Origin of the sequence: Paenibacillus rhizophilus (genome assembly GCF_003854965.1) — a bacterium.
GTDB classification, from domain to species: domain Bacteria; phylum Bacillota; class Bacilli; order Paenibacillales; family Paenibacillaceae; genus Paenibacillus_AQ; species Paenibacillus_AQ rhizophilus.
The window spans coordinates 576,717-692,059 of sequence record NZ_RQPI01000001.1; the positions used below are offsets into that span (position 1 = coordinate 576,717).

A 115,343-nucleotide genomic window follows, 5' to 3' on the forward strand; every position below is an offset into this window, starting at 1 on the left:
TATCTCTTGATCTTGGCATTCGCGATGGAAAAGTTAAAAATGGGGACCGGGTTCTTTTGTACGGCTTTGGCGCAGGGTTGACTCATGCCGGGCAGGTTATGGAGCTGAGATTGGATGAACAAGTTGCGGCGCCGGAGCCTTTGTGAAAAATACGGAAATAGGCCGACTGTGAAGGTAAACAGACCGATCAAGCGGCCATTTTCGCCCTGAAAAAACAGCGTATAACATATATTATACGCTGTTTTTGATTTTAGCGATTTTTATCAAGGCGAATGGAGAAGTGGACGGGCGGATTTGCTCCATTTTTTGACTATTTCAACGATTTCGGAAGAGCGGCTGCGAATATTCCATTGTTCGTCTGAACGAGCAGCATGCCATCGACCATATAGGCGTTGCCGATCTCGGTAGCTTTCGTTGAGATACGTCCGAGCCTTTTGCCTGTCTCTGCCTTTATCAAGTAAAAGTCTCCGTTGTCCAAACTGGCGAATACGCCCCTGCCTAAAGTTTGAACACGCGATACGGGACTCGGAAAGCCGCCGTAGGAAACCGCGCTAAGATCATCTGATTTTACTCCGATCAATTCGGTTCCCTGTGCAAAGAAGGCCATTCCGTTGTTCGGACCGGCGAGCCATTTCCCAAACTGAACATAGCTGACAGGTTCTGCGTTGCTGTCTTGATCCAAAGTGTAGCGGCGAAGGATGGCTTCATTCTTATCGAGATTGCCGTCGGCTGTATAGAGATAGGGGCCCGTGATGGCGGTATAGCTGTTACCCAGTCGGCTTACATCATTAAGAGGGGTGTAGTTCTCTGTTCTGCTCACCTTTCCGGTTCGGAGATTCAGCTGAACCCATGTAACCAAATAACCGGGAGCCGCCACACCGCCGGTAACCGTTGAAAGGTCTGGCTGCCGGCGCATCGTAAGCTGGCCATTCCGGTAGGCGAGGAAGGAGTAGACGCCCTCAGTTCTCCACCGTTGTTTGCCGGTAGCGGGATCAAGGCCGAAAAATTGCGTCCGGTAATTATCGACGGTACTGGAGACTACGAGTAATCCGTCATATTGGCCGATCACGGAGCCTGCGTACATGCTCAATGCTTTGTTCTCCCATTTTTTCTTGCCGTTAGAAGGGTTGTAGGCGGCAAGCCCGCCGTTCTCGTTAAAATAAATCAAGCTCCGGTTTACAAGTTCGGCATGCGCTCCGACCTCCGAGGGAGAATTAACCCCTTTCGTTCTCCAGATTATCTTGCCTCTTCGGGCATCCGCCCGTACCAGATCGCCCCCGTTTGTGATGTAAAAGACGGAATTGTTAGTTATTACTTCGGGGGACTGTCCTTCCGGGATGGACCATTTCAACTTGCCTGTTGCGAGATCCGCCGCCATGAGCTTGCCGCTCGCAGCATAATACACAAGGCCGTTCGACACGGGGGCCTGCTGATCATAAAGTCTGGTTTCGTTTGTTTTGGCCTGCCAGATCGGCTTGAGTACAGGGGTTGCGGAGTCGGCCGCTTTGGAAACGGAGGGGGTTTTATCCCCTATGGTTTCTGCTGCGGCGATGTGTCCGTAAAGTCCGTCACCTCCAGTAAGCAGAGCTGCGGCGAGCAGTGCGTTCATGATAATAGCCGTTTTTTTCAATGAGTTCATCTCCTTGTTATTCATCTATAGGTTTGACTCCCGAAGCGGTGAGTAAGTTGCTATATATGGAAAATAAATACATGAAGCAAAATAAGTTAACATAACAAATATTATGTTAACTTAAATGAAAGAGAACACTGAATTGCGCGATATCGAATCAGATTGGACCAAACCGGGTAAGAAAGAAGAGAACATTAAATCTTATCACAGCAGGATAAAAGGAGGATCACCTAATGGGACTTAATTTGGGCGGTTTTGGCGACTTGAAGGGACTGATCGAAAAAGCGAAGTCTCCGGGAGGGCTGATGGAAATCGCAAAAAGTCTTCCTTTAGACCAACTGCTGCAAAAGCTGCCTCTCGACAGTCTGCTGACTCCGGAATTCATGCAGAAGTATACGCCGTTCCAGTCTATCGGAGAACTGCTGGAGAAAGCCGGACTTGGCTCGGCCGGCGATTCTGCGCAAAGGATAGCCGAGGTGCCGCAGGACAAGCTGGACAATCAGGTGAAGGAAACCACCTCTTTCGGCTCGATGCAGCAGCTGCTGCAAAAAGCGGTGGAGTATTACCAATCCCGCCAGCCGGGCGGGAAATAAAAGAGCGGCTTTTCAAAAGGACGCTTCTTCTTTATCGTAATATACGATGAGGAAGAGGCGTTTTTTATTTTGCCGCAAAACCGAACACTTCCCTCCACTAAAAGCGTATAGCAAATAAAACCGGGAGGAAGGAGCTTTACGTTGAAAGATCATCCCATCATGCAGCGCCAAGCACGGAAAATATTTGAGGACCATTCCTCCTATATATATGGCGTTGCGCTCATGATTACCAAGTCCCCCGCAATGGCGGACGATGTCACGCAGGAAACATTTTTGCGGGCCTTTGGCAAATATCATTTATACGATTCTTCCAGACCGATTCGGCCCTGGTTATACCGGATTGCGATCAACATTACGAGAAGCATGCAGCGTAAGCTACGGTGGCAGTCGCTCTTCGGATATGTACCAGAGAGGGAATCCGGCGATTCGCTGGAACATATTATTTTGGATCATGAACGGCACGCGGAGTTATGGGAAGCGGTGAGCGGCTTGTCCAAAAAACAAAGAGAGGTTATTACCCTGCATTATTATGCGGAACTTCCGCTGCGGGAAACGGCCGAGACGCTTGGTATCTCGATCGGAACTTGCAAGTCAAGATTGAACGCCGCTCTTGAAAAGCTTCGAAGTAACTGTCATTTCGTGAGTAATCCATTGCCCGTAAAGGAGGGGAGAAAATGAATAATCGAACGGACCGTAAGTCCGGCCGAACGGAAATAAGCCTGGAACCGATAAAAGCTGCTGAGGCGGACACTTTCAAGATTGCTCCGTATTTATTCCGCGAGCTTCGGCCATCCTTTTCCTTTGAGGAACTTTGGGAGAAGCGCCTGGGCGGCGAGGAAAAGGAGGAACGCAATAATCCGTTCCGAAAATGGAGAATCGGTCTTGTTGCTTTGGCTGTCGCATTTGTAATGGTCATCGGCTCGAACTTTTTTTATCCATCGTTCGGCGAGGCTCTAAGGCGTATTTCTTTTATCGATCTGCTGTACAAGAAGGGGCTTTTCCCTGGCGGATTGGAACAAATTGAGAAGAAAAACCTCAGTTCTCCGGGGAATACCTTCGTTACCGATCAAGGAATTGGGTTCAGGATTGACAATGTATTTTATGACGGCATCCAGCTCGTCTTGAATTATGAAGTGAATTTCCCGCCGGATGGGCCTAAAATTACGGACAAAGATGCGGAAGTATACTACAATCTCGATTTTGCGGAGAAACGAGCCGATCTTAACAGCATGTATACGCATGAGTTTACGATTACGGGCGATCATAGCTTTGTCGGAACTACCCTTTTCTCGTTTGGACGGTCTGAAATGCCGGATACTTTGCATCTGAACATGCACATAGATCGTATCGGAACACAAAAAGGAAATTGGGACATTTCTATTCCGTTAAACAGGTCCAAAAGCGACGCGCTCACACAGACATTTTATCCAGGTGTTAAAGCAACTTATCAAGGGACCGAATTCACTGTGGAGAAACTGGTTCTGGCGCCGGCCGCCGTAAGGCTTGTGCTTCAAGCGGAGGACAATTACTGGATGGCGAATTGGTCGATTCAGCTTCAAGATGATCTGGGAACTTATCTGGATTCGGGAGGAGCAAGCGGCAGCGAGAACGGGCAATCGATTACGGATTATTCCAGTTTGACCGATATCAACCCGCATCCCGCTTATTTAAAAGCTTGTCATTCGGGCCCGGAATTCTTCCGCCAATCCAAATCCAGAACCTCCTAAAGAAGTACTGACAGAAGTCAAAAATACATTTCCCATCCAACTGCATAGGGAAAAAGGCGGGGACATAACGATTACGAATATCAATTACAGTCCGCGCGAGACGCGCGTATATTATACGCTAAGTGGAGGAATGGAACAGAATTTGCCTTTTCATTTCAGGACAACGGCGGAAGAGTTTATTCCAAATATGCATTTTCCAGTGCGGACTGCTAGAGACAAACTGTCGTTTATGGCGGTATTCCCGCCGCTGGACCCGAAGAATGGACTCGAAGTGGTTACAGATGCCTGTCCGACCGGCAAGAACGCTGAACCGGTGCGGGTTAAAATACCGTTAAACTGGGATACTTCTTCACAATAAAAAAACCGCCGGCAGAGCTGTCATTCGAAGCTTTGCCGGCGGTTTTTGCAATGAGCTATTTCAGGAAACTTCGGTCCGCTGTTCGGGACATTTAACCGGAGCGGATTGTGCCTTAAAGGCAGTCTTCTGCTTCTTGTAGAAGGTGAAGGCGAAATAAAAGGCAATGATGATGCAAGGATAGGCAATCGCCATGCCCGTAAAAGGAAACACGGCCGCAGTCGCGGCAAAGGAAATCCAGCTGATGGCAACCCCGAACCGGTTGCCCTTGAGCAGCCGGATTCCAGCCGCGCACCCCCCGATATAGGTCAGGATGAAGGTGGCATTCGGAAACGTAATCAGGGTCGTCAGCGAAACAAGGCCGCTGCCGTAAAGCGTAAGAACCGTTGTAAAGCACAGCAGGAGGAAGGCCAGCGCGCCGATCGGCGTATGAAAACGGCTGGACATCCTGCCCATCCACCCCGGGGCGTGGCCCTGGCGCGCCATCGAGTAGGCGACCCTTGAAGCGGCGCCGGCATAAGCTATAATTGTGGCGGTGCAGATGAACAGACCCGTGAGTCCGGCGATTAGCCCGCCCCATTGCCCAAGCGGCCGGCTGATCATCCAGACCAGCGAGGAGGAGCTTCCTTTAAGGTAGCTTTCGGTGCCGACCACAGCCAGCGCCGTCAAGAAATACAGCGCGCCGACAACAATGGCGGCGATGGTAACCCCCTTGACCGCTGCGCGCTGCGGGTCCTTGAACTCCTCGGACAGATGGGACACCGCTTCCCAGCCGATAAAGCACCAGAACAGAATCGCCGTTGCCTTGCCGACGTTCATCCAGCCGTGCGGGACAAACGGGGTAAAGGCGGTGCTGTCCATCCGCGGCAGCGCTGCGGAAAAAGCGAAGACGAGCACGGCAACGATGGCGAGCACGACGGCGATTTGCACTTTCCCGGCGAGCTGCATGCCGACCCAGTTCATGCCGAGCCCGGTAACCAGGATCGCGGCGGCCAGCGCGATTCGCGCCGGTTCGCCCCAGCCCATGGCGGCGGACATATAGCCCGCTCCGGTCAGGGCGGCTACGGGAGCGCCAATCGGCACGGACATGAGGAAGAACCAGCCGACCAGCGTGCCGGCGCGTTCCCCGAAAGCAAGCGTTACGAAATGAGACACACCGCCGGCGTTCGGAAATTTGGCGGAGAGCAGGCCCATTGAGAGCGCCATCGGCAGAATTAGCAGCGTCATGAATCCCCAAGAGAGCAGCGAAGCGGGCCCCGCCATTTCCGCCGCCAGTCCAGGCACGATAAGCACCCCCGATCCGAGCACCGCACCGATATATAGAGCGATCGCCTGCGGCATCCCGATATGGTTTTGCAGCGAATTAGATTCCTTCATTAAAATCATCCAGCCTTTCTTGTCATTCTTGTCTTTTGTTAAAGAGTATCAGATAATAGTCCTATTGGAAAAACGGAATGTTTAGATGACATCCATTCAAAATTCCGATGGAAGGGTGCATGTCGATGGAATCCCGTCATCTTTTTACTTTTTTGGTCGTGGTGGAAACTGGGAGCTTCACACGGGCCGCCCAGAAGCTCGATTACGCCCAATCCAGCATTACGGCGCAAATTCAAGCTTTGGAAAGCGAACTGGGTCAACCGCTGTTTAACCGGATCGGCAAAAGAATCACCCTGACCGACGCCGGACGCCGTCTTCTGCCATATGCCCAGGAGATATCCAAAATGCATGCCATGGCTGAGAACGCACTGCGCTCGCAAAGCGGCATCGGCGGATCGCTTAAGATCGGCGGGCCTGAATCTCTGGCGGCCTTTCGGCTCCCCGGCATCATTCGCGAATACAGAGAAAGGTATCCCCAAGTTGAGATGATTCTCAAACCCGGTTTCTGCTGGGATTTGCGGGAAATGATCCGGTCGGGCGAGGTGGATTTGGCTTTTTTGCTGCAGCCCGAACAGGACGACAAGGATCTGCATATCGAGACGCTGGTGCAGGAGGAAATGGCGCTGGTTGCGCCGGTGAATCACCGGCTGGTTCACCTTGCCGCAGTCGATCCGTCCGATCTTAAAGAGGAGACGATTCTGCATACCGAGACGGGCTGTTCGTACCGGCTGCTGTTTGAGCAGCATTTGAATACGCATGGAGTGTACCCGGACCCGAAGCTGGAATTCTGGAGCATCGAAGCGATCAAGCAGTGCGTTATGGCCGGTCTGGGCATTTCCTTTTTGCCGCTGGTTACGGTGCAAAAAGAACTCGCGGACGGAACGATGGCGCGGCTGAACTGGGATGACGAATCCCAGCGGGTGGCGACTCAGGTTGCATATCACCGCAAAAAATGGAAGTCACCGGCGCTCGAAGCATTTATGGAAACGGTTCGGAAGCATGCGTCGGGGTGGCAGCGCCAAGGCGTTCACGGCTAAGTTAATATCTGCTATAATAAGTGGTCGGAAAAGGGGAGGAGGGAATCCGCATGGACGAAGCTCTGCTGGAGTATGAAGAAGAACTCGAAGCCTTTATCGTCTGGATGAAGGATGCGGGTTACACGCCGTATACCCGAAAATCGTATCTGGCCGATATCCGGCAGTTCTTAATCAGTCTGAACGGCAAGAAGCTGGATAACGTCAAAAAGCTGCACGTCATCTCCTTCCTTACCTCGATGCGCGAACGCGGAGTAAGCGACGCCACTAGGAACCGCAAGCACGCCTCGGTCAGCTGCTTCTTCAAATCGCTGATCGAACTTGAACTGTTGACCGGCAATCCCGCGGCGGGCATCAAAAAGTCCAAGACCGAGAAAAACCGGGACCCGGTCTATTTGGACGAGGACGATATGCGGCTCTTTCTGGCTAATGTGGACGGCAAGTACAAAGAACGCAATTTAGCCATTTTTCTGCTGATGGCTTATATGGGGCTGCGCGTTGGGGAGGTACATACGCTTGATTTGGGAGATTATCATCCGGAACGGCGCACGCTGCGCATATTCGGTAAAGGGCGCAAATGGCGCAATGTTCCCGTGCCGGGGGATGTCGCCCCTTATCTGGACCATGCGCTGGAGGAACGGCTGACGCCCTGGCGCGGAAGCAGGGAAGAAGCGATGTTCATCTCCCAAAAAGGCCGCCGCCTCTCGATCCGCGCCATTCAGGGCATTGCCGCCGAGACCTTTCAGCGCTTCCAGAGCGGAACTCCGGCTGCCTACCGGCGTTCTTTTTCCAGCCATAAGCTTCGGCACTCCTTCGCCACGATGCTGCTGCGTAAGGGTGCGGATTTACGGACCGTTCAGGAATTGCTAGGACATTCCTCTATTCAGACAACGACGGTGTACACCCATATTACGGACAAGGAAAAAGAAGAAGCCATGTCCCGCCTGCAGCTCCACCTCTAAAACATAACATTAAATTAACACCACTGTGAAAGATATTGGTGACAAGAACGCCGATCAACGGTTAACATGGAAATGAGGTTGCAGACATGAAATTCAATGTCCAATTTCTGTCCTTTTATGTGATTCAGGTAGAAGGAAATGAAGGACAAGGCGCGAAATCGTACAAGCATTACCAAACGCTGGATGAAGAAGAGTATGAGCACAGCGAGATCAAGAAGTTTCTGGACGGGGAGTTTACGCGGACAGCCAAGCGAAAGGTGGAGAAAAATCCGAACTCGGAGCAGGCGCCGACCAAGATCGGACGCTTTCTTGTGGAGCCGGGGTACGACCTTGACAGCAATCCTAACTTTAATCAGCTGACGCGGCTACGCGCGGCGGAAGACGTGGAATCCTTTCACAATTTCGGCGATGATCTGGTCCGAAGCTATCTCGACACGAGCGCCGTTCGCGGGGGAGCGCTTATTGTTTCCCAGGCTGTCCTGCGCACCCATGGCGACGACCCGTTCGTGTTCATCATGAAATGCGATTTCGAGTCCAAAATCGCCCGTATATCCGATGAGCGCAGTCTGATCAGCGAAGTGGAAATGGCGATCAGCGCCCGCAATATGAAGTCGATCCAGTATCCTTATATGCTGGAGGAAGGCATGGTGGAGGAGTGGGAGCTCAAGATCCACCAATCTTCGCATGCCCGTTATTTCGAGGATTTTCTGAAGTTCGTCACCTACGAGCAGTCGATTCCCGAGATTGTGAACGATCAGGTCATGGAGTACGTGCAGAGCTATGTGGAGACGAAGTGGCCGGACGAATCCCATGAGGAACGCCAGCAGACCGAGCGGGATTTGGAGCTTTGGGCGGCAAGCGAGAAGCGAGATATCCAGCACAAGTGGGAGCCTGAGGAAGTCATCGAGGCGGCGGCGCGGATTATCGACATCAAGCCGGAAATCGAGCTGAAATTCAAAATCGGCGACACCTATGTCAAAGGATTTTTGGCGGATTACGGGGACAAGATCCATATCGCCACGCTTGGCGACCGTTATGCGCTTGTGATCGAAGGCTCTTCTTTTACTTTTGATAAAGGATTTTCGCCTGTGGAGCTGCTTCAGCCTGAGCCGTTTGACCGGCTCTCGGAACGCCTGAAGGAGAAGAAATGGACGGAGGACGACGGGGAACCCCGCGAAGAATAAAGAATCATCCGGGAAGTCGAACGCAAAAGAAGCCGCCGGCTGTTTAACGCTTGGTGGCTTCTTCTTTGTGCGCGTCCTGCTTCAATTGAGCTTGACTTACAGCTCCAGTTTTGCGATTTCGGCTTTAAGCTTCTCGGCGGACTGCTGGAATAAATTCCGTTCTTCGTCACTCAGCGGCAGCTGCAGCACTTCGCGAACACCAGAACGGTCCACAATGCATGGTGCGCCGAGGAAGGCGTCCGATACGCCATTATAGTTGTTAAGCAGCGTTGAAACGTTCAGGACGGCGCCTTCATTGCTGAGGATGGCCTCCACGATCCGATCCAGCGCAAGCCCGATGGCATAGGAGGTCGCTCCTTTGGCGTTAATGATTTCATAGGCGGCGTTTTTTGTATTTTCGTAAATCTCCTGGCGGGTCTCATCACTAAAGCCGAGATCAATGCCGCCGCTGATGTTGGCCAGGCTCCATACGGGAACCTCGGAGTCGCCGTGCTCGCCGATGATGGAACCGTGAATGCTCCGCGGGTCGATCTCTTTGTGCTTCCCGATCAGATAACGGAAGCGGGCGCTGTCCAGCACGGTGCCGGACCCGATGACGCGCCTGCGGTCGAAGCCGCTGATTTTCAAAGTGGCATAAGAAAGAATATCGACAGGATTGGTTGCAATCAACAGAATGGCGTGCGAATTATATTTCGTAATCTTTTGGATAATATCCCGGAAAATCGAAATATTTTTGCGCAGCAGGTCGATGCGCGTCTCGCCGGGCTTTTGGGAAGCCCCCGCGGTTACAATGATAATGTCCGCGTCGCGGCAGTCTTCGTAGGTTCCGGCCCACAGCTTTACTCCGCCTACAAAAGGCATCCCGTGGTTCATGTCAAGGGCTTCGCCAAGCGCCTTTTGGTGGTTGACGTCAATTAATACGAGTTCGGGCATGCGGCGGCGCAGCAGCAGGGTGTAAGCGGTGGTCGTACCAACGGCACCGGTGCCGATAACGACGACCCGGTTAGGTTTGAAAGGGGGGGCCATATTTCCATCTCCTTCGAAAATGTGAATTTTTCTTGTCCAATCTTAACCATCATAGCCTCATTCGATAGTCTTTTCAAGAACCCGTTATTTAATCCATTACCCATTAATAACGGGAACCAACAACGAAAATCTGGGAAGGTGCGTCCCGGGCCCGATCTCATCTTTGCCGTAACCCAAGCCGCTGCGAACGGAAGAAAAGCGGGCGTCTATACGGCAGCGGGACTAGCAAGTTTGTAAATTGTGAATACTTCCCCCTAACCTAACATCTGAGACTGGAGAGAATTACAGCATGAATCTATTTCGCAAAAAACCGCTCGCCGCTCCCCAAGAGATTGGCGCAAGCAAATTGAGCAAGACTTTGGGCGCCTTTGACTTAACGGCGCTTGGCGTCGGCGCCATTATCGGCACCGGCATTTTCGTTATGACGGGCGTGGCCGCCGCCGAGCACGCCGGTCCGGCACTTGTTCTTTCCTTCGTCATTGCCGGCTTGGCCTGTGTCCTGTCGGCGCTCTGCTACTCCGAGTTTGCCTCGACAATACCGGTTTCTGGCAGCGCCTACGCATACAGCTATGTTGCATTCGGCGAGCTGCTTGCCTGGATTCTGGGCTGGGATCTGGTGCTGGAATACGGAGTGGCCGCCGCCGCGGTAAGCAGCGGTTGGTCGGGTTATTTCCAGGGGCTGCTGGAAGGCTTCGGCGTACATTTGCCGACCGCTTTATCGGGGGCGTATAATGCAGACGAGGGCACCTTTATCAATTTGCCGGCAGTAGTCATCATTCTGCTGATCTCCTCTTTACTGACCCGGGGAGTGAAAGAGACGGCGCGCTTCAATGAAGTGATCGTCGTCGTCAAGATCGCGGTCGTGCTGCTGTTTATTTTCACCGGTATTTTTTATGTGAAGCCCGAGAACTGGACGCCATTTATGCCTTTCGGCTTTCATGGAATCATGAATGGCGCGGCGACCGTGTTCTTTGCCTATATCGGATTTGACGCGCTGTCCACCGCCGCCGAAGAGGTGAAGCGACCGCAGCGGGATTTGCCTATCGGGATCATTTCCTCGCTGGCCATTTGCACTGTGCTGTACATTGCCGTTTCGCTCGTTCTGACCGGCATCGTTCCGTACCGGAGCCTGAATGTCAGCGATCCGGTGTCTTTTGCCCTGCGGTTCGCCGGACAAGATATGATTGCAGGCCTTATCTCCGTCGGCGCGATTGCCGGCATGACCACCGTGCTGCTCGTGATGCTGTTCGGTCAAACCCGGCTGCTGTTTGCGATCTCCCGCGACGGCTTGCTGCCGAAAGCTTTGTCCAGAGTCAGCTCCAAGACGCATACGCCTGTCCGCAGCACCTGGATGGTAGGCGGCGTAATCGCCGTTCTGACGGGATTTGTTCCCCTTGACCGGCTGGCCAACCTGACGAGCATCGGAACGTTGTTTGCCTTTCTTGTCGTCTCGCTCGGCGTTATCGTGCTGCGGCGCACCCAGCCCGGTCTTAAACGCGGCTTTACGGTACCTTGGGTTCCGGCGATTCCGCTTCTCAGCGCGGCGGCCTGCGCCTATTTAATGTACAATCTCGGCAAGGAGACCTGGATCGGCTTCTTTATCTGGCTTGTCGTCGGATTGATGATTTACGCCCTGTACGGATACCGCAGCAGTCTGCTGAACGGAGACGATAGCCGTTTGAAATAATAGGTTCCTATAACTAAAATACCGAAAGGAGAGAGAGCTTTGCCTTTTCTGGCTGTATGCCTGAAGCATCTGAGAAAGTTATCCGTCGTTCTTCCGGCTGCGCTGATCCTGGCATCCTGTTCATCTCCCCCGCCGGAGCCCTCGCCGCAGCCGCTCCCAACGGAGAAGCCGGAAGAAGGGCAGACGATTACCCTGATCACACCCGATGCGGCCAACATCGACTCGGCAAAATCGTCGAAATATCAGATTCAGACACGTTTAACCGACTTTCAGCTGCTCAGCGAATCGGAAGGACTGGCCTGGGGCGTGACCAAAAATGCATTGCGCCTTTACTTGACCCGGGACAACGGAAAGACGTGGACCAATATTTCCCCAGCTTCCGCCGTCCAGTTCTCATCGAATCCCGTGTATGGCCAGGATATCTTTTTCACGGACCCCGATAACGGTTGGATTATACGGCAGGCATTCGGAATGATGGAGACCATTGTGCTGCGCACCAGGGATGGGGGGAAGAGCTGGAAGATCTCATCGCTCAGCCAGGGTAGCAGCATTTCTTCGGCTTATTTTGCGTCGCCGCTGAAAGGATGGCTAATGGCGACCTGGGACACCGAGGAGAGTCGCGAGAGCAAGGCGCTGTTCATGACGGAGGACGGAGGCGCGACCTGGAAGACCGTTATGCAAAATGACCAGTATTCCCCGAACTCTCCCCATCCGGCGCTCCCGGTTGTCGGCGTGGCCGGAGGCTTGGTGTTCCAGGACAGCGACATCGGCTTGATTACGCTGAATCGGTCGAAGAGCCCTAGACTGTATCGTACCGTTGACGGCGGGGCCAGCTGGAGAGAGGATCAAGCCTTGCCGGATATCGGCGTTTTCAAGAATTACGATAATGTTATTTTGGGGAAGCCGGAATTCTTCGGTGCCGAAACCGGCTGGATTCCGGTAGCCAGCACTAAGAAGGACGTTGAGGGGACCGTCTATAATGGTTACTTCACCGCCAATGGCGGCAGAAATTGGAAATTAGTGGAGTTTAATCTCGGAATCCGAACCGGCGAGAATGAGAATGTGCCTCCGACCTTTCTGAATGTCAATGACGGCTGGATCTTTAACGGAAGCTTATTATACCGAACGACCAATCAGGGGAAGAGCTGGAAAGCACTGCCGTCCAGCAGCGTTCTGATATCGAAGTTGACTGAATTTCCGGAGATTGTCAAGCTGCAGTTTGTTTCGAAAGAGGTCGGATGGCTGCTGATCGAAAAAAGCATGGACAAGCGTTCAATTTTGCTGCAGACGACCAATGGCGGCATCAATTGGCGCGTCATGTGATATGAAGCGTGCGTATTCGAATCCCCAGGGATGAGGAGCCGCACGCTTTTTTACAAGAAACGTCATGTCTGCAATAGAATGCCGCCGCCATTTGCAAAGAAAATAAACAATGAAAAACTTATTTAAAATTTCTTATTAAATGTGAAAAAAATCACATTAACTACGATTTATCCTGTGATATATTTAACACATAGAAAGAACGTTCAAATTTTCACAAACTTAAATATCGAACAGGAGAGATTAATATGAAAACATTTGAAACGGATTTTGTAACCAAAAACCTTCTGCAATTATGTTATAACTGTGAGGATGCTTACCTGTGCGAGACGGAAGAACAATGCAAAGCTTGCTGGGCAGAGAACGGAATGATTCAGGAGCAAGAAGATGAAACGAAACGCTTCCTGGACCTGGTGCATGCATAACATAACCACCTTCAGCAAAGATAAAGGCCGCTAGTTTTCCGGAATCCGGAGAATTTGGCGGTCTTTTTGTTGCGGATTCAAAGCGAATGCCTCTCGGGAGGTGTTTAGGTCTTGAAGTGGCAAGTATGCTGTAAAAGTATGGGCATATAATGTAAGGAAGCCCGAGTTGACCGGTTTGCCCGGCGGGTGGAATACGGGAGGCGAGGGGGAATCAGTTATGAGTTTGGGGCCGGACCCATCATGGATGTTTGATTTTGCCGGAACGGTATTACCGATCTTTTTTGTCGTGATGATAGGCATTGTAGCCATTTCGGCCGGCAGAGGGCTGCTTGTGTGGAGCAGGAACAACCGGATGCCCGTTCTAACCGTCCCTGCCCACATTGTATCCAAGCGCAGCGAGATCAGACAGAAACCCCCGGAAGAGGGAAACGTTGCCCATACGACGATGATCTATTATTTGACCTTTGAATTCGATGACGGAGAACGGGTGGAGTTCAAAGTGAACGGAAGCGAATACGGGATCAGCGCCGAGCGCGACAGGGGACGGCTGACCTACCAGGGTACAAGGTACCACGGGTTCAAGCGGGAGCCCCATTATTCCGCGGTGGAAGAACGTTAGGTCAAATCTTTTTCCAAATTGTAAAAATTTAAGGGTATCCTCTGTTTCCGTCAAGCGGGTTCAGGGGATATATTACAAAATAGGACGCCGTCAGGCGTTTCTTCTTGTTTGCGGACGTAATTATAGAAATGGAGTGAAAGTCTATGAATTATAAAAATAAAACGGTTATGGTAACCGGAGCGGGCCGGGGAATCGGCAGGGCGGTCGCCATGGCCTATGCGTCTGAGGGCGCGCAAGTGGTCATTGCGGAGCTTAAAAGGGAAATAGGCGAAAAAACCGCGGAAGATATCCGGCGGGAGGGAGGAAAGGCGCTCTATTTATCCTGCGATGTCAGCAGGGAGGCGTATGTTGCGGCAGTGGTCCGGCAAACGGTACAAGCCTTCGGAAGCGTCGATATCCTGATTAATAACGCAGGGATCGCAAGCGCGCATACCGCGAAATTTTATGAGTTGTCCGTAGAGGATTGGGATAAAGTGATGAATACGAACGCCCGCGGCTGCTTTTTGATGGCGCGCGAAGCGGCCAAAGTGATGCGGAATAATCCGGATGGAGGAGCTATCGTGAATATTTCCTCTACCCGCGCCTTGATGTCCGAGCCGGACACCGAAGCATACGCCGCCTCCAAAGGGGCCATATCTTCACTGACCCATGCGATGGCGGTTACCCTCGGCAAAGACGGTATTACGGTCAACTGCATCCTGCCGGGATGGATCGAAACGGGGGATTACAGCGAGCTCAGGGAAATAGATCATAACCAGCATCCTGCGGGACGGGTCGGCGTTCCCGGGGACATCGCCAAGGCCTGTCTGTATTTGACTTCTCCGGACAACCGATTTGTTACCGGCGCTCAGCTCGTCATCGACGGAGGTATGACCCGCAAGATGATATATGAACCTTGAACCCATCCAGCATGATAAAAAATAACCGGTAAAAGTCACCACTTGGGCGTTCGCACATACAATACAACGTGCAATCAAGAACGACTGCCTCTCATTTGGCTAATTGAAGGAGGAAAGCGCGTGGCCGTCATCAAGACGAATTCGGAAGACCAGAAAGTTCTGGCCCGGCTAATGCGGGCGGAAGCGGAGGAGGATGGAGATCTCGGCATGCTTATGGTGGGCAATGTCGGAGTCAACCGGATACTAAGTAATTGTCTGGATTTTAGAAACATTCGCTCGATGAACGACATGGTATTTCAAAGTCCGGGCGGATATGAAGCAATCACGAAAGGGTATTTCTATCAGCGCGCCAGAGAAAGGGATATCCGCCTCGCCAAACGCGCCATCGCCGGCGAAAGAACGCATCCCGCCTCCAACGCGCTCTGGTTTTTCCGACCCGTCGGCAACTGCCCAGGTACCTGGTATAACCAGACGAACACCGGACGTTTTAAAGCGCACTGCTTTTTTAGACCCAGCGCAGCGGATTGTCCTACCGTTTACTAAACGATTTCATTATTTAGGAGGTTATGATTCATGATTATGCAGCCTTACCGTCCCGTTACGTATTCGTACGGAAGCATGTCTTCCAGTATGCCGGTTGGATCTGGAATGCCGGCTGGGCCCGGAATGCCGGTTGGGTCCGGAATGCCTGTTGGCGGAAGCGTCCCGCCCCAAGTAACGAGCGGAAGCCCGATGACGCCGTCGGGAGCCGTCGTTCCAACCCAGCAGCCCGTCTTCGAGCAATCCTACATCGAAAATATTCTCCGGCTCAATCTGGGCAAAGTCGGCACGTTTTATATGACCTACGAAAACAACAGCCAATGGAATGCCAAAGTCTTCAAAGGCGTGCTGGAAGCCGCGGGACGGGATCATATCATCATCAGCGATCCGTCGACCGGCCAGCGAACTATCCTGCTGATGGTCAATCTGGACTATGCGACCTTTGACCAGCCTCTTACTTACCAGTACCCGGGTGTCACCGGAAATCCGCCGGTTACCCGTAATTAATGCTAAATATAAGTTGGTCCCGGGCTAACGGCTCGGGACCTTTTTATTTATTCCGAGCGGGTGGCCGGAATGGATTTAAGCCGTCTTTTTCTGAAACAAACGCGCATGCTTGCGGGAATGGCGGATATATTTATATAATAATGAATATCTTTATACCCGGAATAATCAAGGAGCTGAGTCTATTGGGAAATATGTAGAGAAAGGTATGGCTGCCAAGTCGGACGTCTATATTTGGATAAAACGAAGGAGGTGGGCCTACCCGCCGGCCTAAGAATACGACGGGTAGGAGTAAAATTTGAGCGACCCTTTACCCGGATTATTGAGAGTTGGTCTGATTATTCTTTTGGTGCTGTTAAACGGATTTTTCGTCTCTGTGGAGTACGCGATGGTCAAAGCGCGCGGAGGGCGGATCGATTCACTGGCTGAGGAAGGCAGCAAAAGAGCGCTGTCGGCGCAGGGAATCATCCGCAATATGGACGCGTACCTCTCGGCCTGCCAGCTTGGCATTACACTGGCTTCGCTGGCTCTGGGCTGGCTCGGAGAGCCTGTCATCGCGGCGCTGTTGTCACCGCTGATGTCCGGATTCGGGCTTGGCGGTGCGGCGGTGCATGTATGTTCCGTAATCCTTGCCTTTTTATTCATCACCGTTCTTCATATTGTGCTTGGTGAATTGGCTCCGAAGTCCATCGCGGTTAACAAGGCCGAAACGGTGCTGCTGATGACTGCGGGACCTATGGGCGCCTTTTACAAGCTGATGTACCCCTTTATATGGGGGGTTAACGGGCTGGCGCAAGGACTTTTGCGAATGTTCAAGCTGGCGCCTGTTTCCGAGATGGGGACCGCGCATACGGAAGAAGAGATCCGGATTATAATGCAGGAGAGCAATAAGAGCGGACTGATCAATAATACCGAAATGGCACTGGTGGACAATATTTTCGGATTTGCGGACACCACGGCCAGGGAAATCATGATTCCACGGACGGAAATGATCTGCCTTAGCAATCTTTCATCCGTCCAGGAAAATTTGCAAATCGCTTTTGAAGGCATGCGGACGCGGTATCCGGTATGCGAGGGCGATAAGGATCATATTATCGGATTTATTCACATGAAGGATTTGATCCGGGAAAATACGATGAACCTTCACGAGCTGATTCGTCCCATTCTTACGGTACCCGAGTCGATTCAAATCAGCGCTCTGCTGAAAACGATGCAAAAAGCAAAGACGCAAATTGCAATTTTGATCGATGAGTATGGAGGAACTTCGGGACTGGTCACGCTTGAGGATATCATGGAAGAGATCGTCGGCGAAATCCAGGACGAATTCGACCAGGAGCGCGCGGGTGTCGAGAAGCTCGGCGAAGAGGAGTACTCTCTGGACGGCCTGCTGCTTATTGAAGAAGTGAACAGCAGGTTCGATATGCATCTGGAAACGGAGGATTACGACACGATTGGCGGCTGGGTGTATTCCAGACTTGAAGTCAATCCCCCTAACAAAGGGCAGTTCGTTGAGTACGAGAATCATCTGTTCATCATTGAGGAGACGGATAATAAACGAATCTCACGCATTAAGCTCCTGAAAGTTCAGCCGCTGGCGGAAGAAGCGGGAGCCTGAAAGAATGACTGAATTCTGCCCAATTGAGCTGTTTCTTAATGGCGGCATTCTTTTCTCGCAGTTTCATCAGTCAAACGGATAAGCGCGCAGCACTTATATTATTTGTCCAAGGGTGCCCCTAAAGCCAACGGCTCTAGAGGCGCCCTTTTCATTGCTGCGGAATTTTTAAAGAGTACCAGAGCAGGAAGCCGTCCTGTTTGCCAAAGCGAGTTCAATGATTATATAATTTTTCTGCACTATGTCTTCATGCCATTACTCCGGTCCGGCAGGACAGAAAGGAATTATAACCTTGAGCAAATCGAAAAAAAGCAGCACAGCCTCCCCGGCCCTGGCCCAAGAAAAGCGGCGGGCCGAACAGGAACGGCAGAAGAAGAAAACACGTATCCTTTTACTAGGAGCGATCCTGCTCGTGGTCGTTCTTTTCGCTGCGATGTTTGTATTGGCTTCCAAAAACACGGGCAACCCGGGTTTTCCGTACGATGAACTTCCAAGATTGGGAGCGGCGGATGCGCCCGTCAAGCTGGTGGAGTTCGGAGATTATAAATGCCCGGCCTGCGCCCAATTCTCCGGCGTTGTCAAGCCGCAGCTAGTGAAGGATTATATCGAAAAAGGCAAGGCCGCCCTGTATTTCGTCAATATGACCTTCATCGGGCCCGATTCCGAGACCGCTTCCTTGGCGGCGCTGTCGGTTTACCATCAGAACAGAGAAGCGTTCTGGAAATATTACGATGCGTTGTATGCCAATCAGGGGGACGAGAAGACCGAGTGGGCAACCGAAGATTTCCTGGTTGAGCTTGCGCAAAAAGAACAGCTTGACGTCGATTACGATCTGCTGCGCAAGGACATTCAAGAGCGTACTTATGAGGATGAATTGGCTAGAGATAACGCGACCGCAAAGGACAGCGGTGTTAGAAGTACACCGTCGCTGTTTATTAATGGTATAAAGGCCAATGAGCCTTTCAATCTCGACGCGATCGCCAAGGAGATTGAGACGGCGGCAAAGGCGGTTGAGACGGAATGAAATCATCCTCCGGCTTCTTAAGTCGGCATGGTCTCTACCTGGCCTGGTTTGTATCCTTGGTTGCCACAGCCGGCAGCCTCTACCTAAGTGAGGTGTTGAAATACGAACCCTGCAAGCTCTGCTGGTTCCAGCGGATTTTCATGTACCCGCAGGTGCTTCTTCTTGGCATAGCGACCTACCGGAATGATAAGCGTATTGTTCCTTACGTGCTTCCGCTTAGCGTTATAGGGGGCAGCATATCGCTGTATCATTACGCGGAGCAGAAAATTCCGGCTTTAGGCAAAGTACTTCCTTGCACCATCGGTGTGCCCTGCACGAAAGATTATCTAAATTTTTTCGGTTTCATTACGATCCCGCTGCTGGCGCTGACGGCTTTTATCCTTATAGCCCTGATGCTGTGGAACGCCAGAGCGCGCGAGGAGGAGGAAACGGAAGAGGCGGAGGACGGAAACAACTCGTAGCGGGGAAGTTTTTTTCCGTAATGGACATAAAAACCCGTGCTGCAGGGATAATACAAGATAATGAACGACACGATTATCTCTTGATGGGAATTTGCGTGAATTAGTCCGTTTTTCATTTCTTTTTCATCATTTTCACTGTTTACGACTATGGCAATATAGACTAATATTAGACCTTGTGAGTAGTTGAATATGCGCTGAATTTTCCAAATGGAAAAACGGGGGAACCAACTTGACCGCCCAGCGGTCAACGGGGTGAATCGGTGCCGGGAAGTTAATCCGGTCCGTAGGGCTTCCACAGTCCGAATCCGCCAGCTAACCTCGTAAGCTACAGTGGGATAATGATCATGCATAAGCATGCGGTCATATCCGTATGCTTATTTTTGTGCCCTTATTTATGAAAATCCACCACTGAAAACGGCGCGCGGTATTACCGTTTCAACTCAACAAAGAGAGGAACTGTATCCAAATGGTAAGCAGAGTAAAACGACTATTGATCGGTCGTCCCAGAAAATCAACCGAACTCGACCAGGAAAAGTTAACCAAAGTGAAGGCACTTGCCGTTCTGTCATCGGACGCACTTTCGTCCGTCGCATACGGAACGGAACAGATTTTGATCGTGCTGATAGCAGCAGGTTTTACGGCCATCTGGTATTCTTTACCGATTGCCCTCGCGGTACTGGGATTACTGGCAATTCTGATTTTATCCTACCGGCAGACGATTTTCTCTTATCCTCAAGGCGGGGGAGCCTACATCGTAGCCAAGGATAATCTCGGAGTTTCCACGGGACTGCTCGCTGGCGGTTCCCTGCTTGTGGATTACATCCTGACGGTTGCAGTTAGCGCCTCGGCAGGTACGGATGCGATCACTTCGGCGTTTCCGAATTTGCACGACCATACCGTGGCGATTGCGGTCACGGTAATCATAATTTTGACTATTATCAATCTTCGCGGCGTGACCGAGTCGGCTTCTTTCATTGCCGTCCCGGTATACTTGTTCGTCTTGTCTATCGTGGTTCTGATCGTCTCCGGTTTGGTCAAATATGCGGCGGGCGGCGGTCATGCCGCTGTTCCAGAAATCGGCAGTGCGGTGTCCAATGTCAGTCTGTTCCTGCTGCTTAAGGCCTTCAGCTCCGGCTGTTCGGCGTTAACCGGTGTCGAAGCGGTATCGAATGCCATTCCGAACTTTAAGGCCCCAGCGGAAAAAAATGCCGCCAAAACCCTCATGATGATGGGTTTGATTCTGGGATTCATGTTTACCGGCATAACACTGCTGGCTTACTGGTACGGTATTACCCCAAACACCAATGAAACGGTGGTTTCGCAAATTGCCGAATCGACCTTCGGACGGGGTGTCCTGTACTACTGTATTCAGGCGATAACGGCGGTCATCTTGTTCCTGGCGGCCAATACGGCCTACTCCGCCTTCCCGCTGCTGTCGTTCATGCTGGCTAAAGACAAGTACATGCCACATGCTTTTATGGTCCGCGGCGACCGTCTCGGCTTCTCCAACGGCATTATTTTCCTGGGAGTGGCTTCTTGTCTGCTCGTTGCTGCGTTTCACGGAGAAACCGGAAATCTGATTCCGCTCTATGCCGTAGGCGTATTTATTCCGTTCACTCTGTCCCAGCTTGGCATGATGATTCGCTGGTTTAAGCTGAAGCCGGCCGGCTGGCGGACCAAATTTGCCGTGAATACGGTCGGAATGCTGACTACCCTTACCATTACGCTTATCTTCATTATTACCAAATTCTCGAACGTATGGGTGGCTTTCATCTTCCTGCCAATCGTTATGCTTATTTTCTTCCGCATTCATCGTCACTATATGAATACGGCAGACCAGCTCCGGATTCAGTTGGATAAGGATAAGCCATGTATTAAAGGAAGCACAATTGTTATCCCGGTATCCGCCGTAACGCGTGCGGTGCTTCATTCGATCAGCTATGCCAAATCGTTAACCAATAATGTGGTCGCCGTCTATGTAGGCTTCGACGAAGAAGAAATCCGCAAGATGGAGATGAAGTGGGAGGAATGGAACCCCGGAGTTCGCCTTATCGTGCTTCGCTCCCGGTACCGCAGTATCATGCGTCCGCTGGTTAAATTTATTGATACGGTGGAATGGAAGAATGCTGCGACGGATCATATTACGATTCTGATTCCGCAGTTTATTACCAAGCACTGGTGGCAGGCAGTCCTGCATAATCAGACGAGCGTATTTATCCGGACTTATCTCATGAACCATAAGGATATCGTCGTTGCGACGGTTCCGTATCATTTGAATAAATAATCGGGCTGATTGCCCGTTGGCAGAAAGCTGTTGCTGGAGAATGTCTCCGGCGGCAGCTTTTTTGGCATGACTAAGCAGAAGCGAGGAATCGCAAACATTGATGTTGACATAGATAATGATAATCAATATCATTTGAAATGACAAGACTAAGGAGTGAAATGGTTATGACGGAACGCTTGAACGCGAATCAATTAAGTATCGGTTATGCGGAATCGATGATTGTCAAGGATCTCAACCTGTCGATACCGACCGGGAAAATTACGGCTCTGGTGGGAGCCAACGGTTCGGGGAAATCGACGATTCTTAAGACGATGGCCCGGCTGATGAAGCCGGCCAGCGGCAGCGTGCTGCTGGACGGCAAGTCGATTCATACCCAATCGACGAAGGAAGTTGCCCGCCAGCTCGCGATTCTGCCGCAAAATCCGACCGCTCCCGACGGATTGACCGTTTCCGAACTGGTGAGCTACGGGCGTTATCCGCATCAGAAGGGCTTCGGCGCTATCGCCGCGGAAGACCGGAAGATCATTTCCTCGGCTATTGAAGTTACCGGGATGGGCGATTTCAGCGACCGGCCGATCGAACGCCTGTCCGGAGGACAGCGGCAGCGCGCATGGATTGCCATGGCGCTGGCCCAGCAGACGGATATCTTGTTCTTGGACGAACCGACGACCTTTCTGGATATGGCGCATCAGCTTGAAGTGCTTCAGCTTCTGCAAGTGCTGAACGAGCGGGAGCGCCGGACGATTATTATGGTCGTACACGATTTGAACCATGCTTCACGCTTTGGGCATCATATGGTTGCGATCAAATCGGGCACCGTAGTCAGCGAAGGAGCTCCAGTGGACGTTATGACGCCTGACGTGCTGCGCGAAGTGTTCGGGATCGAGGCGGATATTGTCGAAGATCCGCGGACGGGATTACCGCTGTGTCTGCCCTACAGCCTGGCTGATCGCAAGGCTATCTAATTTGAACGAATCCTTTGCCGTAAACATAATCGCCGTCTAACGGGCTCCTGTCATTGACAAGGGAGCCTGTTCGTTGTTAAAGTGAGGATTGCCTAAAGATATGTATAACAACTAAAGGAGCAAACCCATGGATATCGGCAAAATTGAAGAGGATCTGCAAAGGCTTGTTCCGTCCGGAACGATTAAGAGCCATGAGTCGCTCAAAGATCATGTCTTCACCAAAATGGGCGGCCGGGCGGACATTCTGGCTGCGCCTTCCACTTACGAGGAAATTCAAGCGGTCGTTACATATGCAGCCGGAAACGGCATTAAGCTTACCATATTAGGGAACGGTTCAAACGTAATTATCCGGGACGGAGGCGTGCGCGGCATCGTTCTGCAAACGCCCGGATTATGCGACATCAGCTTTAAGGACGATGTGGTCATCGCCCAGTGCGGAGCCCAAATTATTGATACTTCCCGTTTCGCGCTTGAGCGGAAATTGACGGGTCTTGAATTTGCCTGCGGCATTCCCGGCACGGTCGGAGGCGCTCTGTACATGAACGCCGGAGCCTACGGCGGCGAGGTGGCCGATGTGCTGCAAAGCGCGCTTGCCATCGACAAGACCGGCGCCATCGTAAAGCTGGAAGGCGAAGACCTGAAATGGGGCTACCGGAAGAGCGTCTTCTCCAGCGGCGATTATCTCATTCTGGAAGCCCGTTTTGGCCTTAAGCCGGGAACCTACGAGGAAATAAAGGCGGCGATGGATAAGCTGACCGAGATGCGGGAGTCCAAGCAGCCGCTCGAATACCCATCCTGCGGCAGTGTCTTCAAGCGGCCTCCGGGACGGTTTGCGGGCCAGTTGATTCAGGAAAGCGGACTTCAAGGGACAAGAATCGGCGGAGCTGAAGTATCGAAAAAGCATGCGGGGTTCATCATCAATGCGGATAACGCTACGGCAAGCGATTATATCGGACTGATTCAGCATGTGAGAGAGACTGTAAAGGGACGTTTCGGCGTCGAGCTGGAGACGGAAGTCGAGATTATCGGCGAAGAGCTGTAAAGTGATGACGGCTCCCGGCTTTGTTCTACATTTCTAATCTTCAAAAAAAGCTGCTGGGAGCGTGGGGAGACTAACCCCCGTTCCCAGCAGCTTTTTGCTTGCTCTTACTCAAGCGCAAGCGTATATTTCGCCCGATCCGTTTGCGCTTGCACTCTTGTCTCATCCGCGGAAGTGAAAGCAAGACCGCTGACTGCGATCTCGTAGCTCTGAAGCGGAAGGCTGACCAGTTCGCCGTCCGCGTTCATTGTGCTGCCTGTACCGTGCAGGATGAGCGCGCTGTCTAGATAATCGTCGATGACGTCATCGGCATCCCGGTAATCAACACGTTCCAATTTAAAATAGATCTTGTCGCGATCCTCCAACTCCTGTTTTTCGATAACAATCGTTCCGCCTGTATGCCCGTTCAGCCAATCGGCAAGCAATTGTACATGTTCTTCCATCGAACGATCCCATCCTTTGCCACATTGTCAGTCTTAATCAGTAATTTACCCTGCTATGGCAAATTGAATCCATCTAAGTTGCCGCGACTCCACTTTTTCGGAAAAGGAAGGCGGAGAGGACAAAACACAGTAAAGTCAGAAGGGTCACGCCGAGAAATATACCCGAGGCCTGATAAATCCCGCCGGCGGCCGCGGCGCCTATCGTAGTTCCAAAATACATCAGGGTGTTCGCCAGAGCCGAGACCGTTCCGCGGGCGGTATCCGACAAAGACTGGAGGGAGCTCATCATGATGGGGAACAGAATCCCGCCGATTCCAAAGATGACAATCAGCTCTACCTCAATGCCGGCAATATTTCCCGTCAGCGAGAGCAGCGGAAACATTAAGCTGTTGACCAGAATGCCCAAAATCAGTGTTCTGGAGCGTCCAAGCTTCTGGCTTAGCCGGCTGCCGAACAGGCTGCCAAGCATGTTGCCGAGACCTAGGAACAGCATAACTTGGCCGATTTGGGCCACATTTAAGCCGAAATCGCCGGAAAGCCAGGAGCCGAGGAAGGAAAAGGCGGCAAAATTGCCGATCTGAAAAATAAAATAGGCGGCAAAGGCGGTAACCGCAATACGGGAAGAGAGCAGCCCGGCGTATGGCTTTAAGAGAGAAAGACGGTCTGCCGATGGATTGCGGGGCGGAATGGAGGGCAGGAGGAAAGGAATCAGAAAGGTCAGGAGGAGGGAAAACAACCCGATCACGATAAACGGAAGATTCCAGGAATGAGCGGCGAAAAAGCTGCCGATGGGGAGGCCCAGCATCTGGGCGATGGAGAGACCTGCGGTGGCGATGCCCATTCCCTGCAAAATCTTTTCCCTGGGAAGCAGGACCGGAATGGAAGCCCAGATTTGCGGGGATACGACGGCAGCGCTGACCCCGGCCAGAAAACGGAACAGAACCATGCTCCAGAAACCGACGGCGGCGGCGCATAAACCCGTAGAGAGGGAGAAGGCGGCCATCCCGCATATCATGACATGCTTTCGGTTCAGCCGGTCGGACACCGGGCCCGCCACCAGTGCGAACAAGGCGTAGCCGAGCGCATAGGCGCTGACCATCCAGCCGGAACTTGCGGTCGATACATGGAACTCTTGCCGAAGGACGGGAAGCAGAGGGCTGATCAGAAACGTATCTGTGCCGATGGCGAACATAATGAGAAAAAAGAGAGTCAAACTGGATTTTTGCATAATAAACCTCCTAATTCATTAGTTTAATAACTATTGAACAATATGGTTATAAAAAACCGGATTACAAGGAATCCAGGAATCCGGGCAAATAAGTGTCGAACGTCTCTTGATGAAGCTGTATGTATTTCGTCTGAGCTTCCTTTCTTACAAGAATAAGCCCTGCCTCCCTCAGGGTGCGAAAATGATAAGAGGCGTTCGATTTGGAAGCTTCACAGCGTTCACCCACCTCGCCGCAGTTCAGTTCCGTAAGGCTGCCCTTAAGGGTACGAATGATTTGCAGACGGGTATGGTCGGCCAGCGCCTTGAAGATGCGCACGCGATATTCGTCAGAAGCATTAAGTTGTTCAATAGTCATAGAACTATTATATCTTCATGATGCATCCTGTCAATACGGCATATCAAATCCAATGACTTTATATTATTTATGGTCACGCTTGCGGAGCAGCCGTCTTTAAGCATGCTTCATATTTTTAATGTCTTGTCTTGCCTGAGCTTCCTATGGTATAGTTCTAGACGCATAAATAATAATTGAAGAAGATATCTGCGGCATTTCGCAGGAGAGGTTCGCAAACTCCCTCTATAAAAAACTAAGATCCGATATGCCCGGGATGGGTATGTCCATTTTTCACATTCTTAGTCTACATGGATCAGGTTTGATGAAATCTCGTTCTTCTTTCCGAATACCGGCGGAGGATGCCGAAGGAAAAGAGAGGGATTTTTTGTTATGTCAGAAGGAAGATTGAAAGAAGAAATGCCGGACGTTACTCTGCTGGGCAACCAGGGAACCAAGTACAACTTCGGTTATGATCCCGAGGTGCTGGAGACGTTCGACAACAAGCATCCGGGCAGGGATTATTTTGTGAAGTTCAATTGTCCGGAATTTACGAGCCTGTGTCCCGTTACCGGACAGCCCGATTTTGCCACCTTGTATATTTCGTACATTCCCGAGCAAAAGATGGTCGAATCCAAATCGCTTAAGCTATATCTGTTCAGCTTCCGCAATCACGGCGATTTTCACGAAGACTGCGTCAACATTATCATGAACGATCTGATCAAGCTGATGGACCCCCGCTACATCGAGGTATGGGGCAAGTTCACCCCGCGCGGCGGCATTTCCATTGATCCTTACTGCAACTACGGCCGTCCGGGAACCAAATATGAGGCCATGGCCGAGCACCGGCTCATCAATCATGATTTATACCCGGAGACAATCGACAACCGATAAGGAGAGATTCGGAATGAACAAAAAAGCGTTGGTCGTCTTCAGCGGCGGGCAGGACAGCACAACATGCCTGGCATGGGCCTTGCAGCAGTTTGAAGAAGTACAGGTCGTGACCTTTAACTATAACCAGCGGCATGCGGCCGAAATTGAAGTCGCCAAGGAAATTGCCGCTCATTTCAATGTAAAACAGCATATTCTGGATCTGGGATTGCTGAACCAACTGGCCCCGAACGCCCTGACACGCGGGGATATCGAGATTTCAGCGGGAGAGGACGGAGAGCTTCCTAGTACATTTGTCGACGGGCGGAATCTGCTGTTCCTGTCGTTTGCGGCGATTCTTGCGAAACAGTTCTCATACCATCATATTGTCACCGGAGTATGCCAGACGGATTTCAGCGGTTACCCGGACTGCCGGGATGTATTTGTAAAGTCGTTGAATGTCACCCTTAACCTCTCGATGGATTATGAATTCGTGATTCATACCCCGCTGATGTGGCTGGATAAAAAAGAAACATGGCAGATGGCCGACGAGCTCGGCCAGTTCGATTATATCCGCGAGCATACGCTGACTTGCTATAACGGAATCAAAGGGAGCGGCTGCGGCGAATGTCCGGCCTGCCAGCTGCGTAACCGCGGGCTTAAGCAATATGAAGAGGTTAGAAAGACGGAGGGCCGCTGATGCGAGGCGAAGTTACGGTATGTAAAATCTTTTCGTTCGATGCGGCGCATCAACTGGTCGGCCATAAAGGAAAATGCGCTAACGTTCACGGGCACACCTATAAGCTGGAGGTTGTGCTGAAAGGCAAGCCGGTCGCAGAAGAGGGACGTTCCGATGAAGGCTTTGTCGTCGATTTCGGCGACATCAAAGCGTTAGTGAAGGAGAAGGTCGTCGACCGGCTGGATCACGCTTTTCTTGCCAAAGGCGACGAGCCTGTTCTGGAGAGCCTTAAGGCGAGCGGCTCGAAGACGGCGGTGCTGTCTTTCCGCACGACGGCCGAGAATCTGGCCAGCTACATCGCTTATACGCTGAAGACGAGCGACCTGCCGGTGTATTCCGTCAAGCTGTGGGAGACGCCGACGGCCTGGGCCGAAGTCTTGGCCGAGGACGTCCCCGAAGAGGGTCCGTCGTACCGGATGTATGGAGGCTGCGACCTATGAGCGCCAAAATTCCGGTAATTGAAATGTTCGGTCCGACCGTCCAGGGAGAAGGAGCGGTCATCGGCGTCAAGACGATGTTCGTCCGCACGTACGGCTGCGATTACCGCTGCTCCTGGTGCGACTCCGCTTTTACATGGGATGGCAGCAGTAAAGACAAACGGGTCATGATGGATGCCGAAGAAATCATGTCCGGTCTGACCGAGCTTGGAGGCGACCGCTTCGATTGCGTTACGATTTCCGGCGGAAATCCGGCGCTGATCGGCGAAGGGCTGTCCGAGTTGATCGACCTGCTCCATGAACGCGGCATCAAGGCGGCGATTGAAACCCAGGGCAGCCGGTGGCAGGACTGGTTTCTGAAGGTGGACGCTCTTACGATCAGTCCGAAGCCGCCTAGCTCGGGGATGTCAACCGATTGGGAAGCGCTGGACGGCATTATGGAGCGGGTTCATACAAGCGGGACGGGCAATCACAGCTTGAAGGTTGTTGTGTTTGATGACGAGGACTACAACTATGCGGCCCGGGTTCATCACCGTTATCCCAGCGTTCCGTTCTTTCTTCAACCCGGAAACGAGAACGTTACGGAGGAAGGCGACATTTCGTCGCGTCTGCTGAACAAGCTGGAATGGCTGTTCAATAAGGTGATTGCCGATCCCGATATGAACGCCGCACGCGTTCTCCCGCAGCTTCATGCGCTGATCTGGCATAACAAACGGGGAAAATAATGAGCCGAATTAAGCCTGTTCCCGGCTGCCGGGCGGCAATAGCGGGAAATTGTTCACATTATGACTATTGTCTGTGAAATAAGTTTCTTTTTCCGAAAATGAATGTAAATTATTACAGCTTGTTGACAGTGTGAGATGAACGGTTGACAGTTAAGCAGACGACCGTTAGGATAAATAATATAATTCCGATAAACAAAGTGAGGTTTTACTAAGCTGACTGGTATACCAGAGGCCGGACTCCAGACCTGTAAAGGTCGTGAGGCCGGCCTTCTTGCTTTCTTTGGAATCCTGCTTAACCGAAGGAAGGTAAGAAGGCATCATGATTCGATTTTTATAGAGAAAGGGGAGTTCATAGAACCGGATTGCAGATTGATTCTGTATTCAATACCGAATTCATCTAACAACGAGAAAATGTTATTTTTACAGACTTAATTATCAATTCCACCCATCAGAATGGACTGATTATCACATGATTAAGGCATTGAAGTCGATTCATAATGCGCTGACAAGCTACTATCTGTTATTTTTAGTTATCGTTATTTGGGAGCTTGCTCCCAGACTTGGTTGGGTCAGTGCCGTTTTCGTCCCTCCTTTTTCCAGAGTTATTAAGGTTGGAGCGGATTTGGGCCTAGTAAATATTCTGCTGTATATTGCTATAAGTCTGAAAAGGGTATTTGTAGGCTTCTTACTGTCCACGTTCCTGGCCCTGCCTCTCGGATTTATACTGGCTGGCGCGCTGCCGTGGCTGGCCCGGTTCATTAAACCGTTCACCCTGTTTCTTTCCCAGATTCCGCCTTATATTCTCTTTCCCGTATTCGTCATTATTATCGGCATTGGGGAAGGGGGGATCTATACGGTGATCTTCTGGTCGTCCTTTTGGCCCATACTGTTCACGTCCATTGCCGGAATAAGCCAGGTTGATCCGCTTCTCGTTCGTGCAGCCAAAGCCATGAATGCCAGCCGTATTCAGATTTTTTTCAAGGTGGTGCTTCCGGCGGCTTTTCCAGCGATTATGACTGGCATGCGTACAGGTCTCACGATGAGCTTCTTCATGCTGATTGGCGCGGAGAGCATGGGTGCTGATAAAGGGCTGGGCTGGCTCATTCACAATGCACAGAGCATGGGATTCATCGAACGGATTTATCTCGGGGCCGTGATCGTGGCTGCGGTCGGAGCGCTGCTGAATTTCATTCTGGATTTTCTGGAAGAGAATATCGTTGACTGGAAAGAGGTGGCGGAGGAACAAACCGTCTAGCATCAGAAGACTTAATAGACAGAGAGGTAGCTAAACACATGAGCTCGTTCTGGTCAAATATAAGAAAAATTGGTTTTGGGAGCATTCCGATTATTCTGTTCTTTATCTTCTGGGAAATCGGAGCCGGACTGGTGCCGGAAGGGGTAATTGCCCCGCCGTCAGAAGTTATTAAAAGTCTATGGACAGCGGCAACCTCCGATATGCTGTTTAAACAAACGGCGATTAGCCTGGGAAGAGTTGGCATGGGCTTCGCTCTTTCCATTCTCGTTGCCCTTCCGTTAGGTTTTATATTGGGAACATTTTTCCAATCTGCCGAGAAGCTGCTGCTGCCCTTTTTTCGGATGTGCGAGAAATTGAATCCATTTGCGATCATTCCTATATTTATGATCTTTTTCGGGATTGGCACAGCGGAGAAAGTGGTGGTTGTATTCTGGGCTACCCTATGGCCGCTGCTGTTCAATACTATGGCCGGAGCGAGAGCCGTCGACTATTCGCTAATACGCGCAGCGAGGTCGATGGGCGCGACGAGACGGGAGCTTTTTCTCAAGGTAATCCTGCCGTATGCGCTGCCCAACATCTTCACCGGCGTTGAAATTGCGGCCCAATTATCCTTCTTCATGATTATCGCTTCGGAAGTCATCGGGGCCAGCACAGGACTGGGCTGGTATTATATCAGCGCCACAACAAAGTATCAACTGCCGCTAATGTACGGCATCATTCTCTATATTACGGTGTTGTCCATCTTTATCAATCTTTTATTTGGCAGGTTGAAGAAGCACTTTCTGGTATGGAAAGAAGCGGTTCAAATTCATTAGGCGGTTCAAATTAAATTAAAAAACTCAGGAGGTCATTAGGAAATGGCAAGCAAGAAGAAGACAAATCTCATTATTATTGGTTCTTTGGCAGTAGTTGTTGCGGCAGGCATAGGGATCGGAACTTATTATGGAAGAACATCTGACACAATCCAAGGTGCGGCTGGCTTAAAAAATCTCAAGGATGCAAATTATAATGCGGACTCCTCCGGTAAAAAGGTAATCACGTTAAAAACGGATACCAAATTGAACTGCTCCTCGACGCCTTGGGTTATTGCCGAGAAAAAAGGATTTTTCGCGGAGGAAGGTCTCGAAGTCAAATACACGGGCGAGTTGAAAACAGAACAGAAGCTTCCGGCCATTCTCAACGGAACCAATGATATCGGAGCGACATTGCCCAATACATTGGCTACATATGTGGCTGGCGGTGCCAAGGTCAAGGCCGTTACGCTGGGCGAAGTGGACCCGCCGGATAGTGTAGATCCCAAATTCCGTCATATGCGGTATGTAACGAGCGAGTCATTTGCCGGCAAATCATTGAAAGAGTATGTCGAATCAAAAAAAGGAGCTAAAATTACGGTCAGCGGGACTGCGCCAAACTGCAGCACCTTTATTTTCAATGAGATTTTTAGAAAAGAAGGATTAGACCCAAGCCAAATTCAATATGTCGCTTTTGAATCGGATACGGCTGCCATTCAGGCCGTTCAACAAGGCAATCTCGATATCGCGGGCATTCACCCGCCTTTCTACAAGCTGGCTAATGATTCCAAGCTTACCGTGCTGGCAGACTCCCAAGATACGGGGCTAGGTGCGGCGTCAGGCGCTTCCGTTTATTACTTTACCGACAAATTTATTGAGGAGAACCCGGAAGCCGTACAACGCTTCGTCAATGCCATCAAGAAAGCTCAAAATTGGATCAATGCGAATACGGACGAGTCCGTCAAGCTGACCGCCGAATATATCGGACAACCGGTAAACGCCACCCATTATTACTTTACCGACAAGGGACTGCCAACTGAGCTCTTCCAGCCGTGGATTGACGATCTGGTTCAGTCCGGCACGCTGAAGAAGGACCAAGTCAAGATTGACGATATCGTCACTACGCAGTTCAGCAGCTAAACCTTATTCAAGCCGTTCGCGATCTATCTGCGTTGCGGAACCCGAAATAAAATACTCTCATATCGAAACGGCTTCGCCCTCCTGTAATAGGAAGGTGGAGCCGTTTCTTCATCATTGGATGATCCCGATTGGAAATATTTTGTCACGGGAATGTAAGAACTATCCAATATAATGGAACAGGTACCCAATACATAGGGAAAAGGAGATAAGGAAATGTCCATTTTACAGGCAAGCGGCCTGATCAAAAATTACGGCAAGGCGCCCAATGTAGTTCGGGCGCTTCGGGGAGTGGATCTGGATATACAGAATGGAGAATTTGCGGCTGTTGTCGGAACGTCCGGAAGTGGGAAGTCAACTTTGCTGCATCTGCTCGGGGGATTGGACCGGCCGACCGAAGGGAAAGTCTTGATCGGCGGCAAGGATATTTATGCGCTAAACGAAGACGAGCTGACCGTCTTCCGCAGACGGAATATCGGGTTCGTCTTCCAGCAGTACAATCTGGTGCCGGTTCTGAATGTATACGACAACATCGTTCTGCCCATTGAACTGGACGGCAACCGTCCCGATGGGGAGTTTATTGCTCATATCGCTGAAACGCTTGGATTGGCGGCGCTGCTCCACCGCCTCCCGGGCCAGCTTTCCGGCGGCCAGCAGCAGAGGGTCGCGATTGCCAGGGCGCTTGCGGCCAAGCCTTCTTTTATCCTGGCGGACGAGCCGACCGGCAACCTGGACAGCGTCACGAGACAGGAAGTGATCGGTCTGCTGAAGGTCACCAGCCGGCAATTTAACCAGACGATGGTTATGATCACCCATAATGAGGAAATCGCCTTGATGGCCGACAGGGTGATTCGGATCGAAGACGGGCAGATTGCGGAAGGACGGGTTTATCATGTTTCGCAACAACACTAAGACAGCCGTAAACAGGCTGGCAGCCGGTAGCATGAGAATGAGCCGCGCGAGAAACGGGGTTGTAGTGCTGGCTATTTTTTTGACAACATGGCTGATTACCTCTTTCTTCAGCATCGGGATGAGCGTTGCCAAATCGTTTGATCTGCAGGAGATTAAATTGGCCGGTACGAAGGCCCAAGCTGTGCTGAACGCGCCCACGGAAGACCAGCTGAAAAGAATGAGAAATCTCGATTATGTCAAGGCGGTCGGACTTCAGACGGGAATTGGCGCTGCGGACGGAACTTCCGGAAACCCGGAGGAGGCGGTCCAAATGGTCTGGTATGATACCGCCGAATGGAACGATATGCGAATGCCTGCCATTTCCGAATGGAAGGGAACCTATCCCGCTGCCCGGAATGAGATCGCCGTTCCGCTGGATTTGCTTCGGCAAATGGGCATCGACAAGCCCGAAATCGGGATGAGTGTTCCGCTAACATTTAATGTCGCTGCCGATGGAAAGCCGGTCCGGCATAATGAGACGTTTAAACTTACCGGATGGTTCAAAGATTATTCGCAGCTTCGCCCCGGAGACGGAGGCAGTCTGCTTGTATCCGAGCCGTTTATGAAAGAGAGCGGGGCAGCGATTCAAACCTCCGGTACAGCTTCCATTTTATTTGCAAGTAAAGATACGGAACTACTTATAGAGAAGCTGCAACAGGATCTGGGGCTTCACCAAGGCCAGAAACTGAACGCTGTATCCAATAAAGAAAGCCTGGATAACGGCAGCATAGCGACGCTTACCGGTTATGGGGGATTAGTTCTGTTTATTATGCTTAGCGGCTATCTGCTGATTTATAATGTGCTGTACATCTCGGTAGCGGGCGATGCTCGGTTCTATGGTCTGCTTAAAACAATCGGCGCCACGCGCCGGCAAATCCGGACCATGATCCGAAAGCAGGCGCTGAGGATGGCGCTGATCGGCATTCCAACGGGCTTAATCGCCGGAGCGGCAACTTCCTTCGGAATTGTGCCGATGGCCTTGAAGACGTTCGAATTGCCCGCCGGCGGTAGCCTATCGTTTCATCCGGTTATTTTTGTGGGAGCGGCTTTATTTGCCTTGATTACAACGATGGTCAGCTGTATCAAGCCAGCCAGGGTTGCCGGAAAAATCTCGCCCATCGAAGCGGCCAAATACACCGGAATCACCCCCTCTTCAAAAGCGCGGAGCGGCAGCGGTGCTTCGAAGCTGCACCGGATGGCGCTGCGCAACATTTTCAGGATCAAAAAACGGGCGTTCGTTGTGTTTTTATCTCTATTTCTCGGCTTGACTACCTTTCTGATTATCAATACGCTGGTGCTCAGCATGAATCCGGAACATTTTGTCGCCGATTATATGTCTAATGATTTTGAACTGAGTAATCAGACAATGACACTGGGTTATGAAGGGGTGACGAAACAGGCGATTTCACCGAATATCGTTTCTGCGGCGAAGGCGCTTAAAGATGCGAGGGACGTAAGAATTACTTATGCCGAGCGGTCCACACTTGTCTATGATCCCAAGGTCTTCGGAGCCTATCTCGATAAATTTGCGCAGTCCTTTAATATTGAAAGGATTACGGATAGCCAGATCCATAATCAGCCGGAAATATTCTGGGCTGCCGTTATCGGGCTTGACCCTGCTTCTTTTCGCGAAGTCAACAAAAAACTGCCGAACCCTCTGGACGAGGACCGGTTCGAACGCGGGGAAATTGCCTTTTTGGATGGGGAGATCGCCAGCTTTAAGGCCGGTGACCGCTTTCGGCTAAAGCTGAATAACGGAGCCGGGGGGGCTGAGAGAGAGTTGGAAATTGGTGGAACGGTATCCTTGCGAAGCCAAGTTCCTTATTACGGGATGGCCCCCACCGTGTACATCAGCCAAACCGCTTTGAAGCAAATGAAGAATGATCCAATCATTTACAAGCTGTCTATTAACGCGGATCGGAAAGATTGGCCCGCCATAGCAGATCAAATCAAATCGCTGTCCGCCGGAAACGGCGATTTGAAATTGGAATCCAAAATGGACATGATGAAGCTTGTCCGATCGGCCAAGCTGGCCTTCTATATCCTCGGCGGGGGACTTTCGATGATTCTCGCTCTGATCGGCCTGCTCAATTTCATCAACATTACGGTTACGGGCGTTTTGGCGAGAAAGGCCGAGCTGGCGGTACTGGAAAGCATAGGGATGACGCCAAGGCAGATTAACAAATTGCTGCTGTTCGAGGGAGCCTGGTATGCCCTTATCTCCATCCTGCTTGTCACCGCGTTTGGGAATGCGCTGGGCTATGGCGCGTATCGCCTGTTCAGCCAAGAAGCGACGTATGCGGTTTATACGTTCCCGGCCATTCCGCTGGCGGCGGTAATCTTACTAGTAGCCTTGGTTTGTCTGACTGCTCCGGTCCTCGCGTACCGGAAAGTCTGCCGTTCTCCGCTTGCCGAGCGTCTGCGCGAAGCCGCCTGATTATCATCTGGCAATGAGCGGCATGTCGCAGCAGGTCTCCTGCTGCCTTGATAAACTGAAGGCTGGGGAGTGAAATAGATGACCACCATTTTGATCGTGGAAGATGACCGGCTGCTGCTTGAGGGGTTGTCCTATACACTGGAAAAAGAACATTACGAGGTGCTTGCAGCCGGCTCTTACAAAGAGGGCGTCGATTATCTACAATCACGCAACATTCATCTCGCCATTCTGGATATCCGATTGCCCGATGGCAGCGGTGCCGAATTGTGCAGAGAGATCCGCCGAAGCTCGGTCATTCCCGTTATCTTCCTCACAGCCAATGATACGGAGCCGGAAATCGTTGCGGGATTTGACCTTGGGGCGGATGATTATATTGCCAAGCCATTCAGCATGGAGGTGCTTCTGCGGCGCTTAAAGGCCGTTCTGAGAAGAGCCGGAGACGATGAAGCCGGGCTGGAGCGTTCCTTTATGTATAGAGACTTGAAGATCAACTTTAATAAAATGATGGTATATAAAAATGGAGAAGAGCTGAAGCTGACAACGACCGAGTTCCGGTTGATTGAAGCGCTCGCTCAGAACAGCGGGCAGGTCATGACCCGCGAGATGCTGCTGAACAGGCTGTGGGACCAGTCCGGGAATTTCGTTGATGAGAACACGCTCAGCGTCAATATCAAAAGGCTGCGGGACAAGCTTGAAGATGACCCCAAAAACTGCCGGTACATCAAAACGGTATTTGGCATCGGTTATACGTGGGGTGACGGATGAAAAAGAATCCATTCCGGAGGTTGATTTTTCGCTGGACGTTTGTATTTGCATTGGTATCCGGCCTGCTTGTCACGCTGCTGCTCTGCTTCCGCCCGGAAACTCCGGTCCTGATTGGCAGCTTCGCATATCTAGCATGCACCGGCGCGATATTCGCGGGATTCATTTTCTCGGTCCGCCGGGAAATGGAAACCGTCCTTGAACAGCTTTCAGAAATGATCCAAGGCCTCATCTACCGGCGGGATAAAGAGATACTTTCCGTCACCGAAGACACGCTGCTGTCCAAGCTGCAAAGCCAAGTCATTCAGCTGACGGGGATTTTATCCGTTCAGAAAGAACGGTATCTAAAAGAAAACAGGGAGATCAAATCGCTGATCTCGGACATCTCCCACCAGCTCAAGACGCCTCTCGCCAATCTCGCCATGTACAGCAGCTTGCTCGACGACCCCGAAATATCTCCAGATAAACGTCCGGAGTTTACCCGGCGCCTGAAGAGCCAGACCGACAAGCTGGCGTGGCTGCTGGACAGCCTGATTAAATTATCGCGATTGGAATCCGGAATTATCTCTATCGAGACGGAAGCAAAAGACCTCGGCAATACGGTGCTTGCCGCCATTAAGCAGGCGTTTCCGGCAGCTGAGAATAAGAACGTAACGATCGAATGGAGGGGCGGACAGGGACTTGTGCTTCCCCATGACGCTAAATGGACGACTGAAGCCATCTATAACGTGATCGATAACGCGATAAAATACACCGATACAGGCGGTAATATTATCATTACGCTCACAGGCTATGATCTGTTTGCCAGGATCGACATAGCGGATAACGGGCAGGGGATTCTGCCCGAAGAGCTAAACGACATATTCAAACGTTTCCATCGCGGGACAAACGCTAGGGAGGCGGAAGGCGTCGGACTTGGATTATATTTGACCCGCAAAATAATCACCGGACAGGGCGGATACATTAAAACCGCATCCGAGCCGGGCAGCGGCAGCACCTTCTCGCTGTTCCTTCCGCTGGACGGGCTCCGGGTGAATTCAAGCCAGCACTAATAGTATAAAAAATATCGATTAAGCCGCTCTCCTGGTGAGGGCGGTTGTCTTTTTTTAAAAGGGTATTGCAATATCTATAATACCGAGTATAATACTTGGTATAAAGAAAAACGAGGAGATGTAGAGATGTCTGTCGATGATTATCTGGACCTTTATAATTATGCTAAACAAATTGGCGATGCCCAGTGGCAGGCCGAACTCATCCAAACCTTGAAAGAACTGAAGAGCATGACGGAAGCGGAAATTCGTGAACAGAAGATTAAAGAGATGTGGAACCGTTTTGACGATATCAATGTGATCTTACTGGAACTGTTCGAGAAGCTGAGAAACGGCGGCAGCGATATTCAGGCGAGGGCTTGGAAAGAGCGGGTCTGGGAACTTAAACTGGAGAGAATCTCTTTGGCTAAAAAACTTCAGGACAAATATATTCATGTGCGTCACTAAAACAGAGAAAGCCTAAAAAAGGGCATAAAAAAAGGCATGCAGTTGTCTGCTCTGCCAAGACCGTTTAGTTGAAACAATTATTTTGACATAGGCATGGCTTCACGCATCATAGTCATACACATTGTCATCATTTCATCGCAGTCTTGCATTTTCTGCATCATCATTTCCATGTCCATGGATTCCATGCCGTCCATCTTCGACATCTTTTCCATGCACATTTTCATGCATTTCATCTTGGCCATCATGTCTTCCATACACATCGTCATCATCATTTCCATACACATACTTTCCATTATTACTCCACCTCTCTATTAATTAGTTTACTTGACTCCTTTAAATTACTATATTTTTCCGTTGGTTTCAACGCTTAAGCAACAATATCGACATAAAATTTTTCTATAGTATGACATAATTATGTATATTCCTACCATTGTCATGCTATTAATCCGAATACTTTATATTAAATGACGCCCTTTAAATCCCGAATGGGAAGTAAAAGGGCGTCATTTTTGTCTGCGGGTCAAGAGGGACTTCCGGCTCCAAGCTCAACCCAGTCCGAGGACCAGTTGCCAATCTCCTTCAAAATAGGTGCAAGCGCCGTTCCCTTCGCAGTTAGCGAATACTCGATTCTTACCGGAATATCGGGATAGACGGTTCTCTGAACTATACCTTCATTTTCCAATTCCTTCAAACGGTCAGACAGCACTTTGCCGCTTAGGTTGGACAAACAGCTTTCAATTTCGCCAAACCGGCATGGGCCGGGAATCAATACAAATACGATCAGCGCGACCCAACGCTTGCTTAGCAGATCGACTGCCTTTTCAAAGCGGGGACACATTTCAAAATTTTTCATACCATCACCTCAACATTCATTATAACATAAACTTACAATAAGTAATTATAATTATTTAAGTATATATTATAACTTGACGAATTTATATTACAATGATAAACTTACTTACAAATAGTTACTTTAATTTAAAATAAATCGACTCTGCTGCGAGCGGCCGATTGAAATGAAATATAATTGAGGAAGGTGCGCTCATGATTAAACCTGAGATTGTGTCCATACTTAATAATAAAATCCATACCATCGATCTGAACGACTCAGCTAACATTCTTGTCGGGCCGATTACGCTTCCGGTGAACCTGAACGGAGAGACCGTTACATTCAAGTGGTACAGCTGGCTCCACGTGACGGATGAAGAACGCCTGGAACTTGCGGGAGAGGAAATGACTGAGAAGCTGATCGGCCGCCTGGCCGGGATGAAGCTTGCCGACAGCCAGCAATCCAGTGTTTTGGTGTACGGGGATTTCGAGAATGCCGACACCGCGCTTATTCGGATGCACAGCATCTGCCATACGGGCGATATTTTCGGCAGCAAGCGCTGCGACTGCGGCTACCAGCTTCATCAGTCGATGAAGATGATCGTGGAGAATGGCTCCGGCGCTCTATTTTATCTGGCTAATCATGAGGGGAGAGGCATTGGGCTGTTCAGCAAGGCGATGGCTTACCTTCTGCAGGAAGAAGGATATGATACGGTGGAAGCGAACCTGGAGCTGGGCTTTGAGGACGATTCCAGAAGCTATACGGACGCCATCAGCGTGCTTCAGCATCTGCGCAGCAAGCCGGTTACGCTTATCACCAATAATCCCAAGAAGCTGAAAGCTCTGAAGGCCGCTGGCATGAACGCCGTGAAGCGTGTGGCGCTGTGGGGCGATGTGTCCGTTTTTAACGAGAAATATTTGCGCACGAAAGTAATCCGTTCCGGCCATCTTGAAGCGCAGGATGGGGAATCGCTGCCGGGAATGATGGCACGGTAAAAGGCAAAACACGTAAAGGGTGGTGCTTTTAAGCCCGTTCCTATATAATGTCCTTTGAATGAATTTAATTGTTTAGCGAGGTATACTATGGCAGCGATTGATGTACATGATTTGCGAAAAACGTTTAAAGTGCAAAAAAACCGCGGAGGTCTCAAAGGGGCCTTCGTTGATTTGTTTAAGCGGGAATACAACGAAGTAACTGCGGTTAAGGATATCTCGTTTCAAATTCCGGAGGGTGAAATCTGCGGATATATTGGCGAGAACGGCGCTGGTAAGTCGACGACGATCAAAATGCTGACTGGTATTCTGGTCCCAACTTCCGGGCGCTTGACTGTAGGCGGCTATGTGCCTTATGAAGAGCGCGAGAAATTCGTCCGCAACATTGGCGTGGTATTCGGCCAGCGAAGCCAGCTCTGGTGGGATATCGGCGTAATCGAATCATTCGAGCTTCTGCGCAAGGTGTACCGCGTTGAAGAGGCCGATTACAAAAAGCGGCTGGACGAGCTGGTGGAAAGGCTTGAGCTTCAGGAGCTGCTGAACCGCCCTGTACGCAAGCTCAGTCTCGGTCAGCGGATGCGCTGCGAGCTGGTGGCGGCCCTGCTGCATAATCCGTCCATCGTATTTCTCGACGAACCGACAATTGGGCTGGATATTGTGGTCAAGTCTGAAATCCGTTCGTTCCTGAAGGATATGAACCGCGAGCACGGCACGACCATTCTGCTTACGACCCATGACTTGCAGGACATTGAGGCGCTCTGTTCGCGGGTGATTATGCTCGATGACGGGAGCATTATTTACGACGGCGGGCTCGATGAGCTGAAGCAGCGCTGGGGAACGGGCCGCGAGGTGGTATTCCAGTTTGGAACCGCCACAAAGCTTAACCGTCTGGAACTGCTGACCGAAGGTATGCCTGTAAAATGGACAGCCGAGAACAATCTGGGCGCTACGGTATGGATTCCGCTGGAAATGAACGTGTCTGACGTGCTCGGCCGGGTTGTCGGACAAGCCGATATCACGGATATCAAGATTATTGAAACGAATACGGACGATATCGTCCGCAGTATTTACCAGTCCGGGTCTGCGAATAAGGCGGAAGAGGCGAATTTGGCGCTGCCTCGGGAAGGAGCCGGGCATGTTTAATGCACTTTCGGACGCGGGTTCTCCTCAGGGGGGCCAGGACGCGGGCACGGAAGGACAGGAGTTCAGGAGAACTGAGCGAAGATTGCTGCTCGAGGCGTACTTCGATTTTATCCGCATCCGCTTTCTGACCATGCTGGCCTACCGGCTGAATTATTACACAGGAATCCTGATCTATTCCCTCAACATCGGCGTCAATTATTTCACCTGGAAAGCCATTTACGGACAGGGAGAGTCACTGGGCGGCTTCACCGCGGCGCAGATGACAACTTACGTGGCCGTATCGTGGATGGCCAGAGCGTTCTATTTCAATAATCTCGACAGAGAAATTTCGACGGACATACGCGACGGGAGCATCGCCATCCAGTTTATTAGGCCCTACAATTATGTGCTTGCCAAAATGATGCAGGGTCTAGGCGAGGGAATGTTCCGTTTTCTGCTGTTTATGATCCCGGGCATGGCGCTCGCCATGCTGCTGTTTCCGGTGCATCTTCCGCATGACCCGGCGGCGTGGGCCGGATTTTTAGTCATGCTGTTCTTCAGCTTTTTGATCAATTCGCAGATTAACATTATTACCGGGCTGCTGGCTTTTTTCGTGGAGAATAATGAAGGGCTGATGCGCATGAAGCGCGTCGTTGTCGATCTGTTCTCCGGTCTGATCATTCCGATCAGTCTGTTCCCGGGCTGGCTGTCTTCCATTCTCAAACTGCTGCCGTTCCAGGCGATTACCTATCTGCCGGGTTCTGTCTTTACCGGGCGGGTGCAGGGTGTGGGGATTTGGAACGTATTCGGCATTCAGATCATCTGGTTTGCGGTTCTGCTGATTCCGCTGTTCTGGTTATACCGCGCGGCGCGGCAGCGCCTGTTCGTGCAGGGAGGTTGAGGAAGAGATGTACCACTTAGGACTGTTGTCCGAATATTTGAAAAATTACATGAAGACCCGGCTGACCTACCGAGCGGATTTTTGGGTAGAGGTGCTTTCGGATCTATTATTTCAGGCGACGAATCTGATTTTTATCTTTGTCATTTTTATGCATACGAACAGCCTTGCAGGGTGGAGCCAGGACGAGGTGGTCTTCGTTTACGGCTTTTTCATGGTGCCTTGGGGGGTATTCGCCTGTTTCGTGAATATGTGGAATTTCAGCGAGCGCTATATCGTCAAAGGGGAAATGGATCGTATTTTAACGCGTCCCGCCCACAATCTGTTTCAGATATTTCTGGAAAATGTGGACCCGCCCTCGCTTATCGGCTCGCTTATCGGACTGCTCATTATGGCGGTCAGCGGCTTGAATTTGGGGCTGCCGTTCGAGTGGTGGACCATTCCGGCGTTAATTCTGCTGACGATCAGCGCTGCGGCCATTTATATGGGAATCTATACAACTCTGACGGCGCTGTCTTTCTTCTCGGACGCTCCCACCGGCATCATTCCACTGATGTACAACATCCAATCTTACGGCCGTTATCCGGTGACGATTTACAACCGGGTGATTCAGGTGCTGCTTACCTGGATTCTGCCGTTCGCCTTTGTGGGCGTATATCCGGCGGGGCTGTTCCTTCAGCGGGAAGAGATGACGCGGATGGCGCTGCTGACTCCGGTCATGGGCGCAATCTTTGTCAGTATCGGCTTGTTTGTCTGGAGCCGGGGAGTGCGGAAATATAAGGGCGCGGGATCGTGATGAAACTGCAAATTTGGCGCTCACGAAACGGTAATTCAGCACATTAACGATTATCCTTAATGACATTAATCATTTGATTTTGCCAGGGCCGCTTTCCAATAGGGGAGCGGCTTTTTTGCGTATTGGAATAAATATACCGAGAAAACAATCGTATTTCTCCTGCTATCCGCAATACATAGGATTGCAATGCATAGAATGCCTATGTATAATTATGACCGCAACCATTGAACGTCCCGTGGTAGGAATAGGAGGAGCACGGCAATGAACAGGGAACTTATGAAAGGCAGCACCGCTACGATGCTGCTTATGCTGTTGAACAGCAGAGCGCTATATGGCTACGAGCTGATTAAAGAGCTTGAACGAAAATCCGAAGGGACATTCGCACTGAAGGAAGGGACACTTTACCCCATTTTGCACGCCATGGAAGGAGAGGATTGGGTTCAGGCTTATTGGGAAACCGTCGAAGGCCGTAAACGGAAATACTACCAAATCACGGACAAAGGCAAGCGGATTTTGGAAGAAAAGAAACGCGAATGGGCGTTATTCCGCAATGCCGTCGATTCCGTATTGGGGAATGGAGGGATTTGAGTGAGCAGATCCGATGCATTTGAGGAATTTCTGGACGAAGTCTGCGCACAGGTCGGTGCTCGTGAACTTCACGGTGAGCTGCGAATGGAGTTGGCTAACCATCTGGAAGAACTAGCGGGGGAACGGGAAGCCATGGGCTTCGAGAAAGAAGAGGCTGCCAAGTGGGCGCTGGAGCAGATGGGCGACCCGGAAACCGTTGGAAGGAATTTGCACCGTGTACATAAGCCGCGAATGAATTGGAAATTGCTTGCCGTGGTTCTACTGTTTGCTGCAATCGGATTTTCCGGCATGCTGTCCCTTGCCGCCGCTGCTAAAGGTCACTCTGGAACCGAAGAGTTTTATGGAAGGCTGGCCTCCAATCACATTCTTTATCTGGTTATGGGTATCGTATTGATGCTTGGGCTGGCTTTTTTCGACTATCGCAAGCTCCGGCGTTATTCCTGGGTTTTGTACTTCGTGACTCTAATTGGCATGACGGCCGCGCTTTTTTCGGATACATCTGTGAATGGTGCTAAGGGTTGGATTAAACTCGGGGGCTTTATCTTTAATATCATGGGCTGGAGTCCATATATTCTTATTATCGCTTTGACAGGAATCTGGACTATGAACCAAAATTCATCTTCCAGGGCTTTCCGCTTAAAAAAACGGTTCGAACTCCCGATGATTCTATTACCATGTTTATTCTACGCTGTCGGACACGCACTAACGGAGTTAATCATATTTTCAGCTGTTGTGTTAACGCTTTATTCATGGTTAAACGGCGGATGGCGCCGCTCCATTGTTATGATCTTGGGAGCGTCAGCCGTAGTATTATTCTATGCTTGGAGGGAACCCGCTTTCCGGATTGGTATAATAGCCGCTATTGATCCGGGAAGAGTTCCCAAGCATGCTAGCTATATGATTATCAATCTGCGGGAAACACTGGCTACAGCTGGTTGGCGGGGGCACGGGTTTGGCGCACTTAGGGATCAACTTCCATACGTGTATTCCGACATGCTTTTTCCTTATTTGATTTACACATTCGGGTACTTGGCTGGTCTTGGACTTGCAGTAGTTATAGTTTGGTTCATTGCGCAAGCGGTGTTGGCCTGGAAGACTGTCCGCGATCTTTATGGCAAAACGCTGTTTGCGGGAATGGAACGTAAAACAACCAAGGTGACTTTTCGGCGACATTTGTTTTTTTACCCGCAAACGGTAAGATACTAATACAAGGGATGCTCATTACGTCAATTTGGGAGGCAAGAGATGAAGAGGGAAGTACAGCATGTGCCCTACGGCTACGAGCCGCCGGCGGAGAAGCGCAGAGGGACGTTAATCTATTATGATTCCTTCGAGCATACAACCGATGAAGAACTGAGGGCGGCGGCGCAGGCCGCGCTGGACAAAAACTTCGGAAAGCTGGTGCTCTATCCGCTGCACGAGGAAACGGTGCGCAGAATGTCCAAGGAACCCGTAAGCTCTTACTATAAGCGTGAAGACCGCCTGCATGAGTGGAAAAGAGAGCAGGGCACCTCGTCCATCACGGTGGAGAATTGGGAGGGCAAGCGGAAAAAATATACGCCCATCGACTCCGCGCTGCGCCATTTGACCGAGCGTTATCCGGGGCCGCATTTTCTGTATGTCTCGCCGGAGACGGCCAATCTGTTCGCTTCGTTTTCCTCTTTCGAAGAATGGATCAAGAATCTGCGTTTGCTGCTGCCGGAGAAACCGGGAATCCTACATCCCCGTCTGGAAAAATACAGCCACCGCTGGTCGGTTGCAGGCGAAGAAGAGTAAAAAAACAGCCCGTTCATTCGCCGGTTCTGGCGTTTGTGCGGGCCGTTTCTTCATAGCGCGGCTATTAATGTGAGCTGCCTTGGCGACGTTTGTACAAGTACATTTTCCATTGGTAGTGGATGAAGCAGCCGATGCAGAAGCCGAGTATGGCTACTAAGGCGGCGGTACCTACAATAGCGGTGAAGATATACGCCGCGGTTAACCAACCGGCAAGATAACTGACAAGTCCGGCAGCGAGACAGATGACGGCGATGGTTTGATTGAACTGCTGCTGCTCCGCATCTTCGAGAACATACGCGGAGCGGTCTTTCCGCAGAAACCGGGCAGAGAGGCTGATTACCGGATTGTACCGAAACAACAGACCGAGCAGCCCTGCAGCCAGCGGTATAGCCAGAAACCAGTAAAAACCGGTAAACCAGGTTAACAACACGGACAGAACGATAACCGATTGGTTGGCCCGGACCAGCGGTCTGGGAATCCCCCTTGACGTATCGGCCATTAAACCCACCTCGCTTATTGGAATAATTAAATTATAATCTCAGCCAGCCTTTTTTGAAAGTAAAAGTATTGACTTTTAGTTTATGGTTTTGTTATGGAGACCGATTGTTATAATATAGTTAAAGAGACAGAAATATAGGAGGAATCGGAGTGGAAGATACGATACAATCAACAGATATTAACAAGGAGAGGATCAGGAAGATGCCGATCCTGGTTTCGCTGCTGCTCAGCGGCTTTATCGGCATGTTCAGTGAAACCGCGCTCAATGTCGCGCTAAGCGACTTGATGAAAGCGCTGGAGATTACACCGACCACGGCACAGTGGCTGACCACCGCGTATTTGCTGACGCTGGGAATTCTGGTCCCCCTCTCGGGATTGTTGATTCAGCGGTTCACGACCAGGCAATTGTTTATCGCATCCTTGTCTTTCTCCATAATCGGGACGGCTCTGGCCGCTGTCTCGCCAAACTTTGAATTTTTGCTGATCGCCCGGGTCGTGCAGGCTATGGGAACGGCGCTTCTGCTGCCGCTCATGTTCAATACGATTCTGGTGCTGATCCCGCCTGAAGAAAGAGGAGCTGCAATGGGGATGATTGGGCTGGTCATCATGGTGGCCCCCGCAACCGGTCCGACGATCGCAGGTCTCCTTATCGAGAACCTGAGCTGGCACTGGATTTTCTGGATGTCGCTGCCGTTTCTCGTAATCGCGCTGATCTTTGGGATGGTCTTTATGCAAAATATAACGAAGGTGACCAAGCCTGCCATCGATTGGCTGTCGATTCTTCTATCCTCCGTTGGCTTCGGGGGTGTCGTGTACGGCTTCAGCAGCGCCGGAGAAGCGGACGGCTGGAACAGCCTTAAAGTATGGATTGCCATTGCTGTCGGGGCGTTCTCGCTGATTCTGTTCGTATGGCGCCAGCTTACAATGAAGCAGCCGCTGATGGATCTTAAGGTGTTTAAGTATCCGATGTTCGTCGTAGGCCTGCTGTTGATCTTTATCTGTATGATCGTCATTTTGGCGGCTATGCTGATTCTGCCGCTTTATTTGATTAACGGACAGGGATACAGCGCGTTCAAGGCCGGCCTATTACTCCTTCCGGGCGGACTGATTAACGGCTTGTTTTCGCCGCTGATGGGCAAGCTGTTCGACAAATTTGGCCCGAAATGGCTGGTCATTCCGGGATTAGCCATTGTCGCCGCCACCCTGTGGCTGTTCTCGGGTATTAACGCGGCTTCCACTGTAGCATTCGTGATCGTGCTGCACAGCGGGCTGATGATCGGGATATCGATGGTGTTCATGCCAGCCCAGACGAACGGCATCAACCAGCTTCCGCTTGAGCTTTACCCGCACGGCACAGCCATTATGAACACGCTCCAGCAGGTTGCCGGAGCCATAGGCACCGCGCTTGCGATCAGCATCATGACGGCCGGCACGAACAGCTATCTGAAGAGCGTGAAGAATCCGCAGGACCCGGCCGAGCAGCTAGCAGCCTTTACGCAGGGGGTCCAGCACTCTTTTATTTTCGCCATGTCGCTAACCATCGCCGGCTTGATCCTTGCCTTCTTCCTGAAGCGTGTGGCCGTCCGCCATCCGCAGGAAGGCGCCATGCACTAAGCAAAGCTTATATCGCTTCAAGCCCTTCGGCCAATGCCGGGGGGCTTTTTTGCACCGTCACAGAGCCCGATAGAAAGGCGCAGCCGTTTCTTCAGATTGTATGCAACATTTTGCGGCAAGTGCGCGTCCAGAGGGTATATAGGCTTTACTAAATCAGCTTGGAAAGAAGGGTTTTTATGAAAAATCTACCTAAATTATCTGTAAAAATAAAAAGAAATGCCCTGCTCGGGCTGGCAATCGTTGTGGGAGCGGGCGCCGGAACAGCGGCAATCGCGCAGTCGGCATCGGCCGCGCCGGCCGCGGCGGTTGTAACCGCCGAACAATCGTTAGGCGTGTATAATCAATTCCAGAAATACTTGAAAAATTCCGCGAAGACGCCGTACAGCCTGGTTCAGGCCCGCAATTACCTGTTCAACCATATCAAACGGGTCGATTCCTGGCGCGCCACCGTCATGGTGCTTCAACTGGAGAATGCGCAGAAAGCGCGATTGAATGTTTTTTCGGAAAAATTCTTTCTGGAGAAGGTCCAAAAAGTAATAGACGCCGCTTACCGCAAAGGTGGGCGGGAGACGGGACTCACTTACAGCAGCTTGCTGAAGTATATTACGGATCACAGCGTCCGCGCCTTATTGACCGAGTCCTACGGTTACGGCTATAAGCTGGAGACCAGTGAAGGCATGTATTACCCTGTCATGCATTACGAGGGCTTCAAATTCTTCAAGCCTTATATTGGAAAAGACATCGCTGCCTATATTGACTTGATGGCTGCTGATTCCAATAAACCCGCCCTGAGCGACGCCGCCATCGTCATCACTTGGAATGAACTGATTAACCGGACGCTTGCCCTGGAAACCTATGTAAAGGAGTATCCGAAATCCAATCGTACCGCGGCGGTAAAGGATAAATTGAAGCTGATGGAAACATTCGTGTTTTATGGCTCCAACAATACTCCCGCCTATCAATACGGAGCCAAAGGCGAGCTGACAACAATCGATCCCGAACTCAGACAAGCGTATGAAAAAGCGTTGCAGAGCGGGGTGGGGGACAGCAGAGTTTTGAAGACGATCCAGAATGTGCTGGGAATGCTGGATACGAGCGGAGATAAATGGAACGGGAACATCGAGAAATTTTTAAGGGATTTCATACAAAATGGTTAAGCGGTTGATTCTGGCGCTGACGCTGATTCTGGTATTTGCGGGTATGCCTCTTCCGGGCGGCTGGAGTACGGCTTCTCCGGTGAATGCGTCGGCGAAAGAGGCCATTAAGCAGTATCCTTTTCCCATAGGTTTCGTGTATGTGGACGAGGTGATACCCAATGCACGGTTCGACATCCGTTATTACGGTGAGAACAATTTTGCGGGACGGCGAATTGCCGGGTACAATGCGCCTTATGCCATTTTGACGAAGCAGGCCGCCAAAGCGTTAAAAGCGGTCAGCGATGAGTTGGAACCAAAGGGCTATGCGATTAAAATTTACGATGCCTATCGTCCGCAGAAGGCGGTCAATGATTTTATCAAATGGTCTAAGGATGGCGGGGACATTAAGATGAAACGGCAATATTACCCCCGGTTGGATAAGAAGAATCTCTTCAAGCTGGGCTTTATCGCCACCAAATCCGGGCACAGTCGGGGCAGCACCGTCGATTTGACGCTCGTAAGCATTAAAACCGGGAAGCTCGTCGATATGGGAGGGCCGCATGATTTCTTCGGTAGTCTTTCGTATTATGATTCACCGCAGATCACCGAGGCGCAGCAGGCCAACCGGAGGCTTCTGAAGGAAGTCATGAACAAGCATGGATTCAAAGGATACAGCAAGGAATGGTGGCACTTTACGCTAATTAAAGAGCCTTTTCCTGAACGGTATTTCGATTTTGATGTTGAATAACTTACAAAAAGAAGGCCTCACTCCCCACGGCATTTGTGGAGAATGAGGCCCTTTTGCTGTTACTTGCTTTAGAAACCCTTGTATTGGGGTTCTTCATTCTCAAGCTGCTGTACCCGGCTTTCCACCTGCTGCATGATTTGTTGGGTTTGCTGCGCAGCAGAGGTAAACAGAGTTTTGGCGTCCTGATTCTGAGTGCTCAATGCGAATTGCTCAAGGCTTGCTTGGGCGCTTTTCAATGAAGAAAGGCAAGTTTTTACATCTGAAGCTACGGTCATCGTCAATTCCTCCTGTGTTGGGTTATGAATGGTGAATCACCACGCTAATATTTGCGCCGCAAGCTCCGATTATGCATTGGAAGCATTCCATTTTTTCCAAAAAAGAGCAATGGATTTCCGGATAGGTTCCGCTGCTTTGAGCAATAATGAATTTGGATGAAATTTGTCAGCAAAACAAAGGGAGGGCGCTGTAATGCCTACTTGGTTGGAGGTTATTTTACGGACCATTGTTGCGGTGGTCGTGCTGTTTCTGTTAACAAAGATACTTGGCAAAAGACAGGTTTCCCAGCTTTCTTTCTTCGAATATATTACGGGGATCACGCTAGGCAGCTTGGCGGCCTACATCTCGCTGGATACGGACAATACCTGGCATTTGGGCATGATTGCGATTGTGGTATGGGTCGCCATTTCCTTCGGGATCGAATTTCTGCAGCTCAAGAGCAAGAAAGCCAGAGACTTCGTCGATTTCAAGGCAACCGTGGTGATCAAGGACGGCAAGATTTTGGAGGAAAACCTCAAAAAAGAGCGTCTGACTACTGATGATCTGCTGGAGCAGCTTCGGGGGAAAGACGTGTTCAAGGTAGCCGATGTCGAGTTTGCGATTATGGAAACGACCGGACAGATCAACGTACTGCTTAACCGCGAGAATCAGCCGCTTACTCCGAAGCATTTGGGAATCAAGGTCGCTCCGGAGAAAGAAACGCAAGCCGTCATTATGGACGGGAAGCTGATGCCTGAACCGCTCGATATGATGGGGAAAACGCCAAAATGGCTGATGGATGAACTGGAGAAGCAGCAGCTTAATCTGCAGGATATTTTTCTGGGGCAGATTGATTCCTATGGGGAGTTGACCGTCGATTTGTACGCCGACAACGTTCAGGTCCCGCAGCCTCAGGAGAAGCCGGAGCTGTACGCCCTGCTGAAAAAATGCGAAGCCGATCTGGAAATGTTCGGGCTGACCACTAAAAATAAAGACGCCAAAAAGCTGTACGAGCAGTGCTCGTCACAGCTTCAGCAGGTGATCTCGGACTTAAAGCCGCTCCTCCGCACTTAAAGCGGAGCGAGTGGCTTTACCGAGGGCAAGATAGATGATTTGTTTATCTTTAAATTCCTCGCTGCAATTCGAACCTTTTGCCATAAAGGGTATTGGGTTTCAAAGCTCATTGTCTCCTCATACCAGGTAATATCGGATGGGGGAGGGGATGAGTTATACATAAGCAGCCTCCAATCTGTTCTCTAAGTCTTGTTAACCCGGCAGCACCAGCCGGAGCAGCATCAGAGACACGATGCCCACCGTCACTGTTCCGAGCAGGCTGCGCGTTGCAATAGCGACGAGAAAAGCGGGAACCGCCGCGAACAGTTCTGTATTGCTTGTCAGCGGGACGAGCTTGCCGTCTTGGATAAGCAGCTCCTGCGCCACCAGAGCGGCCATAATGGACACAGGTACATGATTCAACCACCGCATGCTCCAGTCCGGAAGCATGAACCGGCTGAGCACCATCAAGGGCAGAACGCGCGGGATAAGGGTGACTGCCGCCGAACCGAGTATAATCCACAGGATTTCGCTTCTTACTTCCATTTTTCCACCGCCATTCCAATAGTCGCAGCTATGATTGTTGCCGCAATAACCCCGACCGTCGGGGAGACCCACAGAGAAACGCCGATCGCCACCGCCGCCGCCGCCAGACCGACGATGACATCCGTCCGGATTGTGCGCCGGCCGAGTATGGAAAGGACCAGCAGCCCGATGAACATGGCCGGCAGCGCATAATCGAGACCGAATTTTTCGGGGCTGGTAATCCACTGTCCGAGAAGAGCGCCGGCAATGTTGGCGGCGCACCAGTTCAAATAAGCGGTGATATTAAGCCCGTGCATCCATTTTTCGCTGATTCTTTTGCGTTTGGCGGCTTCATTAATGGCGACGCCAAAGGTCTCGTCTGTAAGAAGAACGCCGACAAGGAAATTACGGAAAGGCGACAGTTGACGGAAGTAGGGCGATATGGCCGCGCTTAGCAATAGATGCCGAAGATTTACGAATAGAATCGTTATGATGATGCCTGCCGACGGGCTGCCCATGGCGATCATGCCTGCAGCGATAAATTGGGCGGACCCGGCATATAGAACCAGAGACATCAGGATAATCTCCGTAATGCTTAACCCCGCCGTTTTCTCGACGACGCCCGCCGCAAATCCGATGCTCAAATAGCCGAGCAGCGTGGGAAGACAGTCCTTGACTCCCATTAAAAAGCTTTCTTCATTCGTGCTGCTCCCGGTTGTCTGTGCCCGAGTTGTTGTTTCCATTTTCATTATGTAGTTCGCGACCTCCTAATTGAAACAAGCTTCTTGTTCTAGCGGTAATTATTCTGCCGTTATTTTATCACGCTGATGGATAAAAAGGGCATACCGAGGCCTGTCAAATGCAAATTTGGCGCAAAATACTTGACCGACCGTTCTCAAATGAATATGATGGAATCAGAGAGGAGGGGAGACGATGGCAAGACCCCGGGAATTCGACGAAGAAACGGCACTCGATAAAGCGATGGAACTGTTCTGGAGCAAGGGCTATGAAAAAACATCCATTCAGGATCTGTGCGATTACACGGGAGTGCACCGTGGCAGCTTGTATGAAACGTTCGGGGACAAGAATGAATTATTTCTGGCTGCGCTTGACCGGTTCCGGCATCATTTGGCGGGAAGACTCTTTGCGGTTTTGGAGGAGCACGGCAATCCGAAGGAGCAGCTTGCCGCCTTTTTCGAGCGGCTGATCGAAAGCTCTATGGACAATGCAAAAGAACGGCGCGGCTGCTTCATTGCGAATACGGCCATCGAACTGGCGCCCTTCGACTCCAAGGTGGCGAGCAGAGTGGAGGCAAGTCTGCTGGATATGGAGAATCGTTTCTACAGCTTTCTGCTGCGCGCGCAGAAGGAAGGCCGGTTGAAAGGGAAGCATAATCTCCGCGAGCTGTCGAGGTTCCTGGTCGGTGTGAAGCAGGGAGTGCATATCATGGCCAAAGCGACTGATGACCGCAAAACATTACAGGATGTATATCAAGTAGCACTTTCGGCAATTTTTTAATTTTTTTTTGCTGAATTAAAGAATGTATATTCTTAATTTATGATGAGGAGGAACAATCATGACTCAAAAACCGCTTGAGTTACCGGAGCCAACAGAGGGCTCGGACTGGAAATATCCAAACAGCTGGGTACGCTTGGCATAACCGTTCTGATGGGCGCACGCACCCTCTCCTCGGCAGAGACTCTGCCCTGGTAATGGAAGGGGGATGGACTGTAAGATAGATACTGTAAGATATATAGAGAAGTGATAGAGATAGGAGTGAAGGGATGCGCAATATTAATCTAGCTCCCAGGTGGTATTATGGCTGGACTGTGGTTTCCATTGTTTTTCTAGTGTTGCTGGTTTCGGCGGCCATCAGTTCGATTCCAAGCGTATTGATGCTGCAATTTGAGGGGGAATTCGGCTGGAGCCGCTCCGCCGTATCCGGCGCGCTGTCCATCCGCATCTTTTTGTACGGATTAATGGGTCCTTTCTCCGCAGCGCTGATGGCCCGCTTCGGCATCCGCCGCATCATGCTACTGACGTTGAGCTTGCTGACAGTAAGCCTTGCGATGACGTCTTTTATGACCGAGCTCTGGCAGTTCATCGCACTGTGGGGGATTGTCATGGGTCTGGCCACCGGAGCGCTGGCCAATGTTCTGGGTGTCACAGTGGCGGGCCGCTGGTTCGTGAAGCATAGAGGGCTCGTAGTCGGCATTCTTACAGCCAGCGCGGCAACGGGCCAGCTGCTTTTCCTGCCGCTCCTGGCGAAGATTTCGGTCGGTTTGGGCTGGAGGTTTTCCATTTATACGACCATTGCGGTGCTGCTCATTCTGATTCCGGTGGTTGCGATCTGGATGAGAAATCATCCTTACGATGTCGGTGCTGCTCCTCTTGGAGAGACGGAGATTTCACCGCCTGCGCAGTTCCGGGGAAATTTGTTCTTAGCTCCGCTGCTTGCGCTGAAAGATGCGATGAAGAGCGGTACGTTCTGGCTGCTGGCAGGTACTTTTTTCTTCTGCGGCTTCTCCACCAACGGCTTAATCGGGACCCACCTGATTCCCGCCTGCGGCGACTTTAACATCCCGGTTGTCATGGCGGCCGGATTGCTCGCATTGATGGGAATGTTCGATATGGCGGGCACGACGCTGTCGGGCTGGCTGTCGGACCGTTTTGACAGCAGATGGCTGCTGTTCTGGTATTACGGTCTTCGCGGGTTGTCGCTGATCTTCCTCCCTTACGCGCTGAACGGAGGTTACACGCTGATGCTGGTGTTTGCCGTGTTCTACGGGCTGGACTGGATCGCAACCGTACCGCCAACGGTCAAACTGACCGCCGATCATTTCGGAAGAGAAAAATCGGGGATGGTGTTCGGCTGGATTCTGGTGTCCCATCAGCTTGGGGCCTCGGCAGCCGCTTACGGCGCCGGTGTGATGCGGCAATGGCTTGGCAGTTACACCGTTCCTTTTGTTACCGCAGGCTTTCTTTGCCTGTTCGCCTCCCTATTGGCCATGAGAGTTGTAAAAATGCGCAGTAAATCGGCTGCGACTGTTGAAGCCTGAGCAATCAGGCTTTTTTACATTATATGTAACCTCGTGGACGGCAAACCCCCATATTGACGAAAAATGTCGTGTGATGTTGTTAACTGTTCTTTCCGCTCGAAAGAGAGAAAATGGAAGCGTGTATGAAAATTATGGTAGAAGGAAGCGATGCGGCAATGATAACCTGGAGGGAATCGTACGAAATAGGAGTGGAGAAAATCGATTGTCAGCACCGTCAATTGCTGGTCAAGCTGAACGAATTTTTTGATGCCTGCTCGAATCAGCAAGGGCGCGAGAAGATCGAGGAAACACTCAAATTTTTAAAGGATTACACCATTGAGCATTTTGGCAGTGAAGAAGAATTGATGAACGACATCCACTTCCCGGAGTTATCCGAGCATCAGAAGGAGCACGCCGATTTTGTCAAAACCGTCCTTGAACTGGAAGAGATGGTGAAGACCAAAGGCGTTTCCGTTCTAACCACGATTAAGCTCAACCGCACTTTAACGGATTGGCTTCTGAGCCATATCAACAAATGCGACCGGCTGATCGGGGATTACCTGGCCCAGCAGCGCAAAGCGAATGCGTAATTACTAATACATAGCAAGGGAATGGAGCGGCAGTCAGGGATCGATGAAGTCCCGGGCTGCCGTTTTTGTGTGCATTCCGACGGTGACCCGAGGTGTGGGTAAAGATGAATCGGGACAAGCACTTGTGATAGAATGTACTGCAAATGAGACTTGAGTTAAGGGAGACGCACGCCATGAAAAAGCTAAGGCTGATTATTTCCATTGCTGCAGGCATTATTCTGCTCGGTATCGTCAATTTTTATATCGGCTGGCATTTGTGGATGCTGCTGCGGGAATGGTTCCCGGGGATAGACGGTGGGTTATACTGGTCCGTTTTTCTTATCGTCGCATTTGCCTATTTGATCTGCCGCCTTCCATGGCCTGCGGCTTTGCGCCCGATAGGGAGGTTGTTAAAAGTCATCGGATCATATTACTTGGCCTTGATGGAATTCGCCATTATTTTATTGCCTGTGGCCGATCTGTTCTACGTGATTTTGTCCCTCGCCGGAGTCGATGTTTCCGGCTATGTTACCGAGGCGGGCGCGGTACTCGTGATGTTGGCGGCGGTTTTTATCCTGTGGGGCTCCCGAAATGCGTGGAGCACGGTGCTGCGGGTTCACTCTCTTGGGCTGAACAAGCAATTTGAGGGAAATGATGCGCTCAAGATAGCCGTGGCGTCCGATCTTCATCTTGGCAACATTGTCGGCAATCGGCATTTGAAAAAGATGGTTGACCGGATGAATGCGATGAAACCGGATATTATTTTGCTGGCTGGCGATGTGCTTGACGACAGCCTGGAGCCTTTCGTCCGCAACCGGATGAGCGAGCAGCTCGGTAAGCTGAAGGCCCGTTACGGCGTATTCGCCGTGCTGGGGAACCATGAGTATTATGGCGGGGATATCAAGAAGTACACGGAGCTGATGAGAGCAATCGGCATCCGCGTGCTACAGGACGAGGTGGCCGAGGCCGCCGGCGTGTATATCGTGGGCAGGAAAGACAAGACGGCGGAGAGCATGGACAGCGAAGGGCGCTTAAGCGTCGCCTCCCTGCTGGAAGGCCTTGATTTGTCCCGCCCCGTCATCATGATGGACCATCAGCCGACAGGCTTTGACGCCGCCGCGGCGGCGGGAGTGGATGTTCTTCTCTCCGGCCACACGCACCGGGGGCAGATCGCTCCCAATCACTGGATCACGAAACGGTTGTTCGAGCTGGACTGGGGCTATTTGCATAAAGAAAATCTGCATGTGATTGTTTCATCCGGTTTTGGCACATGGGGTCCGCCCATCCGTCTGGCCAGCCGGTCGGAGATTATCGGACTGTCGCTGAGCACAAGCTGAGGGACACACCGCCTTGCGGTCATGCATAATTTTCCTCCCTGACCGGGAAACTAACCAAGTAATAAAGTAAGGTTAAGGAGAGGATTACCCATGAGTCCCGACAAAAATTTGATCAACACGGTAAAAGATTTGGAGCAGGTCGCACCGACCTCCCATGAAGCCAATCAGCTACAGGAGGAGAAGAACGACCGGCGTAAGGAAATGCTGCGACGAGACAAGGGATACAAGGAGAATGAGCAAAACTCCTACGAGTAAGACGGCTTTTCGGGAGTGATAAGCTTCCGGCAGGCAAGACCAAAGCGAAGTCCGCTTCACTTTCAAGGGGCACCGAATTCGGTGTCCCTTTTTTGGATGAAATGCTGATTCGGCGCCTGGGTAATCCGGGAGGTCTTTTCGTTTTTTGATTACTTTTGAATCAAGGGGGTAATTAAAAAAAGGTAATCAATTAAAGCCTTACGGGGCAATACAAACGCAAGAAGGAGCGGAAACCATATGAACAGAATTCAGGACAAGGTCGCAATTGTGACGGGAGCAGCTTCCGGGATTGGCAAAGCCGCTGCCGTTCGTTTGGCGGCCGAAGGCGCAAAAGTCAGTCTCATCGACAAGAACGAACAGACGATCACCCAGACCGAAGCGGAGATCAAGAACGCGGGCGGGGAAGCGGTCAGCTTTATCGCCGATACTTCCAACCCCGAAGAAATCGGCCGGGCAGTCAAAGCTACAGTGGAGCAGTGGGGCACCATCGATACCGTATTTGCCAATGCGGGAGCTCTGGGGATGGCGTCCCCGATTGAGTATTTTCCTTCGGAAGAATGGGCCGGAACGATTTCGAATAACGTAATCGGGACCTTTGAGACGGTGAAGCAGGCTATTCCTTATATGAAAGAAAAAGGCGGCTCCATTACCGTGACCAGCTCGGTCAGCGGCAGCCGGCAGTTCGCCCAGCCGGGTTTTTCGGCTTACAGCACCTCCAAGGCGGCGGTTGCCGTATTCGCCGAGATGGCGGCGCTGGAGCTGGCCCAGTACAAAATCCGCGTAAACGCCGTCTGCCCGGGTATCATCGAAACGAATATTTTTGATTCCCAGAAGAAATCCGAGCATCTGGATGAAATCAAATATCCGTTTGACATCCCGCAGGACGGCGTTCCGCTGACGCACGCTCCCGGGAAGCCGGAGGAGGTTGCGAATCTGGTGCTTTTCCTCGCAAGCGAAGAAGCTTCCCACATTACGGGCACCAAAGTGTTCGTTGACGGCGCGGAGACGCTGATCAAAGGCTAAGGCCTCTGGCCGGTCCTTCAAGGAAACGGCCTCATTCCATCCGCAGTTTTAAAAGCACATTCTGCCGCAAGCGCAGGGTGTGCTTTTTTGCCGTGTGAAGATCCAGTTATTTGAAAAAAAGGGGAAATGACGTTGACAACAAAGAATATAATGTATATATAATATATATACAATATTGACAGCGCAGCAGAATGGGGTGAATGATGAACATCATTTTATCGAACTCATCGGGAGAACCGATATATGCGCAGATTGTAAGCCAGATCCGGCAGTTGATTTTACAGGGCGAACTGGTCTCGGGGTCCCCCCTGCCTTCGATCCGCCAATTGGCCAAGGATTTGCAGATCAGCGTTATTACGACAAAACGCGCATACGAGGAATTAGAGCGGGAAGGTCTTGTCAATTCTCTGGTGGGAAAAGGCTCCTTTGTGTCCGGCATGAATCAGCAGTATATCCGTGAACAGCGATACCGGCTCTTGGAGGAAAAGATGAAAGAAGTATTGGAAGAGAGCAGACTTCTTGGGATTGGGTTTGCGGAAATGGTTGACATATTCAGGACGCTTGGTGAGGAGGAGCAAGGATGAGCAATGTGGTAGAGATTCGAGGAGTTTCCAAGTCTTTTGAACAGTTTTCGCTGGATCAGGTGCAGTTTGAAGTGAAAAAAGGGTTTATCACCGGATTGATCGGACCCAACGGCGCGGGAAAGAGTACAATGATCAAGATTATGATGGATATGGTGCGTCCGAGCGGCGGGGAGGTCCGAATATTCGGCAGCTCACTTACGGAAGATCCGGGATTGAAGGAACGCATCGGATACGTCTCGGATGAGAATTATTACTACGAGAATATGACTCTTAGGAATATGCGGAAAATGATCGCCCCCTTTTATAAAAATTGGGATAATGCAGCCTTTACCCGGTATCTGGAAATGTTCGAGCTGTCCGAAAAATCCAAGATCAAGAACCTGTCGAGAGGAATGAAGATGAAGTTCTCGCTTGCAGTGGCACTGTCCCACCATGCGGAACTGCTGCTTATGGACGAACCGACCGCAGGCCTTGATCCCGTCTTCCGCAGGGAGCTGCTGGATCTGCTCGGGGAGGAGATTCTGGATGAGAACAAGTCGATCGTCTTCTCTACTCACATTACGAATGATCTGGACCGGATCGCGGACTATATCATTTTTATGAACCGGGGGAAAGTCGTCTTCAGCGACAGCAAGGACGAAGTGCTGGAACGGTATGTCATGGTCAAGGGCGGACGCGAACTGCTCGACATGGATGTGCGTCAAGTTTTCGTCGGGATAAGGGAAGGGGCTCACGGGTTCGAAGCCTTGGCGCCGGACCGCCGGGAAGCGGAGCGGGTTTTTCAGGGAATCGCGCTGCTCGAAACGCCGACGCTTGAGGATATTATGTATTTCACTGTAAAAGGAGGCAAGGCTCATGTCTAATCTCGTTTCCTTGATCCGTAAAGATTTTATGCTGTCGAGAAATTTTCTGCTGTTTGGCGTCCCTTATCTCCTTTTAATATTCATTATGAATACGAAAAGCACCCCGTTCGGCGTGAGTCTGTTTGTAACTTTCCCCGCCATGATGATGCTCCTTACCTCCTGCCTGCAGGATATCCGAAATGTGAATATAAGGTTCTCGGTCAGTTTGCCTGTGCACCGCAGATTGATCGTGGCCTCTAAGTATGTATCGGTTCTGCCGTTTATCTTGATTGGGGCAGCTTTTGCTCTGGTATTAAGTCTGGTGCTGCAGCGGCTGGGATATGACATCCTAAATTTGAATTGGAGAGTGCTGGGGGTCTCGATTCTGCTGGTGCCTCTGACCGCCTCGATTTACCTGCCCCTGTATTATTGGCTCGGGCCCAAGGGAGCCCAATATGTGAATACCGTGTTCTTTTTGGTCATCTTCTTCGGCATGAATAATCTGGGAGACATCATTAGTGCGATTCCTGGGCTGAAAAGCTTTATTCTGGACAATGCGGATATGGGTCTTGAAAAATGGCTGCTCGGAGGTGCCGTCTACATCGTATTTATCGCGGCTTCTTACCTTGTCTCTCTGCGTCTGTTCACCAGCCGGGATTTATAGTTTCCTGGTTGATCTCCGTCCTGGCGGTTAAATACGAAATAGCAGGCCAACCGTTGGGACATATTAGGAGATGAAGGAGGAACGCCAGATGAGTGTGAGAATATCCAAAGGAAAATACGACCGATTAATCAAGCTGTCCAATGAACAGGGGTTGTTTGTGGCGACGGCCATCGATCAGCGGGGGTCGCTCAAGAAATCGCTTGGACGCGCTCTCGGAGGCGAAGCGGACGGACGGCATGTCGCCGAATTCAAAAGACTGGTGTCCGAAGAGCTGACGCCATACTCCAGCGCAATCCTGCTCGACCCGGAGTACGGCTGGGATGCGGCGGCGGTCCGGCATAAGGATACCGGGCTGCTGATCGCATATGAGGAAACGGGCTATGACGCTGCGGAAAAAGGACGCCTGCCGGATCTGCTGCCCGAATGGTCGGTGCGTCGCTATGCGGAAAAAGGCGTCGATGCCATCAAAATCCTGATGTATTACGATCCGGACGACGATGAGAAGATTAACACGATTAAACATGCCTTTATCGAACGGGTCGGAGCCGAGTGTGAGTCTATCGATATCCCTTTTTTCTTCGAGGCCGTCACGTACAGCGATACCCTCACGGATTCCGCCGGAGCGGAATTTGCCAAGGCCAAGCCGGAAAAGGTGAAAAAATACATGCAGGAATTCACCAAGCCGCAGTACAAGATCGACGTGCTGAAAGTGGAGGTTCCGATTAACCTGAAGTATGTCGCGGGCACCCGGGCCAACGCGGGCGGCGAAGCCGTGTATACGCGAGAAGAGGCGATTGCGCATTTCAAGGATACGGCGGATCTGACGACCGTTCCGTTTATATATTTGAGCGCGGGCGTGACGAATGAAACGTTCATCGAGACGCTGGAGCTGGCCGGTGAAGCCGAAGTTCCTTTCTCGGGCGTGCTGTGCGGACGGGCAACCTGGCAGGACGGTGTCGAGATCTACGGCAAGCATGGAGCCGAAGCGCTGCGGGCATGGCTGAAGGGAGAAGGCGTACGGCGGATGATCCGTCTGGGTGAAATTTTGTCGAAGGCCGCGACCCCCTGGTGGGATTTCTATGGCGGCAAGAACAAGATCGAGGTTGTGGAACGGGAAAAAACAGGGGTTTAACCTTGAATACGGACGGCTTCACGGACGTGTTTCGTCTGTTGAGGCCGTTTTTGTATTGCATGGAATACGCTCACACATTTTACAGAACTTGAAATCCTTCTGTTGACTTCAAGTGCACTCGAAGGTGTATGATGAAAGCGAAATAGAGTCCGGAAGCGGAAAGGAGGTACGCGGATGGCCTTAACCATCAAGGAAGCTGCCGAACATACGGGTCTTACCGTCCATACCCTGAGGTATTATGAGCAGGAAGGACTCTTAAAGGCGCTTAAACGGGATGAGCGGGGAAATCGGCTGTTTGAGCCGGAGGATCTGGACTGGCTGTATTTTATCCGCTGCTTGCGGGACACCGGAATGCCTGTGGCCAAGGTGAAGCATTTTGCCGAGCTGGCTTTTAAGGGCGACCACACCATGAGGGAACGGCTGCAAATTCTGCAGGACCACAAGCGCTCGACGGAGCGAAAGGTGGAGGAAATGAACTCGTTTTTGGAGAAAATTACGCACAAGACGGTATGGTACGAAAATTTGGTCCGTGAAAGGGAACAAGCGGCTGAAAAAGTATGATCGCGCGGCATTATATGTGAAAAATATCACATCATTTCATTTTGGCAAGCCTGCAGCCGCTAATCACTACTATTTTGATTAGGAGGAATTTATCCATGTTGTACCGCAAATATGGCAAGACAAACGAGATGGTCTCCGTTCTGGGCTTTGGTTGCATGCGGCTTCCCGTAATTGACGGCAACGCCCGCAATATCGACGATGACAAAGCAATCGCGATGCTGCGTTATGGTATCGACAACGGGATCAATTATGTGGACACCGCTTATCCTTATCATGGAGACGGCATGGGTGGACCCGGGGAGAGCGAGCCTTTCGTCGCCCGGGCGCTTAAGGATGGATACCGCGACAAAGTGAATATCGCCACCAAGCTGCCCAGTTGGCTTATCCGGACGCGGGAGGATATGGACCGCTATCTGAACGAACAACTGGAGCGTCTGGAAACTGACCGTATCGACTTCTATCTGGTACATGCGCTCAACGCAGGAACCTGGAAGACTGTAAAAGAACTCGGTATCTTTGAGTTCCTCGATTCGGCGGTAAAAGACGGACGAATCCGTTATCCTGGCTTCTCGTTCCACGACGAACTGCCGGTGTTCAAAGAAATCGTCGACGCCTACGACTGGACCTTCTGTCAGGTGCAGTACAACTACCTGGACGAATACTTCCAAGCCGGAATCGAAGGTCTGGAATACGCCGCGGCCAAAGGCATCGGCATCGCCGTCATGGAACCGCTGCGGGGCGGCAAGCTGGTTCGCGACATTCCGGAAAGCGTACAGGCGGCCTTCGACAAGACCGATATAAAGCGGACGCCAGCCGACTGGGCACTGCGGTGGGTGTGGAACAACCCGGACGTGGCGGTTACCTTAAGCGGCATGAGCACCATGGAGCAGGTGGAGGAAAACCTGAAAATCGCGAACGAAGCGCATCCCGGCTCTTTAAGCAAGCAGGAGCTGGACATCGTGGAGGAAGCGCGGACCGCTTTCCGCCAGACGAGAGTCAGCTGTACCGGCTGCGCCTACTGCATGCCTTGTCCGGCTGGAGTGAACATTCCGGGCAATTTCACCTATGTGAACGAGTATTATTTCCTCGATAACGACAAGCAGAAGCAGGCGCTGAAGGAAACCTATGCCTCCCGGATTCCCGAGGTAGGACGGGCATCTAAATGCGTTGAATGCGGCACCTGTGAAGAGCATTGCCCGCAGAACCTGCTCATCATCGAAGAGCTGAAGCATGTTGTTGAGGTCTTCGCTTAAACCTTGAACAACGATGCATCGACATGCATTTTTCTAATAAAGTTTCTTGCAAACTCATCTTAATAGAAAGGAGAGCAAATTGTTGAACATTCTCTACTATGATTGTTTTGCGGGCATCAGCGGAGATATGAACTTGGGCGCGCTCCTTGATGCCGGGGTCGATCCCGATTACTTCCTTCGAGAGATCGCCAAGCTAAATCTGAACGGTGAATTTGAAGTTACCATCGCCAAGGCACTCAAAAAGGGAATTAGCGGTATCAAAGTTGACGTTCGGCTGACAGGAGACCAACGCGGTTCTCACCAAGGTTCTGAACATGCGGAACACGGACATGAACACGAACATAACCATGGGCACGAGCATGAACATGCGCACGGACACGAGCATGTACATGGACACGAACATAACCATGCGCACGGACACGAGCATGAACACGAGCACAATCACGCCCATGAGCAAACTCACATCCAGGAGCACAATCATCACCATGAGCAAGGCCATACCCATAAGCATGACCATAGCCACGATCACCATCACGGCCATCATCACCGCAATGTCGAGGATATTGAGCGGATCATTGGGGCCAGTTCGCTGCCTGACCGGGTGAAGGAGCTCAGCATGAAAATCTTCATGCAGGTTGCCCTCGCGGAAGCGAAGGTTCACGGCAAGCCGCTGGAGGAGGTCCATTTTCATGAGGTGGGCGCGGTGGATTCCATTGTCGATATCGTTGGAGCCTCCATCTGCCTCGACTACCTTAAAGTAGACAAAATCCTGGCTTCTCCGGTTCAGGTGGGCGGCGGCTTTGTCCGCTGCGAGCACGGGCTGATTCCAGTGCCTGCGCCGGCGACCGTCGAGATTCTGAAAGGCATTCCGGTGAAGGCCGGTCTCGTTCCGTTCGAGACGACGACGCCTACGGGAGCTGCGATTCTGGCCGCGGTGGTGGATGAGTTTACCGACAAGCCCGATTTCGTGATGGAGGCGGTCGGCTATGGACTTGGCAACCGGGATCTGGAGATCCCTAACGTGCTGAGGGTTTATCTGGGCCGGATGGAGGATAAGAAGGAAAGCGCCGCAGCCGGACCGATTTTGCTGGAAACGAACATCGACGATATGAACCCCGAGTTGTACAGCTACGTGGAGGAACAGCTTTTTGCCCGGGGTGCTTCCGATGTGTTCAAGACTCCGATCATCATGAAAAAGGGCCGCCCCGCCGTTAAGCTGAGCGTGCTTGTCGGCTCGAAGCGGGAGAAGGAAGTGCTGGAGGTTATTTTCAAAGAGACGACTTCCCTCGGCGTACGCAAATTCCCAGTCGGCAAAGCCATGCTGGAGCGCAGCTTCGTTAAGCACAACACCCGGTACGGCGAGGTGACGATCAAAAACTCCTATTATGAAGGAAAGCTTGTCAAATATAAGCCCGAATACGAAGACTGTAAAAGGCTGGCGCTGGCAAACGGCGTGCCGATCTCGAAGATTTACCGCGAAATTTATACTGGTTATGAGGTGAATTTGGATGAATCGCAACCCGAAATATGAGGCCCTTCTCGATTATCTGAAACAGCTCGACCGGGTGGTGCTTGCATTTTCCGGCGGGGTGGACAGCACCTTCCTGCTGCGTGCGGCCAAGGAAGCGCTAGGCGACCGGCTGAAGGCCGTCACGATTCTTTCCCCTTACATTCCCAAATGGGAAATTGAAGAGGCCAAGGAGCTTGTACGGGAGCTCGGCGTCGATTACGAGATTATCGAGGCTCCCTTAATCGACGAAATCAAGTATAACCCCGACAACCGCTGCTACCTGTGCAAAACCGCGGTGTTCAGTATGATCAAGGAACTGGCCGGGAAGGGCGGCTACCGTTATGTCATCGACGGCACCAACTTTGACGACATTCATGACTACCGGCCGGGGCTGAAGGCGCTCGCCGAGCTCGGAGTCAAGAGCCCGCTGCTCGACTGTAAGCTGACCAAGGCGGAGATCCGCAGTCTGTCCCGGGAGCTGGGGCTCCCCACTTGGGACAAGCCGCCGTATGCCTGCCTATTGACGCGTATCCCGTATGGCAGCGAACTGCGCACGGAGGATTTCGAGAAGATCGAACGGGCGGAAAAATATTTGATGGACCTTGGCTTCCGGGCCATCCGGGTCCGCTGCCACGGCGATCTGGCCCGCATCGAGGTGGGCCGGAGCGACCGCAGCCGGCTGTTCGACGAGGAGCTTATGGACCGAATCTCGGAAAAGCTGAAGGAATTCGGCTTCCGCTATGTCTCCCTTGACCTGGCGGGTTACAAGACGGGCAGTCTGAACGCCGCCATAGGCGTCACGGGGTGAAGGGCATGCACAATGAAGCGCTTCGAAAGCTGCTCACCTCCGTTCAAAATGGCGAGCTGAAAGTGGAAGAAGCCCTGGAAGATCTTAAGGAGCTGCCTTTCAAAGACCTCGGCTTCGCGCTGATTGACAATCACCGGGAAGTCAGAACCGGCGTGCCGGAGGTTATCTATTGTGCCGGGAAGACGGTGGAACAGGTGCGGCAAATCGTCGAATACATGCTCACGAGAGACAACAATATTCTGGGCACCCGGGCAAGCGCCGAGATGTATGAAGCGGTAAAGGCCATCTGTCCCGAAGCGGAGTACAATCCGATCGGGCGGACGATCACCGTCCGCCGCAGACTTGTGGAGCTGACCGACAGTTACATCGCAATTGTCTCGGCGGGAACCTCCGACCTCCCGGTCGTCGAGGAAGCCGTGGAAACTGCCCTCATCCTTGGGAACCGTGTAGAGAAGATTACCGACGTTGGGGTTGCCGGGATTCACCGTCTGTTCGACAAACTGGGTGTGATCCGGGAAGCCAAGGTCGTCGTGGTTATCGCCGGAATGGAAGGCGCGCTGGCCAGTGTCGTGGGCGGCCTCACCGACAAGCCCGTCATCGCCGTCCCGACAAGCATCGGCTACGGGGCCAATTTCGGCGGGCTGTCGGCGCTGCTATCCATGCTTAACAGCTGCGCCAGCGGAGTCAGCGTGGTCAACATCGACAACGGCTACGGCGGCGCGTATTGCGCCAGCATGATCAACAAGCTTGCCGGCTCATAAGCCAAGCAAACAGTAGGAAGGCCGGCAATTCCGGATGGAAGATGCCGGCGATAAATCTTGCCAAGCACGGCCTCTCGGAGACTATCCGGGGGGGCCGTGCTTTTTGGCGTAAATTGATTGAACACTGACGAATAACACGCTCACACTTTTTGCATTGACAAATGGATTAGTTGACGTTATGATGTGAGGAATTTTCAGACAAGGAGTGGAAAAACGTGGCCTATTATTACCCGGAACCTTCCCGGACGTTCAGTGAGTTTCTGTTGATTCCGAATTTAACGACAAAGGATTGCACCCCCGCAAACGTGGACCTTAAAACGCCGATTACCAAATTTAAAAAGGGCGAGCAGCCGGACATTTCCTTGAATATCCCGTTCTCGTCGGCGGTGATGCAGTCGGTCTCCGATCATCAGATGGCGATTGCATTGGCCCGCTGCGGCGGCATCTCATTCATTTTCGGTTCCCAATCCCCGGAAGACCAGGCGGACATGGTCCGTAAGGTAAAAGAGTATAAGTCCGGGTTTGTGGTTAGCCGCTCCAATTTGACCCCGGATCATACCTTGAAAGATGTGCTTGAACTGAAAGAGGATACGGGACATTCCACGATCGCCGTTACCGATGACGGTTCACCAACCGGCAAGCTGCTGGGAATCGTAACCGGCCGGGATTACCGAATCAGCCGTGATCCGCTGGACAAACGGGTAAGTGAATTCATGACGCCGTTCTCTTCCCTGATTGTCGGAAAATCCGGAATCAACCTTCCCGAAGCCAATGACATGATTTGGGAGCACAAGCTGAATTGTCTGCCGATCGTGGACGGGGAACAGCGGCTGGATAGTCTTGTTTTCCGCAAAGATTACGACGCTCATAAAGAAAACCCGCTGGCGCTGATGGACGGCAATAAGAGCTATATCGTCGGGGCCGGCATTAACACAAAGGACTATGAAGAGCGGGTGCCGCTCTTGGTAGAAGCGGGCGCCGATATCCTGGTGATTGACGCGTCGGACGGGTATACGGAATGGCAGCGCGACACCATCGCTTACGTCAAAGAGAATTTCAATGTTAAGATTGGAGCGGGAAATGTCGTAGACAAGGAAGGCTTTCTGTATCTTGTCGAATCAGGTGCCGACTTTGTGAAGGTAGGCATCGGCGGCGGATCGATATGCATTACGCGCGAGCAGAAGGGGATCGGCCGAGGACAGGCGTCGTCGCTTATCGAGGTTGCGGAGGCAAGGGAGCAGTATTATAAAGAAACGGGCATATACGTTCCGATCTGCTCGGACGGGGGGATTGTTCACGATTATCATATCACGCTTTCGCTGGCGATGGGCGCCGACTTCGTCATGATGGGCCGGTATTTCGCCCGGTTCGACGAGAGCCCGACCAAGAAGCTGAAAGTCGGAAACAACTTTGTCAAAGAGTTCTGGGGAGAAGGCTCCAACCGGGCGCGGAACTGGCAAAGATATGACACGGGCGGAAAGTCGGGGCTGATCTTTGAAGAAGGCGTCGATTCTTACGTCCCTTACGCGGGTAGCCTCAAAGAGAATCTGGACAAGACGATCAGCAAGATCAAGTCGACGATGTCCAACTGCGGCGCGAAATCAATCGATGAATTGCAGCAGAACGCAAGAATTACCCTTGTCTCCTCAACCAGTCTGGTTGAAGGCGGCGCGCATGATGTTATTATGAAAGAAACCAGCTTTTCGGGAGAGTAACCCAATAGCACCATAGAACAGAAGGGGTAGTTGGCATTGAGCAGAATAGTGAAGACATTGACTATTGTCAGGGCAATGTGGTTATTGATCCCGTCATGGTCTGCAAAGGCGAGGATGAGTTGCTGAGTCCCGAGAGCGCCGAGGCGATCCGTGAGCTGCTGCTGCCGCTCGCTACGGTCATTACGCCGAACCTGTTCGAGTCGGGAGTGCTGTCCGGCATTGGCAAGATCTCTACGCTGGACGACATGAAGGAGGCCGCCGCGGTCATTCAGCGCCAGGGGGCGAAGACGGTGGTGATCAAGGGCGGCAAAGCGCTTGGCGGAGACAAGGCGGTGGACCTGTTCTATGACGGAGCCGAGTATACGGTATTCGAGACGGATAAAATCGAGCCGGCGTACAATCACGGTGCGGGCTGCACCTTCGCCGCCGCGATCACGGCAGGACTCGCAACCGGCCTGAGCACCCGTGAAGCCGTAGCCAAGGCGAAGGATTTCGTTACGGCGGCGATCCGAGCAGGCTATGCTTTTAATAATTATGTTGGCCCCGTGTTTCACGGGGGCTACCGGTTGAACCGGTAATAATGTAATCCGGGAGTGAACTAAAATTCAGGAGGCGCGTCCGCCGTTCAATATAACGGGGCCGCGCCTCTTTGGGTTTGTAAGGGGGTTAAAAGGGGAGCCGCCTGGAAGATGAGCTCTGTCGCCAGTTTGTTTAGACCCTCTTTCGTCCCAGGCGGTATTGTTCCGGAGCCATGCCGGTGATTTTGACGAATGCGCGATAAAATTGGCTGGCCGAAGCAAAGCCGAGGCCCGCGCTGATCGCGGAAATTGTAGCTTCGGTATGTTCGAGCTCATACTTGGCGCGCTGGATTCGCAGACGAAGAATATACTGGTAAGGCGTGAATCCGGTCGCTGCTTTGAAGGAGCGGATAAAATGATATCGGCTCTGCAGAGCCATGGACGACAATAAATCAATGCGAATCGGTGATGTAAAGGAGCGGTGTATGTATTCGAACACTTGATCCATGTAGGGATCTCCCGTACTGGCGAGTTCCGGAAGACACGGAGGATTCGTTTCCGGACAGACCCCTCTTTTCAGATTGCGTGTAAGATATTGCAGCACATTGGCCTCCGTAAGGCTCCGTTCATATCGGTCATCCTCATCAGGCAAAACCAGCGGGGAAATCCAGCGATTGAACTCCGCGTTCAGTTCCTGGGGATTGATGACCTGCTCCACAGCGATACAATCTGCTTCCCTAATCTGTAAAGACTCCCACAGCGAAGTGCGTACTTTGATCACGATTGCGCGGTTTCCTTTATCCACCCGGATTTGATGCTCCTGAAACGGTTGATGGATGATCCCTTCGCCCTCCGGAATGAACCCCGTTGTCCCATAACTAATGACGGAGGAGCCGCCGCGAATGGCGAAGGTCAGCTGTACCCAGTTCTTATGAACATGGGGAGTGTCTTCGTAATGCTCTTCCAATCTGCACAGCTCGATATTCTCCGTCACAACTTGCATTTTCATTAGCGTTCACCCCGTCTCATTATAGTATGATAGCAATAATTGCAGATGAATTGAGCAATTTTCACAATGACATTTTTACATCAGATTGTTTACAATACGTTAATGCAGATGTGATCATCCAGGGAATAGAAAGGAGGTTGCAGGGGAATGGACAGCATTTTGAAAGTAAGCAATGCCTCGTGGAAAAGAGGGACAGAGACGCTGCTGGACCAGGTAAACTGGAGCATTGAAAAGGGGCAAAATTGGGCGTTGATGGGACTGAACGGTTCCGGCAAAACGACGCTGCTGAACATAATCAACGGTTACATCTGGCCGACCGATGGGGAGATTTATGTGCTTGGCGAGCGGTTCGGCGAGATCGACCTGAAGCTCCGCAAATCTATCGGCTGTGTGAGCTCTTCCCTTCAAGAGAAGCTTCACGGCTCAGACCGGACGCAGCTGGTCGTGATCAGCGGAAAGCATGCCTCCATCGGACTATACGCCAATGCGCCGGAGGAGGATTACGAGCGGGCCTGGTTCGATTCCGGCGAAACGTCCCGCATGCTGAACGAAGAGACGCTCAGCCGGTTTTTTGAAGCGCCTGTCACGGCCCGGCACAGCGGCGGCCGAACCTATATTTTTCCCGGCAACAACAGACCGGGCAAAGGAGAATCATAAGCATTGGAAACTTCATACACCACGAATCCCCGGGCTCAAGTCAAGGAGCGCTTTCCGCTTGCGCTTTTGTCTTTGACGCTCGGCGCTTTTGCCATTGGAATGACTGAATTCGTTATTATGGGCATATTGCCTAATGTAGCCGAGGATCTGCACGTTTCGATCGCTTCGGCGGGACAACTGATTACCAGCTATGCGCTGGGCGTCGCCATCGGGGCTCCGATTCTGGCGATGCTGACGTACCGGCTTCCGCAAAAACAGCTGCTTTGCCTGCTGATGATCTTCTTTATCATCGGGAACGGCATCGCCGCATTTGCGCCGAACTACAACGTACTGATGGGAGCCAGACTGTTTACCGCCTTGGCTCACGGTACCTTTTTCGGCGTCGGTTCCGTCATCGCGGCGAGCCTCGTCAAGCCGGGGCGGCGTGCCGCGGCGGTTTCGATTATGATGGCCGGATTGACCGTAGCCAATATTATTGGTGTCCCGGTTGGGACGTTTATCGGCCAACATCTGGGCTGGAGAGCGTCGTTCGGGGCCGTGGTCGTGATGGGCGTGCTCTCGCTTGCCGGCATCCTGCTGCTCGTGCCCGTAATCAAAGCGGAGGAGACTTCAAGCCTTACACGCCAGCTTCGGGCGCTGATCCAGCCGAAGCTGCTGCTTGTTCTGCTGACAGGAGCGTTCGGGTGCGCCAGCCTTTTCTCCGTCTTCACGTATATTACGCCGCTGCTGGAGGACATTACCGGGTTCTCGGAGAGCATCGTCGCCTTGATTCTCGTGCTATTCGGCGTAGGCGTAACAACAGGAAATATCATAGGGGGCAGGCTGGCCGACTGGAAGCTCATGCCCTCGATGCTTGTGAACTTTGCATTTCTTGCAGCTGTCCTAGCCTTTTTTTCCTATTCGGTCCACATTCCGGCACTCGCGGTCATTACCATATTTATCTGGGGCGCCGGCGCCTTTGGCGTGCTTCCGGGCCTTCAGGTCCGGATCATGACTTTGGCGAAGGACGCTCCTGCGCTGGCCTCCACGTCAAACCACTCCGCGCTGAATCTGGGCAACGCATTCGGAGCTTTTTTCGGGGGATTTATTATTACGCATGTCGGCCTTTCCGCTCTTCCCTGGTTCGGGGCGCTGCTTGCTTTTTTAGGGCTCCTGGCGGCGTGTATGTCTGGGATATGAAGGACGGAACACGCTGATCCAACCGAACAGCGAACCGCTCAAACCGTATGGGTTGAACAACTCCGTCCGTATAGATTGAACAACTCAAAACCTATAGTGAACAACGAACCCAAGCAGTGCCGGCACAGCCGCCGGTCTCTGTTTGGGTTTTTGTGATTTACAGCATAGAAATCGGCTGCAATAGGCGAACTACACGTTTACAAATTGGGTAAAGGAGAATATAATAAGCCTAAGAAATGTTGCATCAGGTAAACTTTTATGTGCTTGGCTAATTTTTAGGCGGGGAGGTAACAAGAATGATGGAACGCACTTATCCTTTGGGCACCGCCCAGCAAAAAGAAAGACATCTTCTCGCCGCCCACTCCGCATTGCAAGGAAAAGGGAAGGGCTTGAAACGAATTCTTCCTTTCCTCGGACCCGCTTTTATCGCGGCTGTCGCTTATCTCGACCCTGGAAACTTCGCTACCAATATTACGGCAGGCTCAAAGTACGGTTATCTCCTGCTCTGGGTTATCGCAGCCTCCAACTTGATGGCTGTTCTGATTCAATCGTTGTCCGCCAAGCTCGGCATCGCGACCGGCCACAATTTGCCTGAGGTTGCCCGCGCACGCTTTCCCAAGGGAGCCTCGTTCTTTCTATGGATTCAAAGCGAGCTGGTCATCATGGCGACCGACCTGGCGGAATTTCTCGGGGCGGCATTAGGCCTGTATCTTCTGTTCGACATTCCGATGCTGCCCGCGGCGCTGATCACGGCGGCAGGCTCCTTCGCCATACTTGAGCTTCAGCGGCGGGGATATCGTTCTCTTGAAGCGGGAATCGCCGCCATGATTCTGGTCGTTGTGCTGGCGTTCGCTTTTCAAGTCATCATGGCTAAGCCGGATATGGGCGACGTGTTCCACGGAATCGTGACACCAAGCTTTCAGGGCGTCGACAGCGTGCTGCTGGCGGCGGGCATTCTTGGAGCGACCGTAATGCCGCATGCGATCTACCTGCATTCCTCGCTTACCCAGAACCGGATCGTGGGCAGAGATGACGAGGAGAAGAAGAAAATTTTCAAGCTGGAGTTTATTGATATTCTGATTGCCATGTTTATTGCGGGCGCGGTGAATATGGCCATGGTGATCGTTTCGGCAGCGGCCTTTTTCAAGAACGGCCTTGCTGTTGAAGATCTGGAAGTGGCTTTTCACCAATTCGGCCATCTAGTCGGACCCGTTACGGCCGTTTCCTTCGGTCTGGGTCTGCTGATCGCCGGGCTCTCCAGCGCTTCCGTCGGCACAATGGCGGGTGATGTCGTCATGCAGGGATTTATCAACAGAAGAATAAATCTGTATCTCCGCCGCGCGATTACAACCATTCCGCCTCTTGCCATCATATTGTCGGGCGTTGATCCGACGCAGGCGCTTGTAATGAGCCAGGTTATTCTTTCTTTCGGCATTGCGTTCGCGCTTATTCCGCTGGTTATCTTCACCAGCGACCGCAAGCTGATGGGCGGGCTCGTCAACCGCCGGATCACCTCCGCGCTCGGCTGGGTCATTGCCGGAATCGTTGTCGCGCTGAATTTGTTTCTGATCGTCGAGACGTTCATTGCTTAACATCGAAATTCGAACTGTTATTGAAAAAATATCGGGTGTTGTCCGTAAAGGGCGGCACCCGTTTTTTTTGTTGCAAATCGTTACATGCGAAGTGAACGGGTGTGAGGTTTACATCATCGAATATGCTGACGGTACAACCCTGTTGGAGCCAAGATACTAGTAAAGAGAGAGGTGAGACTTTCTTATGATGGCATGGATCAGAAGACAGCGAGAAATCAAAGAATTAAGGAAAGAGGTTTTGAAGCTTGAGGAATCAGCTAGGGAGGCTTTCTCTCACTGGTATCAATTGGTGGAGCGTAAGCCCTGTCTCGACATCCTCGAAGCGAATACCAAAGAAGCACTGCAAGAGTTATGGAGAGATTTAAAGGCAGCAGGGACAAATCGAGATCTTGGGTTTGTGGCGCGTCTTTCCAAAGCCTGCACGTGACGCCACCCGGTCAACGGCTCCGTGAACAGAAAGAGGCTGCAACTTCCCTTACGAACATACTCATAATCTTCTCGCTGAACTTGTCCGGGTTTCATCGTCTGTGGAGGCCGCGAGTGATCCAGCAATTGCACGGGCTGTTCATCCATACAGATCAGCGGAATTTCCGGGTCGTACGCAAGGGCATAGGTCTCCAGAATATCCTCCATCCGAGCCACAAGAATTCGCTGCTGGATTTGGCGGGGATGCACCACTGTTTTTTTAAGCGAGGCTTAAGCCTTGTTTTTTAAAGTCGTCCGAATGGTTTCTCGTCCTACGGATTCCAAAATATTTAGTTCGATCACCCGACGGGTCAACAGACGAATCGTCCAGCGAGCATACCCCTTTGGAGGCTCGGAACAGGCCGGCGCGATAATTCGGACTTCCACCTCGCCGGTTCGGCGCGCCGACGATAACGTAACGTCTCGTCCAGCCCACGGGTGCAATAGTCTTTTACCGTGTAATTGACGGTAACATCGCTGACCCCTGAGCGATGGGCAATTTCAGCCTGCTTGGGGATGGACCCTTGGTTTTCTCGTCCGAAAGTAGGAGTACTAGACAGCGGCGGCGAATGCCAGGGGATGTAGAATCAGCACGGAGAAGTTGTTCAATCCATTCGCGTTCCTTCGGTTCGAGTCGAACCTCGCATTTTTTGTTCATCTGCAAGCCCTCCCATATTTTCTTATAGGATGAGCTTAAAACTAGAATCAAAAACGGTCAAGGTTCTAGGGCGAGACGTGATTCATCATTCCCTCTTGGTTGTCGGTCATACAACTCGCTTTTTTCGGAGTTACTAGAGTTTAATACTGGTTTACGAGAAATCAACTAACAAGAATGTAAGGAATACAAGATTCTGCTGTCTCACAACTATTTCAGCTAAAATTTTTAATAATAGAAGTTGGAAACTACAACAAACGACATTAACTGTCCTAAACTCCTTTATTATCCGCTTTCCAAGAAAGCACTCAAGTAGTCATATGCATATGTATTCATACCGATGATAGTATATTCATTAACTATACTGATTTTTGTCGGAATTTATAGAATTATATAGAAAATTAGGGTAAAAAGGGGAAGGAAAAATATTGCTTATTTTGCCAATCGGACTTATCATAAAACCAACAAGCGAGAATAACATAAAAAGGTATTATATTAATTTTTTTTAAAAAAAGTAAAGGAGTAGTTATATGAAAATTTCAATTGCAACTAATTTCGACTCTGCTTTGATTGATGGCGTAAAAGACTATGGTGTCACTAATTTGTTTGGGAAATTAACCGATGATTTTGTCGGTGGCGGTCTTGAAACAGACCTTTTAAATAATATTGATAAAGAAAAGATAGCAGGGCACGTTGCATATGCCCATAAGAATGGAATCACCATGAACTATACGTTCAATTCTCCATGTCTAGCGAATGATGAATACACGATACATGGAAAAAAGGAACTTGCAAATTTACTAGACTGGATTTCTGAAATCGGAGTTGACTCTATAACTGTATCTATCCCTGTAGTAATGAGGTATGTAAAAAAGTACTATCCAAACTTACAGGTTAAGGTTTCTTCTTCAGTTTGTGTAGATAGTGTAGCAAAAGCAAAACGCTGGGAAGAAATGGGGGCAGATTGTATTGTACTGGACCCTATGGTTATAAATAGGGACTTTGAAGTATTGAAAGCAATTCGCGAGGCAATCCCGATTGATCTCGAGTTGATTGTCAATAACAATTGCATGTATGAATGTCCGTTTCTTACTTATCATCAATCTTTTATGGGCCATTCCTCCAGAGGCGATGATAAAGAAAAGCCTGATTTTGATTACTGCTACTTGAATTGCTCCTATAAAAGGGTTTCTGCTCCTGTTAACTATCTCATCTCGGATATCATCCGACCTGAAGATTTAAAATTTTATGAAGAAATCGGTTATGACAATTTTAAGATCATTGATAGAGCTACACCTACGAGCGTGATGATAAACAGAGTTAAGGCATATTACCATCGGTATTTTGACGGTAATCTTCTGGAATTAATTCAACACTATGGATATAGAGATATGGCTGAACCAGAGGAGTTTATCAATAATATTTATATCGATAATCGAAAGTTGGATGGATATTTTGATCGGTTCAGAAAAGAAAAATGCTTAAGAACGAACTGCGGAAGCAAATGCACATATTGCTACAACTATGCGAAAAAAGCGATCACTATCAATCCACAGTTCCAAAAACATGTTATGGAGAAGGTATCTCAAGCGATAGAACAAGTAGAGAATTTTGGGAGTAGTCAAGCACTTGTGAGAGGATAAAAGATATATGAACCAAATTGGATTGGATTACTACCGTAAGAGGCTAGACAAGCTTGATGCACTCCTAATGGAGATATGTGCTTATCGTTTTAATATCATTCGGGATGTGGCCGTTTATAAAGCGAATCATGATATACAGATGATGCAACCCGACAGGGTGACGGAAATTTTTGCAACTCGGACTGAATATGCCCTGGAACTTAACCTGCCGACCGAGCTCGTGAAGGAGCTCTTTGGCATTATTTTGAAGTATTCATGTAATGAAGAAGATCAAATTATTGATCAAATAAATTTAACAAAAGGAAATGAGACAAATGAAAAGTGTACTGATTCTTGAAAATTATAGATTTGGTAAAAGTTATTTAAGAAAAGCAAAAGAAATGGGTTATGAAACGATTCTAGCTACTTATCACAAAGAGGATGAAGTTGATCTCCATGACCGTCCTTTTATTGACCATTATGTACAGATTGATATTGAAAATTTTGAAGCGACAGTTGATAAGATCGTTGAATACTACAATGACGTTCCCTTCGACGGGGCTTTAGCTGGTCATGTTTTCTTGATGCCTCAAGTTGCTGCAATTACGGACAGGCTGGAATTGCCTTCATTCGGTTATGAAGCTGCTTGTAATGCAACATATAAGGATTTGACCAGGAAGCTAGTTAAAGAGGCGGGTCTGTTTCCGTATGATTACTATGAAATTCAATCCATGGATGATCTTAAGCACAATCAAGATAACTTCAATTACCCCTGCATAATGAAGCCTGTCGATGGCTTTGCCAGCATCAACATTTTTAAAACGAATTCATTTGATGAACTTAGAAATAATTATTTCGAACATTTGAACAATATTCAGTATGGGTCTCTGGGCAAATCATTCTCACCAAAGGTATTAGTAGAAGAATTTATTAATGGCAGTGAATACTCTGTCGAAAGCGTAGTTGAAGAGGGAAAGGTAACTATTCTTGCTATCACCGAGAAAGTATCGGATCCGGAACTTAATCATATTGAAATCGGACATATTATACCGGCAAGTAATTTGGATAGGGATCAGGATAATCAGCTTAGAAAGTTTGTTGAGGAAGTACATAAAGCGATCGGTGTGAAGACTGGAGTTACTCATACAGAAGTGAAAATCGACGGTAACCGTTTCGGCCTAATGGAGATAAATCCGAGGGTAGGGGGCGGCTACATTGCCGATATGCTGGGAAAAGTTATTGGGAAAGATATGTACAGTATCGTCATAGACAATTGTATTGGCCGAAAACTTATGGCTGGACATGAACCTAAAGGGCATGCGTATATACGGTTTATTCGTTCACCTAAAGCAGGAAAACTAGTTGATATTAAAGGCGTCGATTCCGTTACTTCATTACCTGAAATCCAAATTACAGAAAACAGATATGATATTGGTAGTGAAATTAAGAATTGGAATGATAACCGAAGTCGGGTCTTTGCTTACGTTGGATTTCATGATTCTGATGTAGAATATCTAAAAACAGTAATGAGTGAAGCCGAAAAAAAGGTGAAAATTGTTATTGAATAGGGAGAGAAGGTTGGCACATGTATTGTGTTGCTTTAGGAAGAAGACCTGAAGTACTTGGGAAATTAAAAGAATTAGGTTACAGCACCATTGTTATTATAGACAAAAGTGTGGCGGCCCCTGATGCTGAACTTTGTGATTTTATTCACCAGGTTGATGACATTTCTGATTATGAAAGTGTGAGTTCTGTATTACAGCCCTACTTTAACAGATTCACAGTTCATGCCGTAATAGCTCCAGGAGAAAAAAGCATTCTAACAGCAGCAAAGATCAGGGAAGAATTCGGGATCCCCGGAAGAGGTGTTGAAATTTCTGAAAAATTACGTGATAAGTACTGCATGAAGAAATCCATTGCAGCGAAAGGAATTAAAACATCTGAGTTTACTGCGGTAACCAATTTTAATGATGGAATTGTTTTTTTATCGAAAATGCTGGATCAAGGTAAAAAAGCAATTGTTAAGCCGCGAATAGGTGCAGGAACAATTGAAGTAAAGCTCTTATCTGATGTAGAAGACTGGATACGGTATTTTGACCATTACTTAGAGTGTCGGAATAAACCTCATTTTAGAGAAGGTATGATTATGGAAGAATATATATTAGGAGAGGAATACCATGTTGATTCAGTGATTCAGGACAATCAGGTGATATTTTCACATGCCGGTAAATATCCGCACAATATTTTGGGTTTTGAGCAGCACAAATTTGGCGGAAGTATTGCTCTTTCCAATCAGAGCGATATATTTAAAGTGCTTAAGGCATTTAACAAAAATGTAATTGAAAGTCTAAAGGTGGAATATGGGGTTACCCATATGGAGTGTTTCATAACCAAGGAGTATGACATCGTTTTCGGCGAAATCGCTATAAGAGTTGCCGGAAGTTCCATCCCTGAGAATTTGTTAAAGCAAACAAAAGTTGACTTATTTGATGCGTTCGTAAGGGTTGAATGCTTTTTGCCTTATATAGCGGAGACCGAATATGCATCGAATCTTTTTGGGTTTACTCATATTCCTATTTACAAAGAAGGCAGAGTAAAAAATTTAATTAAAGAAGAAGAACTTACCATGATTGAAGGGGTTTATAAAGTTCATTACAACATACAAACTGGCGACACTGTTGGTATGGGTAAATTGTCACATGATAAGCTTGGAGATGTTTTCATCTACGGCAAAGACCTTGAGGCCGTTTATCAAACAATTCTACAAATTCATTCTATGACGCTTGTTCAAATTGATCCGGCAATATAATTTTGAAATAAATCGGATGAAATTGCTAGTAACCAGTAGGAGGTTTCAAATGATACAATATTCCGCTATTGAACTTAACATCAAGTCATTAACCGTGGAGGAATTAGTAAATAACTTAAATCAGAACTCTAAATTGTTTTTCTTAGATTCAGCTAACAACGAGTCACATGACTTTGAAATACCGCAAGAACAGTACTTACAGGAAAAGTCGAAATATTCATTTCTAGGAGTTAATCCAATCAGGGAATTTTGTTATTCAAATGATAACGAGGAAGCGATAAAAGTATTAAAAAGACTAGATGAGTTTCTGGACATTAAAATTAATAAACTGAATGTATTTGTTGAACCAGTTGACGAAGAGCTAAAACAGCAATTAAAACCACAGTTCTTTTTTTATGCCTCTTATAATTTTGGAGAAAAGCTTCAGAATATTGATAATACTTCGACAGATTTGATAGCTCTCCCCGATGTTTATTGTGTGCTGTGTGCTGATAACTTCCTAATTAATCATCACACTTCCAAGATTTATTATATTTATGCCGGTGAAGAGGAACTCGATCTATTTCAATTGCAATATCGTGTCAACATGCTTACCGCAGCCTCTGGAGCTGATCATTTATTCAAAGAAGAAGAATTGGTAGATGCTGGGGATTTTGAATCTAATTTCAATTTAGATGAATATCTTAGTGCGATTGATAAAATAAAAAATTACATTTACGACGGTCATATTTATCAAGTCAACCTAGCACAAACTTTTTCTTTTAATTTTCCAGGTGATTACTGGGATGTTTACAAAAAAATAAGAAAAAGTAATCCAGCACCATTTTGTGCTTTTTTTAAGATGGGCGGAATGTCCATATTGTCCACTACACCAGAAAGATTTTTATACAAAAAAGACGGAAAGGTTTATACCGAGCCAATAAAAGGAACAAGACCACGAGGAGTAACAGCCGAAGAAGATCAAATTAATTGTCAAAAGCTAAAAACCTCCGAAAAAGAACGCTCAGAGAATATTATGATTGTTGATTTATTGAGAAATGACCTAGGAAGAATATGTAACTATGGAACAGTTGAAGTAGAAAAGCTGCTTTATGTTGAAAAGTATGCATCTGTCTTCCAATTGATTTCACGGGTAGTAGGAGAATTGAAGCCAGAGTTAAAATTTGGCGATATTTTGGAAGAAACATTTCCAGGCGGCTCCATTACCGGCTGTCCTAAGTTGAGGGCTATGGAGATTATTGCTGAAATGGAGCCCAGTCGTAGATCCTTATTCACAGGAACTTTAGGGCGAATCTCTGTTGACGGAGAAACTTTTGATTTAAGTATTGTCATTCGAACAATACTGGTTAGTGGTCAATATGCTCAAATCTCTCTGGGTGGTGGAATTGTGTATGACTCCTCTCCTGTTAAAGAATATCAGGAGACCATCGATAAGGGAGCTGCTATTGTAAAAGTATTTAATCTTTCTAGGGAGGTAGAGCATGATTCTAGTTATCGATAATTATGATTCTTTTACCTATAATCTAGTTCAATATATTGGAAAACACACTAAAAATATAGTTGTCTATAAGAATAATAAAATTACAATTGAAGAGCTTAGAGGGCTTCCTATCTCACGTATTCTCATTTCACCAGGCCCCAAATCCCCTTCTGAAGCCGGTATATCGAAATTAGTCATCGATTATTTTAAAAATAAGGTACCAATTCTTGGTGTGTGTCTTGGGCATCAGGCTGTTGGCGAGGTATTTGGAGGAATGACAGTTCATGCGCCATATGTGATGCACGGAAAGCCTTCTAAAATTTTTCACGATGGAAAAGGAATATTCAAAGGTATTAAGCAAGGGATCCCTGTCGGAAGGTACCACTCACTTGTTATAGACCCCCACACATTTCCTAAAGATGAGTTGGTAATAACAGCCAGAACAGAGGACAATATCATTATGGGCGTAAGACACAAGCAGTTCCCTGTTGAGGCTGTTCAATTTCATCCGGAGTCGATTATAACGCAAAATGGATTAATGATGATGGAAAATTTCCTCCAGATGTAAATAGGAGACTAAATTATGGAGCAGGATTATAGCTATAAGCGGACATTACAGATGTCATTGCCTATTACTCTTTCTATGTTAAATCAAACTATAATGGGCATTCTCGACACATATTTTGTTGGAACGCTTGGAATTCTTCAAATTTCAGCCGTTGGTCTTGCAAGTGGAATTTATATTATGGTTGTTCCTTTTATTAGGGGTATTTGTGATGCGGGATTAATATTTGTTTCGCAAGCAAATAAAGACAAAAAGTACTGCTCCTACTGCATTTGGCAATGTATCTATGTAAGTTTATTATTCTCAGTCAGCATAATATTAATCTACTATGCTTTTCGATCGTCTTTAGTGAACATTATGAACTTAGACAACTCTTTGAAGATTGAGTTCTTGACTTATTTGGATGTACGTATTATGTGCCTTATTTTTTTTGCTGTAAGAGTGAGCATATTTAGATTCTTTCAGGGGATAGCTGTTAATGGTGTCATTCTAAATAACTCTTTACTTATGAATGTCATCAAGATTTTTTTTAACTGGATATTTATTTGGGGAAACCTAGGGGTTGATCCTATGGGGATCAAAGGTGCTGCTATTGCTGTACTTATTACTGAATTCTTATGCACCCTACATATATTTGGGAGATTTTTTAATGAGAAAAATAACCGATTATATGGAACTAGAGAAATCCCGACACCTAATACAAAACTAATACAATCGATTTTTACTAAGGGTTTTCCTAGTGGAACCTCCGAATTTATTGAAGGTTTAATTCTTAACTTAACAAATGTATTGATTGCTAATATATCAGTAGTTGCGATTGCTGCCAATCAGATTATAAGGCAAATTTCTTCTGTAATAACATTATTCGGTCTGAGTTACCAGATCGTACTTGTTAATTTTGCTGGCAAAGCCATAGGTCAAAATAGGTCTGAGGATTTAAAAGTTATCTGGAAAATTGTATCTAGGCTTTGTATCATGACGTTTGCGATTTTGGGAGCAGGGGTAATTTTGTTCAGATTTCCATTGGTGAGGATATTTACGACAGACCAATCAGTCATTAAACTGGTATCTTTAGGATTAATTATCAGGGTTGCGGCCATGATTGGTGATTATTTGGAATTAAGACAAGGGATGCTTAAAGCAAATGGGGATACTAAGCCTATATTGTATATTCTCATCTTTTGTTCGTTGTTAATATATGCTCCATTATATTTGCTGGTAAATTATCTGAAACCAGGTGTTATATGGATTTGGATTTCTAACTATACTTTAACCGTCTGCATGGGACTGTTTTATTATATAAAAGTAAATAGAAGCCGCTTTGTGCCGCTGGAAAAATTCATGAATACTAACTAATTATTGTGGAGGGAAAAGTATGCGAGTATTACTCATTGGGAGAAACGCTGGATTTATCAAGAAATGTTCTGTTATTGATCCTGAGGTCGAGGTATTTATAATTGAGGAGCCCGATATACTTAGAAAACTTAAAGAATTTAGTTCACCAAATATCAAGGAGATCGCCGAAGTAAAATATCATGATTCTGAAGAATATATGTCGATTGTTAAAGAATGGGGGCAAAAGTATAGATTTGATCTTGTAGTTCCCGGATTTGAGTATAGTGTTAAAGCAGCAAATGAATCGGCTAAATATTTGAATTTGCCACGTATAGGTGATAGAGGGGCTGCTGTATTCACTAATAAGGTAAAACTTAGGGATTTATGTGCTGAAGCGGGTATACCACATCCAAGATATAAAAAGATTACTAGTATTGAAGAACTTCGGGAATTTTATAATGGAAGTCCCATTGTGTTCAAACCAGCCAATAGACAGGCATCAATTGGAGTAATACGTATAAATACTGAGGAAGAGATTGCCTCAGCATATAAAGAAACGCTAAATGGTGAGTCTGAAGTATTAATTCCAGACCGTGAAATCCCCTGTGAGTATATTGCGGAAGATCTAGTAGTAGGGTACGAAGTAAGTGTAGAGTGTTTTGTTAGAAACTGTAAAATCATTTTTATTAATTATACAATGCAGGATGGTACTGTAGGTAGGTATTTTATCGAAGTGGGTCATGAGGTTCCCGGTAATATTCCAAGTAGTGTAACAGATAAGTTATATCAGTTTAAAAGCAGATTGGTAGAAGCTGCGAATGTAAACACCGCTATACTGCATTCTGAATGGAAAATAGAGGAGGGGGAACCAATTTTAATAGAATGTGCGGCTAGAATGCCTGGAGATTATATACCGAAACTAATAAGCAATGCTTATGAATTCGATGTCCATACAGCTTACATTAACATCTTGCGAAACAAGGATCCACATATAAATAACAAACACAAAAATTATATACTTATTCAGTATTTCCAATCAAAGCCAGGGAGATTGAAAGAAATAAATAATTTAGAAATCTTTGATGAGCTTGGAGACAAATTGATTGAGTACAGCATAACTGTACAACCGGGTAATGATGTTCCCGAACTCACTTCCTCTTGGAAGAGAGTAGGTTATTTTATTATAAAAGATCAGTCACACGAAGCTCTTCGTAAATTAGCAGAAAAGATTAACGATACTGTAGAGTTTGTAATGGATATAACAACAGGCGTTTCCTAAACGAAGTAATTTTATTATGATGTATTTGGTGATGAATTTACTTAATACTTTAAAAAACCGCGTCTTCGGCGGTTTTTTTTATTTTGTATCTCTTGTTGTTCTTTGCTCAAAACAAAAAATAATAAATTGTGCATGTACTTTAAAATTGTATAATTCATAATTTCACTTTCATAAGTATCCCTCCTATTATTTGGCCTTGTAAGTTTGCTCTTTTAACAACATCATATGGCTTAAAACCCATTTTCGTATAAAACATTAAACCTCTTGTATTAATATTATGGCAAACAAGATGTAACTCCTTCACATTCAATTCCTTTTTTGCAATAGTCATCATGTTTTGTATCAAAAATTCGGCAGAACCCTTTCCCCTGAACTCTGGGGAAACTATGACACTTCCAAGCCAGACTTTATTTCCTTCCTCAAGGTTATAAAAGTTGCAATAGCCACAAACTTTCTCATCACCGAAAACTAAAACAGTCGGCATCAATCGTTCTTTTGTAACCTCTTTGAATTTCTCCACTGTAAGAGGAGGTTGTAGTTTGGGCGATATAAAAAAAACTTCTCCGTTATCAAGAGGAAAAGAACAGATTGTAGGAAAATCATCTGAAATAATAGGTCGACATTTATACAAAACTATCCCCGCCTTATAAAATTTTATAGTAAAAATTTGTACCGCTTTAGTAGGTGATTTTTATCAGTAAAACAAATGAAGAGGCATCACTTGACTGAATAAAATAATAAGATATCCTTTAAAGTTGCCATTTTAGTTATTTACACCACCTAGCTTATCAAGCTATGGAAATTGGTTAGTTGAATTAGTTGGGAGTACCTATAGTGTATATTATCTATTATTAAAATATTCCTTGATATAAACAAAGCTATGGTATTCATAAAAGATCTTAATGGAAATGTAACGTCCGTTCAAAGAACGGACGCTGATGGTGTATTACAGTCGACGACCTATAATAAGGCAAATCAATTAACGGATATTCAAAATAATATTAGTTTCCATTATAAGGAGAAGTATCGGAAGTCTTTTAATGTTGTCGTCTTCCGATACTAAAACATTATGGGAGAGTTTTATATGAATTTAACGGTCTTAAGTGCTGAGGAGATTGAACTCCTAAGACAAAATTTCGGAATTCTTGATTTCGATGATGATGATGTAATTAACAGATTTTTTATAACAGGAGTTTTAGATCGGTTTGATCGAATATTAACAGAGGAAGAAGCCTCTAAATAATTCTCCAATAAGTGGCAAGACCATAAAGATGAAGTACGGTATTTGGAGTGTTTCCGGAGAATCATTCAAACAATCGAGAAACAAGAAGTGTTTGTTCGTTGCACTAAATTATATTTTGAAGATGTTATATCAAAATATTATAGAAACGAAATGAATCAATCTGAATTTAGATTTCTCTTACTTTTAAAACAATCCATAAGAGGAGATTTTATAAGAACAACAGATATCAAAATAATAGAGTTTTTATTTAAACTTTCCTTAAGAGAGTATATTTTATTCGATTTCTTTTTTCCACCTATAAGGATTGTGATTATAGGGAATTATGACCTTTCATTTCCTGTTTATTGTAAAAATCAAGAGGCATTACTGACAATTCAAGTGTGTGCCAACTTGTCAGGGTTATATATTCGGAATGTCGAAATGATAAAATAAATAGTATGATGTTTTGATAGCAAGTTGAATTCGTGCGATTGGGGTAAAACCTTCATCTCCTGCTTCTTCATTTAGAGGCAGGTTTTTTATTGTCCGGGCGCCTGCGTCAAGTTTTAGGGGCTGTATGTAGTCTCTCTTACTTCCTTAAATTACGCGAGAAAGGAGAATGTCGGTTCTTATTTTTTAGCTGCATATACGTCTGATACGCCACTGTATGAACCACCTATCGCATGACGGAAAAAGTCTACGGAAAAAGTCTATAGTTCTGGAATTATTGTTGCAGCCGGTCACTTAGCGGTAATCATACCACTGAGTAATCGGTTTTTAAACGTATATCGACTTTCCGTTTCCTGCTCCCAATAGTAAAGCTCTACCTCCGGTTATCTGATTTTTGCGACAAGCTTTGTTAATTATTAGGCCATTCCGTTTTCGGAAACCTCGCCATTCTTTCCAAAACGAATGCATTTCTTATTTTGGAAATCTTTGGTAATAAGGAAATGTTTGGTGAATAAAAATCCTCCATTTCTGTGTATGTTTACCATAAATATCGTTGATTTGTAAGATAAATAGTTTCATTCCCCTACCCGGCAGCGAAAGTTCTATGAACGTTCCTTGTATTAGGAACTAATGTTCTCGTTATCCGTATGGTATATAGAATAGAACAGATACCATAGGAGGAAATTAAATATGTTATATCAAGAAAGTTGTATTGGAGGCGCCGCTCGTATTGCTGATAAATCCGTAGATCTGATAATTGCGGATACTCCATAAAATCTTCATTTTGGGGGAACAACCCAAACCCGGAACAAACAGCCCCGATTTCAAATCCTGCAAAATGATGACCTCACTTTGGCGGACTACCGGAAATTTAGTCTCGCTTGGCTTAAGCAAGCGTATCGTATCCTCAAACCGTGCTGTCATTTGTATGTCTGCATCGATTGGCGGACTTATCCGGACATGGTCCGCTGGCTCCGATTAACGGGCTTCACGGTCAAAAATTGCATCGTATGGGACAAGATTAATATGGGATTAGGATGGCAATACCGATACCAGCATGAGTTTATTATCCTGTCGGTCAAAGGACAACAGAAAGTACGGCGTATTCGTACCCGAAGCCAATCCGATATTATGAGGATCCCTCGCATTCATGGCAATAAAACGGTTCATCCCACGGAAAAACCAGTGGAAATGATGAAGCTGCTGATCGAGAACAGCAGTGAAGAAGGAGAGTATATCGTGGACTTCTTTGCCGGAAGCGGAGTTGTTTCGGTAGCTGCGGAAGAAATAGGTCGTAAATGGGATGCCTTTGAAATAGATCAGCAGTGGGTGGAGGTAACTCAATCCAGGATTATGGAGTTCCACAGATGCTGATCACATAAGTAAAATAGCTCATCACCAAACGCATTTCTGCCAAGGAGCTCTCCAAAAGGGGGAGCCTTTTTAATTCTAATCCTGTGAAGAAATAGAAACATATGCGCATTATTAATCCATCAAGATAAATATGGTGTCAAGTAAGGTCGTAAATGTGAAATCAAGGGATTTATGAAGTATTAAAGTGCTATAGATTATTTTGGAAAACAACTATAATTTCCCATGTGGTCAAATAAAATATGAAAAGAGGAATGAAAGTGAAAAGTAGGAGACCACTTATTTTGACTATTGCGTTATTTATGATGTTGCTATGGCCAACTAGTGTGTTTGCCTCAGATGTAGCAGTCCCGGATGATGCTGTTGATACCTCAGGCTTTGAAGTGTTGGCTACATACAGTATACCTATTAGTATAAACCAAGAAACAAATGAGATTACAGTTTTGCCATCTGATGAACAATCAAGTGTAGCTACTCAAGCCTCGGCAACGGGTGAACCTATTGTTTCGGATAGAGATGTCGCTAATTTGGATGTTAAAGTTAGTAAAAGCGGATCAAATGTATATGCAGATTTAACGATAACGTCATTAGAGACTCCTTTTGTAGGAATATTTTCTTGGAACTTTTTCGGTTAACTGGTCGAATGGTTATAATGATATTGCGTCAGGCTTAGGTGGAGGTCTCTTAATTTGTCGTGATCAATCACAAACGACATACGACACTAGCGGGTAACACACCATTGATATTTTTGGACACATTTTACCGTCGGCCATCGTCGTGCAGGGGGATGAAGGGGGCGGCGGATTCGTCTATTCAGTCTGTGTTCAGCGTAGCCGTGGCGTTTTCCTGAGGAATCTACGCAACCCACCAACTTTCCCCGCTGTCGACCGCCATGCCTTTAAGATGAACTTGTACCCCGCTTAATTGGCATCCGCTTAATTCACATCCGCCTCAAGCTGCATCAACTGCCGTCCTATAGACTTTAGGGGGATCGGCGCTTCAATCCGGCTTGCACTATAACTCTAAACCCTGCCACCTTGTGAGAGTCAATAGATTTCTAAGAAATCCCTATTAAACCCGGGCGCGCTGTACATTAGCCGTTTCCCCCATACGCCGATCCCCATAGTATGCAGGTATAAGAGAGGAGTGATCTTGTGGAAGCCTATTACAATTGTTTGAGATGCAAAGGAAAAAAAGTTCGCATCCTTACGACAGACGGCAAGGAGTACAGAGGTATGATTAAAGACGTGGATATGCATAACGTTTATTTGCAGCCCGAAAGCGGCGACGTGAGGACATCGGGTTACTATCCCTACGGATATGGGTACGGGCCTTACGGTTATGTTAATCCCATAATCACGCTCAGCCTGTTTACTCTGCTTGCCATTGCGCTGATTTAACGGACGGTCGGAGCTCTCCTCTCTAGTCGGAGGAGGGCTTTTTATTTTGCTTATAGAGTGCTCTTAATCGTAGGTTAAGGAAAGCGAAGTAGAATATAGAGAGTAATCACATTTTTGAAGCGGAAACGAAAGGACAGCGTATGCACAAAATACTTCTGATCGAGGACGAGAAAAATTTGGCGCGCTTCATTGAATTGGAGCTCCAGCATGCGGGCTACGCGGTTACTGTCGCCTACGATGGGAAGAAAGGGCTTGAGCGTGCTCTGGAGGAGGAGTGGGATATGGTGCTGCTGGACCTCATGCTGCCGGGATTGAACGGACTGGCGGTGTGCACCCACATTCGGACGGCTAAGGAAACGCCGATCATTATGATTACGGCGAGAGACGGACTGGCGGATAAAGTGGCGGGACTTGACAGCGGGGCGGACGATTATATTTCGAAGCCTTTTGATATTGAAGAGCTGCTGGCCCGGATGCGGTCCCTGCTTCGCCGCTCCGGCAATGCGAGCCAGTCCCGGATACTGCGCTGCGCCGATCTGGAGCTGGAAGTTGAAGGACGGACGGTTTCAAAGAACGGGACGGCAATCGATTTGACGAAGCGGGAGTTCGAGATTTTGCAGGTATTGATGGAGAACCTGGGACGGGCAATGACGCGCGAGATGCTGATGGAAGCCATCTGGGGATACGATTCCGAGGTGGACAGCAAAGCGGTCGATGTATATATCAGCTATATCCGGAACAAAATCGACGAGCCGGGAAGACCGAGCCTGATTCAGACGCTGCGCGGCCTCGGCTATGTGATGCGGAAATGAACAAGCTGAGACACGGGCTGGCCCGGCTGTCGATCCGCTGGAAAATGACATTTTGGGCGGCCGCTTTGATGTGCATCCTGTTTCTTGCCTACAACGCCATTCAATATATCGTCATCAACAACTGGATGTTCGGCCGAACAGAAAGCGCCGCTCTGAAGAGCGCGGAAGAAATCCGCAGCTATTTCGAAATCGAAAAGGTGACAGAGGAGTCCGTCGGAAGTATTGGGCCGTTCATTGACAGCCTCAACTCGAGCAATCAGATGATCCGGATATTAAACAGGGGGGGCAATCCCGTCCTGACCGTCTCCGACAGGCTGCCGGAAGATTGGATAGCGCCGCAGAGGGCCGACAGCACAGTATCCTATACCGCGTGGCACGGCGATGACCATCTGCTGGTGATCCGCAGACCCGTTGATTCGGCGTCCTTTGAAGGGACTATTGAAATCGTGAACAATCTGGAGAGCTCGGACAAGCTTAGCAAAATGCTGATGGCCGTCATGCTGGCGGGATTTCTCGTTGCCTTCCTGCTGAGCGGACTGGGCGGAATTTTTCTGTCCCGCAAGCTGCTGGGTCCGATCCGCGAGCTGACGGTGACGATGAATAACATCAAGCGCAAGGGTCTTCAGGAGCGGGTGGCCGTTCCCAACGGCAAAGATGAGCTCGGCAACCTGGCCAATGTCTTCAATGAATTGATGAACCAACTGGAGCAGGCGTTTCACAACCAGCAGCAGTTTGTCGCGGATGCGTCTCACGAGCTCAGAACGCCTATCTCCATTATCGAGGGACATATCTCGCTGCTTCACCGTTGGGGCAAGAACAATCCGGATATTTTGGAGGAGTCGCTTCAGGTTTCAGTACAGGAGCTTGGGCGGCTCAAGGGAATTGTCAACGAATTACTGGAGCTTACACGCGCGGAAGCCTTGCGGAGCGACGGCGAAGTCTGCGCAACGCCGGTTATTGAAGCGGTTAACTATGCGGTGAGGAATTTTGAGCTGCTGCATCCTGAATTCACTTTTCAATGCGAGCTTGAATCCGCCGAAGGAGCGGTGGTGAACTTCAAGCATCATCATCTGGAGCAGGTTCTGCTCATCGTGCTTGACAATGCCGTCAAATATTCCATGGAGCACAAAGAAATATCCGTTTCGGCCGCCATCGAAGGCGGAAGCATCCGAATTGCGGTCAGGGACCGTGGCATCGGGATTCCGGAAGAAGATCTGCCGCATGTGTTCCAGCGCTTTTACAGAGCCGACAAATCAAGAAGCCGGGAGCAGGGGGGGACCGGCCTCGGCCTTGCCATCGCGGAGCGGCTCATGCGGGGACACGGCGGCGCGATCACCATCGCAAGCAAGCCGGGCGAAGGAACAACGGTGACGCTTAATATTCCCGTATTGGCGCACTGAATAGAAACGGCTTGGCTCTTCTCTGATAGAGAATGGACCAAGCCGTTTTTTTGCACACAGCCGTTTAGCATGGTGAATAATAGTGCTGAGAGGTCATCTGTTTATGATTTTTTGCCTCCGCTATAAGCGAACACGCTACCGAAACGCCCCAGGTAGACCGGCTCGCCGAAGGCTTTTCTCCAGCCCTCGAACAGGCGCGTCGAAGCGTTGCTGCGGACAATGATGTATTCGGGTTTGTCGTAGTCTGCAATGTCCGGCAAAATATCGGAGAAGCCATACATCGACCGCTCGAACGCGGTCCAGCCGTAAGCGCCGAGCGATTCGCGGGTAATGAAAGGGTCCTGCCTGCCGTCGCACAGGACATCGCCTCCCCGGTACATCACATAGCCGGACGAGCCGTAGGGAGCCAGCACTTTCGGACGCGCGGTTCCCGTATGGTATTTTAAAATATAGGCCATTTCGTCAACCGGATAGCTGCGCGCGCTCACTTCGGGAGGAGAAGCGAAATTGACGATGCAGTTCACCAACAGTCCGGCGGCAAGCGCGATCTTTATCATCCACGGCTTTAACCGGATATCCACCTTTCGCATCCAGGGACAAGCTTCGAAGAACGCTCCGGCGAAATACGGAATGAACAGCCACATGAACAGGTTCTGCTTAAAGTTGGACACGCCAAGGTACAGAATCCCCAGCATCAGAAAGAACCTGAACGGTTTCCGGAACAGCGAGAAGGGAAGAGTCAGGGCAAAAAACAGCAGCAGGAGCGTCATGGCCGACGTATCCCATTTGCCAAACGCTATCGGCTGCCATTCGTTGATCAGCATATTGTAGTTGTTCTTACTTACCGTCAATATGTACAACAGACTCTTGATGCCGCCCGGATTGGGAATACCGGCAATCACCACCCCGGCAAAGACGAGAAGGCGGCGCTTATCCAGCTTTCGGGCGATCCAGGCTTCGAGAAAGGCCATACCCGTGAACACGACAATAACGAGCCAGACGCCTGCATGAAAATTGGCGATTCCGAAGGAAAGGGCGATCATGGCCGCTGCGGGTTTGACCACAGGCTGCATCTGGAATCTGCGCAAATACACAAAGAACCACACGATCATCCACGAAGAAACCATCTGCGGTCTGCCCTTGAAATAATTGTAGTAAATCCAAATGGAAATCAGCAGCACAAAAGGCAGAAGGAGCGGATGATCCTCCCTGAAGCCCAGCTCTCTGCGCGAAACTTTGGCCATCTGCAGCAGTCCGAGAATTAAGAGAAACAGACAGAACGCGGTAAGCAGGTAAACGCCCGGCCATCCGAACGTTAGATACAGACCCGCCGCGACGATTTGAAACCCGAATTCATGCGGAATATAGGGCAGTTTGTCTCCGTAAAACGTATGTATGGCGTGATGAAGCACGGTTTGGTGCCGAATCATATATTGCCCAAGCTCGATATGCCAGAAGGTATCCGGATCATTATAGGAATACTTTGGAAACAGAGCCAGGATCACAGCCGCGACGAGCAGGCCGTAGACGGCTTGGAGCCATTTTATTTTTGTCCGCACAAGATTACCCCCAGTTCTCCGTATAACAACAGCCGTTCCTTTATAACTATAACTATAACTATAACTGATAAAAGCTATAAAATGATAATAATTGACCTGTCTTACCTACTATGATAGGTTCTAAAGAGGGATACTTACATTGTGATAAAATTACTTGAAATTTATGATGAAAAGATGAGGCGGGTGTATGTTTTTGGAACTTCAAGTAACGAATAGTCCGTTTAATCAGGAGCAGGCGGAGCTGCTGAACCGTCTTCTGCCAACACTTTCAGAGAGCCAGCGGTTGTGGCTCAGCGGTTATCTGACGGCCCTCGGGGCGGCGGTTTTTGCGCCTTCCGCAGCGGCGGCTCCGGCGGCGGTGAATGTACAAGCTGTATCTGCGCCGGTGAGCGCAGCTTCCAAGGAAGTGACCGTGCTCTTCGGATCGCAGACGGACAACGCTCGCGGGCTGGCGAAGAAATTCGCCAAGAGACTGGAGGAGCTCGGATTCAAGGTCGTCCTTTCCGCGATGAGCGATTTCAAACCGAATGCGCTTAAAAAGGTCGAGAACCTTCTAATTCTGGTAAGCACCCACGGAGAAGGGGAACCGCCGGATAACGCCATTTCCTTCTATGAGTTCCTGCACAGCAAGCGGGCGCCGGAGCTGACCTCCCTGCGTTATTCGGTGCTGGCGCTTGGCGATATGTCATATGAATTTTACTGTAAGACAGGCAAGGATTTCGACAAGCGCCTGGAGGAGCTAGGAGGCAAGCGCATCGTTTCCCGGGCCGATTGCGACGTGGATTTTGAAGAGCCGGCCGCGGAGTGGATGAATGCCGTTATTGCTTCTCTTGGAGAAGGAACCCCCGCTGAAGCTTCCGTAAGCGTATCCGTTGCAGCTCTCAAAACCGAAGCCGGATCGGAATACACGAGAAGCAATCCGTTCTACGCCGAGGTGCTGGAGAATCTCAACCTTAACGGGCGCGGCTCGGACCGTGAAACCCGCCATATCGAGCTTTCCCTTGAAGGCTCCAATCTGAAATACGAGCCGGGCGACAGCCTCGGGCTGTATCCGGAGAATCATCCAGGGCTGGTCGATGAACTGATTCAGGCCGCGGGCTGGAAGCCGGAAGAGCCGGTAACCGCGGGTAAAAGCGGTGAGCTTCCGCTTCGCGAAGCTCTCCTCCGCCACTATGAAATCACGGTGCTGACCAAGCCGCTGCTGGAGCAGGCGGCAGGCCTTGCTCCCGAGAGCGGCCTTAAGGAACTGCTCGCGCCAGGACGCGAGCAGGAGCTTCGGGCTTATGCCGAAGACCGGGATTTGCTTGATCTGGTGCAGGATTATGGCTTGACCGGAATCCCGGCAGGCGATTTCGTGAAGATTCTGCGGAAGCTTCCCGCGCGTCTGTATTCCATTTCCAGCAGTCCGGAGGCCTACCCGGACGAGGTCCATATCACGGTCCGCGCGGTACGCTATGAATCCCAGGGAAGAAACCGCTACGGCGTCTGCTCCGTCCAGCTGGCGGAACGGATTCAACCGGGGGACAAGGTGCCGGTCTATATTCAGCATAATTCGAACTTCAAGCTTCCGGAGAACAGGGAAACGCCGGTGATCATGATCGGACCGGGAACGGGCGTCGCTCCGTTCCGCGCTTTTCTTGGAGAACGCGAGGAGACCGGAGCGGAAGGCAAGACATGGCTGTTCTACGGCGACCAGCATTTTTCCACGGATTTCCTGTACCAGGTCGAATGGCAGCGCTGGCTTAAGGACGGCGTATTGACCCGGCTCGACGTCGCTTTCTCCCGGGATACCGACAAGAAAGTGTACGTCCAGCACCGCATGCTGGAGAAAGCCCGTGACCTGTATCTGTGGCTGCAGGAAGGCGCGGCGGTATACGTATGCGGCGACGAGAAGAGAATGGCGCATGATGTTCACACGGCGCTCACCACGATTCTTGAGCAGGAGGGCGGCCTGAGCTCCGAGGAAGCCGCCGAATATTTGACCCTTATGCAGCAGCAAAAACGTTACCAGCGCGATGTATATTAAGCCCGCAACTAATCAATCGCCGAGAGGAGTAGAGCAACATGGCACTTTACGAAAAATATCCGCCTCATGACGCTCCCCACAGCGATGTGGAGGATATCAAGCGCAGAAGCAATTATTTGCGGGGAAGCCTCACGGAGACGTTGGCAGATCCGATCACGGGCTCCATTCCTGAGGACGATAACCGTCTCATGAAGCATCACGGCAGTTACATGCAGGATGACCGGGATCTTCGGAGCGAGCGGGCCAAGTCGAAATTGGAACCTGCTTACCAGTTCATGCTTCGCGTCCGGGCGGCCGGCGGCGTAGTTACGCCCAACCAATGGCTGATGATGGACCGGATTTCACATAAATACGGCAACGGCACCATCCGTCTGACGACCCGGCAGTCTTTTCAGCTCCACGGCGTCATTAAATGGAATCTGAAAAAGACGATCCAGGAAGTCAACGAATCACTGCTGACCACGCTTGCCGCCTGCGGCGACGTGAACCGCAACGTCATGTGCAATCCGAATCCCTATCAATCGGAGATTCACTCCGAGGTCTATGAGTTGGCGAGCAAGGTCAGCGATCATCTCGATCCGCACTCGAAAGCGTACTACGAGATCTGGCTGGACGGTGAAAAGGTAACGGACAGCCAAGACGGCGCCGAACAGGAGCCGATTTACGGACCAGTCTATCTGCCGCGAAAGTTCAAGATCGGGATCGCCGTTCCCCCGTCAAATGATGTGGACGTGTTCTCCCAGGATCTGGGCTTTATCGCGATTATTGAAGACGGCCGTCTGGCCGGCTTCAACGTAAGCGTCGGCGGCGGCATGGGCATGTCTCACGGCGACCCGAAGACGTATCCGCAAGTCTCCAAGGTGATCGGCTTCATTACGCCAGAGCAGCTGATCGACGTTGCCGAGAAGACGGTCACCATCCAGCGGGATTACGGCGACCGCGCCATCCGTAAGCATGCCCGCTTCAAGTACACCCTTGACGACCGTGGGCTGGAATGGTTCATCGGTGAGTTGACCGAGCGCCTGGGATGGGCGCTGCAGGAAGCGAGACCTTTCCATTTCGACCACAACGGCGATCGTTACGGCTGGGTTAAGGGAAGCGACGGCAAGTGGCATTTCACGCTCTTCATCCAGAACGGCCGGATTAAGGATGAGGAAGGCTATCCGCTGATGACGGGCCTGCGGGAAATCGCGAAGGTCCACAACGGCGACTTCCGTTTGACGGCGAACCAGAACCTGATTATCGGCGGCATCAGCAGCCAAAAGAAGAAGAAAATCGAAGGCCTGATCAAGGAGTACGGACTGACCGACGGCATTCAATACTCGGCGCTGCGCCGGAATTCGATGGCCTGCGTGGCGCTCCCGACCTGCGGCCTGGCCATGGCCGAATCGGAGCGCTATCTGCCAACGCTGCTGGACAAACTTGAGCCGATGCTGGAAGAAGCCGGGCTTCGCGACGAGGATATCGTCATCCGCATGACCGGCTGCCCGAACGGCTGCGCCCGCCCGGCACTGGCGGAGCTGTCGTTCATCGGCAAGGCTCCGGGCAAATACAACATGTATTTGGGCGGCGGCTTTACCGGCAACCGGCTGAACAAGCTGTACAAGGAGAACATCGGGGAAACCGAGATTTTGGAGACGCTGGGGCCGATTTTTAACCGTTACGCGAAGGAACGGGAGAGCGGAGAGCATTTCGGCGACTTCGTCATCCGGGCAGGCTATGTTCCGGAAGTGCTGGACGGCCGGAATTTCCATTCGTAATTTCGATTCTTAACGATGCAACTTTTTCAATTGAAAATATAGTGACGAAGGGCTTCCGTACTGGAGGCCTTTTGTTTATGTACGCCTTCAACCCTCAAAAGATAAAATTTGCGTAATGAAAAATGTGGCGGAAACCGTCGTTACTGGGTAATCACTAGTGTCAGCATTCATGCAAAATTTCGGTTTTACATAATTACATGCAGCCCGACGGTCTACAAGGCCTGCGGAAGGAGATGGCACAAATGAAGTGGCAGGGCAGAAGAGGAAGCTCGAATGTGGAAGACCGCAGAGGCATGGGAGGCAAAGCGGTGATCGGCGGGGGGCTTGGAGTTGGCGGGATTATCATCTATCTGATCATCACGCTGCTTGGCGGCAACCCCGGCGACCTCCTGGACGGCATCACGACGACCACGTCCAGCACCCAAACGTCCGGCAATTATCAGCCGTCGCAGCAGGAGCAGGAACTGTCGCAGTTTGTATCTGTCGTTCTCGCCGATACGGAGGATGTCTGGTCGGAGGTATTCAGGCAAAAAGGGCTTACGTATGAAAATCCGACACTTGTCTTATATACGGAAAGCGTTCAGTCCGCCTGCGGAAACTCAAGCTCGGCGGTGGGGCCGTTCTATTGTCCGGGCGACCATAAACTGTATATCGATTTAAGCTTTTATAACGAGCTGCAGACCCAGTTCCAGGCTCCCGGCGACTTTGCGATGGCATATGTAATCGCCCATGAGGTTGGACATCATGTGCAGACGCTGCTTGGCACAACGGATAAATACGCTTCCCGGATGCAGCAGGACAATACTTATCAGGTCCGGTTCGAGCTGCAGGCCGATTATTTGGCCGGCGTCTGGGCGCATTACGCCCAGGACAAGAACTTGCTCGAAGCGGGCGACATCGATGAGGCCCTGAACGCGGCGAGCGCTGTGGGCGACGATACGCTGCAGGAGAAGGCGAGAGGCTACGCCGTTCCGGAAAGCTTCACGCACGGCAGTTCGGAGCAGCGGAAAAGCTGGTTCTATAAAGGGTTTGAGTCAGGCACCATTGAGGGCGGAGATACCTTCAACGCAAGCTCTCTGTAGGGCTGCGAATCCGTGAACTTGAGGCACAGCCTTTTAATAAAAAGGCGCTTGGAGGTTTCGATCATCGAGGTTTGGGGTAATGATAATCAGGTGGGAAGTGGAAGGTATCAATTGTCGGCTGGAAAGACATTTGTGTGTAATTCCGAAAGGTAGTTGATTCACCCATGTACTATCTGAAAGGCAGAAGAAGATCTTTGCGAAGGTCCATTCTTCGTCGATGGATTTCAGGAAAATTACCCTAGCAAGAGGGTATTAGCATAGAACATTCACTTCTCACCATTAACGCTCTGCGGCATAGCCGCAGAGCTTGTTTTTTATCCGGAAGAAGCTGTTTACATACAACTGGCTACTTACCCCCGCCGATAGGCTTTTTTGTGGAATGATTCGATATACCGAAAGAGCGAGCGGCCGTCGTCCGTTACCGGATCTTCGGGATTCAGCGGCAGCAGCATCGCCGTATACGGCTCCGGAACCCAAATATAAGTATGAACATAAGCGGTTCGGACGAAGCCGCAGCGCTCCCAGAAATGAAACCGTTCGGCATGCGCGGCCGAATCTCCGGCCTCCACCTCAATGATAATCGACGAGACGCCGTGCTCCTTGACCGCCCAATCACGGATTTTGCTGAGGAACGTTCTCCCGATGCCCTGACCGCGCAAATCCGTACGTACAGCCATGTAGTCGATGATCAGTTTTTTATCCGATTCAGCCCCGGCTTGTCCCGTCACCGCCATTGCCCCCGCTTCCCCCTCGCACATCAAGACATGCATGGCAGAGATGCCCTTTTCCAGCATATTTCGCAGCAGCCCCTCCGGTTTGGCCCCTCTTGGGAAAGCTTCCCGGTAGATCGGCCCGATCATTTTCCAGTACTCATTGCTCCAATGCGTCAGCGTAATAAAATCTTGTTTCATGTTGTGCGCCTCCGGGTTCAATCTTATTGACCGTATTCACCGCTTAAAATATGATCTATCTATATCATAAGGTTTTTTTGGGAAGGAGGCCTAATTTTGGAACAGGCAATCGTCGATATTTTTAACAGCAGCCATGCGGAGAGAGCCGCAGCGAAGTACGGGATCAAGGGCAAGGATTTAACCTTTATAGGCGGTTTTCAAAATTTCGTCTACGAATACCTGCACAACGACAGGCCCTGCATTTTGCGGCTGACTCCAAGCACACACCGCTCCGCTCAGACGGTTCAGGCCGAACTGGAATGGATATTCTACTTGGCGGACCACGGGATATCGGCGTCCAGACCGATTGTTTCCAAACGTGGGAACTTGACAGAGGTTGTCGGCACGGATACGGAACTATTTTTCACAGCGGCAGCCTTCGAGAAAGCCCCCGGACACAAAGCAAGCTACCCTGAATGTTTAAATGACGTAGGCTTGTACGAAAAGCTTGGACAATTGACCGGAAAAATGCACGCCTTGTCGCAATCGTACCGGCCCCGGAACGAAAGCGTCAAACGCCAGGAGTGGAGCGGCAACTATTATTTAAACCAAATCGATATTTTACCCGCTTCGCATACCCTTGTCAGACAGCAATATCTCGAATTGGCACAGGCAATTCATAGGCTTCCGAAAGAAAGTAATACATACGGGCTGATTCATGGCGATATGGGTGTGGGAAATTATACTGTGGACAACCGGGGCGCGATTACGCTTTACGACTTCGATGAGGCACAATACAGCTGGTATGTGGAAGATATCGCCGTTCAGCTTTATTATCTCGTGTATGTATATGGCGGCGAAGAAGGGTACAAGCTCAGAGAAGAGCAGGCGCACCGCTTTATGAAGTCTTTTTTGAAAGGATATCGGCTGGAAAAAGAATTGGACGAGAGCATGCTGAAGCAGATCCCCTTATTTTTGCGGCTCAGAGAATTGATCGTCTATATCGGCGCTTTTCGGAATTTTGAAGGGGATGAAACGTTCAGCGGCTCGGACAACCAATGGTTCAAGGATTGGATTGCGGAAAGCAGAGTCCGGCTGGAGAGCGGCACGCCGATTGTCGATATTTGGTGAACCCATATACGAAAGAGACGGAGGAGAAGAAGATGTACAATTCCATTATTTTTGATGTGGACGGAACATTGATCGATACCGAAGAAGCGGTGATTAAAGGGTTGCAAAAAATGCTCGAAACCGACTACGGCAGAGTGGTGGAGAGGGATCGGCTTACATTCGTATTAGGCATTCCCGGCAAGGATTCGCTGCCTCAGTTGGGGATCGAAGATGTGAAGCGGGCGCATGACCGGTGGAATCATTATATCCATGAGTTCTTCGAAACGGTCAAAGTTTTTGACGGGATTACCGACCTGCTTGAAGGGCTGAAGAACAAAAAGGTGACGGCCGGGGTCGTGACCTCAAAGACCTCTCAGGAAGTGATCGACGATTTCAACCCGTTCGGCCTTACGGATTACATGGCCTATACCGTATGTTCAAGCGATACGAAAAAGCATAAGCCGAATCCCGAGCCGCTGCTGAAATATCTCGAAATTTCGGGTGCCGATCCCAAAAAGTCAATCTATATCGGTGACACCATCTATGACTACCAATGTGCCAGAGATGCGGGAATCGACTTCGGTCTTGCACTGTGGGGCTGCATCAATCAGGAGAACATCGACGCCAAGTTTAAATTCGAAAAACCTACGGACATCCTTGAAGTCATCGAAACTATGAAATAAGCGAAAAAAGTAACGAATAAGGAGGTTGCATATGAGTAAATATTGGAGCGAAACGGTAAAAGGAATTACGCCCTATGTACCCGGAGAACAGCCCGGAGCCAAGAAGGTAATCAAGCTGAACACGAACGAGAACCCTTATCCGCCGTCGGAGCAGGTGCTGGATGCCATGAAAGCCGCCGTAACCGGACGGCTCAAGCTATATCCCGATCCGGAATGTGTGGGACTGCGGAAAGCCGCCGCCGATTACTATGGTCTGCCTATAGAGAATATATTTGCCGGCAATGGCTCGGACGAAATTTTGGCTTTTTGCTTCAAGGCTTTTTTCAACCCCGGTGAGACCATTCTATTCCCCGATATTACTTACAGCTTTTATGAAGTGTATGCCAGGCTGTTCAATATCTCCTACCAAAAAATCCCGCTGGACGAGCAGTTCGACATCCCGTTTGAGCCTTTCTTTGGACAGAACGGCGGCATCTTGCTCGCCAATCCGAACGCGCCAACCGGCAAATTCACATCTGTGGACAGCATTCGGCAAATTCTTGTACATAATCCGGATAAAGTCGTCATCATCGACGAAGCGTATATCGATTTCGGAGGCGAATCCTGTGTACCGTCGATTCCGGATCATCCGAACCTCCTAGTCGTCCACACGTTTTCCAAGTCCCGTTCGCTCGCCGGGCTGCGTGTCGGACTGGCTATGGGGCAGAGCGAATTGATCGAAGGCTTGAACCGGGTGAAGAACAGCATCAATTCCTACACTTTGGATGCCGTTGCCCAGGTGGGAGGAGAGCAATCCCTCAGGGATATTGAAACGTTTGAGCTTAATGTGCGCCAGATTATCAAGACCCGGGAATATACGGTCAAGGCGCTGAAGAACTTGCAGTTCGAAGTGATAGACTCGCGGGCGAATTTTATTTTTGTAACCCATCCCGTCATTCCGGCAGTCGAGCTGTTCGATGCCCTCCGGCAGCAGGATATCATCGTCCGCTATTTTGCCAAGCCGAGGATCGACAATTATTTGAGAATCAGTATCGGGACGGATGAGGAAATGGAAGCTCTGTGCCGGGCGCTGGAAGGGATTTTGAGGGAAAAATAAACCTGTGATCGGCCGAATATCCGCTGCCGCTTATTCATATAGTCTGATTATAACTGTATAAGCAGCTTGCTTGTGGTTCCCATTTGAAGGGAGGAGCCGGATGAAACGGTCAAAAAGGAGAAGAGGTTGTACTGCCCATATATAACAGTCGAATTAGGGGCTGTGCCTGGAAAATTGCTTCCCGGGCATAGCCTCTTTTTGTCTTTTTCCTCAGTAAGCGTGAAGGAGGAATTCCGGTGATACAACTCGATGGTGACAGCCTGACGCTGAAACAAGTCGCCGGCGCGATTTTCTCCGGAGACAAGGTGAAGATCAGCGATGAGGCCCGGGTCAAAGTCAACCAATCCAGAGCGATTATCGACGCTATTGTGAAGCAGGGACGAAGCGTTTACGGGGTAACGACAGGTTTCGGGAAATTCAGCGATACCGTCATTTCGGCCAAAGACGCGGAGAAGCTGCAAATCAACCTGATCCGCAGCCACGCCTGCGCAGTCGGCGAGCCGCTGCCGCCGGATACGGTACGAACAATGCTGCTGCTGAGAGCCAACGCGCTGGCCAAGGGCTACTCCGGCATTACGGCGGACGCGCTGCAGCTGCTCATCGATATGCTGAATGCAGGGATAACTCCGGTCATTCCCTCCCAGGGATCGCTTGGGGCAAGCGGCGATCTGGCGCCGCTCTCGCATTTGGCTCTCGTGCTTGTGGGGGAAGGAGAGGCGCGGGTCCAGGGAGAGCGGTTATCCGGCTCCGAAGCGCTGCGCCGGGTCGGACTGAAGCCGATCAAGCTGAAAGCCAAGGAAGGGCTGGCGTTAATCAACGGCACCCAGGCGATGACGGCGATTGGAGTCGTGGCCTTTCTGGAAGCCGATCGTCTTGCCGCCCTTGCGGACGGGGTTGCGGCGCTGACACTTGAAGCTTTGAGAGGAATAACCGATGTCTTCGCGCCCGATTCCCATTTGGCTAGGCCTTATCCGGAGCAGCGGCTTGTTGCCGGACGTATTCTTGAATTGCTGAAGGGCAGCTCGCTTACGACCGCGCAGGGAGAAATCCGCACACAGGACGCCTACTCCCTGCGCTGCATTCCCCAGGTTCACGGCGCTGTTCAGCAAGTGCTCACCTATGTGAGGGAGAAGCTGCTGATCGAGATCAATTCGGCTACGGATAACCCGCTGGTGTTCCCGGATACCGGGCAGGTTATTTCAGGAGGCAACTTTCACGGCCAGCCCATTGCCTTTGCTATGGATTTCCTTGGTATTGGTATGGCCGAAATCGCCAGCATCTCCGAGCGCCGAATTGAACGGCTCGTTAATCCGCAGCTGAACGATTTGCCGGCTTTCCTGAGCCCCGATCCGGGATTGCAGTCCGGAATGATGATTGCGCAATACGTCGCCGCCTCTCTGGTCTCGGAGAACAAGACGCTGGCGCATCCTTCCAGCGTGGATTCCATTCCCTCATCCGCGAATCAGGAAGATCATGTGAGCATGGGAGCGACGGCGGCGCGGCATGCGGCCATCATTGTCGACAACGGCTACAAGGTGCTAGCGATTGAAGCGATTTGCGCGGCTCAGGCCGCAGAAATAAGGGGGGCCGACCGGCTCGCTCCGGCTACCCGCAAGCTGCTGCACCAGATTCGTTCGGTTGTGCTTCCGCTGACGGAAGACCGGTCCATGAGCGGAGATATCGAGCGGCTGGCGCGCAGTATGAAGACGCAGGACTGGGGTTTGGAAGGAGGATTTTGAATGTCTGAACAATCGCGCATTGTCCACGCTCCTCGGGGCCAGCAATTGAACACCAAAGGCTGGGTGCAGGAGGCCGTTCTGCGGATGCTGATGAATAATCTGGACCCTGATGTGGCAGAGCATCCCGATAAGCTCGTTGTATACGGAGGCATCGGCCGGGCGGCGCGGAGCTGGGATGCTTTTGACCGGATCGTTGCCTCTCTCAAGGAGCTTGAGGAAGATGAGACGCTGCTGATTCAGTCGGGCAAACCCGTGGCAATTTTCAAGACGACAAAAGACTCGCCTCGGGTACTGCTGGCCAACTCCAATCTGGTTCCTGCATGGGCCAATTGGGATACCTTTCATGAACTCGATAAAAAAGGACTTATGATGTACGGCCAGATGACCGCGGGCAGTTGGATTTATATCGGCACGCAGGGGATACTCCAGGGGACCTATGAAACCTTTGCGGAATGCGCAAGGCAGCATTTCGGAGGCACCTTGAAGGGCACGATTACGGTAACGGCCGGCATGGGTGGCATGGGAGGAGCCCAGCCGCTCGCTGTTACGATGAATGATGGCGTTGTAATCGGCATAGACGTAGACCAGACCCGCATTGTAAAAAGAATCGGAACCCGCTATTGCGACCGGCTTGCGCGCGACCTTGACGAAGCGCTTGCCTTGGCCGCCGAAGCGAAGGGGCAGAAACGTCCGCTTTCCATCGGTCTGGTGGGCAATGCCGCTGAGGTGCTGCCGGAAATGATCCGCCGGGGCTTTATTCCCGACATCGTTACCGACCAGACTTCGGCCCACGATCCGCTTAACGGCTATTTGCCGGCAGGTTTAACGCCGGAAGAGGGGAGGACGCTGCGGAACGATAACCCGGAGCTGTATATCGGGCAGGCCAAAGCTTCCATGGCCCTTCATGTGCAGGCCATGCTCGAAATGAGACGGCAGGGGGCTGTCGCCTTCGATTATGGCAATAACATCCGCCAGATTGCCTTCGATGAAGGCGTTAAGGACGCCTTTGCTTTCCCGGGATTCGTCCCGGCTTATATCCGTCCGCAATTTTGCGAAGGGAAAGGACCGTTCCGTTGGGTGGCCTTGTCGGGCGACCCGGAGGATATTTACAAGACCGATGAAGTGATTTTACGCGAATTCGCCGGCAACGAAGGGCTGTGCCAATGGATTCGGATGGCGCGGGAGAAGGTGGCGTTTCAGGGGCTGCCCGCCCGCATCTGCTGGCTCGGTTACGGCGAGCGCGCCCGCTTTGGAAAGATCATCAACGAGATGGTGGCTTCCGGAGAACTCCGCGCGCCGATTGTGATCGGACGCGATCATCTGGACGCCGGGTCGGTGGCCTCCCCCAACCGGGAGACCGAGAGCATGAAGGACGGCAGCGACGCCGTGGCCGACTGGCCGATCCTGAATGCCCTTGTCAATACCGCCGCCGGGGCGAGCTGGGTGTCGGTGCATCACGGCGGCGGGGTGGGCATGGGGTATTCGCTGCACGCGGGGATGGTTGTCGTTGCGGACGGAACGGAGGACGCCGGCAGGCGGCTTGAACGCGTACTGACCACCGATCCCGGCATGGGCGTCGCACGCCATGCGGATGCCGGTTATGAGCTTGCCGTGGAGACCGCGAAGAACAAGGGAATTAAAATCCCGGGACTGCAGTAAAGGAGGCCGGTAAATGGGGAAATTGACGTACGTTAAATCCGCTTCCCAGCTCGTTTGCATGGATAGAGGATACGGACCGAGAACGGGCAAGGGCATGTCGATGCTGGGAATCATAGCGAACGGAAGCGTCGTGATCGAGGATGGAATCATCGTCTTTGCCGGTTCCGACGCGCTGGCTGCACAATTTCTGAGCTCCATACAAGACGAGGTTGAAGTGATAGACGCCTCCGGCAAGGTCGTTACGCCTGGACTTGTCGACCCCCACACTCATGTGATTTATGCCGGCAGCCGGGAAAATGAGCTGGAACTGCGTCTTCAAGGGGCTAAATACATCGACATTCTGAAGCTTGGCGGCGGCATTTTGAATACGGCGCGGAGCACAAAAGAGGCCTCCGAAGAGGAACTGATCGGGCAATCCTTGGCCCGGCTTGATCGTTTCCTTCTTCACGGCGTCACTACGATTGAAGCCAAGAGCGGCTATGGGCTGAGCGTAGAGGATGAACTGAAGCAGCTGCGGGCCGCGCGGGCGCTTAATGACCGCCATTCCATCGACGTGGTTCCGACATTTATGGGCGCCCATGCGGTTCCCGATGAGTATATCCATAACCCTGACGGTTATGTCGATCTTGTCATCAACGAAATGCTTCCGGCTGTTGCCGAGAACGGGCTGGCCGAATACTGCGATGTGTTCTGTGAACAGGGGGTCTTCGATAACGTCCAATCCGAGAGGATTCTGAAGGCGGCCGGAAGACTCGGCTTCAAGCTGAAAATACACGCTGATGAAATTGCGGAAAATTTCGGAGGCGCGGAGCTTGCCGCAAAGCTGGGCGCCGTTTCGGCCGAGCATTTGCTGAAGGCTTCGGAGGAAGGGATTCGTGCACTGGCAAAGAGCGGCACGATTGCTGTGCTGCTTCCCGGAACGGCTTTGTTCCTGATGGAACGGGCAGCCGACGCCAGAAGAATGATCGATGAGGGAGTTGCCGTCGCTCTGTCCACCGATTGCAATCCGGGTACCTCCCCGACCGTTTCCATGCCCTTTGTTATGAACGCGGCGTGTCTGACGATGAGGATGAATCCGGCAGAGGTATTGACGGCAAGTACGATTAACGCGGCTTTTGCGATCGGCAGAGGGGAAGAAATCGGCAGTATCGAGACTGGCAAGCGGGGCGATCTGGTCTTGTTCGATGTTCCCAATTACCGCCAGCTTCAATATTATTACGGAATGAATCTGGTGCACACGGTTGTCAAGAATGGAAGAACGGTTGTAAAAGGGGGCGTCCTCGTTGATCGATACGAGCCTGCGGATTAACCGGGACAGATTGGAGCACAGCATTCATGAATTGGCTGTCTATGGGCTGAACGGGCAGGGAGGGCTGGACCGGACCGCCTTTACTCCCGCCGAACTGGAGGCGAGGGTTTGGCTTATGGCAGCTCTCGCCGACGGGGGCTTCGGCGTAAGGGTGGACGGGGCGGCCAACATATGGGGAAGAAGAGACGGCGAGCATCTGGAGCTTCCGGCCATCGTCTGCGGGTCGCATATCGATACCGTTCCGAATGGCGGCAAATATGACGGAGCGCTCGGGGTATTAATGGCGCTTGAGATATTAAGGACGTTGAACGACAAGGGGATCGTTACGCGGCATCCTTTCGAATTGGTTTCGTTCAGCGCGGAGGAGCCGAATCCGTTCGGGCTGTCCACCTTCGGCAGCCGGGCCGTTACGGGTAAGCTTACGCTGGAACAAATCTCGGAAGCGAAGAATGTGGAGGGGAAGCCGCTGACGGAAGCTTTGGAAGAGGCTGGAGGAAGCCTGAAAGGTCTGGGGCATGGGCCGATTTCGAAGGAGGAGGTCGGTGCCTTCGTGGAAGTGCATATCGAACAGGGGAAGCGGCTGATCGGCCGAGGCATTCCGGTCGGCGTCGTTACGGCGATTACCGGCATTTACCGGGAGGAGGTCACGGTGTGCGGGGAAGCCAACCATGCGGGAACAACGCTCATGGAAGACCGCTGCGATGCGCTGACTGCGGCCGCTGAGATGATTCTCGCTGCCGAGGACATCTGCCGAACGTTCCCTGCCGCCGAAGTTGTAGGAACGGTCGGGCAGCTCAGGCTTCTGCCGAACGCTCCGAACATTATTCCGGCGGAGGTCGGTTTTCTGGCTGAGTTTCGCGGGGAGACCGAGGCGCAGCTTCATGCTGTTGTAAACGAATGGAGTGACCGGTTCCAATTATTGGGACAGCGACGGCGTGCTGCGGTGACCCGCAAGCTTATTCTGAACCAGGCCCCGTCGCCTATGGACCGGACCGTCATCGAAGCGATGGAAAGGATGGCCGGCATGCTTGAAATTCCCTCGCTGCGCCTGGGGAGCATGGCCGGCCATGACGCCGCTCATCTTGCTTCCGTTACCCGCAGCGGAATGCTCTTCGTTCCCAGCATCGATGGAAAAAGCCACTGTCCGGAAGAGGAGAGCCGCATGGATGACATCGAGCATACGGCCAATGTGCTGCTGTATACGCTGCTTGATCTGGATATCATCTTGGACACGAAAGGATGAGGGCGTTGAAGCAGCTGTTCAAGGCGGACCGCGTGTATGAAGGCGGCCAGTTCCGGCAGAACTGGGCAATCCTCATCGAAGACGGCACAATCATCGAGACGGGAGAACAAACCGTGCTGGAACGGAAATACACGCAAACACCGACGGTCGATTGGACTGGTAAGGCTATCCTACCGGGCACGGTCAACGCCCACAACCATTCCTTCCAAAGCCTGCTGCGGGGAATCGCGGCGGATCGGCCTTTTTTGGAGTGGAGAGATCAGGCCTTGTACAAATACACTCCGCTCCTGGATGAAGAAGCGATATACATCGGCGCTCTGTTTGCCTTTGGCGAAATGCTCAAATATGGCGTAACGACGGTCAGCGATTTCTTCTATGTGCATGACGGCGGGAACGCCAGGGATGAAGCTGTGATCCGGGCAGCCAAGGATTTGGGAATTCGGCTCGTTTTGGCGCGGACGATGTATGATTGGAGCGGGGCGCCCGCAAGCTACCGGGAATCGGTGCCGGATGCGGTGAAGCGTACCCGGGAGCTGGCTGTAAAATATCAGGGCGATCCTATGGTGACCGTTCATCCCGCGCCCCACAGCCCTCACGCGGCTTCGCCTGAGATGATTCAGGCTGGTCACAAGCTTGCAGCGGAGCTGGATACGCCTTTTCATATTCATGTGGCCGAGGAGCCGTTTGAAGTGGAAGAGACGCTTGCGAAATACGGGCTGCGGACGGTTCATTATTTGGATAAACTAGGCGTTGTCGATGAGCGGATGATAGCGATCCATCTGGTATGGCTGGAGGATTCGGAGATCCGGCTGCTTGGAGACAAACGCGCAGGTTTGGCTTATTGTCCATCCAGCAATATGTTTTTATCTGACGGCGTCACGAATATTCCCGGTCTGCTCGCGGCGGGGGTGCGGGTTTCGATGGGAACGGACGGTGCGTGCAGCAACAACCGGATCAGCGTGTTTGAAGAAATGAGAATGTGCTCCCTGCTCCAGAAAGTAACCCGGCTGGACGGTACGTGCATCAACGCGGGGCAGGTCTTTCATATGGGCACCCAAGCGGGCGGCGAGCTGCTGCGGCTTCCGGTCGGCCAGATCTCTCCGGGGTATTATGCTGACTTCGTATCTGTAGATCTGAACGATCTTTCTCTGTTGCCCGCTGCCGAGCTGTTTAACAATATCGTTTATTCCCTTCAGCCAACTGCGATCAGGGATGTGGTGGTTGACGGTAAAATCGTGGTGGGGGACGGCCGGCTGCTTACGGTGCAGGAATCGGTGATTGTCCGGAAGATCAATGCACTATTAAGTAAATGGGAGTAAATAAGTAAGTGGGAGTAAAAATAGTAGCCGATAGTCCGCAGCTGCTGCGATCCAAGGTTTTCGATGAACGAACTGGAATTTCTCCTCTTAATCTTGCTGAATACGCCCCCGGTGTCTTGATGAACTGGAATTTCTCCCATTAATTCTATGGATTTCACAATAATTATGGAAAAACTGAAGAATAAACTGGTAAAATTCCAGCTATTTATTCAAAAAAGCATGTTTTTGCGGAAATTAGCGGGAGGAAATCCCGTTCGATTGTTCGGAAAGCAGAATTTAGCCTTTCGCCGAATCTATCCAGAGGAATTCCCGCTTATCCGGCCGCTTGGAGACGCTCATCCGGCGGTGCGCTTTCGAATGAACGGTTGCCGTCCTAATAAAGGATGCCGCAGCCGTTTCTTCTTGTATAAATAATGGTTTTTAAGTTCTTTTTAAGAAAAGTGGCGTATACTGATTGTTTAGAAAAGAAAAGGAGAGGGTAAGGGTGCGTCATTATCTGCCCGGCAAACGGCTGGGAATCATGCTGCTGTCATTTTTGATCGGCGGATTTATACTGAACTTTATTATGCAGGCCGCTTCGTTTGGGATGGATGCTGGAAGCGTACTGAATTGGATATCGCAGTTCTATTGGCTTTATGTGTTCGGCAGCCTGTTCTTTTTCTTTGTGCTGCTCGCCTTTGCGGCGGTCATTCCGAACGTGTATGCGGGTTCCTTGCTCGCCTTTATAGCATGTGCCATTCTGGGCATCGCCGATTACAAGAAGCTTACCACGACCGGGGAACCGCTGTTCCCGTGGGATTTGATGCTGGTCAAGAACGCTCAGGAGATGAGCAAGATTACCAAGGGAATGATTTCGCCGCTTGTGCTTGTCCTGGCTGTTGTACTTATTGCGGGATTGATCTTTCTTCTGCGCAAGCTGCCAAAGGTCAGAATGAGACTGGCGCTGCGGGCGGTGTTTACCGTTCTATCGGCCGCCGTGATTACCGGATTTATCATGATGGTCGACGGCCATTCGACGCTTGCGACCTCTATCCATTATCAGAACATTTACTGGAACCAGAAAGTGAATTATACTCAGAACGGTTTTTTGTTCGCTTTTACAGGCAACCTGAAGCAAAATTTGATGGACAAGCCGGATAGTTACAGTAAGGAAGCCATTGCTCAAATCGCCAAAAAGTACAGCGAAATGCCGGACGGCAGCACTTCCGCTGCTCCGGCTGAGAGTCCCAACATTATGTACATGATGGACGAGGCCTTCTTTGATCCGACCCGGCTTCCATCTTTGACATTCAGCGAAGACCCTTTGAAGTTCATTCATCAAGAGGATAACAATACACCGTCCGGCTATATGCTGTCACCCGAGTTTGGGGGCAATACGGCCAATATCGAATTTGAGGCGCTGACGGGTTTGTCGATGTATTTTCTGAAAGACGGCTCCATCCCTTACCAGCAGCGCATCGTCAAAATGTCCTCGCTGCCCTCGATCGTCAGCATTCTGAAAGACCGGGGATACCGGGCGCTCGCGGTCCATCCGTTCGATGAAACGTTCTACAATCGGAACAAGGTTTATCCGGTTCTCGGTTTTGATCAATTCACTACCCAGAAAGAGATGACAAACGCCGAGCGGATTACGCCGGACGGGTACATTTCCGATATGGCCGCCGTGAAAGAGGCCGTTCGCGAGCTGGAGAGCTCCGATCAGCCGACATTCCTGCACCTCGTTACGATGCAGAATCATTTTCCGTTCGTCAAAGGCTCGAATGGACCGAACACGATTACGGTTAACGGGGTAAAGCCGGAACGGAAGGACGAGCTTGAAACGTATGTCCAGGATACGAAGCTGACCGACGAGGCGCTCGCCTATCTGGCCCAGGAACTGAAGTCGCTGAAGCGGCCTACAGTTGTCGTATTCTGGGGCGACCATCTTCCTGCGCTGTCGGCGGATATCTATACACAGGCCGGCTGGGACGCCAATCCCAGACTGAAGCACGAAACGAAGCTGATGGTTATGGCCAATTTCGATATCGGTAAGCAGCCTTTGGGCACACTCAGTCCCGCATTCTTCGGACCGACGGTCTTTAAGCTGTCGGGGCAGAAGATGCCGGCCTACTACAAGCTGCTGGAAAAGGTAAACGTGGAGCTTCCCGGATTAAGCAAAAGTGTGCTAATCGGCTCCTCCGGCGTCGTCACCGGGTTGACCGCGGAGCAGCAGGACTTGCTGAACGATTACCGGTTGGTGGAGTACGACATGCTTGAGGGAGAGAATTACTCGCAGGATTTGCTGTTTTAATAAGTGGATTCAGAAAAAAACGGATGCGGCCCACACGGGCTTGGCATCCGTTTCTATTTACAGACCTACTTCTGCTTACGCAAACCCCGTTACCGGATGCGGCACATACGGCTCTTCCAGCCTCAGGATTTCCTCATCGGTCAGCCGGATTTCCAGAGCCGCCGCCGCATCCTCCAAATGATGAGGTTTGGTCGCTCCGATAATAGGTGCGGTTACCGGCTTCTTCTGGAGTACCCAGGCCAGCGCGATTTGCGCCCGGGGAACACCGCGGTCTTCGGCGATTTCCTTGACGACTGCGGCGACCTTGCGGTCGGCGTCTTCAGTGGCGGCGTACAGCGATCTGCCAAAGATATCACTCTCCGAACGATTGCTCGTCTCTTCCCAGTCCCGGGTGAGCCGCCCGCGCGCCAGCGGACTCCACGGGATGACGCCGATATTCTCTTCTTCGCACAGCGGAAGCATTTCGCGTTCCTCTTCCCGGTACAGCAGATTCAGATAGTTCTGCATGCTGACGAACCGAGTCCAGCCGTTTCGTTCTGCGGTGAACAATGCCTTCTGAAACTGCCAGGCATACATGGAGGAAGCTCCGATATAACGGACTTTGCCCGATTTAACGACATCGTGCAGGGCTTCCATCGTTTCTTCAATCGGCGTTTCGTAGTCCCAGCGGTGAATCTGATACAAATCGACGTAATCCGTCCCCAGCCGGCGCAGACTGTGGTCGATTTCCGACAGAATCGCTTTGCGGGATAAGCCTTTCCCGTTAGGGCCCTTGCGCATCTGGCCGTGAACCTTGGTCGCGATCACGACTTCATCCCGGCTTGCATAATCCTTCAGCGCTCTGCCGACAATTTCCTCGCTCGATCCATCCGAGTAGATATTGGCGGAATCGAAAAAATTGATGCCGAGCTCCAGCGCTCTTTTGATAAAGGGGCGGCTTTGCTCCTCATTCAGTGTCCATTCATGGTTGCCGCGTGCAGGATCTCCGTAACTCATGCACCCCAAAGCCAAGCGGGATACCTCTAGCCCGGTTTTTCCGAGTTTTGCAAATTGCATGCCATTTCTTCATCCTTTCCATTGGAGGTTATGGTCGATGATCGAATCTGTGCTGCAAGTCTCAAATCTAGTTTAGCCGGGCTCAGGAGCTGGCGCAAATGTTTGAGTCTGCTTCATAAGTCCGAATATCTGCCAGCGCCGCCTCATATTCTGGTTTATGGGGGAACGTAGCAATTGTCCTTGGGAGAGGAAAACCGTCCGAACAGCCATCCTTTAAAGGGAATGGAGGCGGACGTAATGAGTCTGGAACAGCTCATTTCATTGCTCGTTCTTGTCGTTATGATTATAGAATTGGCTCTTGGCAAGAAAAATTCATAACGATGCAACCCATTATTGCGGCCCGCAGCTTTGCGGGCTTTTTCTAAATATAAGAATGTATAAGCTGTGCGCTTATCATTTTGTCTTATATTTCTACGAGAAACGGTACCGTCCCTAAAAGGACGGCGAAGCCGTTTCTTCTTGTGTTGGGGTAACCCGAATTAGCACTAATACGGCGCATGATCAAGAAAAAAGCGCATATCCTGCTTTTGGGAAATTAGGTATCATGATTAGGATTGTATCAAAATCCAGGGAAACGAGGGCCTTCAATGATTAATTTATCGAAACTGCTGACGGGTATGAAGGGAGAAGGGGATGACCTGCGCTATGCAATCAAGCAGGGAGCGAAACCGCATGGCGTTTCCGCAGGGAGAGGGCCGGTCGTCGTCTGGAATATGACACGGGCTTGCAACCTGAGCTGTAAACATTGTTATGCCAATGCCTGCCCAGCCCAGGACCCCGATGAAATGACAACAGAAGAAGCGAAGCAATTTATTGAAGACCTGGCTGCATTCCATGTGCCTGTCCTGCTCTTTTCCGGCGGTGAGCCTCTGATCCGCAAGGATATTTTTGATCTGATTTCTTTTGCGGCGAGTAAAGGGCTGCGACCGGTTATATCTACAAACGGCACACTTATAACTCCAGACAAAGCGAAAATGTTAAAAGAAGCGGGAGTCGGCTATGTCGGTGTCAGTCTGGACGGGCTTACAGAACGTCACGATGAATTCCGGGGGCGCAAGGGCTCTTTTGAACAGGCGCTGGCCGGTATCCGCAACTGCCTGTCTATCGGCCAAAAGGTAGGAGTCCGGTTCACCATCAGCAAGCATACATACGGCGACCTGGACGGAATCCTTGATCTAATCGAACGGGAAAATATCCCCCGGGCCTGCTTCTATCATCTTGTGTATTCCGGCCGCGGGAGCGCTCTCCAGAAGGAGGATGTGACCCATGAGCAGTCACGCGATGCGCTGAATCGGATTATGGCCAAAACGCTCGATTTGCACCATAAAGGCAAGCAGGTGGAACTGCTTACCGTCGATAATCATGCGGATGGAGTCTACTTATACCAGTGGATGATGGAACGAGACCCCGAGCGCGCGGCAGAACTGCTTGGACTGCTTCGGCGAAACGGAGGCAACCGGTCCGGAGTGGCCATCGGCTGCGTCGATTGGCACGGTAATGTCTATCCCGACCAGTTCACCAGAGATATTGAAATCGGCAATATCCGCACGCAAAAGTTCAGTGAAATCTGGCGTGATGCGGCGCACCCGGTCATGGCGGGGCTTCGTGATCGCAAACCTTTGCTGAAAGGACGCTGCCGGGAATGTAATTGGCTTGATATCTGCAACGGTAACTTCCGGGCCCGCGCTTCGGTTAGCGGTGATTTCTGGGCGGAGGACCCGTCCTGTTATTTAACCGACCGCGAAATTGGAATTGTATAGGGAAATAGGATTCGTATAGGGAAATAGAAATCGAATAGAAAGATTGGAATCATATCAACGGTGGGGAGGGACTGAACAATTATGCTCGTATCCTGGAATGTGACCAAACGATGCAATTTGTACTGCGAACACTGCTACCGCGACTCCGGACCGGCTTCGTCTGTCGAAGATGACCTGACGACGGAAGAAGGACGACAGCTTATTGATGAGATCAAGGCAGCCGCATTCCGGCTGCTCATACTGAGCGGCGGCGAACCGCTGATCCGCGACGATCTGTGCGAATTGATCGCTTACGCTTCAAGTATCGGACTCCGCCCCGCGCTCGGCAGCAACGGCACCCTTCTGACCGCCGCCAAAGCCGCCGAGTTGAAGAAAGCGGGCCTTGGAGGGATTGCCATCAGTATCGACAGCGCCACGCCGGAGCATCATAACCGGTTCCGAAATGCGCCCGAGGGCTGGCAGCAGGCGGTACAAGGCATCCATTATGCCCGTGAAGCCGGACTCCGGGTGCAGATCAACATGACGCTGACCGCCGACAATATGGATGATTTCGACCAGTTAGCCCAGCTTGCTGAGGAGCTGAATGTCGCCTCTTTGCACCCATTTTTTCTCGTTCCGACTGGACGGGCCGTAAATATCGAGGAGGACGGATTGAAACAGGAGCGTTATTATTCGGTTCTGCGCAGCGTTCTGGCTAAACAAAAATCATCGCCGCTTGAAATCAAACCGACATGCGCTCCCCAGTTCATGCCGCTGGCCAAAAGCATGGGCCTGGATATGCGTTATACACGCGGCTGTCTCGCCGGGGTTGCGTATTGTTCGGTGCTGCCGAACGGCGAAGTCCATATTTGTCCTTACCTGCCGGTCAAGGTAGGGAATGTCCGTGAGCAGCCATTTGATGAAATATGGAGGGACAATCCGGTATTTAAGGATTTAAGGAACTTTATGGAGTACGAGGGAGCATGCGGCTCCTGTCCCGATGTTAATATTTGCGGCGGCTGCCGTGCCCGATCGTACTATTACAGCGGGGGCAATTTCATGGCAGAAGAGCCGTGGTGTTACAAAAGAACGGCGGCGCTGTAAGCCGGGGAGGGGAAGCATTGGAACTGGATGTGAAGGATAGAAAGCTGCTGAATCGGCTGCAAATCGAGCTTCCTCTGGTCAGACACCCTTGGAGGCTCATTGCGGAAGAACTGGAAATACAACAGGAAGATGTGTTGGAAAGGCTGGAAAGGCTGAAGAAAGAAGGATTTATCCGGCGGATCGGCGGGATATTTAATCCGGCCGGGCTAGGGTTTAAGGGCTGCTTGTATGCGATGAGAGTGGAAGAATCTCTATTTTATCCTACAGCCGCTGTCGTCAACAGCTTTAGAGGCGTTACCCATAACTACCGAAGGCACAGCAGGTTGAATATGTGGTTCACACTGACCGCCCGAACGGAGGAGGAACGGGGAGCCATACTTGAAGCAATCCGTGAGGCGGCGGGTCGGCCGCAGCTGTATGAATTTCCCGCCGAGCAGGTGTTTAAGCTGAAGGTTTTTCTCAATATGGAAGAAATGGCTGCGTCTTCGGCTATGACACCCGGTCAGGTTGGAAATAAGACATTAAGCCTCTATAAGGAGCACCAAGAAATCGAGAGTTCGGATTTGCATCTGATTCGTGAGCTTCAGGGTGATCTGCCGCTGTTACCCGAGCCGTATACTGAAATTGCCCGTAAGACAGGCTTCAGTTTGGAAGAGGTATTCTTACGCTTGCAGGCCCTTCAGGCCGGCGGGGCATTAAAAAGAATCGGAGCCGTCCTTAGACACAGGGAAGCCGGATTTACTGCCAATGGCCTGTTTGTCAGCGTGCTCCCCGCGGAGCGTATTCCGGAGGCAGGGGAAAGGCTGGCCGGCTATGCGGAAGTCAGTCACTGTTACAAGCGCCGGGCTCATCCCGATTGGCCCTATAATCTATATGCCATGATTCATGGTCCGGATGAAACGGCCGTGCGGAAAATCGCGGAACATTTCATAAGGCAGGAAGGCATTTCGGAGTATGACATCCTCTTTAGCACGGAGGAATTGAAGAAGACGAGTTTTTCTATCTAAACAAGGCGAGGTAATCCTTAAAGTGAAACGCGGAGATCTATACATCATATTGCTGGGACTGCTGCTTGCCGGTTCAATTTACGGATTCAAATGGCTCCAGATGGACCATAGCGCATACAAGCCAGGAGATCTGATGGCTCGGATTACGGTGAACGGCAAGCTGTACAAGAACGTCGCCTTAACGGATAAAGTGGAAATCATCGATATCAAAACGGGCTTCGGCCATAATACGCTTAAGGTATTCAATTATGGAATTCAGATGATCTACTCGGACGCGCCGAAACGTATCGCGCTGGATATGGGCTTTATCTCCAAACCGTATCAGCAGATTATTTGCATTCCGACCCGTGTTTACGTGGAAGTGTTCAATCCTCATGGGCAGCCTTCCAAGGATGAACTCGATGCCGTTATTTGACGAAACCTTGGTTACACGCAATATGCAGGCCATGGATCACATTAATGTGGTTCATGGCCTGTTTTCTCTCTTCTCATAACATTTAGGACATATGTCCTTCCCAAAAAATCGGAGATATCATTTAATTAGGATCAGAGTTAACATCAGAAGAGAGGTAAAAGAAATGAGAGGGCTGTTATTTGCATTTTTGGGCGGAGCCTTTATTACGCTGCAAGGAGTAGCCAATTCAAGGATCAGCCAGGATATTGGGACATGGCAAGCGGCAACGGTTACCCAGTTAACCGGATTCCTGATGGCTTTATTGATACTGCTCGTTGTTCGAGACGGAAACCGGCAGGGGTTGAAGCAGGTCAAACCGTTATATCTTATAGGCGGATCGATGGCGGCTGTCATTATTTTCAGCGAAGTCACGGCGATTCACAAAGTCGGAGTTACATTTACCATATCCGCTCTGCTAATTGCCCAGCTGTGTCTGACCTTTTTAATCGATACGAACGGGTGGTTCAGCGTGATGAAGCGGAAGATGAAGCTGCCGCAGTTCATCGGCCTGGGGTTGATGATTGCCGGTGTAATCATTCTTAAATTTTGAGGTGAAAGCAGGATCATGAAAGAAGTGACGGATCGAGAGCAGCTGCATTCTTTTTTGCGTACTCATCAACTGGAAACCGTGTTTAACGAACCGCTGATGCCGCATTTGTCGCTGTACCGTTTTGATCAAGGGGAATGGATCTGTTCCCAAGGAGAACCTTCGGAAGTCCTTTATGTACTGGTCAAGGGAAAAATCAAAGTCTACACCACCTCGGCGGAGGGCAAAACGTTAATTCTCTCTTTCAAAACGCCGCTTGAGGTCATCGGGGATATTGAATATATCCAGGAAATACCTATTATCAATACGGTGGAGGCGGTATCGCCTGTCCATATGATCGGCATTCCTTATCGTTTCTTAAAAAAATACGCCGCCGATTATGCACCGCTGCTGAACTTTTTGCTGGATGTCATCACCCGGAAGTTTTATATGAAATCCAACTTTTTGAGCTTTAATATCTTGCATCCGGTCGAAGTGCGTCTGGCCAGCTATTTGCTGTCCGTTACCTATGATGAATCCGCTGATGCCGGATTTCAAGGACAACTGAGTACATTCAGCCTGACCGATGTCGCCAATTGGATCGGAACCAGCTACCGGCATCTGAATCGGGTCATTACAAAATTATCAGCGGAAGGCCTGATTGAACGGAGCAACGGATTCATTGTCGTTAAAGACAAGGAAGGGCTAAGCGCGCTGGCTGATCAAAATATATACGAATAGGAGGGGGAATTGATGATTCAGGGCCTTTTATTGGCGCTTGCCGCAGGTTCACTGGTCAGTTTGCAAAATATTTTTAACACGAAGGTCAACGAACGGACAGGTTCATGGGCCACAACGACCTTGGTGCTGGGGATGGGCTTTGCGGCTTCTCTGACGTTTGGCTTGATTTTTGAAGGAGGACAACTGTTTAACCTGCTCAATATGAAGCCCTGGTACTGGATCAGCGGTGCGATCGGAGTGGGAGTGGTCATCTGTCTTACACTGGGGATCAGGCAGCTCGGTCCTACGTATGCAATCTCCATCGTTCTGATCTCACAGCTAGGTTGTGCTTTATTATGGGATTCGCAGGGCTGGTTAGGCCTGGAAAAGGTTCCCTTCACCTTTCAACAACTGGTCGGAGTTCTGATCATTGTCGGCGGCATTTTAGTCTTCAAATTGGGCGGAAGGCGTCCGAAGGAAATAAAGTCCTAGACTGCCGCTAGTTTATTGAATTAACGTGTCCCGTTAGTTTATATTTTGGGCCAACATCATTCGCGTGGTTGCCTAGAAACAATATTCAAACCATCTGCTCTATACCCGTTTGTTCGATCCGCCCGAAAGGTAAGCTGCACTCTACAGCTCAGCATTCGAGGATCAGCTCCAACCGGCTTCGGAAATCGAGGAATTGGCCTGGTTACCTAGAATAACGGCGACAGCAACCGGGCGTAAACAGATTTCAATTTTTGAAACCTGCTTCGCTTCTCGAAATTCGACTGTAAAATCTCCTCGCTCACGCCAAGATCCCGATGAAAATCCTGTACCAGCCGCTCAACGACCTCCCCATCGTAAAAGAGCGCATTGATTTCAAATTGGTTGCTTAAGCTGCGTATATCCATATTTGCGCTGCCGGAGAACGCCAAATTATCGGAAATTATCACTTTGGCATGGATGAACCCTTTTTGATAGCTAAAAAACCGAACTCCCGCCCGCAGCAGCTCCTGGACATAGGACAACGTAGCGGAATAAACCAGATTTTTATCCGGAACCCCCGGTATGATTATCCGTACGTCGACTCCCCTGAGAATAGCCGTTTTGAGAGCCAATAAGACGCCGGGATCGAGAATGAAATAGGGCGTCTCGATGAATATCCGTTGCTTTGCCGAAACGACGAGGGAGAATATAAGCTCCAGGATCGTCTCGTCGGGACCGCTTTTTACAATTTGCACAAGCTCCTTACCCCGGCTTTCCTGAATCGGATAGTAGACGGGATCGGCTATGAATTGCCCTGTGACCAAATGCCAATCGGTTAAAAATGTATATTGAAGCCAAAGGACCGCATCGCCTTTAATGCTGAAATGGGTATCCCGCCAGTAGCCGAATTTCGGATCTTCTCCCAAGTAT

Annotated in this window: 118 protein-coding genes, 2 pseudogenes and 2 riboswitches (2 of these 122 cut by a window edge); of the genes and pseudogenes, 101 read left to right on the top strand and 19 right to left on the bottom strand. The window is 50.2% G+C overall.

Translation table 11 applies throughout. The features are described from left to right. A protein-coding gene (locus EH198_RS02715; protein ID WP_124694003.1) for a ketoacyl-ACP synthase III crosses the window boundary here: on the top strand, positions 1-146 show its 3' end. 862 nt of this gene lie to the left of the window's left edge; 146 of the gene's 1,008 nt are visible here — the last part of the coding sequence; its start codon lies beyond the left edge, outside the window; its stop codon occupies positions 144-146. Positions 147-310: 164 nt separating this feature from the next. Here EH198_RS02715 and EH198_RS02720 read toward each other — a convergent pair whose 3' ends face one another. Then, a complete protein-coding gene (locus EH198_RS02720; protein ID WP_185702719.1) occupies positions 311-1,630 on the bottom strand; it encodes an outer membrane protein assembly factor BamB family protein in 1,320 nt (439 codons plus the stop codon). Between the two features lie 233 nt (positions 1,631-1,863). On the opposite strand from EH198_RS02720, the gene EH198_RS02725 reads away from it, so the two are divergent. The 4 genes from EH198_RS02725 to EH198_RS02740 all read left to right on the top strand — a co-directional run bounded on the left by EH198_RS02725 (position 1,864) and on the right by EH198_RS02740 (position 4,308). Further along, a complete protein-coding gene (locus EH198_RS02725; protein ID WP_124694005.1) occupies positions 1,864-2,223 on the top strand; it encodes a hypothetical protein in 360 nt (119 codons plus the stop codon). Positions 2,224-2,364: 141 nt separating this feature from the next. Next, positions 2,365-2,901, top strand: coding sequence for an RNA polymerase sigma factor (locus EH198_RS02730; protein ID WP_246014065.1), 537 nt, complete (start codon positions 2,365-2,367; stop codon positions 2,899-2,901). After that, positions 2,898-3,950, top strand: a complete 1,053-nt coding sequence (locus tag EH198_RS02735) for a DUF4179 domain-containing protein (protein WP_124694006.1) — start codon at positions 2,898-2,900, stop codon at positions 3,948-3,950. The genes EH198_RS02730 and EH198_RS02735 overlap by 4 nt, the downstream gene beginning before the upstream one ends. Before the next feature lie 130 nt (positions 3,951-4,080). Further along, positions 4,081-4,308 carry a hypothetical protein gene (locus EH198_RS02740; protein ID WP_124694007.1) on the top strand — a complete coding sequence of 76 codons (228 nt, stop codon included), beginning with the start codon at positions 4,081-4,083 and terminating at the stop codon, positions 4,306-4,308. A gap of 60 nt (positions 4,309-4,368) precedes the next feature. Here the strand turns inward: EH198_RS02740 and EH198_RS02745 are convergent, their stop codons facing one another. Then, positions 4,369-5,682, bottom strand: coding sequence for an APC family permease (locus EH198_RS02745; protein ID WP_124694008.1), 1,314 nt, complete (start codon positions 5,680-5,682; stop codon positions 4,369-4,371). A 125-nt stretch (positions 5,683-5,807) separates the two neighbouring features. Between EH198_RS02745 and EH198_RS02750 the strand changes: the two genes are divergently transcribed. From EH198_RS02750 to EH198_RS02760, 3 genes are all read left to right on the top strand, one after another. Then, on the top strand, positions 5,808-6,719 hold the full coding sequence (locus EH198_RS02750) for a LysR family transcriptional regulator (RefSeq protein ID WP_124694009.1): 912 nt from the start codon (positions 5,808-5,810) through the stop codon (positions 6,717-6,719). A gap of 50 nt (positions 6,720-6,769) precedes the next feature. After that, positions 6,770-7,678 (top strand): tyrosine-type recombinase/integrase, encoded by a 909-nt coding sequence (locus EH198_RS02755; protein WP_124694010.1) that lies wholly within the window; start codon positions 6,770-6,772, stop codon positions 7,676-7,678. Positions 7,679-7,764: 86 nt separating this feature from the next. Beyond that, positions 7,765-8,862: a DUF3900 domain-containing protein gene (locus EH198_RS02760; protein WP_124694011.1), complete on the top strand. Its 1,098-nt coding sequence runs from the start codon at positions 7,765-7,767 to the stop codon at positions 8,860-8,862. A gap of 96 nt (positions 8,863-8,958) precedes the next feature. On the opposite strand, the gene EH198_RS02765 is transcribed toward EH198_RS02760, so the two are convergent. Next, positions 8,959-9,888, bottom strand: coding sequence for an L-lactate dehydrogenase (locus tag EH198_RS02765; RefSeq protein ID WP_124694012.1), 930 nt, complete (start codon positions 9,886-9,888; stop codon positions 8,959-8,961). 289 nt (positions 9,889-10,177) lie between these two features. On the opposite strand from EH198_RS02765, the gene bcaP reads away from it, so the two are divergent. From bcaP to murB, 13 genes are all read left to right on the top strand, one after another. Continuing rightward, entirely contained in the window at positions 10,178-11,575 is a 1,398-nt protein-coding gene (gene bcaP / locus EH198_RS02770; RefSeq protein WP_124694013.1) for a branched-chain amino acid transporter BcaP, read from the top strand. Between the two features lie 39 nt (positions 11,576-11,614). Continuing rightward, positions 11,615-12,898, top strand: a complete 1,284-nt coding sequence (locus tag EH198_RS02775) for a WD40/YVTN/BNR-like repeat-containing protein (RefSeq protein ID WP_185702720.1) — start codon at positions 11,615-11,617, stop codon at positions 12,896-12,898. A gap of 245 nt (positions 12,899-13,143) precedes the next feature. Beyond that, positions 13,144-13,320 carry a hypothetical protein gene (locus EH198_RS24465; RefSeq protein ID WP_185702721.1) on the top strand — a complete coding sequence of 59 codons (177 nt, stop codon included), beginning with the start codon at positions 13,144-13,146 and terminating at the stop codon, positions 13,318-13,320. A 217-nt stretch (positions 13,321-13,537) separates the two neighbouring features. Beyond that, positions 13,538-13,939, top strand: a complete 402-nt coding sequence (locus tag EH198_RS02780) for a DUF2500 domain-containing protein (protein WP_379310039.1) — start codon at positions 13,538-13,540, stop codon at positions 13,937-13,939. Between the two features lie 143 nt (positions 13,940-14,082). Beyond that, on the top strand, positions 14,083-14,838 hold the full coding sequence (locus EH198_RS02785; protein WP_124694015.1) for an SDR family NAD(P)-dependent oxidoreductase: 756 nt from the start codon (positions 14,083-14,085) through the stop codon (positions 14,836-14,838). A 120-nt stretch (positions 14,839-14,958) separates the two neighbouring features. Next, positions 14,959-15,381 carry a cell wall hydrolase gene (locus tag EH198_RS02790; protein WP_124694016.1) on the top strand — a complete coding sequence of 141 codons (423 nt, stop codon included), beginning with the start codon at positions 14,959-14,961 and terminating at the stop codon, positions 15,379-15,381. Between the two features lie 30 nt (positions 15,382-15,411). After that, on the top strand, positions 15,412-15,885 hold the full coding sequence (gene gerQ, locus EH198_RS02795; protein ID WP_185702722.1) for a spore coat protein GerQ: 474 nt from the start codon (positions 15,412-15,414) through the stop codon (positions 15,883-15,885). Between the two features lie 295 nt (positions 15,886-16,180). Continuing rightward, positions 16,181-17,497: a hemolysin family protein gene (locus tag EH198_RS02800; protein ID WP_124694017.1), complete on the top strand. Its 1,317-nt coding sequence runs from the start codon at positions 16,181-16,183 to the stop codon at positions 17,495-17,497. A gap of 289 nt (positions 17,498-17,786) precedes the next feature. Next, positions 17,787-18,518: a DsbA family protein gene (locus EH198_RS02805; RefSeq protein ID WP_124694018.1), complete on the top strand. Its 732-nt coding sequence runs from the start codon at positions 17,787-17,789 to the stop codon at positions 18,516-18,518. After that, positions 18,515-18,979 (top strand): disulfide oxidoreductase, encoded by a 465-nt coding sequence (locus tag EH198_RS02810; protein ID WP_124694019.1) that lies wholly within the window; start codon positions 18,515-18,517, stop codon positions 18,977-18,979. The genes EH198_RS02805 and EH198_RS02810 overlap by 4 nt, the downstream gene beginning before the upstream one ends. 182 nt (positions 18,980-19,161) lie before the next feature. Then, positions 19,162-19,321, top strand: a riboswitch (cyclic di-AMP (ydaO/yuaA leader). A gap of 124 nt (positions 19,322-19,445) precedes the next feature. Next, positions 19,446-21,263 carry an APC family permease gene (locus EH198_RS02815; RefSeq protein WP_124694020.1) on the top strand — a complete coding sequence of 606 codons (1,818 nt, stop codon included), beginning with the start codon at positions 19,446-19,448 and terminating at the stop codon, positions 21,261-21,263. Positions 21,264-21,427: 164 nt separating this feature from the next. Further along, positions 21,428-22,228 carry an ABC transporter ATP-binding protein gene (locus EH198_RS02820; protein ID WP_124694021.1) on the top strand — a complete coding sequence of 267 codons (801 nt, stop codon included), beginning with the start codon at positions 21,428-21,430 and terminating at the stop codon, positions 22,226-22,228. 127 nt (positions 22,229-22,355) lie between these two features. After that, positions 22,356-23,270: a UDP-N-acetylmuramate dehydrogenase gene (gene murB / locus EH198_RS02825; RefSeq protein WP_124694022.1), complete on the top strand. Its 915-nt coding sequence runs from the start codon at positions 22,356-22,358 to the stop codon at positions 23,268-23,270. 104 nt (positions 23,271-23,374) lie between these two features. Here murB and ymzB read toward each other — a convergent pair whose 3' ends face one another. The 3 genes from ymzB to EH198_RS02840 all read right to left on the bottom strand — a co-directional run bounded on the left by ymzB (position 23,375) and on the right by EH198_RS02840 (position 25,293). After that, complete coding sequence (gene ymzB, locus EH198_RS02830; protein WP_124694023.1) at positions 23,375-23,710, bottom strand: protein YmzB; 336 nt, start codon at positions 23,708-23,710, stop codon at positions 23,375-23,377. 73 nt (positions 23,711-23,783) lie between these two features. After that, complete coding sequence (locus tag EH198_RS02835) at positions 23,784-24,938, bottom strand: MFS transporter (RefSeq protein WP_246014066.1); 1,155 nt, start codon at positions 24,936-24,938, stop codon at positions 23,784-23,786. 61 nt (positions 24,939-24,999) lie between these two features. Beyond that, positions 25,000-25,293, bottom strand: a complete 294-nt coding sequence (locus tag EH198_RS02840) for an ArsR/SmtB family transcription factor (RefSeq protein ID WP_124694024.1) — start codon at positions 25,291-25,293, stop codon at positions 25,000-25,002. 198 nt (positions 25,294-25,491) lie between these two features. Further along, positions 25,492-25,530: riboswitch (PreQ1 riboswitch) on the top strand. Positions 25,531-25,662: 132 nt separating this feature from the next. Between EH198_RS02840 and queF the strand changes: the two genes are divergently transcribed. The 12 genes from queF (at position 25,663) to EH198_RS02900 (ending at position 36,869) form a co-directional block, all read left to right on the top strand. Further along, positions 25,663-26,163 (top strand): preQ(1) synthase, encoded by a 501-nt coding sequence (queF, locus tag EH198_RS02845; protein WP_124694025.1) that lies wholly within the window; start codon positions 25,663-25,665, stop codon positions 26,161-26,163. Positions 26,164-26,176: 13 nt separating this feature from the next. Further along, positions 26,177-26,839, top strand: coding sequence for a 7-cyano-7-deazaguanine synthase QueC (queC, locus tag EH198_RS02850; RefSeq protein WP_124694026.1), 663 nt, complete (start codon positions 26,177-26,179; stop codon positions 26,837-26,839). Beyond that, a complete protein-coding gene (gene queD / locus EH198_RS02855) occupies positions 26,839-27,318 on the top strand; it encodes a 6-carboxytetrahydropterin synthase QueD (protein WP_124694027.1) in 480 nt (159 codons plus the stop codon). The genes queC and queD overlap by 1 nt, the downstream gene beginning before the upstream one ends. After that, positions 27,315-28,040 carry a 7-carboxy-7-deazaguanine synthase QueE gene (gene queE, locus EH198_RS02860; RefSeq protein ID WP_124694028.1) on the top strand — a complete coding sequence of 242 codons (726 nt, stop codon included), beginning with the start codon at positions 27,315-27,317 and terminating at the stop codon, positions 28,038-28,040. The genes queD and queE overlap by 4 nt, the downstream gene beginning before the upstream one ends. Before the next feature lie 469 nt (positions 28,041-28,509). Continuing rightward, entirely contained in the window at positions 28,510-29,295 is a 786-nt protein-coding gene (locus tag EH198_RS02865) for an ABC transporter permease (RefSeq protein ID WP_124694029.1), read from the top strand. 38 nt (positions 29,296-29,333) lie between these two features. Next, on the top strand, positions 29,334-30,110 hold the full coding sequence (locus EH198_RS02870) for an ABC transporter permease (protein WP_124694030.1): 777 nt from the start codon (positions 29,334-29,336) through the stop codon (positions 30,108-30,110). Positions 30,111-30,152: 42 nt separating this feature from the next. Continuing rightward, positions 30,153-31,226, top strand: a complete 1,074-nt coding sequence (locus tag EH198_RS02875) for an ABC transporter substrate-binding protein (RefSeq protein ID WP_124694031.1) — start codon at positions 30,153-30,155, stop codon at positions 31,224-31,226. Between the two features lie 213 nt (positions 31,227-31,439). Continuing rightward, a complete protein-coding gene (locus EH198_RS02880) occupies positions 31,440-32,135 on the top strand; it encodes an ABC transporter ATP-binding protein (RefSeq protein ID WP_124694032.1) in 696 nt (231 codons plus the stop codon). 37 nt (positions 32,136-32,172) lie between these two features. Beyond that, complete coding sequence (locus EH198_RS02885) at positions 32,173-34,611, top strand: ABC transporter permease (protein WP_185702723.1); 2,439 nt, start codon at positions 32,173-32,175, stop codon at positions 34,609-34,611. Between the two features lie 78 nt (positions 34,612-34,689). After that, the gene (locus tag EH198_RS02890; RefSeq protein ID WP_124694034.1) at positions 34,690-35,376 is read left to right on the top strand and encodes a response regulator transcription factor; all 687 of its coding nucleotides are present in this window, start codon (positions 34,690-34,692) and stop codon (positions 35,374-35,376) included. 20 nt (positions 35,377-35,396) lie between these two features. Then, positions 35,397-36,425, top strand: a complete 1,029-nt coding sequence (locus EH198_RS02895) for a sensor histidine kinase (RefSeq protein ID WP_221621470.1) — start codon at positions 35,397-35,399, stop codon at positions 36,423-36,425. Between the two features lie 126 nt (positions 36,426-36,551). Beyond that, positions 36,552-36,869 carry a hypothetical protein gene (locus EH198_RS02900; RefSeq protein ID WP_124694036.1) on the top strand — a complete coding sequence of 106 codons (318 nt, stop codon included), beginning with the start codon at positions 36,552-36,554 and terminating at the stop codon, positions 36,867-36,869. A 77-nt stretch (positions 36,870-36,946) separates the two neighbouring features. On the opposite strand, the gene EH198_RS02905 is transcribed toward EH198_RS02900, so the two are convergent. Together EH198_RS02905 and EH198_RS02910 are read right to left on the bottom strand one after the other, a co-directional pair. Continuing rightward, positions 36,947-37,162, bottom strand: a complete 216-nt coding sequence (locus tag EH198_RS02905) for a hypothetical protein (protein WP_124694037.1) — start codon at positions 37,160-37,162, stop codon at positions 36,947-36,949. 227 nt (positions 37,163-37,389) lie between these two features. Next, positions 37,390-37,722: a winged helix-turn-helix transcriptional regulator gene (locus EH198_RS02910; RefSeq protein ID WP_124694038.1), complete on the bottom strand. Its 333-nt coding sequence runs from the start codon at positions 37,720-37,722 to the stop codon at positions 37,390-37,392. A 191-nt stretch (positions 37,723-37,913) separates the two neighbouring features. Between EH198_RS02910 and EH198_RS02915 the strand changes: the two genes are divergently transcribed. The 7 genes from EH198_RS02915 (at position 37,914) to EH198_RS02945 (ending at position 43,870) form a co-directional block, all read left to right on the top strand. After that, the gene (locus tag EH198_RS02915) at positions 37,914-38,693 is read left to right on the top strand and encodes a GTP cyclohydrolase II (RefSeq protein ID WP_124694039.1); all 780 of its coding nucleotides are present in this window, start codon (positions 37,914-37,916) and stop codon (positions 38,691-38,693) included. Positions 38,694-38,780: 87 nt separating this feature from the next. Then, positions 38,781-39,833, top strand: a complete 1,053-nt coding sequence (locus EH198_RS02920; protein ID WP_124694040.1) for an ABC transporter ATP-binding protein — start codon at positions 38,781-38,783, stop codon at positions 39,831-39,833. A gap of 85 nt (positions 39,834-39,918) precedes the next feature. Then, complete coding sequence (locus tag EH198_RS02925) at positions 39,919-40,713, top strand: ABC transporter permease (protein ID WP_124694505.1); 795 nt, start codon at positions 39,919-39,921, stop codon at positions 40,711-40,713. Positions 40,714-40,720: 7 nt separating this feature from the next. Then, positions 40,721-41,506: an ABC transporter permease gene (locus EH198_RS02930; RefSeq protein ID WP_124694041.1), complete on the top strand. Its 786-nt coding sequence runs from the start codon at positions 40,721-40,723 to the stop codon at positions 41,504-41,506. Positions 41,507-41,767: 261 nt separating this feature from the next. Next, a complete protein-coding gene (locus tag EH198_RS02935; RefSeq protein WP_124694042.1) occupies positions 41,768-42,094 on the top strand; it encodes a PadR family transcriptional regulator in 327 nt (108 codons plus the stop codon). Continuing rightward, positions 42,095-43,300 carry an FtsW/RodA/SpoVE family cell cycle protein gene (locus EH198_RS02940; RefSeq protein ID WP_124694043.1) on the top strand — a complete coding sequence of 402 codons (1,206 nt, stop codon included), beginning with the start codon at positions 42,095-42,097 and terminating at the stop codon, positions 43,298-43,300. A 39-nt stretch (positions 43,301-43,339) separates the two neighbouring features. Further along, positions 43,340-43,870, top strand: a complete 531-nt coding sequence (locus tag EH198_RS02945; RefSeq protein WP_124694044.1) for a hypothetical protein — start codon at positions 43,340-43,342, stop codon at positions 43,868-43,870. 64 nt (positions 43,871-43,934) lie between these two features. Here the strand turns inward: EH198_RS02945 and EH198_RS02950 are convergent, their stop codons facing one another. Beyond that, positions 43,935-44,369, bottom strand: coding sequence for a DUF4395 domain-containing protein (locus EH198_RS02950; RefSeq protein WP_124694045.1), 435 nt, complete (start codon positions 44,367-44,369; stop codon positions 43,935-43,937). 200 nt (positions 44,370-44,569) lie between these two features. Between EH198_RS02950 and EH198_RS02955 the strand changes: the two genes are divergently transcribed. The 3 genes from EH198_RS02955 to EH198_RS02965 all read left to right on the top strand — a co-directional run bounded on the left by EH198_RS02955 (position 44,570) and on the right by EH198_RS02965 (position 47,866). After that, positions 44,570-45,982, top strand: a complete 1,413-nt coding sequence (locus EH198_RS02955) for a DHA2 family efflux MFS transporter permease subunit (protein ID WP_124694506.1) — start codon at positions 44,570-44,572, stop codon at positions 45,980-45,982. Positions 45,983-46,158: 176 nt separating this feature from the next. After that, positions 46,159-47,139 (top strand): hypothetical protein, encoded by a 981-nt coding sequence (locus EH198_RS02960; RefSeq protein ID WP_124694046.1) that lies wholly within the window; start codon positions 46,159-46,161, stop codon positions 47,137-47,139. After that, a complete protein-coding gene (locus tag EH198_RS02965) occupies positions 47,132-47,866 on the top strand; it encodes a M15 family metallopeptidase (RefSeq protein WP_124694047.1) in 735 nt (244 codons plus the stop codon). Before EH198_RS02960 ends, EH198_RS02965 begins: the two co-directional genes overlap by 8 nt. 68 nt (positions 47,867-47,934) lie before the next feature. On the opposite strand, the gene EH198_RS02970 is transcribed toward EH198_RS02965, so the two are convergent. Beyond that, the gene (locus EH198_RS02970; RefSeq protein WP_124694048.1) at positions 47,935-48,141 is read right to left on the bottom strand and encodes a DUF1657 domain-containing protein; all 207 of its coding nucleotides are present in this window, start codon (positions 48,139-48,141) and stop codon (positions 47,935-47,937) included. Between the two features lie 193 nt (positions 48,142-48,334). On the opposite strand from EH198_RS02970, the gene EH198_RS02975 reads away from it, so the two are divergent. Beyond that, entirely contained in the window at positions 48,335-49,195 is an 861-nt protein-coding gene (locus EH198_RS02975) for a DUF421 domain-containing protein (RefSeq protein WP_124694049.1), read from the top strand. Between the two features lie 192 nt (positions 49,196-49,387). On the opposite strand, the gene EH198_RS02980 is transcribed toward EH198_RS02975, so the two are convergent. Next, positions 49,388-49,720, bottom strand: a complete 333-nt coding sequence (locus tag EH198_RS02980; protein ID WP_124694050.1) for an AzlD domain-containing protein — start codon at positions 49,718-49,720, stop codon at positions 49,388-49,390. After that, a complete protein-coding gene (locus tag EH198_RS02985) occupies positions 49,711-50,442 on the bottom strand; it encodes an AzlC family ABC transporter permease (protein WP_124694507.1) in 732 nt (243 codons plus the stop codon). Before EH198_RS02985 ends, EH198_RS02980 begins: the two co-directional genes overlap by 10 nt. Positions 50,443-50,632: 190 nt before the next feature. Between EH198_RS02985 and EH198_RS02990 the strand changes: the two genes are divergently transcribed. The 17 genes and pseudogenes from EH198_RS02990 to thiD all read left to right on the top strand — a co-directional run. Further along, complete coding sequence (locus tag EH198_RS02990; RefSeq protein WP_124694051.1) at positions 50,633-51,217, top strand: TetR/AcrR family transcriptional regulator; 585 nt, start codon at positions 50,633-50,635, stop codon at positions 51,215-51,217. A gap of 266 nt (positions 51,218-51,483) precedes the next feature. Beyond that, complete coding sequence (locus tag EH198_RS03000; protein ID WP_124694052.1) at positions 51,484-52,758, top strand: MFS transporter; 1,275 nt, start codon at positions 51,484-51,486, stop codon at positions 52,756-52,758. Between the two features lie 122 nt (positions 52,759-52,880). Continuing rightward, positions 52,881-53,327 carry a bacteriohemerythrin gene (locus EH198_RS03005; protein WP_246014067.1) on the top strand — a complete coding sequence of 149 codons (447 nt, stop codon included), beginning with the start codon at positions 52,881-52,883 and terminating at the stop codon, positions 53,325-53,327. Positions 53,328-53,500: 173 nt separating this feature from the next. After that, positions 53,501-54,643, top strand: a complete 1,143-nt coding sequence (locus tag EH198_RS03010; protein WP_124694053.1) for a metallophosphoesterase — start codon at positions 53,501-53,503, stop codon at positions 54,641-54,643. A 90-nt stretch (positions 54,644-54,733) separates the two neighbouring features. Then, a complete protein-coding gene (locus EH198_RS24470; protein WP_185702724.1) occupies positions 54,734-54,898 on the top strand; it encodes a hypothetical protein in 165 nt (54 codons plus the stop codon). A 237-nt stretch (positions 54,899-55,135) separates the two neighbouring features. Next, positions 55,136-55,921, top strand: coding sequence for an SDR family NAD(P)-dependent oxidoreductase (locus EH198_RS03015; RefSeq protein ID WP_124694054.1), 786 nt, complete (start codon positions 55,136-55,138; stop codon positions 55,919-55,921). Positions 55,922-56,124: 203 nt separating this feature from the next. Then, entirely contained in the window at positions 56,125-56,505 is a 381-nt protein-coding gene (locus EH198_RS03020) for a GntR family transcriptional regulator (RefSeq protein WP_124694055.1), read from the top strand. Next, on the top strand, positions 56,502-57,368 hold the full coding sequence (locus EH198_RS03025) for an ABC transporter ATP-binding protein (RefSeq protein WP_124694056.1): 867 nt from the start codon (positions 56,502-56,504) through the stop codon (positions 57,366-57,368). The genes EH198_RS03020 and EH198_RS03025 overlap by 4 nt, the downstream gene beginning before the upstream one ends. Next, complete coding sequence (locus EH198_RS03030; RefSeq protein ID WP_124694057.1) at positions 57,361-58,011, top strand: ABC-2 transporter permease; 651 nt, start codon at positions 57,361-57,363, stop codon at positions 58,009-58,011. The genes EH198_RS03025 and EH198_RS03030 overlap by 8 nt, the downstream gene beginning before the upstream one ends. Before the next feature lie 88 nt (positions 58,012-58,099). Continuing rightward, the gene (locus EH198_RS03035; protein ID WP_124694058.1) at positions 58,100-59,143 is read left to right on the top strand and encodes a tagatose 1,6-diphosphate aldolase; all 1,044 of its coding nucleotides are present in this window, start codon (positions 58,100-58,102) and stop codon (positions 59,141-59,143) included. Between the two features lie 174 nt (positions 59,144-59,317). Next, complete coding sequence (locus tag EH198_RS03040) at positions 59,318-59,704, top strand: MerR family transcriptional regulator (protein WP_124694059.1); 387 nt, start codon at positions 59,318-59,320, stop codon at positions 59,702-59,704. Between the two features lie 95 nt (positions 59,705-59,799). Further along, positions 59,800-60,957, top strand: coding sequence for an aldo/keto reductase (locus EH198_RS03045; RefSeq protein ID WP_124694060.1), 1,158 nt, complete (start codon positions 59,800-59,802; stop codon positions 60,955-60,957). Between the two features lie 82 nt (positions 60,958-61,039). Next, the gene (larC, locus tag EH198_RS03050) at positions 61,040-62,488 is read left to right on the top strand and encodes a nickel pincer cofactor biosynthesis protein LarC (RefSeq protein ID WP_124694061.1); all 1,449 of its coding nucleotides are present in this window, start codon (positions 61,040-61,042) and stop codon (positions 62,486-62,488) included. Beyond that, positions 62,466-63,275 carry an ATP-dependent sacrificial sulfur transferase LarE gene (gene larE, locus EH198_RS03055; protein ID WP_124694062.1) on the top strand — a complete coding sequence of 270 codons (810 nt, stop codon included), beginning with the start codon at positions 62,466-62,468 and terminating at the stop codon, positions 63,273-63,275. The genes larC and larE overlap by 23 nt, the downstream gene beginning before the upstream one ends. Before the next feature lie 5 nt (positions 63,276-63,280). Beyond that, positions 63,281-64,036 carry a nickel pincer cofactor biosynthesis protein LarB gene (larB, locus tag EH198_RS03060; RefSeq protein ID WP_124694063.1) on the top strand — a complete coding sequence of 252 codons (756 nt, stop codon included), beginning with the start codon at positions 63,281-63,283 and terminating at the stop codon, positions 64,034-64,036. Positions 64,037-64,251: 215 nt separating this feature from the next. After that, positions 64,252-65,751 carry an IMP dehydrogenase gene (locus tag EH198_RS03065; protein WP_124694064.1) on the top strand — a complete coding sequence of 500 codons (1,500 nt, stop codon included), beginning with the start codon at positions 64,252-64,254 and terminating at the stop codon, positions 65,749-65,751. A 50-nt stretch (positions 65,752-65,801) separates the two neighbouring features. Further along, positions 65,802-66,329 (top strand): annotated as a pseudogene (thiD, locus tag EH198_RS03070) (bifunctional hydroxymethylpyrimidine kinase/phosphomethylpyrimidine kinase); the annotation flags it as partial. 133 nt (positions 66,330-66,462) lie between these two features. Here the strand turns inward: thiD and EH198_RS03075 are convergent. Further along, positions 66,463-67,278 carry a helix-turn-helix domain-containing protein gene (locus EH198_RS03075; RefSeq protein ID WP_124694065.1) on the bottom strand — a complete coding sequence of 272 codons (816 nt, stop codon included), beginning with the start codon at positions 67,276-67,278 and terminating at the stop codon, positions 66,463-66,465. 147 nt (positions 67,279-67,425) lie between these two features. Between EH198_RS03075 and EH198_RS03080 the strand changes: the two are divergent. From EH198_RS03080 to EH198_RS03135, 13 genes and pseudogenes are all read left to right on the top strand, one after another. Beyond that, positions 67,426-67,791, top strand: a pseudogene (locus tag EH198_RS03080) (ATP-binding cassette domain-containing protein); the annotation flags it as partial. A gap of 147 nt (positions 67,792-67,938) precedes the next feature. After that, positions 67,939-69,114 (top strand): MFS transporter, encoded by a 1,176-nt coding sequence (locus tag EH198_RS03085; RefSeq protein ID WP_246014068.1) that lies wholly within the window; start codon positions 67,939-67,941, stop codon positions 69,112-69,114. Between the two features lie 296 nt (positions 69,115-69,410). Then, positions 69,411-70,706, top strand: coding sequence for an Nramp family divalent metal transporter (locus EH198_RS03090; RefSeq protein WP_221621471.1), 1,296 nt, complete (start codon positions 69,411-69,413; stop codon positions 70,704-70,706). A 184-nt stretch (positions 70,707-70,890) separates the two neighbouring features. Further along, positions 70,891-71,133: a hypothetical protein gene (locus EH198_RS03095; protein ID WP_124694067.1), complete on the top strand. Its 243-nt coding sequence runs from the start codon at positions 70,891-70,893 to the stop codon at positions 71,131-71,133. A gap of 113 nt (positions 71,134-71,246) precedes the next feature. Next, positions 71,247-71,420 carry a hypothetical protein gene (locus EH198_RS24475; RefSeq protein ID WP_185702725.1) on the top strand — a complete coding sequence of 58 codons (174 nt, stop codon included), beginning with the start codon at positions 71,247-71,249 and terminating at the stop codon, positions 71,418-71,420. A 936-nt stretch (positions 71,421-72,356) separates the two neighbouring features. Continuing rightward, the gene (locus EH198_RS03100; RefSeq protein WP_124694068.1) at positions 72,357-73,469 is read left to right on the top strand and encodes a U32 family peptidase; all 1,113 of its coding nucleotides are present in this window, start codon (positions 72,357-72,359) and stop codon (positions 73,467-73,469) included. Between the two features lie 7 nt (positions 73,470-73,476). Then, on the top strand, positions 73,477-73,806 hold the full coding sequence (locus EH198_RS03105; RefSeq protein ID WP_124694069.1) for a chorismate mutase: 330 nt from the start codon (positions 73,477-73,479) through the stop codon (positions 73,804-73,806). Continuing rightward, complete coding sequence (locus EH198_RS03110) at positions 73,784-75,016, top strand: ATP-grasp domain-containing protein (RefSeq protein ID WP_185702726.1); 1,233 nt, start codon at positions 73,784-73,786, stop codon at positions 75,014-75,016. Before EH198_RS03105 ends, EH198_RS03110 begins: the two co-directional genes overlap by 23 nt. Before the next feature lie 17 nt (positions 75,017-75,033). Then, a complete protein-coding gene (locus EH198_RS03115) occupies positions 75,034-76,257 on the top strand; it encodes an ATP-grasp domain-containing protein (RefSeq protein WP_124694071.1) in 1,224 nt (407 codons plus the stop codon). A gap of 49 nt (positions 76,258-76,306) precedes the next feature. Further along, the gene (locus EH198_RS03120; RefSeq protein ID WP_185702727.1) at positions 76,307-77,758 is read left to right on the top strand and encodes an anthranilate synthase component I family protein; all 1,452 of its coding nucleotides are present in this window, start codon (positions 76,307-76,309) and stop codon (positions 77,756-77,758) included. Then, positions 77,739-78,305 (top strand): anthranilate synthase component II, encoded by a 567-nt coding sequence (locus EH198_RS03125; protein WP_124694073.1) that lies wholly within the window; start codon positions 77,739-77,741, stop codon positions 78,303-78,305. Before EH198_RS03120 ends, EH198_RS03125 begins: the two co-directional genes overlap by 20 nt. Positions 78,306-78,320: 15 nt before the next feature. Then, complete coding sequence (locus EH198_RS03130; RefSeq protein ID WP_124694074.1) at positions 78,321-79,658, top strand: MATE family efflux transporter; 1,338 nt, start codon at positions 78,321-78,323, stop codon at positions 79,656-79,658. 19 nt (positions 79,659-79,677) lie between these two features. Then, on the top strand, positions 79,678-80,916 hold the full coding sequence (locus EH198_RS03135; RefSeq protein ID WP_124694075.1) for an ATP-grasp domain-containing protein: 1,239 nt from the start codon (positions 79,678-79,680) through the stop codon (positions 80,914-80,916). Positions 80,917-81,070: 154 nt separating this feature from the next. Here the strand turns inward: EH198_RS03135 and EH198_RS03140 are convergent, their stop codons facing one another. Next, positions 81,071-81,547, bottom strand: coding sequence for a GNAT family N-acetyltransferase (locus EH198_RS03140; RefSeq protein ID WP_185702728.1), 477 nt, complete (start codon positions 81,545-81,547; stop codon positions 81,071-81,073). Between the two features lie 453 nt (positions 81,548-82,000). Here EH198_RS03140 and EH198_RS24480 point away from each other — a divergent pair, with 453 nt between their 5' ends. Continuing rightward, positions 82,001-82,159 (top strand): hypothetical protein, encoded by a 159-nt coding sequence (locus EH198_RS24480; protein ID WP_185702729.1) that lies wholly within the window; start codon positions 82,001-82,003, stop codon positions 82,157-82,159. Between the two features lie 1,122 nt (positions 82,160-83,281). On the opposite strand, the gene EH198_RS24965 is transcribed toward EH198_RS24480, so the two are convergent. Beyond that, entirely contained in the window at positions 83,282-83,512 is a 231-nt protein-coding gene (locus EH198_RS24965; protein WP_246014112.1) for a hypothetical protein, read from the bottom strand. Here EH198_RS24965 and EH198_RS03145 point away from each other — a divergent pair. The 5 genes from EH198_RS03145 to EH198_RS03165 all read left to right on the top strand — a co-directional run bounded on the left by EH198_RS03145 (position 83,441) and on the right by EH198_RS03165 (position 87,571). Further along, positions 83,441-83,962 (top strand): DNA-methyltransferase, encoded by a 522-nt coding sequence (locus EH198_RS03145; RefSeq protein WP_246014069.1) that lies wholly within the window; start codon positions 83,441-83,443, stop codon positions 83,960-83,962. The two genes, EH198_RS24965 and EH198_RS03145, sit on opposite strands and share 72 nt — an antisense overlap. 281 nt (positions 83,963-84,243) lie before the next feature. Further along, positions 84,244-84,594, top strand: a complete 351-nt coding sequence (locus EH198_RS03150; RefSeq protein ID WP_124694077.1) for a hypothetical protein — start codon at positions 84,244-84,246, stop codon at positions 84,592-84,594. A gap of 519 nt (positions 84,595-85,113) precedes the next feature. After that, the gene (locus EH198_RS03155) at positions 85,114-85,359 is read left to right on the top strand and encodes a hypothetical protein (protein ID WP_124694078.1); all 246 of its coding nucleotides are present in this window, start codon (positions 85,114-85,116) and stop codon (positions 85,357-85,359) included. Positions 85,360-85,499: 140 nt separating this feature from the next. Further along, the gene (locus tag EH198_RS03160) at positions 85,500-86,171 is read left to right on the top strand and encodes a response regulator transcription factor (protein ID WP_124694079.1); all 672 of its coding nucleotides are present in this window, start codon (positions 85,500-85,502) and stop codon (positions 86,169-86,171) included. Beyond that, positions 86,168-87,571: a sensor histidine kinase gene (locus EH198_RS03165; RefSeq protein WP_124694080.1), complete on the top strand. Its 1,404-nt coding sequence runs from the start codon at positions 86,168-86,170 to the stop codon at positions 87,569-87,571. The genes EH198_RS03160 and EH198_RS03165 overlap by 4 nt, the downstream gene beginning before the upstream one ends. Positions 87,572-87,672: 101 nt before the next feature. On the opposite strand, the gene EH198_RS03170 is transcribed toward EH198_RS03165, so the two are convergent. Then, positions 87,673-89,130, bottom strand: a complete 1,458-nt coding sequence (locus EH198_RS03170; protein WP_124694081.1) for a hypothetical protein — start codon at positions 89,128-89,130, stop codon at positions 87,673-87,675. A 193-nt stretch (positions 89,131-89,323) separates the two neighbouring features. On the opposite strand from EH198_RS03170, the gene EH198_RS03175 reads away from it, so the two are divergent. The 3 genes from EH198_RS03175 to ypfJ all read left to right on the top strand — a co-directional run bounded on the left by EH198_RS03175 (position 89,324) and on the right by ypfJ (position 93,998). Then, the gene (locus EH198_RS03175) at positions 89,324-91,156 is read left to right on the top strand and encodes an assimilatory sulfite reductase (NADPH) flavoprotein subunit (protein WP_124694082.1); all 1,833 of its coding nucleotides are present in this window, start codon (positions 89,324-89,326) and stop codon (positions 91,154-91,156) included. A 38-nt stretch (positions 91,157-91,194) separates the two neighbouring features. Beyond that, the gene (gene cysI / locus EH198_RS03180) at positions 91,195-92,916 is read left to right on the top strand and encodes an assimilatory sulfite reductase (NADPH) hemoprotein subunit (protein WP_124694083.1); all 1,722 of its coding nucleotides are present in this window, start codon (positions 91,195-91,197) and stop codon (positions 92,914-92,916) included. Positions 92,917-93,158: 242 nt separating this feature from the next. After that, positions 93,159-93,998, top strand: a complete 840-nt coding sequence (gene ypfJ, locus EH198_RS03185) for a KPN_02809 family neutral zinc metallopeptidase (protein WP_124694084.1) — start codon at positions 93,159-93,161, stop codon at positions 93,996-93,998. A gap of 350 nt (positions 93,999-94,348) precedes the next feature. On the opposite strand, the gene EH198_RS03190 is transcribed toward ypfJ, so the two are convergent. Beyond that, the gene (locus EH198_RS03190; protein ID WP_124694085.1) at positions 94,349-94,909 is read right to left on the bottom strand and encodes a GNAT family N-acetyltransferase; all 561 of its coding nucleotides are present in this window, start codon (positions 94,907-94,909) and stop codon (positions 94,349-94,351) included. Between the two features lie 96 nt (positions 94,910-95,005). Between EH198_RS03190 and EH198_RS03195 the strand changes: the two genes are divergently transcribed. The 10 genes from EH198_RS03195 to EH198_RS03240 all read left to right on the top strand — a co-directional run bounded on the left by EH198_RS03195 (position 95,006) and on the right by EH198_RS03240 (position 107,336). Then, positions 95,006-96,019, top strand: a complete 1,014-nt coding sequence (locus EH198_RS03195) for a phosphotransferase enzyme family protein (RefSeq protein WP_185702730.1) — start codon at positions 95,006-95,008, stop codon at positions 96,017-96,019. A gap of 32 nt (positions 96,020-96,051) precedes the next feature. Beyond that, positions 96,052-96,681 carry an HAD family hydrolase gene (locus EH198_RS03200; protein WP_124694087.1) on the top strand — a complete coding sequence of 210 codons (630 nt, stop codon included), beginning with the start codon at positions 96,052-96,054 and terminating at the stop codon, positions 96,679-96,681. 31 nt (positions 96,682-96,712) lie between these two features. Continuing rightward, on the top strand, positions 96,713-97,777 hold the full coding sequence (gene hisC / locus EH198_RS03205; protein WP_124694088.1) for a histidinol-phosphate transaminase: 1,065 nt from the start codon (positions 96,713-96,715) through the stop codon (positions 97,775-97,777). Positions 97,778-98,013: 236 nt separating this feature from the next. Then, the gene (hutH, locus tag EH198_RS03210; protein WP_124694089.1) at positions 98,014-99,516 is read left to right on the top strand and encodes a histidine ammonia-lyase; all 1,503 of its coding nucleotides are present in this window, start codon (positions 98,014-98,016) and stop codon (positions 99,514-99,516) included. Continuing rightward, positions 99,517-101,175 (top strand): urocanate hydratase, encoded by a 1,659-nt coding sequence (hutU, locus tag EH198_RS03215; RefSeq protein ID WP_124694090.1) that lies wholly within the window; start codon positions 99,517-99,519, stop codon positions 101,173-101,175. A 13-nt stretch (positions 101,176-101,188) separates the two neighbouring features. After that, a complete protein-coding gene (hutI, locus tag EH198_RS03220; RefSeq protein WP_124694091.1) occupies positions 101,189-102,484 on the top strand; it encodes an imidazolonepropionase in 1,296 nt (431 codons plus the stop codon). Beyond that, the gene (locus EH198_RS03225; RefSeq protein ID WP_124694092.1) at positions 102,459-103,727 is read left to right on the top strand and encodes a Zn-dependent hydrolase; all 1,269 of its coding nucleotides are present in this window, start codon (positions 102,459-102,461) and stop codon (positions 103,725-103,727) included. Before hutI ends, EH198_RS03225 begins: the two co-directional genes overlap by 26 nt. 5 nt (positions 103,728-103,732) lie before the next feature. After that, a complete protein-coding gene (locus EH198_RS03230; RefSeq protein ID WP_221621472.1) occupies positions 103,733-105,046 on the top strand; it encodes an amidohydrolase family protein in 1,314 nt (437 codons plus the stop codon). A 165-nt stretch (positions 105,047-105,211) separates the two neighbouring features. Continuing rightward, positions 105,212-105,460 carry a hypothetical protein gene (locus EH198_RS03235; RefSeq protein ID WP_124694094.1) on the top strand — a complete coding sequence of 83 codons (249 nt, stop codon included), beginning with the start codon at positions 105,212-105,214 and terminating at the stop codon, positions 105,458-105,460. Between the two features lie 70 nt (positions 105,461-105,530). Continuing rightward, a complete protein-coding gene (locus EH198_RS03240) occupies positions 105,531-107,336 on the top strand; it encodes an LTA synthase family protein (RefSeq protein WP_124694095.1) in 1,806 nt (601 codons plus the stop codon). 75 nt (positions 107,337-107,411) lie between these two features. Here EH198_RS03240 and EH198_RS03245 read toward each other — a convergent pair whose 3' ends face one another. Next, positions 107,412-108,392, bottom strand: coding sequence for an aldo/keto reductase (locus EH198_RS03245; protein ID WP_124694096.1), 981 nt, complete (start codon positions 108,390-108,392; stop codon positions 107,412-107,414). Positions 108,393-108,566: 174 nt separating this feature from the next. Here EH198_RS03245 and EH198_RS24485 point away from each other — a divergent pair, with 174 nt between their 5' ends. The 8 genes from EH198_RS24485 to EH198_RS03280 all read left to right on the top strand — a co-directional run bounded on the left by EH198_RS24485 (position 108,567) and on the right by EH198_RS03280 (position 114,434). Continuing rightward, positions 108,567-108,710, top strand: coding sequence for a hypothetical protein (locus EH198_RS24485; protein WP_158442591.1), 144 nt, complete (start codon positions 108,567-108,569; stop codon positions 108,708-108,710). A 269-nt stretch (positions 108,711-108,979) separates the two neighbouring features. Then, entirely contained in the window at positions 108,980-110,152 is a 1,173-nt protein-coding gene (locus tag EH198_RS03250) for a radical SAM/SPASM domain-containing protein (RefSeq protein WP_124694097.1), read from the top strand. A gap of 81 nt (positions 110,153-110,233) precedes the next feature. Next, positions 110,234-111,235 (top strand): radical SAM/SPASM domain-containing protein, encoded by a 1,002-nt coding sequence (locus EH198_RS03255; RefSeq protein ID WP_124694098.1) that lies wholly within the window; start codon positions 110,234-110,236, stop codon positions 111,233-111,235. 17 nt (positions 111,236-111,252) lie between these two features. Further along, positions 111,253-112,242: a siroheme decarboxylase subunit beta gene (gene ahbB / locus EH198_RS03260; RefSeq protein ID WP_185702731.1), complete on the top strand. Its 990-nt coding sequence runs from the start codon at positions 111,253-111,255 to the stop codon at positions 112,240-112,242. 22 nt (positions 112,243-112,264) lie between these two features. After that, positions 112,265-112,657, top strand: coding sequence for a NusG domain II-containing protein (locus EH198_RS03265; protein WP_246014070.1), 393 nt, complete (start codon positions 112,265-112,267; stop codon positions 112,655-112,657). Between the two features lie 163 nt (positions 112,658-112,820). After that, positions 112,821-113,246, top strand: a complete 426-nt coding sequence (locus EH198_RS03270) for a DMT family transporter (RefSeq protein WP_124694101.1) — start codon at positions 112,821-112,823, stop codon at positions 113,244-113,246. A 15-nt stretch (positions 113,247-113,261) separates the two neighbouring features. Next, positions 113,262-113,963, top strand: a complete 702-nt coding sequence (locus EH198_RS03275) for a Crp/Fnr family transcriptional regulator (RefSeq protein ID WP_124694102.1) — start codon at positions 113,262-113,264, stop codon at positions 113,961-113,963. A 12-nt stretch (positions 113,964-113,975) separates the two neighbouring features. Then, positions 113,976-114,434 carry a DMT family transporter gene (locus EH198_RS03280; protein WP_124694103.1) on the top strand — a complete coding sequence of 153 codons (459 nt, stop codon included), beginning with the start codon at positions 113,976-113,978 and terminating at the stop codon, positions 114,432-114,434. Positions 114,435-114,640: 206 nt separating this feature from the next. Here EH198_RS03280 and cls read toward each other — a convergent pair whose 3' ends face one another. Further along, on the bottom strand, positions 114,641-115,343 hold the 3' end of the coding sequence (gene cls / locus EH198_RS03285) for a cardiolipin synthase (RefSeq protein WP_124694104.1). It continues 713 nt past the right edge of the window; 703 of the gene's 1,416 nt are visible here — the last part of the coding sequence; the start codon falls outside the window, past its right edge — the gene reads right to left on this strand; it ends in the stop codon at positions 114,641-114,643.

Bases quoted from the DNA above. Each gene is read 5' to 3' on its own strand.
- EH198_RS02725 (WP_124694005.1), top strand. From the start codon at position 1,864: ATGGGACTTAATTTGGGCGGTTTTGGCGACTTGAAGGGACTGATCGAA.
- EH198_RS02735 (WP_124694006.1), top strand. From the start codon at position 2,898: ATGAATAATCGAACGGACCGTAAGTCCGGCCGAACGGAAATAAGCCTG.
- EH198_RS02740 (WP_124694007.1), top strand. From the start codon at position 4,081: ATGGAACAGAATTTGCCTTTTCATTTCAGGACAACGGCGGAAGAGTTT.
- EH198_RS02745 (WP_124694008.1), bottom strand. From the start codon at position 5,682: ATGAAGGAATCTAATTCGCTGCAAAACCATATCGGGATGCCGCAGGCG.
- EH198_RS02750 (WP_124694009.1), top strand. From the start codon at position 5,808: ATGGAATCCCGTCATCTTTTTACTTTTTTGGTCGTGGTGGAAACTGGG.
- EH198_RS02755 (WP_124694010.1), top strand. From the start codon at position 6,770: ATGGACGAAGCTCTGCTGGAGTATGAAGAAGAACTCGAAGCCTTTATC.
- EH198_RS02760 (WP_124694011.1), top strand. From the start codon at position 7,765: ATGAAATTCAATGTCCAATTTCTGTCCTTTTATGTGATTCAGGTAGAA.
- EH198_RS02765 (WP_124694012.1), bottom strand. From the start codon at position 9,888: ATGGCCCCCCCTTTCAAACCTAACCGGGTCGTCGTTATCGGCACCGGT.
- bcaP (WP_124694013.1), top strand. From the start codon at position 10,178: ATGAATCTATTTCGCAAAAAACCGCTCGCCGCTCCCCAAGAGATTGGC.
- EH198_RS24465 (WP_185702721.1), top strand. From the start codon at position 13,144: ATGAAAACATTTGAAACGGATTTTGTAACCAAAAACCTTCTGCAATTA.
- EH198_RS02780 (WP_379310039.1), top strand. From the start codon at position 13,538: ATGAGTTTGGGGCCGGACCCATCATGGATGTTTGATTTTGCCGGAACG.
- EH198_RS02785 (WP_124694015.1), top strand. From the start codon at position 14,083: ATGAATTATAAAAATAAAACGGTTATGGTAACCGGAGCGGGCCGGGGA.
- gerQ (WP_185702722.1), top strand. From the start codon at position 15,412: ATGATTATGCAGCCTTACCGTCCCGTTACGTATTCGTACGGAAGCATG.
- EH198_RS02810 (WP_124694019.1), top strand. From the start codon at position 18,515: ATGAAATCATCCTCCGGCTTCTTAAGTCGGCATGGTCTCTACCTGGCC.
- EH198_RS02815 (WP_124694020.1), top strand. From the start codon at position 19,446: ATGGTAAGCAGAGTAAAACGACTATTGATCGGTCGTCCCAGAAAATCA.
- EH198_RS02820 (WP_124694021.1), top strand. From the start codon at position 21,428: ATGACGGAACGCTTGAACGCGAATCAATTAAGTATCGGTTATGCGGAA.
- murB (WP_124694022.1), top strand. From the start codon at position 22,356: ATGGATATCGGCAAAATTGAAGAGGATCTGCAAAGGCTTGTTCCGTCC.
- ymzB (WP_124694023.1), bottom strand. From the start codon at position 23,710: ATGGAAGAACATGTACAATTGCTTGCCGATTGGCTGAACGGGCATACA.
- EH198_RS02835 (WP_246014066.1), bottom strand. From the start codon at position 24,938: ATGCAAAAATCCAGTTTGACTCTCTTTTTTCTCATTATGTTCGCCATC.
- EH198_RS02840 (WP_124694024.1), bottom strand. From the start codon at position 25,293: ATGACTATTGAACAACTTAATGCTTCTGACGAATATCGCGTGCGCATC.
- queF (WP_124694025.1), top strand. From the start codon at position 25,663: ATGTCAGAAGGAAGATTGAAAGAAGAAATGCCGGACGTTACTCTGCTG.
- queC (WP_124694026.1), top strand. From the start codon at position 26,177: ATGAACAAAAAAGCGTTGGTCGTCTTCAGCGGCGGGCAGGACAGCACA.
- queD (WP_124694027.1), top strand. From the start codon at position 26,839: ATGCGAGGCGAAGTTACGGTATGTAAAATCTTTTCGTTCGATGCGGCG.
- queE (WP_124694028.1), top strand. From the start codon at position 27,315: ATGAGCGCCAAAATTCCGGTAATTGAAATGTTCGGTCCGACCGTCCAG.
- EH198_RS02865 (WP_124694029.1), top strand. From the start codon at position 28,510: ATGATTAAGGCATTGAAGTCGATTCATAATGCGCTGACAAGCTACTAT.
- EH198_RS02870 (WP_124694030.1), top strand. From the start codon at position 29,334: ATGAGCTCGTTCTGGTCAAATATAAGAAAAATTGGTTTTGGGAGCATT.
- EH198_RS02875 (WP_124694031.1), top strand. From the start codon at position 30,153: ATGGCAAGCAAGAAGAAGACAAATCTCATTATTATTGGTTCTTTGGCA.
- EH198_RS02880 (WP_124694032.1), top strand. From the start codon at position 31,440: ATGTCCATTTTACAGGCAAGCGGCCTGATCAAAAATTACGGCAAGGCG.
- EH198_RS02885 (WP_185702723.1), top strand. From the start codon at position 32,173: ATGAGCCGCGCGAGAAACGGGGTTGTAGTGCTGGCTATTTTTTTGACA.
- EH198_RS02890 (WP_124694034.1), top strand. From the start codon at position 34,690: ATGACCACCATTTTGATCGTGGAAGATGACCGGCTGCTGCTTGAGGGG.
- EH198_RS02900 (WP_124694036.1), top strand. From the start codon at position 36,552: ATGTCTGTCGATGATTATCTGGACCTTTATAATTATGCTAAACAAATT.
- EH198_RS02905 (WP_124694037.1), bottom strand. From the start codon at position 37,162: ATGGAAAGTATGTGTATGGAAATGATGATGACGATGTGTATGGAAGAC.
- EH198_RS02910 (WP_124694038.1), bottom strand. From the start codon at position 37,722: ATGAAAAATTTTGAAATGTGTCCCCGCTTTGAAAAGGCAGTCGATCTG.
- EH198_RS02915 (WP_124694039.1), top strand. From the start codon at position 37,914: ATGATTAAACCTGAGATTGTGTCCATACTTAATAATAAAATCCATACC.
- EH198_RS02920 (WP_124694040.1), top strand. From the start codon at position 38,781: ATGGCAGCGATTGATGTACATGATTTGCGAAAAACGTTTAAAGTGCAA.
- EH198_RS02930 (WP_124694041.1), top strand. From the start codon at position 40,721: ATGTACCACTTAGGACTGTTGTCCGAATATTTGAAAAATTACATGAAG.
- EH198_RS02935 (WP_124694042.1), top strand. From the start codon at position 41,768: ATGAACAGGGAACTTATGAAAGGCAGCACCGCTACGATGCTGCTTATG.
- EH198_RS02945 (WP_124694044.1), top strand. From the start codon at position 43,340: ATGAAGAGGGAAGTACAGCATGTGCCCTACGGCTACGAGCCGCCGGCG.
- EH198_RS02950 (WP_124694045.1), bottom strand. From the start codon at position 44,369: ATGGCCGATACGTCAAGGGGGATTCCCAGACCGCTGGTCCGGGCCAAC.
- EH198_RS02955 (WP_124694506.1), top strand. From the start codon at position 44,570: ATGCCGATCCTGGTTTCGCTGCTGCTCAGCGGCTTTATCGGCATGTTC.
- EH198_RS02960 (WP_124694046.1), top strand. From the start codon at position 46,159: ATGAAAAATCTACCTAAATTATCTGTAAAAATAAAAAGAAATGCCCTG.
- EH198_RS02965 (WP_124694047.1), top strand. From the start codon at position 47,132: ATGGTTAAGCGGTTGATTCTGGCGCTGACGCTGATTCTGGTATTTGCG.
- EH198_RS02970 (WP_124694048.1), bottom strand. From the start codon at position 48,141: ATGACCGTAGCTTCAGATGTAAAAACTTGCCTTTCTTCATTGAAAAGC.
- EH198_RS02975 (WP_124694049.1), top strand. From the start codon at position 48,335: ATGCCTACTTGGTTGGAGGTTATTTTACGGACCATTGTTGCGGTGGTC.
- EH198_RS02980 (WP_124694050.1), bottom strand. From the start codon at position 49,720: ATGGAAGTAAGAAGCGAAATCCTGTGGATTATACTCGGTTCGGCGGCA.
- EH198_RS02985 (WP_124694507.1), bottom strand. From the start codon at position 50,442: ATGGAAACAACAACTCGGGCACAGACAACCGGGAGCAGCACGAATGAA.
- EH198_RS02990 (WP_124694051.1), top strand. From the start codon at position 50,633: ATGGCAAGACCCCGGGAATTCGACGAAGAAACGGCACTCGATAAAGCG.
- EH198_RS03000 (WP_124694052.1), top strand. From the start codon at position 51,484: ATGCGCAATATTAATCTAGCTCCCAGGTGGTATTATGGCTGGACTGTG.
- EH198_RS03005 (WP_246014067.1), top strand. From the start codon at position 52,881: ATGAAAATTATGGTAGAAGGAAGCGATGCGGCAATGATAACCTGGAGG.
- EH198_RS03010 (WP_124694053.1), top strand. From the start codon at position 53,501: ATGAAAAAGCTAAGGCTGATTATTTCCATTGCTGCAGGCATTATTCTG.
- EH198_RS24470 (WP_185702724.1), top strand. From the start codon at position 54,734: ATGAGTCCCGACAAAAATTTGATCAACACGGTAAAAGATTTGGAGCAG.
- EH198_RS03015 (WP_124694054.1), top strand. From the start codon at position 55,136: ATGAACAGAATTCAGGACAAGGTCGCAATTGTGACGGGAGCAGCTTCC.
- EH198_RS03020 (WP_124694055.1), top strand. From the start codon at position 56,125: ATGAACATCATTTTATCGAACTCATCGGGAGAACCGATATATGCGCAG.
- EH198_RS03025 (WP_124694056.1), top strand. From the start codon at position 56,502: ATGAGCAATGTGGTAGAGATTCGAGGAGTTTCCAAGTCTTTTGAACAG.
- EH198_RS03030 (WP_124694057.1), top strand. From the start codon at position 57,361: ATGTCTAATCTCGTTTCCTTGATCCGTAAAGATTTTATGCTGTCGAGA.
- EH198_RS03035 (WP_124694058.1), top strand. From the start codon at position 58,100: ATGAGTGTGAGAATATCCAAAGGAAAATACGACCGATTAATCAAGCTG.
- EH198_RS03040 (WP_124694059.1), top strand. From the start codon at position 59,318: ATGGCCTTAACCATCAAGGAAGCTGCCGAACATACGGGTCTTACCGTC.
- EH198_RS03045 (WP_124694060.1), top strand. From the start codon at position 59,800: ATGTTGTACCGCAAATATGGCAAGACAAACGAGATGGTCTCCGTTCTG.
- larE (WP_124694062.1), top strand. From the start codon at position 62,466: ATGAATCGCAACCCGAAATATGAGGCCCTTCTCGATTATCTGAAACAG.
- larB (WP_124694063.1), top strand. From the start codon at position 63,281: ATGCACAATGAAGCGCTTCGAAAGCTGCTCACCTCCGTTCAAAATGGC.
- EH198_RS03075 (WP_124694065.1), bottom strand. From the start codon at position 67,278: ATGAAAATGCAAGTTGTGACGGAGAATATCGAGCTGTGCAGATTGGAA.
- EH198_RS03090 (WP_221621471.1), top strand. From the start codon at position 69,411: ATGATGGAACGCACTTATCCTTTGGGCACCGCCCAGCAAAAAGAAAGA.
- EH198_RS03095 (WP_124694067.1), top strand. From the start codon at position 70,891: ATGATGGCATGGATCAGAAGACAGCGAGAAATCAAAGAATTAAGGAAA.
- EH198_RS03100 (WP_124694068.1), top strand. From the start codon at position 72,357: ATGAAAATTTCAATTGCAACTAATTTCGACTCTGCTTTGATTGATGGC.
- EH198_RS03105 (WP_124694069.1), top strand. From the start codon at position 73,477: ATGAACCAAATTGGATTGGATTACTACCGTAAGAGGCTAGACAAGCTT.
- EH198_RS03110 (WP_185702726.1), top strand. From the start codon at position 73,784: ATGAAAAGTGTACTGATTCTTGAAAATTATAGATTTGGTAAAAGTTAT.
- EH198_RS03115 (WP_124694071.1), top strand. From the start codon at position 75,034: ATGTATTGTGTTGCTTTAGGAAGAAGACCTGAAGTACTTGGGAAATTA.
- EH198_RS03120 (WP_185702727.1), top strand. From the start codon at position 76,307: ATGATACAATATTCCGCTATTGAACTTAACATCAAGTCATTAACCGTG.
- EH198_RS03125 (WP_124694073.1), top strand. From the start codon at position 77,739: ATGATTCTAGTTATCGATAATTATGATTCTTTTACCTATAATCTAGTT.
- EH198_RS03130 (WP_124694074.1), top strand. From the start codon at position 78,321: ATGGAGCAGGATTATAGCTATAAGCGGACATTACAGATGTCATTGCCT.
- EH198_RS03135 (WP_124694075.1), top strand. From the start codon at position 79,678: ATGCGAGTATTACTCATTGGGAGAAACGCTGGATTTATCAAGAAATGT.
- EH198_RS24480 (WP_185702729.1), top strand. From the start codon at position 82,001: ATGAATTTAACGGTCTTAAGTGCTGAGGAGATTGAACTCCTAAGACAA.
- EH198_RS24965 (WP_246014112.1), bottom strand. From the start codon at position 83,512: ATGACAGCACGGTTTGAGGATACGATACGCTTGCTTAAGCCAAGCGAG.
- EH198_RS03160 (WP_124694079.1), top strand. From the start codon at position 85,500: ATGCACAAAATACTTCTGATCGAGGACGAGAAAAATTTGGCGCGCTTC.
- EH198_RS03165 (WP_124694080.1), top strand. From the start codon at position 86,168: ATGAACAAGCTGAGACACGGGCTGGCCCGGCTGTCGATCCGCTGGAAA.
- cysI (WP_124694083.1), top strand. From the start codon at position 91,195: ATGGCACTTTACGAAAAATATCCGCCTCATGACGCTCCCCACAGCGAT.
- ypfJ (WP_124694084.1), top strand. From the start codon at position 93,159: ATGAAGTGGCAGGGCAGAAGAGGAAGCTCGAATGTGGAAGACCGCAGA.
- EH198_RS03190 (WP_124694085.1), bottom strand. From the start codon at position 94,909: ATGAAACAAGATTTTATTACGCTGACGCATTGGAGCAATGAGTACTGG.
- EH198_RS03200 (WP_124694087.1), top strand. From the start codon at position 96,052: ATGTACAATTCCATTATTTTTGATGTGGACGGAACATTGATCGATACC.
- hisC (WP_124694088.1), top strand. From the start codon at position 96,713: ATGAGTAAATATTGGAGCGAAACGGTAAAAGGAATTACGCCCTATGTA.
- hutU (WP_124694090.1), top strand. From the start codon at position 99,517: ATGTCTGAACAATCGCGCATTGTCCACGCTCCTCGGGGCCAGCAATTG.
- hutI (WP_124694091.1), top strand. From the start codon at position 101,189: ATGGGGAAATTGACGTACGTTAAATCCGCTTCCCAGCTCGTTTGCATG.
- EH198_RS03235 (WP_124694094.1), top strand. From the start codon at position 105,212: ATGGAAAAACTGAAGAATAAACTGGTAAAATTCCAGCTATTTATTCAA.
- EH198_RS03245 (WP_124694096.1), bottom strand. From the start codon at position 108,392: ATGCAATTTGCAAAACTCGGAAAAACCGGGCTAGAGGTATCCCGCTTG.
- EH198_RS03250 (WP_124694097.1), top strand. From the start codon at position 108,980: ATGATTAATTTATCGAAACTGCTGACGGGTATGAAGGGAGAAGGGGAT.
- EH198_RS03255 (WP_124694098.1), top strand. From the start codon at position 110,234: ATGCTCGTATCCTGGAATGTGACCAAACGATGCAATTTGTACTGCGAA.
- EH198_RS03270 (WP_124694101.1), top strand. From the start codon at position 112,821: ATGAGAGGGCTGTTATTTGCATTTTTGGGCGGAGCCTTTATTACGCTG.
- EH198_RS03275 (WP_124694102.1), top strand. From the start codon at position 113,262: ATGAAAGAAGTGACGGATCGAGAGCAGCTGCATTCTTTTTTGCGTACT.
- EH198_RS03280 (WP_124694103.1), top strand. From the start codon at position 113,976: ATGATTCAGGGCCTTTTATTGGCGCTTGCCGCAGGTTCACTGGTCAGT.